Here is a 115,343-nt window from a genome sequence, read left to right as displayed (position 1 = left end):
GCACTGCGTGAGCATATCTATATGCTTGACCGTAAAGGTGTGATCCATACTCGTCGTGATGACTTAAATGAGTACAAGCAATTATTTGCTAACAACACTGATAAACGTACGTTGCAAGACGTTATTGCTGATGCCGATGTATTTGTAGGTGTATCGGGTCCTAACTTATTAACTGCTGATGATCTTAAATTGATGGCAGACAAGCCTGTGGTGTTTGCATGTTCAAACCCTGATCCTGAGATCGCACCAGCGCTTGCACACAGTGCACGTAATGATTTAATTATGGCAACGGGTCGTTCAGATTATCCTAACCAAGTTAACAATGTACTGTGTTTCCCGTTTATTTTCCGCGGTGCGCTTGATGTGCGTGCAACAGCAATTAATGATGAAATGAAGATTGCTGCCGTACACGCTATTCGTGGTATCGCAAAAGAGCCAGTACCAAGTGAAGTATTAAAAGCAGCGGGCGTTGAGTCGCTTGAGTTTGGTGCTGAGTACATTATTCCTAAGCCAATGGATCCGCGTCTTTTACCACGTATTGCACGTGCTGTTGCTGAAGCGGCTATAGAGTCGGGCGTGGCGCAAATCGACATGCCAGAAGATTACATGCGTTAAACTTAATTAGCTATTAGCTATAACGCGCAATAAAAAACTCAGCCAAGGCTGAGTTTTTTTATGTCTGTGATTATCGGCAGTTATCCGATGGCCGAAATACTTATTCTGAATCAAGCACTGGGATTTCTAACCCCATTTCTTGCATAATTCTTTTAACTTCTTCAGGTACCTTTTCAGGGTTGTCTTTACGAAGGTCGTCATCATTTGGTAATGGTTGACCTGTAAAAGCATGTAAGAAAGCTTCACACAATAACTCACTGTTCGTCGCATGACGCAGGTTATTAATCTGGCGGCGTGTACGCTCGTCAGTTAATACTTTTAATACGTTAAGTGGGATCGATACGGTAATCTTTTTTACTTGTTCTGATTTTTTACCGTGTTCTGCATATGGGTGAATGTATTCACCGTTCCATTTAGCCATAAGTTGTTTCGTTGCCTCGGTTGTCAGTGATTTACGCCTTATTCACAGCGCAAGATGCGGAAATTCTATCGCTTTAAAAAAGATAGTCAAATACTAGTTATTTAGCCATCTAGTGGTGTAAATGTATAAACTTCTATGTGTGAGCGATAAATGCTTTGACTTCTCATATTTGATCATCTAACCTTTTAGACGTCTAAACATCCAATCAAAGAATAGGTGATGAAATGAGCGAAAAAAATAAAGCGACGATTGCTGTTCGTCACGGCATCGAAGCCGATAAACATCATGGTGCGGTTGTGCCACCTTTATACTTATCAACCACCTATTCATTTGCTGACTTTGATACTAAGCGCCAATATGACTATGGCCGCAGCGGTAACCCAAATCGCGACATTTTAGCTGAAACCTTAGCTGAGCTTGAAGGTGGCGCAAAAGGCATTATCACTGCTACTGGTATGTCAGCAGTACACTTAGCGACCCAATTATTAAACAGTGACGATACCTTAGTGATCCCACATGACTGTTATGGCGGTAGCTATCGTTTATTCACCTCGCTTGAAAAACGTGGTCTATTAAAACTAAGAGTATTGGATTTAACGAATACAGATAATCACCAAGAAATTTTGGCGATTAAACCTAAGCTGATTTGGATTGAAACGCCAAGTAACCCAATTTTGCGTTTAACAAACATTAAAGCAATCACTCGCATCGCTAAGCAGTGCGGTGCTTTGGTTGCGGCTGATAACACCTTCTTATCACCTGCATTACAAAACCCAATTGAATTTGGTGTTGATATTGTTGTGCACTCAACCACGAAATACATCAATGGTCACTCTGATGTGGTTGGTGGTGCGGTGATTGCTGCAACGCAAGAGCTAGGTGATGAGCTGGCTTGGTGGGCAAATAACATTGGTATTACCGGTGCGCCATTTGACAGTTACTTAACGCTTCGTGGTTTACGTACTTTAAATGTGCGTTTAAAGCAGCACCAAGAAAATGCCTTTGCTATTGCTGAGTATTTAGAAAACTCTCCTTATGTAAGCCAAGTTTATTACCCAGGTCTTGCTTCTCACCCGCAGCATGAGCTTGCTAAAGCACAGCAACGCGGTTTTGGTGGCATGGTGAGCTTTGATATTAAAGGCGACATTAACGATGCAGCAGCGTTTTTAACTAGTCTTAAAGATTTTAGCCTTGCTGAGTCACTAGGTGGGGTAGAAAGTTTGATTTGTCACCCTGCAACAATGACACACGCAGGTATGGAGCCTCAAGCGCGTCTTGAAGCCGGTGTAGGCGATACGCTGATCCGTATTTCTGTAGGTATTGAAGATGTAAAAGATCTCATTGCAGATTTAGACCGTGTATTCAATTTAGTTAAGCCAGGTCAAGGCCAACAAGTTACAAAAGCGGCTGTAGAGCAAACACAGCAAGATACACAGCAAAACGCGTCATTCAAGTTAACGCCAGCACATACGGCATTGTGGTAGAAGAAATGGTAAATATTGTTCATAAATTTGGTGGCTCAAGCTTAAGCTCAGCAGATCGTTATCATGCGGTAGCGAACATTGTTTTAGCGAATACAGAGCAGGGCGATTGCATCGTTGTATCGGCATCGGGTAAAACAACCGATACCCTAGTGAAGCTATGGCAGAGTTACCAGCAGCAAGATAGTCAAGCTGTTAGCGATATTCTACTGCTTATTGATAACAACCAACGCGCTTTAATTGAGCAGCTACTCACAGGCCAGAATAAACAACAGGCGTTAGCACAGCTAAAAGATGAGCTTGCTGTTTTAAATGAATTAATTAGTCAGCAACAGTTACTTGAAGCCCCATTACTTGCACATGGTGAAGTGTGGTCAGCACGTTTGTTAGCCGCTTACTTAAATCAGTTAGGTGTCGCTGCGCAAGATGTTGATGCAAGGCAGCTATTTACTTTAAATGATGGCCAGCTTTTACATCAAAAAAATCAGCAGCAATGCACAAGTGCAATAAGTAAATCGCATATCAACGTAGTAACGGGCTTTATTGCTGCAGATTGCCAAGGTAATACGGTTACTTTAGGCCGTAATGGCAGTGATTATAGCGCCACGTTACTGGCCAGTTATACTTTTGCCAAGCAAGTGTCTATCTGGACAGACACGCAAGGTGTATTCAGCACAGATCCTCGTAAAGTTAAAAATGCGGTTAAATACGCCAAGGTATGCCGTGAGCAAGCTAACCTATTAGCGCGTTTGGGCAATCCAGTATTGCATGCAAAAACCTTGTCACCGCTAAAAGATACAGAGATCAAGCTCGTTGTTAGAAGTAGCTTTGATTGCGATGCAACGCCAACCGAAGTAGTTAAAGAAGGTTATAGCAAAGCGAAACGGTTTATTACGACCTTAGATAACATCGATTTATTACGGGTTGATAAACTAAGCGGTGGTGAAGTTGGTGAATTAAGCCAGTTAATTCAACACAGCCTGCATCACTTTGTTAAAGGGGGCGATACCTACTTATTAGTACCTGGTCAAAGTACTCATCAGGTTGTGAGCCATTTAGCGGGCCGTGCAAATATTGTTGAGTCTAATTTAAGTGGTTGTGCAGTGGTTGCACCGACTGCTGATGTTAGTGCTCTTGCAGAGCAAGCAACAGCGCTTTTAAAAGAGCAAAGCATTCATCCACGTTTTGTACAGCAAGACGATAACTATGTGTTGATCTTAAATGATCAGGCAATTGATAGTGACGTTTTAACGTTATTACATGACAAGCTGGTAAACAAAGGCCAAGAGTTGGCCATTATAGTTGCTGGCCTTGGTAATGTAGGCGAAGTGTTCTTAGCGCAGCTCCAAGCTCAGTTTGCTCGTTTATCTGCTCAGTACAAGGTAAAAGTGGTTGCTCTTCTTCGTTCACAGCAAATGCTTTTTAGTGCTAGCGGTTTAAATACCGAAACATGGCAAGAGCAGTGGCATAACGAAGCGCAAAGCTACGACAAGGCAGAATTATTAGCACGTATTAATGAACTTGATTATGAGCACAAAGTGGTGATTGATATCACTGCCAGTGAGGCGTTTAGTCAGTTATACCCTGACTTTGTTGAACTTAACTGTCATTTGATCAGTGCAAACAAATATGCGGGTACTGCCGCGCATAGTTGGTATCAAAACTTACGTACTAATTTAGCTGAGCGAAATCTATTATGGCGCTATAACACCAGTGTAGGCGCAGGTTTACCGATTAACTTTGCTTTAGCTGATTTACAAAATAGCGGTGACAATATTAACCGTATTGAAGGGGTATTCTCGGGTACTTTATCGTGGTTATGTAGCAGTTACGATGGGAGTGTGCCGTTTTCAGATTTAGTGCTTCAAGCTCAGCAAATGGGTTATACAGAGCCAGATCCTCGTGAAGATTTATCTGGCCGCGATATGCAGCGTAAACTGCTAATTTTAGCGCGTGACTTAGGCCTAGATTTAGAGCTTGATGACATTGCTTTAACACCTCTAATGCCAGAAGCGTTGGCAGCAGGTAGCTGGCAAGATTTTCTTGCAAACAAACAGCTGCTCGATGAATTCATGACAGAAAAAGCAGCCCAAGCTGCAGCTCAAGATAAAGTAGTGCGCTACACAGGCGCAATTACACTCGTTGATGGCAAGGTTCAGGCGCAAGTTGGTTTAGTTAATGTTGGCAAAGATGATGTATTAGCAAGCCTTAAACCGGGCGATAACATCTTTGTTATTAATTCACAGTGGTATACAGACAATGCATTAGTGATCCAAGGCCCTGGAGCAGGTAAAGAAGTCACTGCGGCTGGGGTTCATTCAGACCTGTATTGGCTGGTAAATAACCTAAAATAATTTTGCTGATCTTAGTTTAAATAGCTAAGCAAAAAGCGCCCCAAGGGCGCTTTTTTATTGTTTCAAAATAGCAACTCAGTTATTTAGAATAACTCTTCCTCTGTGCTGAGCTTTTCTTCAAACACGTCAGTAGGCTGTGCAAGTACATATTTAGTTGGTGCAGTGCCTTTAATGAAATACTCAAAACGGCTGGTGTAGTCATTTTTGTGACTCAATAGACCTGTCTCTAAGTCGATACGTACTGATACGAGTCCTTCAGGGAGTTCAATCGGTGCTTCAGGCATGCCATCAAGCGCTGCTCGCATAAAGTCGACCCATGCAGGTTGCGCTGTTTTAGCGCCTGATTCTGCGCCCGAAATTTGTGATTTATCGAGGTTGTTATTGTAAGTTGAACGACCAAGCGTGATGCCTGGATTATCAAAACCAACCCACACAGAGGTAAGCACATTACGATTGAAGCCACTAAACCAAGTATCGACAGAATCATTGGTGGTGCCCGTTTTACCAACCAGATCGCGACGATCCAATGCTTGAGCTCGCCAGCCGGTGCCGCTCCAACCGGTTTTGTGAGTCCAGCTACCACCACCCCAAATCGCGCTGTGCATAGCTTGTGAGATCAAGAATGCATTTTGTTTTGAAATAATTCGCGGTGCACAACGAGGCGCATTAGTTACAGCTGTATCAGTGAGGTTTAGCTGATTATTATCAAGTGATGCAAACTCAGGAGTAATTGCTGGTTGTGGTGCATCACAGGCAAGTTCTGGTTCTGTTTTAAATAACACAGTGCCTGCTGAATCCTGAATCTCAGAGATAAAGTAAGGCTTAATTAAGTGGCCGCCATTGGCAAAGGTACTCATTCCTCGTGCTAGCTCAAGAGGGGTGATTGAGGCGCTACCAAGAGCCAATGACTCGCTGCGGTTAATATCACTATTTAAAAAGCCAAATTTAAGCAGGTGATCGGCTGTACGCTCTAAACCTACACCGCGTAATAAGCGCACTGAAATAACGTTTTTCGATTGTGCTAATGCTCGGCGGATACGAATAGGGCCATTATAAACCGCCGGGCTGTTCTTCGGACGCCATGCCACACCTTGGCTTTTATCCCATTGGTTGATTGGCGCATCGTTAAGAATTGAAGCGAGTGTGTAACCGTTTTCAAGCGCTGCTGAATAAATAAAGGGTTTAATGTTTGACCCTACTTGGCGTTTTGCTTGTACCGCACGATTGTATTGGCTTTGTTCAAAACTGTATCCACCGACAATCGCTTTAATACGACCATCTTGTGGGTCAAGAGACACAAGAGCACTTGATGCTTCAGGAACCTGGCTTAATATGTAGCTTTCATCCGCATTTTTGCGAAGCCAAATTTGCGCGCCTGCGGTTAGGATGTCAGCCGCTGTTTTTGGTGCGAAGCTTTGACGGTAACGGGTAATATATTTGCGAGCCCATTTTAAGCCATCCCACTCAACAGTAACTTGTTCGCCGCTTTTTAATAGCACATCAATTGATTGCTCAGCGACATTAGTGACAACACCCGCTAATAGTGGGCCAAACTCTTTAACGTCTTTAAGTTTATTTAAAATGTCTTCTTGGCTAAGCGGGCTTTCGCTCTCGGTATCCCACAATTGTGCAGTTGCACCACGGTAACCATGACGCATATCGTATGCATGAAGGTTATCAACAATGGCATCTTGCGCGGCTTGTTGAATGTTCGAATCAACACTGGTGTAAACTTTAAAACCCGTATTATAAGCACGCTCATGACCGTAGCGTTTAACCATTTCAGCGCGAACCATCTCAGAAATATAAGGTGCATATACTTCAATTTCAGCGCCATGGAATTTAGCTGTAATTGGTGCGTTGATAGCCTCTTCATATTCGCTTTGAGTGATGTACTTTTCTGTAAGCATACGCCCTAGTACAACGTTACGGCGGGATTTGGCTCGCACAGGGTTGCGAATTGGATTAAGTGCTGATGGGGCTTTTGGTAGACCCGCAATCATCGCCATTTGCGCTAAGGTTAGTTCATTTAGGTCTTTGCCATAATACACCTGTGCCGCAGCACCAATACCAAAAGCGCGGTTACCTAATTCAATTTTATTCAAATATAATTCGAGGATTTCGTCTTTACTTAATATACTTTCGATATGAAGAGCGATGAAGATCTCTTTGACCTTACGAATGTATGCTTTTTCTCGGGTTAAGAAGAAGTTACGGGCAAGCTGCATGGTTATAGTACTTGCGCCTTGTTTCTTTTCACCGGTAGATATGAGTACAATGGCTGAACGTACGATACCAATTGGATCAATACCGATATGCTCGTAAAAACGGTTATCTTCTGTTGCTAATATTGCATTGATTAATGGTTGGGGTATTTGATCTATTGTAACGGGAATGCGGCGTTTTTCACCGAATTGGTTAATCAATAATCCATCACGTGAGAATACCTGCATAGGTGTCTGTAACTGAACGTCTTTTAGAACCTGTACGCTAGGAATATCAGGTTTAACGTAATAGTATAGACCAACTAAAGTGATTAGTCCTAAAAATGAGCAGATGATAATAAATTGTAAAGTTCGCTTTAATAAAATCACTTATATTTTCCCTAAATGGACTCCCAATTAGAATCGGAGACTGCTAGTATATATTGATTAAAAAATGAATAATATTTTTTCAGATAAAAATTATAACTTGTTTATTATTAAAACAAAGGCCAAGTTGCAAACATGCTAAGTCAGCTATTTAAAAAGCCTTCATCTATGATGGTAGGAATCGACATCGGATCGCACTGTATAAAAGCAGTGCTGTTGCAAGAGACAGACGCAGGTTTGCGGCTTGAAGCGTTAGCTATTGAACCTATGCCAAAAGGCGCTATGTCTGAACGTTCCATACAAGACATAGAAGCGATAGGTAATGTTATCGCTAAACTAAAAAGAAAAATTCCTAAATCAGTTCAAACCGCAGCTGTAGCCGTTTCAGGCCAAACGGTAATTACGAAAGTGATTTTTATGGATGTATCATTAACAGATGCTGAATTAGAGTCACAAATAGCAATAGAAGCTGATAGTTTAATCCCATATCCACTCGATGAGGTTAACATTGACTTTGAAAAGTTGGCTATCAACGAAGCTGATCCAAGTAAAGTGAATGTACTGCTCTCTGCCGCTCGAACTGAAAGTGTGCAAGCGCGAGTAGGTGCCTTAGAAACTGCCAACCTAAAAGCAGCGGTTGTTGATGTTGAAAGCTATGCACTGAGCCGTGCGATGGATGTTTATTACCAACAACTGCCAAGTGATGCTTTTAACAAGTGTGTTGCTGTTGTTGATATTGGTGCTGTGCTGATGCTTGTGAGCGTTGTGCAAGAAGGTGAAACAATTTACACCCGTGACCAAGTGTTTGGTGGTGACCAATACACAAATAGCATTGTTGCATACTACAACAAGAGCTTTGATGAAGCTGAAATTGGTAAAACGACGGGTGACTTACCACCAAATTATACTTTTGAAGTATTAGCTCCATTCCAAACGTCACTGCTACAGCAAGTTAGACGCGCAGTGCAAATGTTCTTAACGACCAGTGGTAAAGATCAAGTTGATTACATTGTACTCACTGGTGGTACTGCTATGATCGAAGGCTTAGATAGGCTCCTAATTGAAGAGCTAGGCATTCACACTGTTGTTGCAGAGCCATTTGCTAACATTGAAATTTCGCCAAAGATTGATCGCAATATGTTGCAGCGTCACCGCACTCAATTTGCGATAGCCACAGGATTGGCATTAAGGAGCTTTTCACCATGCCACATATAAATCTGCTGCCTTGGCGCGAACAACATAGAAAAGACTCACAAAATAAGTTCGTTACCGTGCTATTTGGCGTTGTTGTCGTTAGCTTCTTAAGTATGTATTTACTAAGCTCTTTTTATGGCGGCTTGCGTGATGGACAAAACGTGAAGAACAATTTCTTAAATACTGAAATTGCATTATTGAACCAACGTATTCGTGAGATAAACGAACTCGATAAGAAAAAAGAAAACTTACAGCAACGTATGCGCCTCATCGAAGAGTTACAAAGTAACCGTAACTTAGGGACGCAAATTATGGATGAGGTCGCTAATATTGTTCCTGCCGGAGTTTATTTAACCAAGCTTGAACGCCGTGATGATCGTATTCATGTAATCGGTCGCAGTGAGTCTAATAACCGCTTATCAACTATGCTGCGTCAAGTGCAAGGCTCATATTTGTTAGAGCGTCCTATTATGCAAGGCATTGTTGCTGGTGAACAAACGTCAAGATTATTGAGTGACTTTAATATGGATTTTTACGTTAAACCATTTGATCAGATAGGTGAGGCACGCAATGAACCTTGATATCAAAGCGTTAACTGAAATAGATTGGAATGAAATAGAGCTCGAAAATATGGGTGATTGGCCCATTGCTGTTAAGGCTTTGTGCTGTGCGTTTGTGGCTGCGCTGGTTTTATACTTTAGCTACAGCTTATTAGTGTCTGACGAAATAGCCAGTTATCACAGTGCGGTAGCGAAAGAGACAGAACTACGCAAAACTTATAAAGAAAAATATGCCATTGCGAGTAACTTAGAAATATATCGCCAGCAAATGGTTGAGATGGAAGATAAGTTTTCACAGCTATTAAAGCGCTTACCAACCTCAAACGAAACACCAGGCTTGTTGGACGATTTATCTTATGTTGGTACCACCAGTGGTTTAACATTTTTAAAAATTGGCTGGTTACCTGAAGTTGAAAAAGAGTTTTATACAGAGCTGCCGATTAAAATTGAAGTGGTAGGCACGTATCATGAGTTTGGTGAGTTTGTAGGTAAAGTTGCTCAATTACCTCGTATTGTGAGTTTACACGACTTTACTATTCAAACGCTGGGTGATGGTGAACTCACTTTCAGTGTTGTAGCTAAGACTTATCGTTATGAAGGGGGAGCTAAAAAATGAAGAAACTTCCCTTAATTATTGCCATGACTATTGTGCTAAGCGCGTGTAATGACGATACTTCAGAACAAAAAGAGTTTATTGATCAAGTAAAAGCGAGTACAACGCCTAAAGTTGAACCGATACCAGAGATCACAAAGTTTGAGCATTTTGCATATAGTGCTGGAAAATTACGCAGTCCGTTTGTGGCACCTAAGCCGGAAATTATCCAAAACAACTTAGTACAAGTTAAAAACTGCTTACACCCAGATCCTAATCGTGTTCGTCAACCACTTGAGAAGTACCCATTAGATAATCTAGTTATGCAAGGGACTATTGGCCGTGTTGGCAACAATTGGGCGCTGATTAAAGCAGCAGACAATACGCTCTATCGAGTCACTGTGGGTAATTATATTGGTCTGTACCATGGTGAAATTAAAGAAGTGCACGACAATTATATAGAATTATTAGAATTAATCCCGGATGGGGCTGGTTGTTGGAAGGAACGCCTGACTAAGCTGGAAATGTTAGAGGCGGAAACAAATGGTGCAAGTTAATCTTATGAAAGGTAAAAAGAAGATGCATAAAGGAATGGCTTGGTTAAAACACATGCATAAATTCATGTTAGCTGCATTAGCCTTAATCGTAGCACAGACGGCAATTGCCGCCCCTTTACTGTATGACGTACGTTATAACCCATTAATGAAAGGTGAAACACAGTTACAGCTGGTGTTTGATGAAGCGCTAACATTTGAACCTAAGGTTCAGGTTTATAATTCGCCAGCTCGTATCGAAATGCTTTTCAGTAATGTGGGTGTGGATAATGAAGTACGCGATGTTCCAGTTAACCAAGCAGGCATTAAGCATGTAACCAGCACCTTGACCGCTGATGGTTTGAAGGTTGTTGTTAACTTAGACAAACTGAAAATCTATAAAACTTCAGCGAAAGACAACATTGTTACTTTGCATGTTTCAGATAACCCAATTGCGAGCGAAGACAGTGCCAGTGGTTTGACAGCATCAAGTAACTTTATCAATACAGTTCAGTCGATCGATTTTCGTCGCGGCGAAAAAGGTGAAGCACGCCTTTTAGTCTTCTTACAAGATACACAAGCTGCAATTGATGTGCATGAAAGTGGCGGCAAAATTATTGCAGAGTTCCACCACACAGATATTTTAGACGATTTATTGTATCAATTAGATGTCATGGACTTTGGCACCGTTGTTAGTAATATCGAAACCTTCAAAGAAGGCAATATGACGCGCATCGTGGTTGAACCAAATGCAGCGTTCAAGTTTACTCATCAACAAATTGAAAACATCTTTACACTAACCGTTGAAAAAGATGATACGCAGCGAGCTTACCTTGATGGCGGAATTGAATATCAAGGTCGCCCAATGAGCCTTAATTTCCAAGATATTCCAATTCGCTCTGTGCTACAGATTATTGCTGGCTATAACGAGTTTAACTTAGTAACAAGTGACTCTGTCACAGGCAATATCACGCTGCGCTTAGATGGTGTACCTTGGGATCAGGCACTTGATGTCGTGCTTAAAATTAAAGGCCTTGATAAGCGTATGGACGGTACTATTTTGATGGTTGCACCATCAGAGGAGCTTGCCGCTCGTGAAGCGAAGGAGCTTAAAGCTAAACAACAAGTTGAAGATTTAGAGCCGTTATACAGCGAATATATCCGCCTTAACTATGCTAAAGCTGAAGAATTTGCAGACTTATTGAAAACAGACACCAACAGCATTATTTCTGCGCGAGGCAGTGTGTCTGTTGATAAACGTACTAATACATTACTGATTAAAGACACAGCGAAAAGCATTGAAAGCGTGCGCCGTATGGTGGAAACCTTAGATATTCCTGTTAAACAAGTGGTCATTGAATCACGTATGGTGACAGTGAATGATAACGTGCAAGAAGACTTAGGTGTTCGCTGGGGGATTAGCGATGTGGGCAGTGACGGTGCTATCTCTGGCACCTTAGAAGGTGCTGGTGGCATGGTCGGCGCGGGTTCATACGATAATATTCCAAGCTTGTCTGACCGATTAAATGTTAACTTACCGGTTTCAAGCCCCGCGGGTAGCATTGGTGTACAAATTGCTAAATTGGCCAATGGCACTATCTTAGATTTAGAGTTAAGTGCTCTTGAAGAAGAAAACCGCGGTGAGATTATCGCAAGTCCACGTATCACCACGGCGAACCAACAAAAAGCCCGCATTGAGCAAGGTACAGAGATCCCGTACGTTGAAGCTGCATCAAGTGGTGCAACGACAGTAACGTTCAAAAAAGCGGTATTAAGTTTAGAAGTAACACCACATATCACGCCAGACAACAAGGTCATTCTGGATCTTGTGATCACGCAAGATACCCGTGGTGATACGGTTCAGACACCAACGGGGTCTGCTGTAGCTATTAATACCCAAGAGATTCAGACTCAGGTATTAGTAGAAAATGGCCAAACTGTGGTGCTTGGTGGTATCTTCCAGCAGCAAATCGTTAACTCAACTAAGAAAGTACCTCTGTTAGGCGATATTCCTTACTTAGGTGTACTGTTCAAAAGCACCAGTGAATTTAACGAGAAAAAAGAGCTGCTAATCTTTGTAACACCAAAAATTCAAATCGATTAAGTGATTTTTTCTTAAGCAACGAGCAATTAGCATGTTTAATTGCTCGTTATCTGGCTTTTTATGCTAATTGACTTGAAATACCCAAGCAATTACTGAGATAATCCCCTCCTTAATTTTGGGGCCAGGTCGTTAGGCGGGGTTTTATTTCAAATTTTAGAGTTCGTTTGTACTAAAAAGATATGGCTGAGAAACGTAATATATTTCTAGTGGGCCCTATGGGGGCTGGCAAAAGCACAATTGGTCGTCACATTGCTGACCAATTACACCTTGAATTTTTCGATTCAGATCAAGAGATCGAGCGTCGTACTGGAGCAGACATTGCTTGGGTATTCGATCTTGAGGGTGAAGAGGGCTTTCGACTTCGTGAAGAAACTGTAATTTCAGACCTAACTGAGATGCAAGGTATTGTTCTTGCAACAGGTGGTGGTTCTGTGATCAGTAAAGAAGTACGTAACAAGCTATCTGCTCGTGGTATTGTTGTATACCTAGAGACACCAATCGAAAAGCAAGTTGCACGCACACAGCGCGACAAGCGTCGCCCATTATTGCAAACAGAAGAAGCACCGCGTGATGTACTAGAGCGCTTAGCTGAAGAACGCGAACCGTTATACAAAGAAGTTGCTGATTTTGTTGTCCGCACTGATGAGCAAAGCGCGAAAGTTGTTGCTAATCAAATCATCGAGAAATTAGATTTTTAAAAACCAATAATAAAAAGGAAACTAGCTATGCTTGAATTAACAGTTAATTTGGACGAGCGAAGTTATCCTATTTATATTGGTCAATCTGCTCTTAAAGAGACTGGTCGGCTGCGTGAGCACATCGGCGATTGTCGACCAATCATTATCACTAACGACACCATTGCACCTTTATATCTTGATGATGTAATGACGTCGTTAGCTGATCTTAACCCGTTATCTTTTATTATCCCTGATGGTGAGCAATACAAATCACTTGAGTGGTTTGAAAAGATTTCGGCGTTCTTACTTGAACATAACTGTGGTCGCGATACGTGCCTTATTGCATTAGGCGGTGGTGTTGTGGGTGACCTCACAGGTTTTGTTGCTGCATGTTATCAACGTGGCGTGCCTTTTATTCAAGTACCAACTACCTTGCTCTCGCAAGTTGACTCATCAGTAGGTGGTAAAACGGCAGTAAACCATCCGCTTGGTAAAAACATGATTGGTGCTTTTTATCAGCCGCAAGCAGTATTTATCGATACACAGTCTCTTCATACATTGCCAGAGCGTGAATTCGCAGCGGGCATGGCTGAAGTTATCAAGTATGGCCTCATTTACGACACAGAATTATTTGCTTACCTTGAGCAAAATATTGCCAACCTTAAATCACTCGACGAGCAAACATTACAGCACGTAATTTACCGTTGTTGTGAAATCAAGGCCTTAATTGTTGCACAAGATGAAAAAGAAGCAGGTTTACGCGCATTACTAAACCTAGGGCACACCTTTGGTCATGCGATTGAAGCGCAAATGGGTTACGGTAACTGGTTACACGGCGAAGCTGTTGCGGCAGGTATGGTACTTGCAGCACGTCTAGCTCATACCCGTGGTGATTTAACCGCAGCTGAACTTGAGCGCGTCGTTAAATTGATTGCAGATTATGACTTACCTGTTGATATTCCAGCAGAAATGACCAGCGAGCAATTTTTAACGCACATGCGTAAAGACAAGAAAAACAAAAAAGGTACGATTCGCTTTATTCTACCTACTCAATTTGGTCAATGTGCGCTGGTAAGTGATGTTACTGATCAGCAGGTTTGTGATTTAATAGCGCGCTAATGCAATCGCAAATATTGCCTAGCCGTGCTGCGCTAGTTGATCGAATCGCTCTGCAGTTTGAATATGGGCAAAATCTAATTTGCTTGCTTGGCCCGTCAGGCCTTGGTAAAAGCTATTTATTAGAAACCTTCATTACTGATAAATACCACAACTTTAATAAAGCGTTTGTTCAGTTGTCAGGAAAAATGACTGACCAGCAGTTTATGACTGAATTGCTAGAACAAAGCTTTAGTAACCCGCTGATTGATCACGCTTTAAGTTTGTCTGAAAATTTCTATCAACTCTATAAACAACAACCTTGTGGTGATTGTTTATGGGTGATTGATGGAGGCCGTCATTTATCGGAAGAGTTAATTCAGCAATTAGAAATTCTTGCTAAGCAAAGCCCAAGCACGTTATATATATTGATTGCATCACAATCGGTTGGGCAATTTATCCAAGCCGTCGAGATCCACCTTGAAGCGCTAAATATAAGTGAAAGTAAACAGCTCATGCGTTGGTTTTTCGATAGCCTCCCTGTGGAAGAAGATCCTGTTTTTCGCACTTTCTTACAAGAGGCGCATGGTAATCCTGCCTTATTACTTGCATGGCAACCAGAACAACAAACCGCAGACATTCGCGCACCCGAAAAAAGCTATAAACTGCTTTATTTAATTTTGCTCTTAATCACAACCATGCTGCTTATTATTGGCTTTCTATATAAAGCAGACATGACCGAGTGGTGGAAAGCGCACTACCAGCAAGATACAACGAGCACTGTGGCAACCGCATTACCTGCAGAAGCGGTAATTAATGGTCCAGTAGAAAGCAAAGAGCTAGCTTCGGAGCACGCTCAAGATGAGTCTCAAGCCGAGCAGCAAGTTACCAATCATGATGCTGTCGACACGACTCAAGCTGCTAATGTGCCGGTTGATAACTCTGTAATAGAAAACCGTGAAAAAGAAAGTCATAACAATAATGTCGCTGCGATTGTTGATAGCCTATTACCTGCAGAGCAAGTAGCAGAAGAGACTGATCAGCCAACGCCTGATGAAGTAGCGACAGCCATCATGAGTAACGCTGAGCCAATTGCAGACGAGGTAACTGAATCAGAACCTCAGCAGTCGTTAGTGGGTAACGCGTGGTATTTAACTCAGCCAGATGACAATTTTGTAATCCAATTACTTGCGGTGACTAAGCAAGAGATCAGCGATAAGTTTATTAAAGAAAATGGCTTGCAAGGGCAGGTAAAGACTTACCAAAGTTTACGTAACGGTAAGCCGTGGTGGATTGTCACTTATGGCAGTTATAGCACACTCAATGACGCGAAGAAGGGCGTAACAACACTTTCTGATAATGTGCGTAAAAATCAGCCGTTTTATAAAAAAATAAGTAAAATTAAACAAGAAATCGCTTCACTAAATCAGTAAATTAAAACTGATTAGTGTAAAATCGCGCAACACCGAATTGAAGTTAAGAGCAGATGCAGCAAAAGACCAGAGCCTTCCTTAAATGGGCGGGTGGAAAATACAGCCTAGTTGAAGATATTCATACCCGCTTGAAGCAAGCGAGTGTGGATGCTGACACCTTAGTTGAACCTTTCGTTGGTGCTGGCTCTGTATTCCTTAATACGGATTTTAAGCATTATATTTTAAACGATATCAATGCGGATCTGATCAACCTTTACACTGAGCTTAAACGCACGCCTGATGAGTTCATCAGTGATGCAAAAAAGTTGTTTGTAGAGCTCAATAACCATCCTGAAGCCTATTATGAGTATCGTGTTCAATTTAATCAGAGCAGCGATGTGTATGAGCGAGCGATTTTATTTTTATATATGAATCGTCATGGCTATAACGGTTTGTGTCGTTACAATCTAAAAGGTATTTTTAATGTGCCTTTTGGTAAATATAAGCGCCCGTACTTTCCTGAAAAAGAAATGCATTTCTTTGCCGAAAAAGCGCAGCAAGCAACCTTTACCTGTTTAGGTTATGACGAGGTGTTTAAGCTTATTCCTGAAAACGCAGTAGTGTATTGCGACCCACCTTATGTACCGCTGAGTAAAACGGCATCATTTACTTCCTATGCTAAAGGCGGCTTCAATTTAGATGATCAAGCTAACTTGGCTAATTTAGCTGAGCAAGCGGCATTCGAAAATAACACGCCGGTGCTTATTTCTAACCACGATACTGTATGGACTCGTAAAATCTATAGCCAAGCATCACTGGATGAAATTCAGGTAAAACGCACGATTAGCCCGAAGGGCGGTTCACGTAATAAAGTGAATGAGCTAATGGCTATGTATTTAGCACCAAAGAAACGGTGAAATAAATCGCTGCTACAAACAGGCTGAATAAAACTAGGGCAATGACGATAATAGTTCTGAGCGAATGCTCTTTGAAATCAGCTTGACGCTTGTCTTCTGATTGCACACCAAAAAATGCCGCGAAGACACTTTGTAATGCACTAATGAATTTGTTCATGCGGTTTAGAACTTAGAACCTAAACCGCTAACTTTCTTTGATTCTTCGTTACTTGTTAAGAGTTCAAGTAAATCAAGGTAATGGAATTGAGCGCTGCGGCTATCACCCGTTAACCAAGAAAACCATCCTGTTTCTTGTTCTGCTTTCATACATTGAGCAGAAGATGATGATGCGCTAACTGTGTTGCACGAGCAACCAGACGCCACTGCTAAAAAGTCGTCTTCATCAGCCGATGAAAAAGATACAAACGCAGCAACAGAAAGTGCGGACGCGATTAAGATCCCTATTTTAAAAGCACGCATGAGAATAACCCTTGTTTGTGTTATTTAGACAAGCATACATAACAATTGCTCAAATAACAAACTTAATTACTGCTGAATTAAATAAAAATTTAATAAAATTAACCCTTTAAAGTAAATTTTATGTTTATATTTTGTTTCATATGCATGTATTGTTACATCTTGATTAATAGAGCTTTAGTTCAACTTTTGATTAATTCACCTTAAATTCAATAGGCTAAAAGGATTAGCTTCTCTCTATCGCATTCTAACAACCTGCTGTGGTGTTTTAATCAGCTGTCGATTGGGTTACATTATGCGCTCTTCTTGCAGTCGCAAATTATGATGGAATCTCTCATGTTGGAAACATTACAAAAGTATTTAATAGCCCCTTCTATTTTATCAGCTGACTTTGCCCGTTTAGGTGAAGATGTTGATCGTGTATTAGCAAGTGGGGCAGACGTTGTACATTTTGATGTAATGGATAACCATTATGTGCCAAACCTAACTTTTGGCCCGATGATTTGTAAGGCACTGCGCGATTACGGTGTCACAGCACCGATTGATGTGCATCTTATGGTGAAACCTGTCGATCGCCTAATTCCCGACTTCGCTGAAGCGGGCGCTTCTATTATTAGCTTTCACCCTGAAGCAAGTGAGCATATTGACCGTACCTTACAGCTTATAAAAGACAGCGGTTGCCAAGCAGGGCTTGTATTTAATCCTGCGACCAGCCTTAGCTACCTTGAGCATGTGCTCGATAAAGTTGATGTGGTGCTATTAATGTCGGTTAACCCTGGTTTTGGTGGTCAAAGTTTTATTCCGCATACGCTCGAAAAGCTTCGCCAAGCGCGTAAAATTATTGATGATTCAGGTCGTAATATTCGACTAGAGGTTGACGGTGGTGTTGGTGTTAATAACATTGCTGAAATTGCAGAAGCGGGCGCTGATATGTTTGTTGCTGGCTCTGCAATTTTCAATCAACCAGATTACAAAGCCGTTATCGATGCGATGCGTAGCGAACTGGCAAAGGTTGAATCATGAAATACGATGCAGCATTTTTTGATTTAGACGGCACCCTAGTCGACAGTGTTTATGATTTATATATTGCGATGAACCTGACTCTTACTGACTTAGCGTTTCCGGTTGTTACGCAGAAGCTAGTCGAAAGCTGGGTCGGTAATGGTATAGAAACACTTGTTAAACGAGGTTTGAGTGGCGATATGCAAGTTAGTGAGCATTTAGATGAAGCCCTTGCTGAGCGTGCAATTAAGTTATTTTATCAGCACTATGACCAAGTTGTAGGTGACTATAGTGCGCTTTATCAGCATGTAGAAACAGGGCTTGCCGCACTTGCTGGTATTCCTAAAGTGGTGATCACCAATAAGGCGCGCCGTTTTACCGAAAAGTTACTTGATAAACTGTCATTGACCAGCCATTTTCAGTTTATTGTCTGTGGCGATGATATGGCTAAGAAACCTTCACCAGAACCATTGCACTTTGCTTGTCAGCAATTAGATGTTAGCCCTGAAAAAGCGGTTATGATTGGCGATTCAAAAAGTGATATTTTGGCAGCAAAAGCTGCAAATGTTGACGTTGTCGCGCTTGGTTATGGCTATAACCAAGGTGAAAACCTCGCTGATTTCAATCCAGAGTACCTCTGCGAGAATTTCTTAGATATAATACCCGTTCTTACCCAAAGGTAAGTGCATTTTAATTTCGTCTTTTTAGTTTAGTAAAAAATATAAAGGAACATCATGAGTAAACCAGTAGTGTTAAGTGGCATTCAGCCAACCGGTGGTATGACAATAGGCAACTATGTTGGCGCTATTAACCAGTGGCTTAAGCTACAGGAAGACCACGAAAGTTTCTTTATGTTAGTTGATTTACATGCCATTACGGTACGCCAAGATCCAGAGCAATTACGTTCGCGCGTTCTTGACGGTATTGCGCTATATGCTGCATGTGGTATCGATCCAGAGAAAGCGGCGTTATTTGTACAATCTCAAGTACCAGAACATGCACAGCTAAGCTGGGTATTAAACTGTTACGCGCAAATGGGTGAGCTTAATCGTATGACGCAGTTCAAAGATAAGTCATCTAAGCATGCGAATAACGTGAATGTGGGTTTATTCTCTTACCCAGTGCTGCAAGCAGCTGATATCTTGTTATATCAAGCAGATCAAGTGCCAGTGGGTGAAGATCAAAAGCAACATCTTGAATTAACACGTGATATCGCAACACGTTTTAACAACCTATACGGTGACGTGTTCAAACTACCTGAGCCGTACATTCCTGAGTTTGGCGCACGTGTAATGAGCTTACAAGATCCGCTGAAGAAAATGTCTAAGTCAGATGAAAATCCAAACGGTTACATCATGTTATTGGATGAGCCGAAGAAGATTGAAAAGAAACTGAAAAAAGCAGTAACCGATTCAGACGAGCAAGCGCGTATCTACTTTGATCGTGATGAAAAACCAGGTGTATCTAACCTACTTACTTTATTATCAGTTGCAACTAAGCGCTCAATTGAAGACTTAGTACCTGAATATGAAGACAAAATGTATGGTCACCTGAAAAAAGACACCGCAGCAGCGGTTGTGAATATGATTGAGCCAATCCAAGCGCGCTTTAAAGAGATTCGTGAAGATCAATCATTGCTTGATAGCATCATGAAATCAGGTGCTGAAAAGGCGAGTATTCGCGCTGAGAAAACATTAAAAGCTGTGTACGATGCGGTAGGTTTTATCCCTCGCCCGTAATCTTTCAGCAAATAATTGAAATAAAAATACCGCTATAAAGCGGTATTTTTTTAGCTATTAAAAACTAAGCACGATTAATACTGTAAACAAACAGATAAGTGCAGCAGCGGTTTTGTCTGTTTTTTCCATTTTCTTATTCCTCATCTGTGTTCAACTGTTTAATTGCATAGCCTTTATTTTTTAGTAAGCCTAACAAGCTATCGTCACCGGCCAAGTGGGCTGCGCCAACAAGCACCAGCTCTTTTTGATGATTAGTAAAATAGCGCTCTATCTTGCTAAGCCAGGTTAAATTACGCTGCTTAATTAGCATGTTATAGGTGAGTAGATCATGCTCTTTGAGCGGCATAATAGTGAGTGTATTCATTGCCTGCATATCGCCATTTCGCCATGCATCAAGCAGGGCAGCATAATGATGCTGATAGTGAGATATTTGCGCTAATTGTGATTCAATAAAGGCACTTTCGTCTTGGCTACCTAATTGCTTAAATAGGTGTAATTGAAACGCTAAGGTTTCAAGGAAAGCCAACTCTTTATCATCTTGTTTTGCTAATTTAGTTAGGTAGCTGTCGACACCTTCACCTAGTAGTGATTGCTTTTGTAATTCTAATGACGTCATTAACAAACTTACCAAAAATGGGCGAAAGCTATCGAACTCACTCAGTTTCATACCGTAACGGTTTAGCTGCTCTTCTAACTGCAGCTTCACTTTTGCTGTTAGCTTGCTACTTAATGTTTCACCTGCTTGGTAGCTAAGCGTTTTTAGCATTGTGAGCTGTGCCGAACTATCGCTTGGTGCAGGTACATCGGCTTCAAGTACTAAGGTATCTACTTGTTTATAAGCTTGATTAAATTCTACTGGGAGTGGTAGCTCTTTTGGAGGCAAAATATGAATTGAACCTGCAATGTAAATATAGTCATCGCCTTTACTTACCTGCCAAACAGCACTTTTAGCAGCGCCAAACCCACTTGTTAATAAGCCAGATGCAGCAACTGATGAGATGAGAAAGTGTCGAGTCAGTGTTTTCATTATTTACGCCTGTTAATTGAAAGAAGCTTGCTCAGCACTCTGAGCAAGCCAACGATTACTTATTGAGTTGTTGCTCAATTTGCAAATCAATTTTATTGTTCATTTGCTCAATAGACGCTTCGATAGAAGTCTCTAATTGCTGATTTAGTTTTTGAGCACCTTGCGTATTAAGTAAGGTATTAGGCGATGTAATAATGATTGCAGTGACAGCTAAAAGTGACATCATTTTTAATACTGAGTTAGTCATAATTTAATTCCTTTAATTGGTTGATTAGTTTTATCAGCGAAGCAAAATTGGTTGGTAGCCCGTTGATGGAAACTACAATAGCGAGGAATTTACATAGAGTCGCTTATCTAGTTCTAAGCGATTTATTTATAAGGTTTTAAAATTTTAATTTGTTTTATTTCAGTGTTTTATGTCTAATTCTTACGGAGTGAAATAAGGTTTTAAAGCCTATTATTTTGAGGCTGTGTATTTTGATGTTAGTGTTCCTGTATTAAAATAGGGAACGGATGGGTTTTGCTATGGGCTTTAAAGTAAAACATTATGCGACTAAAACTGTAGCTGCGAATAGCTCATTAGAAGGGAACTAATTTTAACTGAGCTTATTATTGGTAGCCTTTGCGCAGCCTCGCAAAGGTCGGCTATGACGCAACAATGCTGCTTATTTTTATACCCAACTTAGTAATCGCCTTAGTTTTTTGGCTTTATTGGGCATTCCATATTTCATGTCATTAGAGAAAAGCGCAGTAAGCCAAGCGAGTAGTATTGATTGCTGCGTTACTTTGCTACTGGAGTGACACCAGGTGAGTCACACGCAATCACTTCAAATCGATAGCCATATTCGGCATTGTGATCAGGAGTTACTTGTACTATTTCGTAATCATTCAGCTCAACGGCTTTACTGTTTTCTGCTTTTAAACAGCGTGAATAACTATCGGCTTCAAAGCTGTAAGCAAACATCGCAATTAAACGTTTGCTGCGTTCAAAGTAACCTTTGGTATCTAAAAATTGGCGAAGGTTTTCGGCGGTTTCGCTGTCACCTTTTATATCTACGTCTTGGCTTGGAGCTGAGCTTTCTTTATTTTCAGGCAGTTGTTGCTCGAGCTTTTCACCGAGTTCTTCGACCGCTTTTTGCTGCTCTTCACCGGATTCTTTGGCAATGACTTTGCTATCGAGAAAGGTACTGACCATGTTGTCGAGCACTTCTTCAGGGGGCTTATCATCAAGAAACGAAATCAGGTTAATAAAGACGACTGACGCTAAAACAAAGCGCACAATAGCGGTTAACAGCGGCGAATAGCTTTGACTAATAAATTTAACTCGCTCAGAGCCGAATGGCTTTATCAGCAACAAGATAAAAATGTAGAAAGGCAAAAAAAGTTGAAATAACAATAAAGTACCTAGGGTTACTCCCATTGCCCAGGGTGGTAAATACAACAGGGTAGCAAAGTTATGTGTGTAGTTAAAATGACTGGAAGAGACATGAGTCACATCATTAACTATGCCGCTCGCACCGGCCAAGACAAAATTAGCGATACTGGCATAGAAAATTAAAATCAGTGCTTTGCCAGCAAGAGAGTGCCAAAGCTGGTTAAACTTGGGCCAAAACTCAATAACAAGCGCAATGATAGTGATGGTGGCACTTAGCCAGCCCGATTGCAGAACAATCAGGCTGCTTAATGCTAAAAGGTAGAGCTTTTGTGCGGTACTTAAGTTAAACCAAATGGCTTGTAATCGTTCAACCAGCCTTGTTTTATGAGGCTGCCAGCTACGTTGCTGTTGTTGAAACTGTTTATTAGCGCGCCATTTTGCAATTTTTAAATACCTACGCACGCAATATCCTTTTATAGTAATGGTTTTAAGTATCTTCCCGTGTGTGAGCGCTCACAATCGGCGACGTCTTCAGGTGTACCAGAAATTAAAATTTCACCACCGCCTGAACCACCTTCTGGGCCTAAATCGACAATCCAGTCAGCAGTTTTAATCACATCAAGGTTATGCTCAATAACAACAATGGTATTACCATGATCGCGTAAGCGGTGCAGTACTACTAATAATTGCTGAATATCAGCAAAGTGTAAACCTGTAGTTGGTTCATCAAGGATATATAGCGTTTTACCGGTATCGCGCTTTGAAAGTTCGCGAGCCAGTTTCACACGCTGTGCTTCACCACCCGAGAGGGTAGTAGCAGCTTGACCTAAGCGAATATACGACAAGCCAACATCCATTAAAGTTTGCAGTTTACGTGCAATGGCCGGAATTTTATCAAAATAGTCACGGGCATCTTCAACGGTCATTTCGAGTACTTGGTGAATGTTTTTACCTTTGTACTGTACTTCGAGGGTTTCGCGATTGTAGCGCTGACCTTTACACACATCACAAGGTACATACACATCAGGTAAAAAGTGCATTTCTACCTTGATCACCCCATCGCCTTGGCAAGCCTCACAACGGCCACCTTTAACGTTAAAGCTAAAGCGACCGACTTTATAGCCACGCGAACGGGCTTCTTGAGTGCCTGCAAATAGCTCACGAATACCAGTAAAAATACCGGTGTAAGTGGCAGGGTTTGAGCGCGGAGTACGGCCAATAGGGCTTTGGTCAATATCAATCACTTTATCAAAATGATCTAGGCCCTTGATTGACTTGTACGGGGCCGCTTCAGCGGTCGTTGCGCCATTTAACTCGGTATGAGCCAGTTTAAATAAAGTGTCGTTGATAAGTGTTGATTTACCTGAGCCTGACACACCGGTGATACAGGTCATTAAGCCAAATGGAATACGTAAATCAACGTTCTTTAAATTGTTACCTGTGGCACCAAATAGCTCAAGCCATTTGTCGTTGGTTTGATGGCGAGTCGCTGGTACTTCAATTTTCTTCTCACCAGAAAGGTACTGACCCGTGATTGAATCTTTGCTGGCAAGAATATCGTCATGGGTACCTTGTGCAATAACATGACCGCCATGAACACCGGCACCTGGGCCGATATCGATAATATGATCCGCAGCACGAATGGCATCTTCGTCATGCTCAACCACAATGACGGTGTTGCCTAAATCACGTAAGTGAATAAGGGTTTTTAGTAAGCGGTCGTTATCGCGTTGGTGCAAACCAATTGATGGTTCATCCAGTACATACATTACACCAACTAGACCTGCACCAATTTGACTTGCTAAACGAATACGCTGCGCTTCACCGCCAGACAGGGTGTCGGCACTTCGCTCAAGCGATAAATAATTGAGACCTACATTAATGAGGAAAGATAAACGGTCACGAATTTCTTTAAGGATCTTATCGGCAATTTGGGCGCGCTGGCCTGTTAGATTTAAACCATCAAAAAATGCCATGCTTTCACCAATACTCATCGTGGTGATTGCTGGTAGATTGGTTTGGCCTATAAATACATGGCGAGCTTCTTCGCGTAATCGAGAGCCATGACAGCTCGGGCACGCTTGGCTTGTTTGGTATTTTGCGAGCTCTTCGCGCACTGAGTTTGACTCTGTTTCACGGTAGCGGCGATTCATATTATTTAAAACGCCTTCAAACTCATGGTTACGCGTAATTAAATCACCACGGTCGTTACGGTAATTAAAGGCAATTTTAGTTTTACCTGAACCTTCAAGAATCACCTTTTGCGCATCTTTACCAAGTTCTTGGAAAGGCACTTCTAGGTCAAACTTATAATGCTCAGCGACAGCTTGCAGCATTTGGAAGTAATAAAAGCTACGTTTGTCCCAACCTTTAATTGCACCACCCGATAGGCTTAGCTCAGGATTTTGCACAACACGGTTTGGATCAAAATACTGACGCACACCTAAACCATCACAGCTTTGACACGCACCCGCAGGGTTGTTAAACGAGAATAAACGCGGCTCAAGTTCACTCATTGCATAGCCACACGTTGGGCAGGCAAAATTAGCAGAAAACAGCATGTCTTCGCTGAGTGAATCGTCCATTGCCGCTACATGGGCAATACCAGATGAAAGCTCAAGGGCTGTTTCGAATGATTCAGCTAAACGCTGTTGTTGGCCATCTTTAACTTTAAAGCGGTCAACCACAACTTCAATCGTATGCTTTTTATGAAGCTCAAGGGTCGGTGGATCTGATAAGTCACAGACTTCGCCATCGATACGTGCACGAATAAAACCTTGGCTTGCTAGTTGCTCAAGCAGCTTAACATGCTCACCTTTACGGTCTTTTACCACCGGTGCTAACAACATTAGCTTACTTCCTTCAGGAAGCGCTAAAACGGTATCGACCATTTGGCTGATCGTTTGTGCTGCAAGCGGTAAATCGTGAGTAGGGCAGCGAGGCTCACCGACACGGGCAAATAATAAACGTAGGTAATCGTATATTTCGGTGATGGTACCGACCGTTGAACGCGGGTTATGCGACGTCGATTTCTGCTCAATAGAGATAGCAGGTGATAAACCTTCAATGTGATCAACATCGGGTTTTTCCATCAGCGATAAGAACTGTCTTGCATACGCTGACAATGATTCAACATAACGACGTTGCCCTTCTGCGTACAAAGTATCAAACGCTAAAGACGATTTCCCTGAACCAGATAGGCCAGTGATAACTATCAGCTTATCACGGGGAATGGTTAGGCTGATGTCTTTTAAATTGTGCGTACGGGCGCCTCGGACTTCAATGTTTTCCATGCTATCTCGTTTTATTACCTAATTATTTTTTCAGTATCTCATAATACGCGATAAGATTAATCCTTGATCAAAGAAAAAATCATCGCTTACAGGTGATTATTTAGTTTTCGCTTGTGGTAGAATCCACGCTCAAATTTTAATAGACAGCAAGATCAGTAATTCATGACAGCATCTTCACTCAACTCTCGAGAAAAACGCGCTGCCGTTTCGTTGGCGAGCGTCTTTGCATTCCGTATGCTTGGCCTATTTATGCTGATGCCAGTATTGGCGATTTATGGTCAGCAACTAGAAGGTTTTTCGCCGCTTTGGATTGGCTTTGCTATTGGTGCCTACGGTTTAACGCAAGCGGTGTTACAAATACCGATGGGGTGGTTGTCTGATAAAATTGGCCGCAAAAAAGTGATTATTGGTGGCCTTTGTATGTTTGCTCTTGGTTCAGTGATTGCGGCAACTGCTGAGTCTGTTCAAATGGTTACGCTAGGGCGTGCACTTCAAGGCATGGGGGCGATTGCCAGTGCCTTATTGGCACTTGCTTCTGATTTAAGCCGTGATGAGCAACGTCCGAAAGTTATGGCCGTGATTGGTATGTGTATTGGTATGAGCTTTGCTGTTGCTATGTTACTTGGGCCAATTGTTGCTGCATCGTGGGGAGTCGCTGGGGTATTTTGGCTTACCGCAGGGCTTGCCATTTTAGGTATTCTAATCGTGTTATTTTTAGTTCCTAATGCGGTAAGTAAAGCCCCAAAAGGGGATACGCTTGCTACTTTAGATGACATTAAACAACTGATTAAACACCCGCAATTAGCACGCCTTGATTTTGGTGTAATGCTGCTGCACCTGACATTAACCACTGTATTTGTCGCCTTACCAGGCCAGCTTATCAAAGATGGCTTAGTTGCAGACCACCATTGGTATTTATATATTCCTGTGCTGTTTTTAGCGTTTTTCTTAATGGCGCCTATGATGATTGTGGCGATTCGTAAAGAAAAAGAAAAACAAGCGTTTATTGGCTCAATCGCGCTGCTTGTTTTAAGCATGCTAGCAATGTCGTTATGGGTTGATTCAGTGATTGGTATTGGTATTTGTATGCTGGTTTACTTTATTGCTTTTAACTTTTTAGAAGCAACCATGCCTGCACTTGTGTCACGTATTGCTCCTGCAAACCAGAAAGGCTCTGCGATGGGCGTATTTTCATCAACACAGTTTTTTGGTGCCTTTTTAGGTGGTTTATTAGGAGGTTACGTTGCTCAAGCATTAAGTGCGCAAGCAGTGTTTGCGGCGGCGGCACTTGTTGGGGTAATATGGCTTATCCTTGCTTGGAATATGCAAGTCCCACCAAGAAGTAAAATAATTAGCTTAATGACTGAATTAAGTTCAGAGCAGCAGGCACAAGCGCTTGCTTCTCGTCTTGTTGCTTTACCGGGCGTAATTGAAGCAACGGTTGTCTGTGATGAAAATCGCAGCTATTTAAAGATTAATGATAAAGAATTTGACCTAGACCAAGCACGCAAAGTGGCTGGTTTAATCTAACGTTTTATAGGAGAAGTTCCATGGCACGCGGTGTGAACAAAGTTATCTTGGTTGGTAATTTAGGCCAAGATCCAGAAGTACGTTATATGCCTAATGGCAATGGCGTAGCGAATATCAGCATTGCTACGACAGATAGCTGGAAAGATAAAAACACAGGGCAAATGCAAGAGCGTACTGAATGGCACCGTGTTGTGTTGTTTGGCAAACTAGCAGAAGTTGCTGGTGAGTATCTTCGTAAAGGTTCACAAGTTTACATTGAAGGTCGCCTACAAACACGTAAATGGACTGATCAATCAGGCCAAGAAAAATTCACTACAGAAATCGTGGTAGACATGGGCGGTCAAATGCAAATGTTAGGCGGTCGTGGTGAGCAGCAAGGTGGCGGCTATCAAGGTGGTCAATCACAAGGCGGTTACCAAGGTGGCCAACAACAAAGTAGCGGCTACGGTTCTGGCCAGCAAATGCAGCAAAGCAACAATAATAGCTATGCGCCACAGCAGCAGTCTGCACCTGCGCAACAACAGCGCCCGCAGCAACAATCTGCACCTCAGCAAAGCAATAACCAATACGGTGGCGGCTATGGTCAGCAGCAAAACAGTGCGCCTCAACAAGGCGGTTTTGCACCTAAGCCACAAAATGCACCACAAGGCGGCGCATCAAACCCAATGGAACCACCTATCGACTTTGACGACGATATCCCGTTCTAATTGGTGACATAACAAAAGCTGAATAATTAGTTTTTAAGAAGCCCCGCATTAGCGGGGCTTTTTTATGTGTGAGAATCTAAAGGTAAGCTGGTAGTCCGAATTGGCTATATTTAAAACCTGGTCTAAATTTATAAAACCCTAACCCACTACTTTTCTATTAACTATGCAATTTTTAAGGAAGATAAGTTTTCAACAGGCGCTAGCAGCGGTTATCGCTTTTGCTTTGGTTGTCATGATTGCAGCTTCTTATACTGTTATTAATGAGTCACTTACTAGAAAAAGCACCGTTGAGAAGGATGCTGTATTTATACGTGAAGCTTTGATGGTTGATGAGATAGCTCACGAAACGGCAGTTGAACGGGGGTTAACGGCTGGTCTTATCGGTTCGGGCTACAGTCAAAATAAAGAGCGTGTTGCTCAGCAGCGTTCAGTAGTCGATAAAGCGTTTAATAAATTTGCTCGCTATACCCAAGAACAAAAGCTTTCATCAACATTATTCAAAGCTGTATTGGCGAAACATGAAGTGATCACAACGCTTAGGGAGAGCGTCGATAAGCAACAAGGTCAACATGCATTTGTTGTTTATTCAGATTCAAACAAGTTCATGCTTGATGTGGCTAACCGACGCGTTTCGCAGGTCAAACAAAGTGAAGCGATTGCGTCTGGTCTTGCGATAGTCGAAATGTCTTTATTAAAGGAAAGATTGGGGCAGGTGAGAGGTAAAGTGAATGGCGTTTTATCTTCCAAGTCTATTTCTGAAAGTAATCAAGTGCTTATCAGAAGCTATTTTCACAACATTGAAGAAACCTTGTTTCTGCTTTCTTTAACACTTACAGATGAAGCGGATCAAAAGTGGTTAGCAGAATTGACTAACTCGCAAACTTATCAAGATGTAAAAAGCATTGTTGAAAAACTTAACCAAGAAAGCGGCGAATTAGCCCAAAACTATCCAGCACCAGCAGATTGGTTTGCTCAGTCGACCGAGTTAATAGGCAAGATCCGCAAGCATATTCTGCAAAAGCAGCAAAACCTAGAAGCGCTCATAGAGCACGGTCGCAGTAGTGCACATACAGCGGTATATGCCACAACTGGTTTTGCCATTGTTCTTATAGGTTTGTTCCTCGCGTTTGGATTATTCGTTATTAAGTCGCTGGCTAGAAAAGTAACGAGAGTACGAGATGTTATTGGTAACATCGCCACGAGCCATGATTTGGGAGTAAGAATTAACGATAATTCAAGTGATGAAATTGGTGCAATTTCCAGAAGTGTTGATGAACTTGTCGATGCGCTTACTGATTTAATTAGGCAAGTTCAGCAAGCAAATAACACCAGTGAATCCAGTGTTAAGTCGTTAATCTCGTTTGCTAAAGAGCTGTCTGTACGTGTTGAAAATATCAACTCAACAACGACAACGTTGCACGATAACTTCACAAGGTTATATAGCCAGATTGAACAAATCGCGGTATCTGCGGAAGAGAGTTCTAAAAACACCACAAAAGCCAATGATTTATCCGCAAGCACCAAGCAAATTATTGGCAAGAATAAAGCAAGTATTAGTTCGTTGTCAGATTTGATCCAGCAAGCGCATGAGCAATCGGATGCCTTAAGTGCCAAGACTAATAGTATTCAATCTGTGCTTGATACGATTTCGAGCATTGCAGAACAGACTAATTTACTGGCTCTTAATGCAGCAATAGAGGCTGCTAGGGCAGGAGAGCAAGGCCGTGGCTTTGCAGTGGTTGCTGATGAAGTGCGTGGTCTAGCTACACGCAGTCAGGCCTCAACATCTGAAATATCTTCTGTATTAGATGATATAAAACAGCAAGTTCAGCAGTTGCAGGTGTACATGGAAAATACCTCTGAATCAACGCAAATGGTCAGTGATAATAGCGAGAAAGCGTTAACAAACATTGATATTTTAACTGACAATATCAGCGATGTGAGCAGGCAAACAAACACGGTGTCAGACGCGATTGAATTGCAAAGCCAACTTGCTGAAGAAGCAAGCAAAGCAAGTCAGGATATAACGGCAAATATGCATGATGTGCAAAATGAATTAACGTTACTTTCAAAGCTTATCGTTGATTTAGAAAATGCCCAACAAAGAACCTCTAATGCCGTCAATATGTTCAAAGTTAATTAGAAAGCAAGACTAACTGAACTGCTGCGTCAGTATTATTAATATCCCTCTGAAAGTAATTGGTAAGATTTAAAGCCAGCCCATGTGTTGGCTTTATTAATAACTCAAACTTTGTTGCTACTCCTTTAAGGTGGGCTTTGCTGGTTACAAAATAATAATCATTAACCCTTTTTGCTAGGTGTTTAAAATTACAAAACTTTTGACAGCGTTAGTTCTAGGATAATTCTGAAATTGCTTTTAATCGCCCTGCAGCCTTGTATTTATGGGGTTCTTGAACAACACTTTGTGTATGTTTGAGCAACTAACATGTGAAATGAAACGAGACTTAACTTCACAAATAAAGCAACCGGAGGCCATTTATGTGGCGGCCGCGTTTTTGCTATTAGTTGTTTTTAATATTTTCTTAAGTGATGTGTTGCACGATAAAGTTCATCGCACAGGTACTGAGCTTGCAAAGCAAGTGTATGAATTAAATCTCGACCCGATTGCTTCGCAAGATATTATTGCGACCTTGGTAAAGAGCCAAGGCTTTGCAATGAGTGCCAGTGATGTGCCACATAACTTTGCAAATTTTATTAACCTTGAGCAAGAGGTGTTTAGCTATAAAACGGTTAATCTGCGCTTGTTTCATTGGCCTTCTTGGCTGGTTGAAAGTCACTTATTTTTGTTCTTGAATCTAATATTGCTTGGCACTGGGTATTGGGGTTTCCGCTGGTGGAAAAAAATGTTCAAGCAGTTAGCGGTGGTTGAAAAACCAGTTATTAAACCATTTGAGCCTTTGGGCACTCAGTTGGCGGCAAAGAAAATAGCCCCACCAAAACCTTTAGGTCATCAAGATTTAAATATTTTGTATGGTGTGCCAACTAACTACAATCATTTGTTTGCACTGTTTTTTTGGAAAAATCCATTTCCTGCTAATCTCGACGTTGATAATTACTTTAAATTAGTCATAGCAAAGGGATTTGGTGAGCTAGTAAATCGCTCTGTTAAATTACTGCCATCGGGTGGCGTTGCTGTGACATTAAACAATGTGCCTGCCACAGAAGTTGATAAATACACCAAGCGATTACATCAGGTTATTTATCAAGCCTGTTTAAACTACCGTAGTGACTTGTCGCGATCGGATATTAAAATAGGCGTGTGTAATTACCGTACGGGAGCTGATCAGGCGGTAGTTTATCAGCTTACTAAATCGGCATTAGCACTGGCTAAACAAAGCGCTTGGCAGCATATTCATCGCTTGCCTTTTGGGCATACGCAGTCAAGTATGCTCGCAGATAGTAAAGAACACCTTTTTGAGTACATAAAGAAAAAGCACTTTATGTTGTTTTTTCAACCTTTGTTCGACTTACAAACCGGCGATATTTTACAGCATGAGGCGTTGATCCGTATTCGTCACAAGAGCTTAGGCTTGCTTGCGGCTCGGCATTTTATTCCTCATATGAGCAGTAAAAAAGATGTCTTGTTATTGGACCAAACTGTCATTTCTCAAGTGAAGAAAATGCTGAAAAACGAATCAGGCCCGTTGACTGTGAGTATAAACTTGCACGCAATGAATTGGTTTAATGACGAGTTTTGGGAATGGTTTAAACAACAAATGGTCGATTTTAATAGTGCAGAAAAACTGCAGTTTGAACTCAGCGAAGACGATTATTTAAAACAGCACAAAAAGCTCAGTGAGCAGTTCGAGTGTTTAGAAAAACTGTCGGCAGGCATTGTCATTGATAATGTGCGCACTGCTGAGCATTTAGCGACCTACAAAGATATTAAAAATGTATGCAGTATTAAGTTGGCTTTTGAGCTGATCCACAATATTGACACCAACACGCAGCAGCAAAAGATGGTTAAGCAGATAATCAACAAAGGCACTGAGTTAAACTTTCCTGTTTATGCAGTTGGAGTAGAAACTCAGAACGAGCTAGCGACTTTAAAAAACCTAGGTGTCATTGCAGCTCAAGGTTTTTACTTTGCCGAGCCATTACAAAAATTGGCGGATATTACGCCTTATAGTTAGTCAATGAGGCCTCGGTATTTCAAGCCATCTAACCCCTGTAGTCCGCCAGTATGAACCGCAATGATGTGCGTTCTTTCAGCAAAGTAACCTTGCTCTATAAGTTGCCATACGGCATAGAGCATTTTACCGCTGTAAATAGGTTCAAGAGGGATTGCGTGTTGCTTGCTAAAGGTTTGGCAAAACTGCCATAAATCATCGCTAAATTTTCCGTAGCCGCCATCATGAAAATCACATAACAGTTGCCAGTTTTGTTGTTGTTTAGCTTTATTGCTGAGCAGCTTAATTTCTTCTATTAAATAGTCCGCTTGCTTTAACACTGCGACACCTAACAGCTTTGTATGCTGCGGTGCGCCTTCAATTAACCCCGCTAATGTGCCGCCACTACCGGTTGGGCAAGCAATCACGTCACAACTTGGCAAGCTTTGCGCTAATTCTTTGCAGCCTAAAAGCGCAGCAGCGTTAGTGCCGCCTTCTGGCAATATGTAAGCATTGGGGAATTGCGCTTGTAACTGCGCTAAATAAGCTTGGTCGTGCCTTAGTCGGTAAGTTATACGGTTAACCGGGTGTAAGCTCATACCGCATTGCTTTGCGTAGTGGAGTGTTGGGTTGGCTTCGTCTAGCTCTGGGCCGCGAATAATACCGTGGGTTTTAAAGCCAAATAGTTTACCCGCTGTCGCTGTGGCATGAATATGATTTGAAAATGCCCCCCCAAAAGTGAGTAATTCAGATTTACCCTGTTGCTGCATCGCATCTAAGTTAAATTTGAGCTTACGCCATTTATTACCACTAATTTGCGGATGAATTAGATCATCCCGCTTGATGCTAAGCTGAATTTTACGCGCAGCTAATAAGGGGTGATGAATTGTTTGTACTGGTGACTCAAAAGAACTATTCACGGCATCATTTTTAGTAAAAAAACACGCCTAATTGTAGCAAAGTCGTCATACAGATAGAAATTAGTCAATTAAACTAAAATGATTTTGTTATTTACTGGCATCAACTAAGGTAATAGAGGTAAACTCAGATAATAATTGAACAAAGCTTGTGTTTTGCCTTGCAAGTACATAGCATAAGAGTTTAATTATAAAAAAATAATAATGACCAAATAATTGCCGCTTTTTGGGAATGGAATATATGCGAATTGCTCCTTTATCTCTGTTAATTTCAGTTAGTTTGCTAGCAACTAGTGCATTTGCACAAGATACTGCTACGGTAACTGGCATTGAATCAGAGATCAGTAAAAAACAAGCCGAATACGATAACTCGACCCTAATCCTCGAAAAACACCTAAAAGAAGAAAGTCAGTTACAAAAACAACTCGAATTATTGCGCGCCCGCTCAACAGAGCTAGACAAAGAAAAGAATCAAGCGCTAGATGCAATGAACGAGATGTATCGCCGACTGATTGATGACCCAACGCTTGATATCAGTAATGCACAATCGCGTTATCAAAAAGCGGTGGTTGATCATAAACAAAACAAAGATGATATTTCGATGCAATTGGCGGCAATTGCTTCGCATAGAAAAGATATCGAGCAAATTCGTGTATCAAAGCATACCCAGTTAAACACCTTAGAAAGTTTAAAAGAGCAGTTAGCAACGGCACGTGTTGAACGTTTACGTAATGAGTTTACGCGTGAAGGTACGTTAGAGGTTAATCACACAATTAACTGTAAGCGCACCGAAACACTTGCTGCCTGTGAGCAGCGTGGTCAGCAAATGGGCTTACAAAAAGCCACTAAACGTTTTGTAGACCAAATTTTTGCTAACTTAACTGAAGAGCGTTTAGTTGAACCAAAACGTAACCTTGCTGGTGCACAAGTTAAGATTTTAAGTAGTCATGTAGTGAACAGTGCTTTCAGTGGCCAAGGTAACTACAACGTTAACTTAAGTGTGACGATGCGCGGTGACGTAAACAGCAGCCGTTTATGCAGCTTACTTAATTTAGATAACCGTTTTTGTGCAGATTATGGCTCGCCACTGGCAGGTAACTTTCAGCCAAACTACGGCACCACATATTCTGATAGTCAGTTAACATTCAGTGACTCTCAGGATAATAGCCAGGTGGTATCGGTTTCGCGTATGAGCGAACAACCAGTAAGCGATTACTCTGTAAAAAAGCCAGTAAAGGTTGAACCATTACCTGATCTAAAAAAATCTAAAATGGTTGAAATAACACTGCGCTCAAATGTTTATGATGACGAAGTGTTTATTGATGGTGTGAGCTATGGCGCAACTAGGTTAACGACATCATTACCAAAAGGTTTTCATGATATTGAAATTCGCAAACGTGGCTATAAAAGCTACAAAGCGCGAATTGATCTGCGTAAAGCACAAACCATTAATGCAAACCTAGTAAAAGTGCCTGAACCTGTTGTTGCAGAAGTGACTGCGGTACCAGAGCAACCAGTCACAGCACCTGTTGCGAGTATTGTTAGTAAAACCAGTTCTGCCAGCATTGTGGTTATCCCTGCTGGTAAATTTAAAATGGGTGATATTAACGGTAATGGTTTAGCGAATGAGCGCCCAGTAGTAGAAAAAACGATTGCAAGTTCATTTGCAATGCAAAGCAAAGAAGTGAGCGTTGGTGAGTATGAGCAATTCGTTGCGAATACAGGCTACAAAACAGAAGCAGAAAAAGATCGCGGCTGTGCGTATTACTTAAATGGTGAACCAGTATGGGAAGCAACTCTAAACTGGCGTAACCCAGGCTTTGATCAAGAAAGTGATTTTCCGGCGGTTTGTTTAACTTATAACGATGCCAAAGCGTATGCAGATTGGTTATCGGGTCAAACAGGTCAGCTATTTCGTTTACCAAACGAGGTTGAGTGGGAATACGCTGCACGTGCAGGTAAAGAAACTGAATACCCTTGGGGTAACGAAATTGGTAAGAATCTAGCGAACTGTGGCTGGTGTGGTAGCGAATGGTCAAACAAGAGCGCAGCACCAACAGGGTCGTTTTCTCCTAACGCATTTGGCCTATACGATACAGTAGGTAATGTGTGGGAATGGACTAACAAAAAGTCAGGACAGTCTGATGTGGCTGTTCGAGGCGGTGCATGGAATTTTGCTCCTAGCCTAGCACGCGTTTCAACGCGCTTAATCTTAGCGCCAGATTTTCGTGCAAACTATATCGGTTTCCGTTTAGTACGCGAACGATAAGAATTTAAAAAGGAAGCAATGGATGCTTCCTTTTTTAGCAATTTAATTAAAGCAGTTGCGCTTTTTCATGATTAGCATGATAGAGTGAGAGCAGCTAGTATAAGAACGAATTTTCAAAGGTCATCCAGCCTCATGTTTAAAAAACTCCGTGGTATTTTTTCAAACGATCTATCGATCGACTTGGGTACAGCCAATACCCTAATTTATGTAAAAGAAGAAGGTATCGTATTAAACGAGCCTTCAGTTGTTGCTATTCGTCAAGAGCGTGCTGGTGGCCCTAAGAGCGTAGCATCTGTAGGTACCGAAGCTAAGCAAATGTTAGGTCGTACTCCGGGTAACATTAAAGCGATTCGTCCAATGAAAGACGGCGTTATTGCTGATTTCTACGTGACCGAAAAAATGCTACAACACTTCATCAAGCAAGTGCATAACAACAACTTTATGCGCCCAAGCCCGCGTGTTCTTATTTGTGTGCCTTGTGGTGCAACACAAGTAGAAAAACGTGCTATTCGTGAGTCTGCAATGGGTGCAGGTGCTCGTGAAGTATATCTAATCGAAGAGCCAATGGCTGCGGCTATCGGTGCAGGTTTGCCTGTATCTGAAGCAACCGGTTCAATGGTTGTTGATATCGGTGGTGGTACAACTGAAGTTGCTATTATCTCATTAAATGGTGTGGTTTACTCTTCATCTGTACGCATTGGTGGTGACAAATTTGATGAAGCTATCATCAACTATGTACGCCGTAACTTTGGTAGCTTAATTGGTGAAGCAACTGCTGAAAACATCAAGCACCAAATCGGTTCGGCTTTCAAAACAGATGAGCCAATTGAAATTGAAGTACGTGGTCGTAACCTAGCCGAAGGTGTACCGCGTTCATTCACGCTGAACTCACACGAAATCTTAGAAGCACTACAAGAGCCATTAATGGGGATTGTGAGCGCGGTAATGGTTGCTCTTGAGCAGTCTCCGCCAGAGCTTGCATCTGATATCTCTGCACACGGTATGGTATTAACCGGTGGTGGTGCATTATTAAAAGACCTAGACCGTCTATTAATGGAAGAAACAGGTATTCCGGTTGTGGTTGCTGATGATCCATTAACCTGTGTTGCGCGTGGCGGCGGTAAGGCATTAGAAATGATTGATATGCACGGTGGTGACGTATTTAGTTACGACTAATGAAGTTACTGTTTGGTCGTACCATCTCTTTGCAGCTGCGACTTTTTGTCGCAGTGCTTTTGAGTGTCGTGTTGATCGTGGGCGATCGCTACACTCAAGGTGGTACAACAATTCGCACCAGTCTAAATACCCTAGTTAGCCCACTTATTTATCTTGCCAATTTGCCGTATGAGCTATTTAGTATTGGCGCGAAGAATCTGCATACCCGCGAACAGCTATTAACCGAAAATGAAGCGTTAAAAAAGAAGCAGTTATTACAAAGCGAACAACTACAACAACTGTCATTTTTATCTCGTGAAAACGATAAATTACGCGCTTTACTCGGTTCATCGGCTAAGCAATCAAATCGTAAAATCATTGCACAAGTCCTCTCTGTTCATTCAAACCCGTATAGCCACCAAGTGGTTATTAACCGTGGTACAACGGATGGTCTAAGTGAAGGCCAAGCAGTGATTGATGAAATGGGGGTAGTGGGGCAAATCACCCAAGTCGGGTCGACGACTTCTCGCGTACTGCTGATGACTGATACAACCCACGCCACACCTGTGCGTATTTTACGTAACGATGTGCGTACCGTGGTTGAGGGCATTGGCAAAATCAACGTGGTAAAGCTATCGCATGTACCGCATAGCCTTGATGTTCGCATTGGCGATATCTTGGTTACGTCTGGTCTTGGTGGCACCTTCCCAGAAGGTTATCCGGTTGCCGTGGTGACCGAAATTAACCGTGATGAAGGGCGTCCATTCGCACAAGTTTATGCTGAGCCAATTGCGCAACTTGACCGTATTCGCTTATTGGTTGTGCTGTGGCGCAATCAGCAGGAGAGCATCAGCAATGAATAGTCGTCACTCTTTGCTGATTGCTATCAGTATCTTCTTTGCATTGGTAATGGCACTAATGCCGTTACCAATTTCGTTTGAACCATACCGCCCAGATTGGGTGTTGATGGTTTTAATGTATTGGTCGTTAGCGGTGCCGCATCGTTTAAATATTGGCACAGCTTGGGTCGTTGGGTTATTGATGGACCTTGCCTCTGGCTCGCCTCTCGGTGTGAACTCACTGACTTATTCGGTGTGTATATTTATCACTGCGAGTAACTTCCAAAAAATTAGAAACTTTTCTTTATGGCAGCAAAGCATTTTAATTGCTTTGTTTTTAACGCTTTACCACCTAATGCAATTTTGGCTAAACCACTTTTTAATGGGCGTTTATTTTAGCCCGCATTATATGTGGCCAGTGCTAACCGGCATGCTTTGTTGGTGGTGGATATTCTTAATTTTGCGTAAATATCGCCGTCATTTCAGGATTAGATAATGCAAACCGCAATTTATTTGGCGTCTGCATCACCGCGCCGAAAAGAGTTGCTCAGCCAACTTGGCGTTGAGTTTTCTCAATTTAGCGTTGATGCTGATGAAAGCCAATTCCCAAACGAAGCCCCTCGTGATTATGTAGAGCGCCTAGCCAGACTCAAGGCACAATCGGGCGTTGCTATGGGTTACACAGACCGTCCAGTGCTTGGCAGTGATACCGTGGTTGTCATTGATGACACTGCACTTGGTAAACCGCTAGACCAAACTGATTTTACCGCCACCATGAAGCGCTTATCTGGCCGCACTCATCAAGTCATGACGGCTGTGGCAATTGCTGATAGTGAGCAAGTAAAAAGTTGTCTTGTGATCACCGATGTTACATTCAAGCCACTTAGTGATGCTGAAATTGATGCTTACTGGCACAGTGGCGAGCCACAAGATAAAGCCGGTGGTTATGGTATACAAGGCCTAGGTGGGCGCTTCGTTAGCCATATTTCGGGTAGCTATTTTGCGGTTGTCGGCTTACCTTTATATGAGACAGAGCTGTTATTAAACGAATTTTTAAGAGGGTAACATGAGCACTGAATTACTGATCAACGTTACACCGAGCGAAAGTCGCGTTGCGCTAATTGAAAACGGCGTACTGCAAGAGATCCAACTAGAGCGAATTGGCAACCTTGGAATCGTGGGCAATATTTACTTAGGTAAAATTAGTCGCGTACTTCCGGGTATGCAGGCTGCGTTTGTCGACATAGGCTTAGATAAGGCGGCCTTTTTACATGCCTCAGACATTGTTAACAGCGCCTCAATTGTAGAAGGTGTTGATGAGCAGCCAATCAAAAAAGTACAAGATATCCGTGAGCTTGTGCGCCAAGGTCAATACATCATGGTGCAAGTGGTTAAAGATCCTCTGGGCACCAAAGGCGCACGTTTAACGACCGATATCACTATTCCTTCTCGCTACTTAGTGTTTATGCCAGATGCAACACATGTGGGTGTAAGCCAGCGCATCGAAACTGAAGAAGAACGTTTACGCTTAAAGAAAATTGTTGCTGAGTATGGCGACGAAGATGGCAGCTTTATTGTTCGTACAGCGGCTGAAGGGGCGTCTGAAGCAGAGCTACGTCATGATGCGGAATTCTTAAAAAAGCTGTGGCAAAAAATCGTCACTAAGCGTAAAAAGATCAGTAAAGAAAGCATTTTGCATGAAGACTTAACACTGGCGTTTCGTACGCTACGTGACTACGTAGGCGAAGACATGGAGCGTATCCGTGTTGACTCTAAATTAACGTATCAAGAGCTTAAAGAGTTTACTGAAGAGTTTGTGCCTATCTTATCGGGAGCACTTGAATATTACCCGGGTGAGCGACCTATTTTCGATTTGTTCGATGTTGAAACCGAAATTCAAAAAGCGCTACACCGTAAAGTTGAGCTTAAATCAGGCGGTTATTTAATTATCGACCAAACTGAAGCGATGACAACCGTTGATGTCAATACCGGGGCATTTGTTGGTCATCGTAACCTCGAAGAAACCATTTTTAATACTAATATCGAAGCAACGTCTGCCATTGCCCGTCAGCTGCGTTTACGTAACTTAGGCGGCATCATTATTATCGATTTCATCGATATGATCAGTGATGAGCACAAACGCCGAGTCTTGCATTCGCTTGAGTCAGCGCTCGCAAAAGATCGTGCAAAAGCCAACATAAATGGCCTATCTGCACTAGGCTTAGTAGAGATGACCCGAAAACGTACCCGCGAAAGCTTAGAGCATATCCTTTGTGATGTATGCCCTGCGTGTTCGGGGCGTGGTTCACAAAAAACCGTAGAAACAGTTTGCTACGAAATCTTGCGTGAAATTGTTAGGGTAAACCGTGCTTATGCAGCTGATAAGTTTATGGTTTATGCCTCTCCATCGGTAAGTGAAGCACTGATCAATGATGAATACCACAACCTTGCCGAGCTGGAACTATTTATTGGTAAGCAAGTCAGTATTCAAACAGAGAGTTTATACAACCAAGAACAGTTTGATGTGGTAATGATGTAATGAAGGCAAAAACGGTCTGCTTTTATTGTTTACGTAAGTTATGGCAAGTCTTTGCTATCACTCTCGTACTGCTGGCCGTTATTGTCTCGCTAGTGAAGTACTCACTGCCTTACGCGAATGACTATAAAGATGATATTGAAGCGTTTCTGTATGAACGCTTTGACGTAAATTTAGCGATTGGTTCTATCTCAGCCAGCTGGCAGGGTAAGGGACCCGCTTTAGTTATCGAAGATATTTCGTTTGAAGATAACCAAACCTCACCCATCGCACTCACCATCGATAAAGCAAGCCTTGAGGTTAATTTATGGGAATCTATAAAAACCCGTCAGCTTAAATCAAGCTACTTTGTGATCAATGGTTTTCATGCTGATGTTGATTTACCCACCATGCTTGATCTGGGCAATAACCAGCAAACAGGCAGTTTTGAACAAAAAGAATTGATCGAAAACCTGTTCCTTGGTGAAACGGGTCACTTTGCGGTGCAAGATAGCAGTTTGAACTTTACCCTCAGTGACGGTAAAGAGCGTAAGCTGATCCTTGAGAACATTGTCTGGCAAAATACCCCTGAGCAACATCAAGGTTCGGGCACATTAGCGTTACCGGGAATTTCAGTGGGTAGCTTTGATGCCCGCATGGCATTGAATGGCTCGACCCTCGAAACCATGGCTGGTGATATCTATGTGCAAGCGGCGAATGTCGATGTGTCTAAATGGCTTGCACAATATATTAATACCGACAAGCAGCAGCTTAATTCCGACATCAATTTACAAACCTGGTTTAGCCTTGAGAAAGGCCTGATCAGCGATGTGAAAGTGCAGTGGCTACCGAGTTTCATCAACTGGCAACAAAACCAAGAGGCACATCAAATTAGCTTGAGTGAAGGTGGTTTTCATTTATTTCCAAAGCAAAATGGCTGGCGCTTAAAAAGCACCGGACTCACCTTTGAAAGCGATTTAAAACAATGGCCGACCTTACAATTTGAAGCTCAACTTGGTGATAAAAGTCAAATTTGGTTAAAGCAATTTGATTTTGCATTGCTGGCAAAGTTATCGCAGTTAAGTAACTTTGAAGTGCTTGCCCCGTTTTTAGCGCGTCAACCCAATGGTCAGTTAAGTGATGCCTACCTTGAGTTCGGTCAACAAGATAACTGGCAGCTTTGGTTCCAAGGCGAGCAAATTAATTGGCTGGCGCTACAAGGTATTCCGGGCGGACAAGCTATTCGTGTTGATGGCTTTATTAATCAAACTGCTGGTCGAATTCAGCTATATGGCGAGAATAACCAACTGTTGACCAATGGCAGCTTTAGTCAAGATATTGCCTACAATCAATTAAATGTTGAACTCGACCTACACCATTACGATGATGGCTGGCGTATCAGTAGCGATAATATTTGGCTTGATAACGACGAAGTGACTGTGGCTGCAGAGATGATGCTAAGCCTGACTGATGAGCCGCGGTTAGATTTATATGCCGAAGCTTACGCAGCGGATGCTAAAGTCGCTGGGCATTATTTTCCGTTACCTGTGATGAGCGAAAACCTAGTTAATTACCTCAATGGGGCAATCAAAGGCGGTGAAGTAGACAAGGCACAAGTGCTGTTCTCAGGGCCATTTAAAGGATTTCCGTTCAAAGAGCAGCAAGGCCAATTTGAAGTATTGGCGAATGTTGAAAACGCTAAGTATAAGTTTTCACCAAGCTGGCCAGAAGTTGAAGATGCCAACGTCATTTTACATTTCGAAAATGAGCGCATGGATATCTATAGTAAGTCGGGCAAACTGGTTAACCTCTCTCTAGGGGAGAGTGTCCATGTCAGTATTGCTGATTTAATGAATGCAGAAATCCTAAAAGTTGCCATTAATAAACGTGCTCATGGCGATAAGCTTAATCCTTTCTTCACGGCGACTCCGCTTGCCAAGCCTTTGGCGAGTGTTTTTGAAGTTGTGCAACCACAAGGCGAAGCAACTGCCGATATTGAGTTGTTAGTTAATTTACGTTCGGGTCATGTTGATGCGATAGGTGAAGTTGAATTGGCTAATATTCCGGTTTACCTTGCACAGCCAGGTATCACCCTTAACCACATGACCGGTATTGTTAAGTTTAATAACGATAAAATCGACTTAAAAAATGCCAAAGCAGATTGGATGGGCATGCCACTTACTGCCAACTACAACAGTGAAAATGTGGCTGATACCTATCGCGCCGAAATTGCGATAAAGCTGGCCCTTGAAGCTGAACCTTTGATTGAACAAGCCCATGGTTTATTGGCCGGTTACTTAAGCGGTCAAAGTGATGTTGATATAAATGTGTCGCTTAACTTTTTACCTAATGACTTTAATTACCGCGCCGATGTGAGTGGTAATTTAATCGGTGTAACTAGCCAGCTACCTGCACCTTATAACAAAGGCGCAGAGCAGAAATGGGCATTAACTGCGATCGTGCAGGGTGACCATATCTCTAATTTGATCACCGCAAATATCGATGAGCAGTTATTCTTTAATGCGATTTTAGATAATGGCGAAAAGAAATTTAGTAATGCCCATTTAATTTTGGGGGCACAAGATTTAGGGCTTAATCGTGAAGGTTTTGCGGTATCTATCGATTTACCAGAAACTGAAATAGTGCCTTGGTTTGGCTTAATTGATCAGATTATTGCGCTTACCAAAGTTAAGTCAGATGCGCCAAGTGTGATGCCGGCGTTCAACAACGTAACGGGTAAATTTAATAAACTGGCACTACACAATATCGACTTTAATGATTTTGAATTTCGCTTAGCGCCAAAACAATCAGACTTAGAGCTAAAGCTAAATGCCAAAGAATTACGTGCCGACGCACTTATTCCAACCGGTGAAACGCGCAGACCAATTCAAATTTTTACTGACTACCTGCGTATTAATTTTAACGAAGTCGCAGAGCAAACAGAGCAAGACTCAGAACCAGAAGATTTAAGCTGGTTAACCCGAGTCCCAGCCATCGAGTTTAACTGTGAAGATTGTAAAGTGGCTGAGTATCAGCTCGATAAAATTAAAAGTAGCTTAGTTGGGGAGAACGATAAACTCTTGTTTACTGAGCTGGTCATCGACAAAGGCGATCACGTATTACGTGGTAAAGGGCAATTTGCTGATGGGCAAACACGCTTTAGTGGTAACTTACAAAGTGACGATATTGGCGAGTTATTTGATGAGTTTGATATCACCACCACAGTAAAAGATTCAGATGCCAATATTAAGTTTGATCTTGCTTGGCAAGGCGCACCTTATAGCTTTGATGTACCAAGTTTAGCTGGTGAATTAGATTGGCGTTTAGGTGAAGGGCACCTTGCAGAAATAAGTGATGGTGGTGCGCGAGTATTCTCATTACTGAGTTTAGATTCGTTAGTGCGTAAGCTGAAACTCGATTTTAGAGATGTATTCTCGAAAGGCTTTTTCTATAACAGTATGCAAGGCACCATGCAGCTAGAAAAGGGCATTGCTTACACTCAAGATACCAAACTTGATGGTGTGCCTGCCGATTTAACGATTAAAGGCCACACTAATTTAAATACCTTTGAAATTGATTACGACCTAGCAGTTGCACCGCAGGTGACGTCGAGTATTCCAGTGATTGTGGCATGGATGGTTAACCCGGTAAGTGGTCTTGCGGCGCTGGCAATCGATAAAGTGATTCACTCCGCGCGGGTGATCTCAGAGATCAACTTTAAAGTAACAGGCAGTATGAATGACCCAGTTGTGAAAGAAGTGGATCGTAAGAGCCGTGAAGTGACGTTACCGCAAGCTGCGCAAAGTCAGCCGCAGTCGTCGACGCAATTAAAATTAAAAGATGCCGCATCTTCAGCGAGTTTAGATAATAATGAAGGCTAATCCTCACCCACAGGTTGTTGCAGTACAAATGTGCTCAAGTATGAATGCTGAGCAAAACCTCGCTTTTCTAGCACAGACATTATCAACGCTTCCTGCAACTCGGCCATTGCTAGTGTGTTTACCCGAAAGCTTTTTAATCTTTAGTAAGCAAAGCCAAGCTAGCTATCAATTAGGTCTACAAAGTGAGGCATATAAAGCGAAACTTGCCGATTTATGTAAGCAACATGATATTTGGTTAGCCGCTGGCACCCTGCCTGTTTCACAGCAAAATGGTAAGTATTTAGCGGCCTCGTTTTTATTTAACAACCAAGGTGATGTGGTTGCGCAATACAACAAAATTCACTTATTTGATGTGGATGTTGCCGACACTACGCGCAGTTACCGTGAGTCTGATGCGACAGAAGCCGGCAAGGATATTGTGGTGGTTGATTCGCCATTTGGTAAAATTGGCTTAGCAGTATGTTATGATCTACGTTTTAGTGGCTTATTCACTGCCATGCAGCGCCAAGGAGCTGAGATTATTTTAGTGCCTAGTGCCTTTACCACCGTCACCGGTGCTGCTCATTGGCATATTTTATTAGCTGCGCGGGCAATCGAAACACAATGCTATGTGGTTGCTGCAGCACAATGGGGCGAGCACGAAAATGGCCGCCACACTTATGGCCACAGCATAATTATTTCACCATGGGGAGAAACGCTCAGTGAGCTTGCCTCTGGTACCGGGTTTATCAGCCATGGGCTTGATTTAAACCGCTTGAATACAATTCGCCAAGACATGCCTGTGCAGTCTCAGCAACGATTTAGAGAGCATTTATTATGAACACGGTTGAACAGCATTTATTACATGACAGCCAACTTACGAGAGAAGAACTAGAAAAAACGCTCGCTTTTATTCATCAGCACCAAGTTGACTATGCCGACCTGTATTTTCAATCGAGTCACCACGAATCTTGGGTGCTTGAAGACGGTTTAGTAAAAGAAGGCTCATACAACGTTGAGCGTGGTGTGGGTGTGCGTGCTGTTAGCGGTGAAAAAACCGGTTTTTCATACTCAGATGCGATTAACCTTGAAGCGTTAAACAAAGCCGCAACGGCAGCGCGCAGCATTGCCAATGCTGGCGAAAACAAAACGATTCAAGTATTCAGTGATGTAGCTGCTAAACAACAGTATGCGCCGCATCAACCAATTCAAAGCATGAGCAACGATGACAAAGTAAGCTTGCTACGTGAACTTGAAAACTATATTCGTCAATTAGCGCCGGATGCTGAGCAAGTGATCAGTTCAATGTCGGCGGTTTATGAAGAAGTGTTAATTGCTGCAAGTGATGGCACCTTTGCCACCGATATTCGCCCGCTTATTCGCTTAAACTGCTCAGTGTTACTTGAGAAGAACGGCCGTCGTGAGCGCGGTGGTGCAGGGGGCGGTGCGCGTTTAGATTATGGCTATTTTAAAGAGTTAGTCGATGGCAAACCGCGTTGGATGGAATACGCCGAAGAAGCTGTTCGCCAAGCAAAAGTAAATCTAGAAGCAATCGATGCACCTGCGGGTAGCATGGAAGTCGTGCTAGGCGCAGGTTGGCCGGGTGTGTTACTACACGAAGCGGTAGGTCATGGCCTAGAAGGTGACTTCAACCGTAAAGGCGCATCGGCGTTTAGCGGTAAAGTAGGTGAAAAGGTGGCATCTGAGCTGTGTACAGTCGTGGATGATGGCACCATTGCTGATCGCCGTGGTTCATTGAACGTGGATGACGAAGGGACACCTGCTGCGTATAACGTGCTTATTGAAAACGGTATTCTAAAAGGCTACATGCAAGATAAGCTAAATGCGCGTTTGATGGGGGTTAACCCTACTGGTAATGCACGCCGCGAATCGTACGCTCATTTACCTATGCCACGTATGACCAACACCTATATGTTAGGTGGTGAGCACAGCCAAGCTGATATCATCAGCTCGGTGAAAAAAGGTATCTTCGCGCCTAACTTTGGTGGCGGCCAAGTAGATATTACGTCAGGTAAGTTTGTATTTAGTGCCTCTGAAGCCTACTTAATTGAAAACGGTAAAATCACGCAACCTATCAAAGGCGCAACACTGATTGGCAATGGCCCAGAAGTGATGCAGCAAATTTCGATGGTTGGTAACGACTTAGCCCTTGATAAAGGTGTTGGCGTGTGTGGTAAAGATGGCCAAAGCGTACCTGTAGGTGTAGGGCAACCAAGCCTTAAAATTGACAACCTAACCGTGGGTGGCACGGCTTAAAACCATTTATTATATGGCAGGTTAAATTCTTGACCTGCCTCACTTATCTTCGCTTTCTGTTTACACAAAAACTTACACAAATTTTGTATCAATAAAGGTACTTTGCCGTTAACTTAATTGTGTGAGCTAACCTATTGCTTACAGCAAAAATAAAAATAGCATTTTAGGATCAAGATATGAAAGCAATTCCAATTGTACTCGCACTTGCTATGCTTGCAGGCTGTGCATCACAGGCCGTGGTTGATGGGGCTGAAAATGAAATCTACGCTGAGCATGAATGTTTAGGTGGTGAACTCGAAACTGATTACACCTATACCATTTATAGCACCGAAGATAACGACAGCAAAAAAGGCGCGGTCAAATCGACTTGTCATCCAGTAAAAACCGAAAGTGAATTCGAGCGCGATTTACGTAACGGTGGCTAAAATCACGCTTTAAAGTGGCTTAACCGCAGATTTAAGCCACTGTTATACATGTTGCTAAATGCTAATGAGCATCCATATACCTGCAGCAATCATAAATAGGTTCTCACTCAGAGAGATAAAGCCGAGCGGCACATTACTGTCGCCACCAACACAGGCGCATTTCAGCTCTCGCTTATCGATATACACAGCCTTAATAACCGATATCGCACCTATACCACCAATAAATAATGAAAATGGTGCAACAGCTAAGGCTGGTAGTTTAGCCACCATACCTAACGCTACATACGCCTCGATAAATGGATAAACATAGGCATAGGGCACGATACGCATCGCCAGTAAGTCGTAGGTAATAAATGAGTTAGAAAAGCTGAATAAGTCTTGCAGCTTTTGTATGGCTAATACCGCCATGGATAATGCCACGAACAGCATCAGATTTTGCATAGAAAATAAAGCTTCACCGCTGGCATAAGTAAAACCGCAGCTTAGTAGCATGGTCACTGCAAAAATCGCTAATACAGGGGTGTAACTGGTACCTTGCTGACCTGCCTCAGGTAGATTAAAAAAGTCGCGCAAATCATCGTAACCGCCAATACGTTTATCATTGATAAAGGTTTGTGGTGTGGTTTGTACATCATGCTGCTGTTTGAATTCGTCGGTTTGCTCACGGCTGGTTAAGTGTCGATCATCAACATTGTAACCATGACGCTCTAATAAATCTTTTGATTTTAAACCGAATGGGCAAATATGCTCATCGGTCACCATGCGATATAAAATTGCAGACTTAGACACAGTGCCTCCTTGTAAAAATGCCTTGTTTACTGCGTAATAATTGCTTAATTACACAGTAAATAAGGGTAATTTATTGCTATAACTGGTTACTTTATTAACAGTTACAAGGTTTGTGCCAGCTTTAAGCATAAAAAAACCTTGTGGCAGCACCACAAGGTTTTAAAATTGACTCGCAACTCGCAACTCGCAACTCGCAACTCGCAACTCGCAACTCGCAACTCGCAACTCGCAACTCGCAACGCGAGTTTATCGCATCGTTACAAACTCTTCTGAGCCCGTCGGGTGAATAGCCACAACAGCATCAAAGTCTGCTTTCGTTGCGCCCATCTTCATTGCAACAGCAAAGCCTTGGATCATTTCGTCAACGGCAAAACCAATACCGTGTAAGCCAACAACTTTTTCGTCGTCGCCAGCACAAACCAGCATCATGTTACAAGGTTGACGGTGTTGCGTTACTGCTGTGTACATAGCTGCGAAGGTTGAACGATATACTTTCACTTTATCGCTGCCGTATTGATCAATCGCTTGTTGCTCTGTTAAACCAATTGTGCCGATTGGTGGATGGCTGAATACCACTGTAGGCACTAGCTCGTAATCCATTTTTAAATCATCAGGTAATTCTTTATTGAATAAACGCTCTGATAAAATACGACCCGCTTTAACGGCTACTGGCGTAAGTTCGATACCGTTTTCGATGATATCGCCAACTGCGTACACGTTTTCAGCAGTGGTGTTTTGGAATTCGTCTACTTTAACGTAACCACCTTCAGTGACTTCAACACCTGCCGCAGCAAGATTGATCTTGTCAGTTGTAGGTGTACGGCCAATAGCCCAAATAACTTCATCAACGTTTTGGCTGTGACCATTTTCAAAGTGAATTGTTAAGCTACCATCGCTTTCTTTAACTACTTCTTTAGGTGTGCAATCAGTGTGAAGAGTCGGGCCTTCTTTCGCCATGATCTCGACAAGCGTATCAACAATGTATGGGTCAAAAGTACGAAGTGGTTTGTTTTTACGAACAAACAAGTGTGTTTCTGTACCAAGGCTATGAAGTACACCTGCGATTTCAACGGCAATGTAGCCTGCACCAACCACAGCAACACGCTTAGGCTGTGCGTCTAGTTCAAAGAAGCCGTTCGAATCAATGCCAAGCTCAGCGCCTGGGATGTTAGGAATAGTAGGGCGGCCACCAACAGCAACAAGAATATGGTCTGCCGTGTATATCTCACCATTTACTTCAACTGTTTTGTTATCAACAAACTTAGCAAAGCCATTGATTACAGTTACACCATTGCTAGATAAGTACTTGTTGTAACCTTGGTGAATACGACCAATGTAAGCTTCGCGGCTTTCAACTAATTTAGCCCAGCTAAAACCTTTTAATTCAACATCAAAGCCGTAGTCAGGTGCATATGCGTTAATTGCTTCAGCAATTTGTGCGCCGTGCCACATTACTTTCTTTGGAACACAACCCACGTTTACACAGGTACCACCCATGTGTTTTGCTTCAATAAGAGCGACTTTTGCGCCACGCATTGCTGCACGGTTTGCAGAGGCAATACCGCCACTACCACCACCAATTGCAATGTAATCAAAATGCTGAGCCATAGTTTGTCCTCAAAAATAGATAATTCTTTATTAATTAATCGATTTAGTAATAAGTTGATAATAGCATAATAAAGACCAAGGTTAAGCCCCTTGTATTTCATCAATTCGCCCCAACTTCAAAATCATATTCGCATAAAATTTGAGAACGAAAATGACAATTGCAGAAAATAACCCACTCATTGGTTTAGAAGGGCTTCCGCCGTTTTCTAAAATTAAACCAGCACATGTAGTGCCAGCATTAAAAGCGGCGATTGCTGAGTGCCGTGCCAAAATAGATGAGGTACTGGCAACTAAATCATACACATGGAATGATTTGGTTCTTCCGCTTGAAGAAGCTGATGACAAGTTATCACGCTTATTTTCACCGGTATCACATATGAATTCTGTCGTTAACAGCGATGAACTACGTGAAGCCTATGAGCAATGTTTGCCATTGTTATCTGAGTATTCAACGTTTGTTGGTCAGCATCAAGGTTTGTACGATGCTTACAACGCACTTCACAGCAGTGACGAATTTAAAACTCTGACCATTGCCCAACAAAAAACCATTACTAATGCACTGCGTGATTTTGAGCTATCTGGTATCGCTTTAAAGCCTGAGCAACAAAAGCGTTATGGCGAAATTAGTGCGCGTTTATCTGAGTTGGCTTCTAAGTTTGGTAATAATGTGATGGATGCCACGCTTGCTTGGCAAAAGCACATTACTGATGAAAGCGAACTGGCTGGTTTACCTGAGTCTGCATTAGCCCTTGGTGCTGATACAGCTAAAAGCAAAGATCTAGATGGCTGGGTATTCACGCTAGATTTTCCATCTTACTTACCCATTATGACCTACGCAGATAACCGCGAGTTACGTGAAGAGTTTTACACTGCGTTTGTGACGCGTGCTTCTGATCAAGGCCCTAACGCCGGTGAATTTGATAACTCTGCCATTATGAGCGAAGAGCTTGCACTGCGTCACGAGCTTGCCGAGTTATTGGGCTTTAACAGCTACGCTGACATGTCATTGGCGACTAAAATGGCTGAAACGCCAGAGCAGGTTTTTTCATTCTTAGAAGATTTAGCCGACAAATCAAAACCGCAAGCTGAGCAAGAACTTGCTGAGTTAACTGCTTACGCAAAAGATAAGCACGGTGTGACAGAGCTTGCCGCGTGGGACTACGCTTACTACGGCGAAAAACTTAAGCAAGAAAAGTACGCGATTTCTGATGAAGTATTGCGTCCATATTTCCCTGCAAATACGGTATTAAGTGGCTTATTCACCACAGTAAATCGCTTATTTGGTATTAGCGTTAAAGAAGTCACAGACTTTGATACGTACCACCCAGATGTACGCTTCTTCGAAATTTACGATAGCAGCAATACTTTACGTGGTCGTTTTTATCTCGATTTATATGCCCGCGATCGTAAGCGTGGCGGCGCCTGGATGGATGACTGTATGGGTCGTAAAGTACGTGCTAACGGCGAATTACAAACCCCTGTTGCGTATTTAGTATGTAACTTTAATAAAGCAGTGGGTGATAAGCCAGCCTTGTTTACCCATAACGAAGTAACGACCTTATTCCATGAGTTTGGTCACGGTATTCATCATATGTTGACGCAAGTTGATGCAGCGCCGGTTGCAGGTATTAACGGTGTAGCATGGGATGCGGTTGAGTTGCCAAGTCAGTTCCTTGAAAACTGGTGTTACGAAGAAGAAGCCTTAAGCTTTATTTCGGGTCATTACGAAACAGGTGAACCGTTACCAAAAGAGTTATTAGATAAACTTCTTGCGGCGAAGAACTTCCAATCAGGTATGCAAATGCTGCGTCAGCTTGAGTTCTCGTTGTTTGATTTTACGATTCACCATACGTACAAAGCGGGTGAGCCATGTAATATTCAAGCAACACTTGATGAAGTGCGCAGTAAAACGGCCGTTGTTAAAGCCCCCGCGTTTAACCGTTTCCAGCATGGTTTTAGCCATATTTTTGCGGGTGGTTATAGCGCAGGTTACTACTCTTACAAGTGGGCTGAAGTACTCTCGGCGGATGCGTTTTCTAAATTTGAAGAAGAAGGCATTTTTAACCCAGCAACGGGCGAAGCGTTCTTAAAGAACATTTTAGAAAAAGGGGGCAGTGAAGAGCCTATGGAGCTATTTAAAAAGTTCCGAGGACGCGAACCACAAGTTGATGCGCTACTTAGACATAGCGGCATTGCTGCATAATAATTTTTGTTGATCTAAAGCGCCGTAAGGCGCTTTTTTTATTAATATTTCTTCGCAAAATCACGCTCTCGTACTATCCTTCATAAAAAAGAGTTTATAGGAATTAAGCATGTCAAAACTTGTATTAGCCATTGATGATGATAAATATATCCATCATGTGATTGAGGAATCGCTATCAGGCTTTTGCACACTGATCCATGCTAAAAATGGCGACGAAGGATTAAGACAGGCGTTAAAGTACAATCCTGACATCATCTTACTTGATATCGAAATGCCGGGAAAAACAGGCTTTGAGGTATGTAACGAATTAAAAGCTAACCCGCAAACAAAAGATATTCCAGTGATGTTTTTATCGGGTAAGTCAGACCTACCAGACCGTGTAAAAGGCTATAACGCAGGTGCTGCTGATTACATTGTAAAACCATTTAATGCTGAAGAGCTGATGGCACGTATTCGCGTGTTGTATCAATATCGCCAGCACTCGAAAAAACTTAAAAGTGATGTTGAGCGAGCGCAAATTACTGCCGAAATCGCGATGACAGATTCAGGCGATATGGGACGCATCATGCGCTACGTAGGGCAAAGTTATCATGCTCACGATATCAAAGCGTTATCGGAACATATGTTTGAGTTTTTTAACCCGATGGAGCTCGATGTCGTGCTGGCGTTTTGGTATCAAGATGTTGGCGTATTTTGTAGTGCAGATGGCGGGGTGTGTCCACTTGAGCAAGAGCTACTCGAAAAACACCGAGATGCGAATCGCTTTGTTGATTTTAGCCATCGCACAATTATTAATTACCCTAAAGTATCGATGCTGGTTAAGAATATGCCATTAGATGATGCCCAGCTGTATGGTCGTTACAAAGATTTATTCCCGCATATTCTTGAGGTGACTAACGCCAAAGTACAAGACATGGAAAACAATGAGCGTGCGCTTACGCAGGCACAGCAAATTGGTAATGCGTTTAATGACTTGTCTGATCAAATGTATCTGAACAGCGATTCTCGCGAACACGCTGTTGAGAAGCTTGCCGCCCAACTCGATGAGCTAAATAAATCTATTGAACAAAGCGGTTTGGCGAGTAGCGACGAAGTTGCGTTTCACCTGCAGCAATTAAAACAAACGCAATTACTGTTTACCTCACTGAATGAAGACTTGGCGTTTATAAAGTATCAGTTAAAGCACATTATCGAATCGCGAAGCTCGCTTTTAGCAAGTTTACAAAAAATGGCAGAGCCGAGTGATACCGAAGATGTGACCTCACAAACGGATATCGAGCTATTTTAAGGCATGCTATACTGGCGGCGAATCAGATAGCTCGGAGTTTTGCGTGGTAATTCATTGTCCTTTTAAAGAAATGCGTCCTTATTTAGATGCGATTGAACAGCGTTTTGGTTTGGTCAAGTGGGCTGAGCAAAATGCAGGTTTTTCGCTTCATTATGACGATCAAGGTCTGAGCTTGAAGAAAAAGGACGAGCCAAAGCTTGGTGCTATCCATGTTGATTTTGTAACGGGTGCCGCAGCTCATCGACGTAAGTTTGGTGGTGGTAAAGGGCAGGCTATCGCAAAAGCGGTTGGTTTAAACAAAGGTGCCACGCCTGTGGTGCTAGATGCCACCGCAGGACTTGGCCGCGATGGCTTTGTACTGGCATCACTTGGCTGTAAAGTGATTTTGCATGAACGCCACCCAGTGGTTGCTGCGCTATTATTTGATGGCCTAGAACGCGCCTATAACGATGCAGAAATCGGCCCTTGGATGAAAGAAAACATGAGTTTAGTGTTTGGCTCTAGTCATACTCTACTGGCGCAATGTAACGAAGTGCCTGATGTTGTGTACTTAGATCCTATGTTTCCTCATCGTGAAAAATCAGCCCTTGTTAAAAAGGAAATGCGAGTATTCCAAGAACTCGTCGGTGCAGACAGCGATGCTGATGATTTATTAGAATTTGCTTATCCACTTGCCAGTAAGCGAGTCGTCGTGAAGCGCCCTGATTACGCCCCATTTCTAAATGACAAAACCCCGAGTATGCAAATCAAAACCAAAAAGAACCGCTTTGATGTATACGTAAAAGCTGCAATGGTCTGATACTAATCCGCAATATTAAGCGAATTGGTATTTATTTAACCCTTTTGGGTTAGTTGTTATCGCTTTTACCTGTTATTTTTTACGGTTTACATCAAATTGTCATAAAAGGTTAATATTCTACGCGCGTAACGTTACTTGGGAATATCGTTTATGCGCGTGTCATCATTTACTCGGCTATTGGCCGTTTTACTCACACTCGCCAGTATCTTACTGGCAGCCACCTTGTTCTGGGCTAGTCAAACCTTACTCGGCTTAGAGCAGCAAGATAACGCTTATAATAAGCTGAAAAACACCATCATTATTGATTTAAAAAGTTACCTTGATGATTATTTAGAGCAAGGTGACAGCCAACACTTAAATAAAGCCTCAACGCTGATTAGCGATGTTAAAAAGCAGCATTTAGCAGAGCTACCTGATGACCTTGCAGGTCAGCTAAATAGTCAGCTAACAGAGCTCGATAAAGACATTAATGGTAAGTATCGCGCTTTAGGTAAGCTATCGGGTAACGAAATGGCACTGCTCGATAACTCGTTAAGACAAATGGCAGGCTCGGCCTCATCGTTAATTGGTTATGCAAGCAAAGCAGAGCCGCAAACTGCGCTTGCTCTTGAGTATTATCGACTTGCTGCTGACTACTACAGCGAAGTGACATCACTTGCTTTGTATACTTACAAGTTGGTGATCAACTTTGATCAAGACACTAAAAATAGCCTCAATCAAAGTGTTGAAAACCTAAACGCTCTTGCTGCTAAAATCGATAGACTCGAAAACCTAGGTGTAATGAGCGAAGTGGATGAAGACGCCTTGTTTCTGGGTGAAGAAGCTGAAGATTTAGCGGGTGACATTAAAGCAGAGCTAAGTAGTTGGCCTAAACGCTTTCCACGTGATTTAGCATCGACCCTTGAACAAGCTGAGCTACGTCAAACCGGTATGCAGGCACTGCGCGAACAAATCGGTGCGCTTTCAGCAACGGTACTCGGTGCAGAGCAAAAACTAAAAGACGAACAAAGCCAACTTAAACAACAAGTATTTATCGTGTTTTGCGTGGCTATTGGCATGCTGGTGGTTTTAGCGGGTGGCGTTTACTTTGTTCAGCGTAACCAAGTGCTTAACCCACTGCGTCAGTTGCGCGATGGCTTTGCTTTCTTGATTGAAAGTAATGAGCTTAAAAATATCGAGAGTAAAAATCCGAAAACCGAAGTCGGTGAAATCGCCCATTACTTTAATCAATTGATTGAGCGCCAGCGAGGTGAGGCAGAAGAGCGAGCACAAATGCTTAAAGTTATTAATGACTTTATGCTAGAGATGAGCGAGCACTTACATACCATTGCTCAGCAAACGGATGCCAGCCACTCTCAGGTGGAACAAAACCAAGGCTTATTAAGTGATATTCAGCACATTGGTGAGCAGGTCAATAACATTAATGGTCAAGTGGCTGACAACGCCAAACAAACTTTTGGTGCGATGGAGCAAAGCCTAGGCTTTGCCGACAGCATGTTAACCGCAAGCTCTCGTACTGAAGAGCGCGTTGAGCAAGGTCTAGGTAGCTTAAAAGAGCTATTAAAAGGCGTTGATGATGTTGGCCAAGTCATTGAAGTAATCAAGAACATTGCTGAGCAAACAAACTTGCTGGCATTGAATGCGGCGATTGAGTCGGCACGTGCAGGTGAGCATGGTCGAGGCTTTGCAGTTGTCGCCGATGAAGTACGAAAACTTGCCAGACAAACACAAGGTTCGCTTGATGATATTAACAATCAGCTAAACCGATTAAGTGAAAACTCCACCATGGTATCGGAGCAAATTAGCGCACTGGCAAATGATGCCGAGCTACAAACACAAAATGCTCAAGAGCTTAAACGTAATTCAGAAGGCGTTGCCGATAACGCGCAAGATGCTAATAAAGTCGCGTTTGATGCTATGGAGCTTGCTAAACAGCAAAATGCCTTACTCGAAAACTTTAGCCAATCAATGCAGAGCATGAAAGGGCAGGTAAGTGAGTCAAACTCACTGGTTAGTGATATCCAGCATCGCCTACAAGAGCAAATGCACACCATTAAAACCAGCTTAGGTTTATAACTCTTCAAGGGCGAGCAATGGTTTGCATTGTTTGCCCTTAAATCATGCGGTATTCAATTTTTTGGGTATATACTCTGTACTCTTATTTTCTTTCAAGGAATTACAATGATCGAACAAGGCCAAAATTTACCTGCAGCAACCCTTAGCGAATTAACCAGTGAGGGCATGCAAACACTATCAACAGAGGCATTATTTGCAGATAAAAAAGTAGTGTTATTTGCGGTGCCTGGTGCATTTACGCCAACCTGTTCAAACGCTCACTTACCTGAGTTTATTACGCTAGCCGATAAAATTACCGCTAAAGGCGTTGATGCAATTTACTGTGTATCGGTGAACGATGCATTTGTAATGAAAGCATGGGGTGAAGCTCATAACGCAGAGCATATTCGTATGTTAGCTGATGGTGATGCAAGCTTTACTAAAGCACTTGGTTTAGATAAAGACACCGCTGGTTTTGGTGGCGTACGTTCAAAGCGTTATGCGATGATCGTTGAAAACCAAACGGTAACAGGGCTGTTTGTTGAACAAGACAAAGAGTTTGTAGTAAGCCGCGCTGAAGCTGTTCTTGAAAAGCTTTAATATCAATTCGCTATTTGATATTAGTACAAAAAAGCCGGACGTAAGTCCGGCTGAAAAGTCCCAGGGGGATACTGGGGAGATCAACTATTAAGGTTGATACTGTGCATCCAATGTTACACCAGAGAAAGTACGGTAAGCATTTAAGCTTAAGTGCCACGTACCTGCTTGTGGATTACTGAATGTACATGTTTCTGCGTTACCGTTTTTGTACGGACGACAGTCATAGCTAGATGACGTTGGTTGGCTACCAAACTTAACGAATAAGTCAGCATCACCCGAACCACCAGACGTCGTAACAGTGAAGCTTGCCATACCTGCTGGTACTTCTAGCGTGTAGTGTTTCCACTGACCAGCACTTGCAGAGATATCAGTTACAGTGCCGCCACCTGCTTGTGGTGAACCTGAGCCTGAACCACCGCCAGACACTGTTAAATCACCCACTAGGCTAACACCTGAGTATGCAGAGTAACCATTCAGCATTACATGGTAAGTACCTGCTGTTGGGTTATCGATAGAACATACTTCGTTGTTACCACCTTTATACGGACGACAATCATAGGTTGACGTTGTAGGTGCGCTACCTGCACGAACGTAAAGGTCAGCATCACCTGTACCGCCACTCATTGTGAAGGTTACGTTAGTTGCACCTGTTGGCACTTCCATTGTGTAGAAAGTTTGGCTGCTAGCAGAGCCACTTAAACCTGTTAGTGCTTGGCCATCTTCTAACACATTGCCTGTTGGTGGTGGTGTTGTGCCTGATGCTGCTGCCACAGCGGCTGCTGCATCAACAATACCTGTACCACAGCTTGTACATGTTGCAGGGAAAGAACGAGTTGTTGATTTTAAGATGCTTTCGATCTCATCTGGCGTTGCAGATGGTTTAGCTTGCTTGATTAGCGCTGCTACACCCGCAACATGTGGTGCTGCCATCGACGTACCTTGCGAGTAGTGATATGAATCGCTGCTTGGGCTTGTAGAGCCTGAGTTGTGTGTTGATAACACACCTTCAGAGTCATTCGCAAAGCTTTGTGCGCCACCCGGTGCTGCAACGTCAATGTTGCTACCGTAGTTTGAGTAATAAGCACGACCACCGTTACGACCAACAGATGCAACGTTTACAACACCATTACAGTTACCTGGGTTGTAGTTTGCAGAGTTATCGTTATCGTTACCCGCAGCGATTACGATCACAGTGCCGTTGTTACGTGCTTGGTTGATAGCGCTTTGTGTTGTAGAGCTACATGAACCGCTACCACCTAAACTCATGTTGATAACATCTGCAGGGTTAGCATTTGCTGGTACGCCAGAAACCGAACCACCTGAAGCCCAGATAATACCGTCAGCGATATCAGAAGTTAAACCACCACATTTACCAAGTACACGTACAGGAACTACTTTCGCATCGTAAGCAACACCGGCAACACCTTCACCGTTGTTAGTCACTGCCGCAACAGTACCCGCAACGTGCGTACCGTGCCAGCTTGAGCTTTGCGCACCATGTGTGTAACCACATTCGTTAGCGCTGATTGCATCACCCGGATCGCGAGCATCGCTATCACGACCACCCCCATCGTTAGCTACAGACACGTTAGAGATCATGTCATAGCCAGGAAGAATGTTGGCATTTAAATCAATATGTGGGCGGTAACCTGTATCAAGTACCGCAACAACCACACCGCTACCCGTTGCTGTATCCCACGCAGTAGGAAGGTTAAGACCACCCGCTTGCTCGTAGTAGTGCCATTGGTCGTCATAACGAGGGTCGTTAGGCGTTGCAAATGGCTTTAACATTTGGTCGATTTCGATGTATTCAACGTTACCTGTTGCAACCATCTCTTGCATGAATTCTTGTGCTTCTTCAGCAGAAAGTTTTTTATCAGCACGCATTACGTGGTGATTATTCATCGCCATTGCACGAACGTATTGTGCTTTTACTTTACCTTTTTTGCTGGTGAAGTTTTTAACAAAGCCTTTTGCTTTTTTGCTCATCATAGTCGGCGTTTGTTCTGCTGCCGACATTGTCATCATTTCATCACTGTTGTTTTTATACTTGATGATGAATTGTGTACCAAAGCCTTCTTGGCCTTGTAATTTCGCCGCAGTTTCCTGCATAGATGGTGACATTAGTTGGTTTGGAGTAGCCATTGCTGCCGTCGTCCCAAACAACGCAGTCAAGCTCAGTGCAATTGCGCACTTCTTCAAGTTGTTGTTAGTTGTCATAATGATCCCTAGATTGTTATGTAAATCTCCACGATATTTTTCGCGAAGGGGGACAAAGGTAAAATAAATGTAAATTTAGTTAAAATATCGTTTTATTATGGTTGTCTCTATTTTGGTTATAACTAAATGTATAGACGTCTAAACTAGTCTTTTAATGGTGTTTTTCTACGCATTTCTCATAATAAAGTTATAATTTTACGGTTTTGAGTTTTTACTTTATTTCGTTTTTTGGTTTTATCTTTTTTGTAAAAACACCGCTGTGTTAACACAGCAGCGACAATAACTTGTTATAATCAGCTAAATTTTTTTAGTGAGTATGAGTAATGACCCAAGTAGATGTTATTGTGATTGGCGCCGGTGCCGCAGGATTGATGTGTGCTGCACAAGCAGGCTACCGTGGTCGCAATGTTACTGTGCTTGATATGGGCAAAAAGCCGGGCCGTAAAATATTAATCAGCGGCGGTGGGCGTTGTAACTTCACCAATGAAAACGCAAGCCCAGACAACTACTTGTGTGGTAATCCTCACTTTGTAAAATCGTGTTTAAGTCGTTTTACCCAGCATGACTTTATAGAGCTGGTGGACCGTCACGGCTTGGCCTATCACCATAAAACGTTGGGCCAATTATTTTGTGATAACAGCGCACAAGATATCGTCGACATTCTTTTAACTGAGTGTGAGTGGGCGGGTGTTAACATAGCGCTGCGTAACGAAGTACTCAGCGTGACAAAAACCGATGCGGGCTATGAAGTTATTACTGAGCAAAACAGCTTTCAATGTGAGTCGTTAGTTGTCGCATCGGGCGGATTAACCATGCCTAAGCTCGGTGCATCACCAATTGGTTATAAAATTGCCGAGCAATTTGGTTTAACAGTGCTGCCAACCATGGCGGCATTAGTGCCATTTACGTTACACCAGCACGATAAAGATCGCTTTGATGGGTTATCGGGGATCAGTATTCCTTGCCTGGTTACCAGTGAAGATGGCACCCAGTTTAAAGAAAACATCTTGTTTACTCACCGCGGCCTTTCGGGCCCAGCTATTTTACAAATCAGCTCTTTTTGGCGTGCAGGGCAAACTGTGTATATCAACTTGTTACCCGAGCTCGATTTAAAACAGCAGCTTGAGCAGTGGCGTCAAAGCCAAGGGCAAAAGTCACTGAAAAATACCCTAGCGACCATTTTACCAAAGCGTTTTGTTGAAATGCTGCACGATACTAAAGCGATCCCTGATTGTAATGTAAACCAGCTAAGCCATGCGCAAATCGACGCGTTACATGACTACATTCACAATTGGCAAATTAAGCCAAACGGCACAGAGGGTTACAGAACCGCCGAAGTCACGCTTGGCGGTGTAGACACCGACGAGTTAAGCTCTAAAACCTTCGAAGCGAAAAAGTCACCGGGCCTCTATTTCATCGGCGAAGTCACCGACGTCACCGGTTGGCTAGGCGGCTACAACTTCCAATACGCCTGGAGCTGCGGCTTTGCAGCAGGGCAGTATTGTTGAGTTACTAGTTACTAGTTACTAGTTACTAGTTGCGAGTTGCAAGGGGAAAGGTGTTAGTGGTTAGGGCATAGGAGCTAGGCTCTAGGAACTAGGAACTAGGTTCTAGGGTAGCACTTGCTTGTAGGTCGTGCTTCAGCGCGTGGTTGTTGTTAATTGAGTAATAGATGAATAAAGTATATAAATTTTATCCAGAATATGAAGATGAATTTATTACTCCGATTGATACCTCAGAAACGAGTTTATTATTCTATGAACAGCTTTAAAGCTTACTTAGTACTTTCTTTTCTACTGGTGATTACATTTCATTCGCACGCTGATGATGTTAGTTGGCAGTGGCCATCAGGTTTGGAAAAAGCGATATTGAAAGCAGATAGCTCAGTGCAAAATATAGAGCTTGGTTCTTACTGGAATACACGTTATAGGGCTGCTGTATTTTCAGTTGCAAACTTAATATCAATCGGTTGGTCTAGTCGAGGGTTTAATCCAGAAATATACAACACGGTTTTGAATGATATTTGGAATAATACTAGTCAAAAGCACTTACTAAATGACAACTTAATTCGCTTATCTTCTCTAACGTGGAGGTTAAACCTTAAGAATAGATGCTTTGATGCTAACGTGAATAAAAGCCGTGCTCGTAAGTACATCATTAAAATGATTAACTCGGATGAGAATGTTTTAAAGGATTCTGCAATCAGTGGGCTCGGGTTATTAGGCGAACGTGAAGATGTTGATATGTTGATTGAGCTATTGATTAACAATCAAAATACCTTTGTTGGATCTTCTGCATTAAGCTCTCTTTTGCTTGTTGAAGGTGATTACGCGCTAGAAATGCTTAGGACTAATATACAAAAAGTCTCCAATGATTCTCTAAAGCAGCAGATTAAGGAAGAGCTTAGTTTCATACGAGTCAGTGATGATAAGTGCGCTGAATAAAATCTATCGCATTCATAAAAAGTCGAACTATGCTGGTAGCACCTAGCACCTAGCACCTAGCACCTAGCACCTAGCGCCTAGCACCTAGCACCTAGCACCTAGCACCTAGCACCTAGCACCTAGCACCTAGCCCCTAAACTAGACAACTATAAGGTTACCCATTTATTTTTCATGCATATGATTGGCGATAAGTAGTTAAATAAAATCATTGGAGTTAAGCTAAATTATTTTCTGATGCCATGGACGAGGTAGTGGCAAAAAGAAAGACCTGACACTATGAGCTCTGGAGTAAAATGATATGACTAATATACTGAACGTTTATATGGATGATATAGAAGTTATTAGTGATGAAACCCCACAATCATTTGATAAGCTTAAAAAAGGTGTATTATCTGATGATAGTGAAATAAGACAAAGATCATTTTCTAAATTGGCATGCTTTGAGTATACCGAAGAAATTAAAAATATTTTTAACAGAGGATTATTAGATAGCGATGAACTTATTCGCTCTGATTGTATAGAATTTCTCGCTGAATTTGATTTACTTGATAATTTAGAAAAGATTTGCGAATTATTAGATGACCCAAGCCATTATGTCGTTGATTCATGTGTAATTAGTCTAGCTGAGCTAAATTCTAAAAATGAAAAAGTTATTAAACTTTTGATTAATAAGTTAAAAGATAAGCAGCTTAAGAGTGGAACTGTTTTAAGTATTCACTATGCGTTATATAAACTTGATCCAACATACTCAATTGGGAACCTATTAGTTTGCTATTCTGACTCCAGAGATTATCGAGATAGGTGCGCTATTTTAAACTTATTAGCAGAGGGAATCCGAGAAGAGGATATCCCTGTGATAAAAGAGAAACTAGATAAAATTGTAAATCCTAATGATTTTAGATCTGTACTATCTAAATATGATGAACTTTTAGCTTCATTAGGTTGATCAGAGATTTAAATCCAAAGCCTCGCACTCGCGGGGCTTTGTTTTTTCTAGCTGTGGTGGCTTGGATTTTGTTTTCAAAACTGGCTAAGCGGCTCAATGAAAAGAACCGCTTGCTGGCATGGGTGAGGTAGTGACAAAAAGCAAAACCTGCTCCCATGTGTTTGAAGCGCAGTAAAAGGTGCATGATTTTTAATGACTGAAATTACAAAAATTCAAAGATTGGTATGTAATGAATTTAATGCTGACTTTGTATCATCTCCCGAAGATATGAAAGTTGGTATTTCTCGTAACGTCAAGCAAGGGGTTACTCCTATTAATGGACTAAGACACTCCCCTGAAGGAGATACAACAGGTTGGTACATTTGGGGGGGAGATGAGTTTTCTGAAGAACCTGATTTTTTCGTTCCTCTTCATGTTGCTCATTTAGGTGAGTGGTGTCCTGATATCAAAAAATTTCTTGCGCTACCTCCGGGTTATAGGTTTTTAATCGCTGGAGATTATGTTGATGTTTGGTTTGATGAGTCTTTATTAAATATTTGACGACATAGTTTGAATTCTAAGCTTCATACTCGCGGGGGCTTTTTGTTGTTTTCAACTTTGATGATATTCTCGATAGATTAATTAATTGTGTGGTATCCAATTTAAGATGAAAGGAATAACTCATCTGCTAGAAGTTCAACAGAAGTGTTGTGAACACTATAGTGCACAATATACACTAGTTGACGAGGAGCAAATGGTAGTAATATCTGACGGTGTATATGAGGGGCTGCCTTTAGAAGGAGTTCGTTACCCTTCACCGGACCATATGAGCGGTTGGTGGTTAACCACTGACGAATATAATGGAGATATTTCGAGTTTAAAAACGGTTCACTTTACTCATATTGTAAAATATAGACCTGAAGTAGCTATTTATATGGCTTTGCCACCTGGTTATCGATTCATGCTGGGTGGAGAGCAAGAACATGTTTGGTTTGATGAAAAAGTAGCAAACGACAAATAGATAATATCTTTTTAATTCAGAGCTTCGCATTAGCGGGACTTTGTTCTGAATAAACTGTGACTCAAAGAAGTTACTGGATATCTTATATTTGCACCTAAAGCCTAGCACCTAGTAACTAAACTAGACAACTATAATGTTACCCATTTATTTTTCATGCATATGATTGGTGATAAGTAGTTAAGTAAAACCATTGGGGATAAGCTAAATCATTTTCTGACGCCATGTGCGAGGTAGTGGCAAAAAGCAAAAGCCCATGTGTATGTAAATAACCTAGATCAGTAAGTATAAAGCTGGAAGAAAATGATTATTGAAATTACGAAGTGGTCCACGGGTTTTAGAAAAATATCTTTTAATAAGATATTGCGTCGAGAGTTGAAAATGACGATTGCAGAGGCAAAGACCACTGTGAATGAAATTCTTGTGGGAAATATTGTAAGGCTGCCATACACAAAAGAGTTGGAACTCGAGATTAAGAAAGCAGAATTATCTTACGACCTTATTGATGATTAAAAATTAAGAGGATTCTACCTTAGTTTGAATCCAAATATATTCTTAGTGGAATCTGGGGTTGTTTTCAAAAACAGTGACTCAAAGAAGAAACACGATGTCTTTTATTTGCGCCTAGCACCTAGCACCTAGCACCTAGCACCTAGCCCCTAAAACCTAGAATCAACTCTTGTCACCCCAAATGACGCCCTACATAATTTTGATAGCTGATAGCTGATAGCTGATAGCTGATAGCTGATAGCTGATAGCTGATAGCTGATAGCTGATAGCTGATAGCTAATTTATAGTCTATTATTTCATTTTACTGAGTAGTAATAATGTATTGGACTCGGGTTGCCCATGAAACTTAATGACGTACAGATGTTTGTTAATCCTATTTATCGGTTAATAGAAATTACACCTATCCCTGTCATTGTTTCCTCGCCTAGCGGTAAACTCGAATATGCAAACCCGGCACTAAAACAACTATTAGGTTACGAAGGCGATGAAGTGTACGCCGATGATGTTGTTATAACTCATGCTGATGACAGAGAGTTAAATAAAGCTATTCGTGCCAAGCTTAATCAGTTTCCTGAGCAGCCCTTACAAATCGAAAAGCGTTACATGCATAAGTTGGGTCATGCTATTTATTGTCAGCTGAATATTGTTGCCGAGATGGATACTGACGGTAATGTTGTGCGTTATATTTCGCAAATTATTGACTTAACAACAGTCAATAAAGAGGCGGCCGCGGATATTTTGCTGACCCATTTGGTTGATAAATCGAATGATGCCATCTTTGTTGCAAACCCTCAGTTTGGTCAAATCCTTAATTGTAATCAATTTGCTTTTAGGTGCTTAGGTTATGAAAAGGAGGAGCTTTTAAAACTAACCATTCCAGACATTAACCCTGACTACGATACCAAGGCTAAATGGCAAGAAAGGGTGGAGCGTATAAAAGCTCAAGAAACCACTATTTTTGAGTCGTGCTTAAAACAAAAAGATGGTCAGGTTTTTCCTACAGAAGTGAGTGTGTGTCATATTGACCATCAAGGGAAAAGCTATCTTCTTGCGATTGTGCGTGACATTTCAGCTCGAAAAAATAAAGAGCAGGCTTTGATTGAGCTTGCGAATCTTGACCCGCTTACTCAATTACCGAACCGTCGTTATCTAGAGCAATTATTAAATGATGTATTTAGTGAAAATGGTGATGTGGCTGAGGGAATGGGCTTTATTTATATCGACTTAGATGATTTTAAACAAATCAACGATCAGCATGGTCATGCACTAGGCGATGAAGTTTTGGTATGGGTTGCAAAGCAACTTAAAGCTGCCGTCAGAAGTACCGATTATGTGATAAGAATGGGGGGAGATGAGTTTTTAGTGACTATTTCAGGCGTAACTAACACGACGATTCTGAATCGCTTGGCACATAAAATTGCGGATCAATTTTCAGCCCCTTTTAGTTGTAAAGGTAAGTCAATTGAAGTCACAGCAAGTATTGGTGTGACAGCGCATTTTCTCGGCGATGGTGTGTATGCAGCAAACCAGCTAATTGAAGAAGCGGATGCGGCTATGTACCAAGCTAAAAAGCAACCCGGAACAACCATCATTCATTTCAGCTAATGGTTTTAACGCCTTATGTTGCTCTGAAACTTGAAACTTTCCCCTCAAGCAGCCACTTCAACACAATTACGGCCGTTACTTTTCGCTTTATACAATGCTTTGTCGGCAATGGTGAGGGTTTCTTTCACGGTTGTTGAAGCATGAGCTACGCTGTGTACACCAATACTCACGGTAAATTGCACGGTTTGTACTTCATCAATGGTGATGTAGGTTTCTTGAGCTTTTTGGCGAATTCGCTCGGCAACTTGTTTTGCATCAAGTAGGTTACAATTGAGTAATAACACAAACTCTTCGCCGCCGTAACGGCAGGCTATATCAGCAAGGCCTTGCTCTGAGGTGAGTATGTTGGCAAATGCGATAATGACTTTATCGCCAACATCGTGACCATATGTGTCGTTAATGTTTTTGAAGTGGTCGAGATCAGCAATTAGTAGGGTTAACTCTTGCTGATTACTTGCCATAGCGGCAATCAATTCCTCACTTTTTCTGTCAAAGTAACGGCGGTTATACAGGCCTGTCATAGGATCTGTATCGACCAAGCGATTGAGCTCAGTTTGCTGTGCTTTAATTTTTTCGAGGCTCTTAATTCGATAAGAAAGAATAAACGCCATCATTAAGGCTTCGAGCAAAATACCTATGCCTACACCGTGGCTATTTATCACGTTTGCGTCGCTGATCCCCTTGTAATAAAGCACCGCCAGCATATTGAAAATAACGAACATAGAGTGGCCGAGCAAAAAGTATTTTGCCAGTGTGTTACCTTTTCGCCACAGCGAAATAGATACTCCAAATGTCACCGTCATCATTAAAGCTGCCAAGCTACTGGCAGGTTTTAATGCCCCCACAATATCGAACAAGCTATAGATAAAATCAGCAACCAGTAAGAACAAAATAATCGACAGCGCGATATGCTCTTTAGGGTAATGCTTTTTGGTTTCGAAAATGAGCATTACAAAAATTACTAAAAAGCTTGGCATGCTCAGTAAGTTAGAATTGAGCTGTAATAGCTCAGCACTAAAAATACCAAAGAAGTTAGCAGCAACACCATAAGACAGCGCCACCCACACCGTGCCAGAGATAAGATACAGGGCGTAAACAATGTTCTCGATTTTACGGGCCGATAAATACAAGAAGAAGTTATAAATCATCAGCGCTAACATCATCCCGACAAGCAGCGCAATGTAATTACCATTCCCAACAAGGGCTCGCTTTGAATGCTCTTCATCATAAATCGTTAGTGCAAACCACTGATGAGAAAAAGTGACGCTTTTTACGTAAATTGTTTTTTGCTGGTTAGGAGCAATATAAAACGAAAACACGGCACTGCCACCAAACATATTGGCTTTAGGGCCTGTTTTATCAAGTTGGATAACCGATTGGTTTATCAGTTGTGCTGATTGTGTTTCGTAAAAGCTGACTTCTTCTAAATGATAGGCATCAGGGTTATGTACAAATAAGCGTAGGGTATCGCTGTAGCTATTTTTTATAACTATTTTTGACCACGTAGTTTTAGCGTTAGTGCCCAAAGTAAGCTCGTTTTGACTGTTGGTAAAATTTTGCTGCTGAACTTGCGAAAGAGACATGGCGCCTGTGCTATCAATAAAATAGCTCATAGCAAATTGAGTGAGGTCAACGCTACGTTGATCGATATTAACAATAGGGGAGTTATCTGCACGGCTTTGGGTCGTCATGCTAAGGCATAATGAGTAGATAACAAAAAGCAGTATAAAGCGCGCAATCATCCCTAATGCCTGTGTCCAAATAAATATAATAATAAAGTTTTATTTTTAACGTAAACCGCTGCCTTGTCGAGTAAATTATCAACGAAAATAAAAAAAGCCGCTAACTTAGCGGCTTTGTTGGTTGCGAAAATATGGGTTAACGTAGGTCGAAACGATCTAGCGTCATTACTTTAGTCCACGCTGCTACGAAGTCATCAACGAACTTCTGTTTAGCATCGTCAGAGGCATACACTTCAGCAATTGAACGTAGCTCTGAGTTTGAACCGAAGATTAAATCTACTGGTGTTGCTGTCCACTTAAGTTTGCCTGACTTACGGTCACGGCCTTCGTAAACACCTTCCTCAGAAGACTTAGACCACTTCGTTGACATATCTAATAGGTTAACGAAGAAGTCGTTGCTTAATGTGCCAGGTTTCTTCGTGAATACACCGTGTTTAGTTTGGTCAGTATTCGCGTTAAGGGCACGCATACCACCTAGTAGTGCAGTCATTTCTGGTACTGATAAGCTTAGTAAATCAGCACGTTCAACTAACATTTCAGCCGGTGATTTCCATGCTGAGCTGTAGTAGTTACGGAACGCATCTGCTGTTGGCTCAAGTACTTCGAATGATTCAACGTCAGTCATTTCTAATGACGCGTCCATACGACCTGGCTTAAATGGTACTGAGATAGAGAAACCCGCGTCGCTTGCTGCTTTTTCGATTGCAGCCGCACCACCAAGAACAATCATATCTGCGAGTGAAATTTCTTTACCGCCAGATGCATTTTTGTTGAACTTAGTTTGGATTTTCTCAAGTTTGCTAAGTACTTTAGCCACTTCTTTCGGGTTGTTTACCGGCCAATCTTTTTGCGGAGCAAAGCGAATACGTGCACCGTTTGCACCACCACGCATATCTGTGTCGCGGTAGCTTGCTGCTGATGCCCAAGCAACACGCACTAGTTCAGATACAGATAAACCTGAATCTAAGATGCTAGCTTTAAGTGACGCGATATCTTTGCTATCAACTAGTTTGTGGTCAACTGCAGGGATATAGTCTTGCCAAATTAATACTTCTTCTGGCACTAAGTCACCTAGGTAACGAGCACGTGGACCCATATCGCGGTGGTTTAGTTTGAACCATGCTTTAGCAAATGCCAGTTCGAACTCTTTCGGGTCGTTTAAGAAACGCTGTGAGATCTTACGGAACTCAGGATCTGCTTTTAACGCGATATCAGTTGTGAACATGATAGGCGCATGACGCTTACCTTTAATGTGCGCATCTGGCACTAGGTTAGACGCTTGACCATTTTCTGGGATCCACTGAGTCGCACCCGCAGGGCTCTTAGTTTTAACCCATTCAAAGTTGAATAAGTTTTGTAGGTAGTTGATTGACCAACGTGTTGGTGTCACTGTCCATGCACCTTCAAGACCTGAAGTGATGGTATCTTCTGAGTGACCTTTACCACATTTGTTTTTCCAACCTAAACCTTGCTCTTCAATACCTGCTGCTGCTGGCTCTTTGTCTAAACACGTCGCTTTTTTCGCTCCGTGTGCTTTACCAAAGCTGTGACCACCGGCGATTAGCGCAACGATTTCTTCATCGTTCATTGCCATACGGCCGAATGATAAACGAATGTCTTCTGCTGCTAGAAGTGGATCAGGGTTACCGTGAGGGCCTTCTGGGTTTACATAGATTAAGCCCATCTCAACTGCCGCTAATGGGCCTTTAAGTTTACCTTTTTTGTCACGACGTTCGTCAGTTAACATTTTGCCTTCAGGGCCCCAGTATACGTAATCTGGTTCCCAATCGTCTTCACGACCACCGGCATAACCGAATGTTTTGAAGCCCATTGACTCGAGTGCAACGTTACCTGTTAACGCCATTAAGTCAGCCCAAGAAATGCTGCGACCGTATTTTTGTTTAATAGGCCAAAGTAAACGACGCGCCTTATCAAGGTTCGCGTTATCAGGCCAGCTGTTTAATGGGTCGAAACGTTGTTGACCACCGCCTGCGCCACCACGACCATCAAAAGTACGGTAAGTACCTGATGCGTGCCACGCCATACGGATGAAGAACGGACCATAGTGACCGTAGTCAGCAGGCCACCAATCTTGAGAATCAGTTAATACTTTCTCAATATCAGCTTTCACTGCATTTAGGTCTAACTTTAAGAATTCTTTTTTGTAATCAAAGTAAGGACCCATAGGATCAGACTCTGCGCCATGGGCACGAAGTTGGCTAAGATCTAATTGCTCTGGCCACCAGAATTGGTTTGATTTGATGTCGTTTGTAGCTTGTACGCCTGTTGCCACCAACAGTGATACCGCAACAGCTACTTTAGACAAAGCTGAAGTTGATTTCTTAAACATTGTGTTGTCTCCAGTTAGAAGTTGGGTGAAATATAGTTATGTTCTGGTTAACTTTCCACTTACAAACTGGGGTTTAAATCGATTGATAAAATCGAAAAAATAGATGGTGTGATTGATTTTATAGAATAAAGCCAGCAAAAATGCTGGCTCTGGGGGAGGTGTGCAGTAAGCTTAAATTCAGCTTATTGCTTATTCTTCAATAAAGGGTACACCGTTTTTGATCCACTCAGCGGCTGGTTTGCCTTTTAAGTAATGATCAAAATATTCCATCATGCGTACTGAGAAATCCACTTGGTTAGGGAATTTCTTCAGGTGATGTGGTTCACCTTCGTATTGTAAGAAGGTGGCATCTTTACCCGCACGACGAAGCGCTAGGTAGTATTGAACACCTTCGTGCCATGGCACAGCATCATCTTTGTCGCCAAACATAATCAGAATTGGGGTATTCACTTTATCGGCGAAGAACACTGGTGAGTTTTCGATGTATAGCTCTGGGGCTTCGAATAACGTTTTACCAATGCGGCTTTGCCCTGTTTCGTATTGGAACTGACGCGCAAGACCTGATTTTAAGCGAATACCGCTGTATGCACTGGTCATGTTAGATACTGGCGCACCTGATACAACAGCCTTAAACATATCTGTTTGGGTGATCATAAAGGCACTTTGGTAGCCTGCCCATGAGTGACCTTGTAAACCAATTTTATCTGGATCAGCAATGCCTAAATCAATCAACTTTTGAGTGGCGTTGATCATCGTTTGGGTTGACGATTTGCCCGGATGACCAATTTCAAAACGGATATCAGGTAAGAAAATCGCATAACCATTTGAAGTAAACATCGGGAAGTTAGGACGATGATTTAATTCCATTTTCGGGAAGTCATACATGCGTTGGCTCATATAGCGGTAGAAGTACACAACCACTGGCACCTTATCGCCTTTTTTGTAGCCCGCAGGCTTAATTAATACGCCTTGTAAATCTTCACCATCAAACCCTTTGTAGCTAATAAGCTCAGGTTTTTCACCCCATGCAAAGTTGCTAATTTGTGGGTTTAGGTTGGTAACACGCTGTGGCTTTTTGAAGCTAAAATCAGCTTGGTAGTAATCAGGGAATTGCTGATATGTTTGTGCAGTAAAGAGATATTTGTCGGCATTTTTCGCCTTTTTCACTACATCATAGCGCTTTTTACCCGAAAGTACTTTACTTACTTTATTGCTTGATAAGTCGAGTTTTGCAATTTCAGTTTGCTTATCTTGCAGGTTAGTTGCGCTTAGTAATAATGTTTCGTCTTTGGCAAAGCCCACTTGGTCTTTATCTAGTTTAATAACACGATATTGGGTATTGCTTTCTTTACCTTGAGTTAGGCGTGTTGCCTTTTGTGTTGCGACATCAAAAGCCCAAATATCAAATTTACTGTAAACCAGCACTTGGCTGCTGTCGTTTAACCAACCTGCAAAACCATAACCCGGCTGAGGTGACGGGTAGTCATGTTTATCATCAGCAAAAATAGCGTTAATTGCTTTAGATAAGGTCGAAACCTTATTGTTACCTAAATCTTTAAGTTGCACTTGGCTGTCTTGGAAAAATGCCGCAAATTGACCATTTGGCGCAAGGCTTGGTCTAAACGGGTAGTCGCTGACGATAGCGGTTTGTTTACCGGTTTTAACATCAACTCTGAAGTAATCTGCGTAGAAACCGCCATACATAACACGCTCTAGGTATGGAAGATCTGAATAACCTAATAGCGCTTCGCGATGAGTATTAAGCGAAACCTCAGGCATGTTTGGCGTGCTTAACTGCACAACGTGCTGACCGTTTACATGATATACCGCTTGGTAGTGACGAAGCTTATTTGTGCTGTTCCATTGCTGCTCTTCGCGAGGCTTAATTTCAGCGTCTTTATTGTGCCAAACGTTGAGGCCCTTTTGGTCGCGAATGGTATCGAAATCATATAAAGAAGCTTCATCTTTGTATTCTTTTGCGGCAACTTTTGCAGCGAGTTTAGGGTGGTTTTCAAAGTATAAACGAGCACCATCTTCAGACCATTTTAGCGATGCTGTTTTGCCAATAGTCCAGCTGCTATCTGCAGAGTGAATGGTTGAAAGCGCCCCGTTTTGTAAAAGCTGTAAGCTGTGGTCACGACGGCGTGTGTCATCATTAACGTAATTACCAATTAACAGCGCTGCGGTATTGCTGTTTGGTTGCCAAGCAATTTTATTTGCCACAACGCCCGGCTCATCAATCAGTACACTCGTTGCAAAGTCATTATTAAGCGCAACTAATACAACTTGGTTGTCGGCACCATAGCTGTAGCTTTGGCTTGCTAATAACTGCTCACCGGTGCTGCTAATCGCATAGCTGAATACATTGTTTAGGGTGTGAGTGGTTTTGTCTTGAAGGTTAACAAGCACTAAATCAAAGCTTTTATCTTTTTTGTCTGGCTTTATTTCGCTGCTGTTTTCGTCTTTTTCTTCGCTGTCTTTTTTATCTGCTTTTTCTGCTTTCTTATCGAGTCGGTAAGCAAGCCATACACCATCATCCGATAATGCATAGTCTTTTACATCGTTAAAGGTTTGTTGCTCACCATTGTTAGTATTTACTAAAACAAGGTTGTTTTTTAGCTCGTCTTTTTTCTTGGTGGTTTCTTTTTCAAGTAGGGTTGGAACTTGAGTAAAAGCCACCCAGTTTGCTGCTTTATTAATAGTTGGGCGAGTACCGCGCTCAACGCTAGTTAGCAGGGTGTTATTGTTTAATGTATAAACCTGACCTTGTGCATTACCGCGATAAGGGTCGGCACTAAAGCTAAGAATTTGGCCATCTTCAGAAAGTTGGGTGCCTTTTGCGTATTTAAAATCAAACACGTCTTTAAATTGCAGAGCTTCTTTCGCACCAACCTGTGCACTACCAAGGCTTGTTACCAAGGCTAAGCTCAAAAGTGATAATTGCGCTTTCATTCATCTTTCTCGTTGTTTTTAAATTTACGCACCCAGTGTAGCGTTTTTAATAAACAATTCGAGTAGATACGATAAGTGGCGTGTTTGGGGAGGTGGAAGGGGAAAGTTGCTAGGGGAAAGTTGCTATGGGAAAGTTGCTAGGGGAAAGTTGCTAGGGGAAAGTTGCTAGGGGAAAGTTGCTAGGGGAAAGTTTCGAGGGGAAAGGGGAAAGGGGAAAGGGGAAAGTTGTGAGAGGGGAGTTGGAATATGGGAGTTGTTAGGCTATAAGTAGAAATATGTTTTAAATAAGGATATTTAAAATGAAATTTGAAAACCTAGATGTTTGGAAGCGTTCTGCTACGTTAGCAATTGCAATTTTTCAACACTTTAAATCGAGTCGTGAATATTGCTTGAAAGACCAAATTAAGCGCTCTAGCTTGTCTATTTCATCGAATATAGCAGAGGGCTATGAGCGGATGTCTTCAAAGGATTGTGTGCGTTTTCTTTACTATGCAAAAGGAAGTTGTGGTGAGCTAAGATCACAGCTCTATATATCGCTTCAGGTTGGTGAGGTTAGCACTGAGGTGGCAAATAAATGGATAATAGAAACGCAGGAATTATCAATGATGTTAGCGGGCTTAATCAGAGCAATTAATAATGCGAATCAAAGGTAGTAGTTAGAAAAGGGAAAGTTAGAAAGCAGCTTGCTAACTTTACTCTTTCCCCTAGAAGCTCGCTAACTGTTTGGAATTCAATCTGATAGCTGACGGCTGACGGCTGACGGCTGACGGCTGAAGGCTGACAGCTCCAAGTTTACTCTAGCAACTCGCTAACTTTACTCTTTCCCCTAGCAACTCACTACAACCAAATCTTTTGTAGTTCTGGCCATTGTTTTTCAAATTGTGCACTTGGTTTTGCTTTAAAGTCGCTGCGCACGAATTGGTTCATCTTACCTTCTACATAGGCGAGTAAGAAGTTGGCTAGGGTGGTTTCGTCTGACTGGAATGCTTTGCCTTCGCGTAGTTTGCGCTCGCGTAGCACTTGCTTGAACTGAGTTTCTAGCTTTTCAAATAAGCCTTGTACACGTTCACGTAAGCGCTCTTGTTCACCTTGTAAGGCATCACCGGTCAAAATGCGGGTAATGCCCGGGTTTTTCTCAGCGAAGGCTAACAATAACAGTAAAATATTGTACACACGTGTTTGGCTTTCTTTCTCATTTTCTAAAATGAGGTTAATGCGTGATAACAGGGTATCTTCAATAAACTCGATTAGGCCCTCAAACATCCGTGCTTTACTCGGGAAATGACGATATAACGCAGCTTCAGACACACCTACCTCAGCCGCGAGTTTTGCGGTTGTGATACGTTGACCTGGGCTGGTTTCTAACATTTGTGCGAGTGCTTGCAGAATCTGCTCTTTGCGATTACTTCTTTTTGTCGCAGGCATGACCATTCCTTTCTTATAATTTATTACTTGCGCTGTTGGGAGTCAGACAAGCCATTTTTTGTGCAAATGAGTGGCTTATGTTAATGTTTTATTCAGTTTCTTTCCAGCATTTTTACAAACGCTTGGCAAGCTCAGTCATCACGCTCATGGCCAAATCTTTTTTACTTCCCATTGCTAAATCTAGCTGCTCATTGTGCCAGAAAAGTGTTAAAGCATTATGATCAGAATTAAAGCCAAGACCTTCTTTTGATACATCATTTGCGCAGATCATATCGAGATTTTTGTTCTTTAATTTACCTTGAGCATAGCTTGCAACATCTTGAGTTTCTGCCGCAAAGCCAACGGTATAAGGGCGATTTTCGTTCAGTGCAGCGACGTTAGCGATGACGTCTGGGTTCTTAACTAAAGTGAGGGTCAGCTCATCGCCTTGCTTTTTCATCTTTTGCTCATGAATTGCAGCTGCACGGTAATCAGCCACTGCAGCACAGCCGATAAATGCATCTGATTGCACGGCTAGCTTCATTGAGGCAGCGAGTAATTGCTCAGCACTTTCTATATTAGTGAGCAGGGCATTAGCAGGTGCTTTAATTGTCACGGGACCTGAAATCAGGTTTACCTTTGCACCTAGCGCAAGCGCAGCCTCTGCAAGGGCATAGCCCATTTTGCCAGAGCTGTGATTAGAGATATAGCGAACTGGGTCAAGGGCTTCTCGGGTTGGTCCTGCAGTAATCGTGATGGTTTTGCCTGCAAGTAATGGCTCTACTTCAGGTTGTGTACAAAGCGCGACTAACTCATGAGGCTCTAACATGCGCCCTGCGCCTACATCACCACAGGCTTGCTCGCCTTTACCTGGGCCCCAAATAGCCACGCCACGTTCGCTAAGTGTGGCAAGATTTGCTTGTGTAGCAGGGTGGGCATACATTTGTTGGTTCATTGCAGGTGCAACCGCCACTTTTGCTGGGGTGGCGAGTAGTAGGGTCGTGAGTAAGTCATCCGCAATACCCATCGCCATTTTCGCTAAAATATTGCTGGTTGCAGGGGCAACTAAAATAAGGTCTGCCCATTTGGCAAATTCGATATGACCCATTGCGGCTTCTGCTGCGGGGTCGAGTAATGAATCAGAAACAATTTCACCGCTAACTGCTTGCATAGTTAAAGGAGTAATAAAGTGTTTTGCTGAGTCGGTCATGACGACTTTTACTTCACAGCCTTGATCTTTTAAACGGCGAACAAGTTCTGCACATTTATAGGCTGCAATACCACCACTCATACCTAGCAGGATTTTTTTATTTACTGATTTTGTCATTACGTGAAATTTAACCTTTGTCGATATGGGCTAACGATAGCAAATCTTTACCGATAGCATGAAGTTTTCTTTTTTACTGACAGGCAAAAACTGGATTTTATAGTACAGTTTAATAAATGGAATAGTTGTTTTAAGGATGAAGCAATGCCATTAACCGATTTACCTTTATCAGCAAGGCCGCGGGAAAAGTTACTTGCCCAAGGTGCCAAAGCACTCTCAGATGCAGAGCTACTAGCGATATTTTTACGTACCGGTGTGCCGGGTATGAATGCCATTGAGCTGGCGGAGCATCTACTCAATATTAACAGCACGTTGCACGACTTATTTAATGCATCTGAGCAAGAGTTTTGCGCTCAAAAGGGTTTAGGATCTGCTAAATATGTACAGCTTCAAGCGGTACTTGAACTAAGTCGGCGCTATATGCTTGAGCAATGTAAGCGCGAGGCATTATTTAATTCACCGCAAGCTGTGTATGACTATTTAACTATTCAGTTGCGTGGCTTACAGCAAGAGGTATTTATGGTGCTGTACTTAGATAGTCAAAACCAGCTAATCAAAGACGAAGTACTTTTTTACGGCACTATAAATGCCGCTTCTGTATACCCACGCGAAGTGGTTAAAGCAGCACTACGTAATAATGCGGCGGCACTGATACTTGCTCATAATCACCCAAGTGGAGTTGCTGAGCCTAGTCAGGCCGATAAATTGATCACCACTAAATTGCAGCAAGCTTTAGCCTTAGTCGATATAAATGTGCTGGATCACATCATTGTGGGTGGTGAAAATTGTGTGTCGTTTGCCGAAAGAGGGCTTATATAAAGCCTGATAGCTTAGAGAGTGTGTTAAAAATGAGCAGTTTAGGCTGATTTTAGAAATTAGTTTAATTTAAATGCAGTTTTTACTTTCCCTAAGGGCTTTCGATCATTATAATTAGCCGCTATCAAATTTACACATGAGCTGATTGGATAAGATCTGTTACTTGATCTTTGCCTGTATAAGCTGTATAAAGAGCGCCCTTCGATTTATCCCGGGGCACAAATACTGGCCTAAGGGAAAATTAAGCTCGAGCGAAGTTATTGGAGATATATAGACATGTCTAAAGTATGTCAAGTTACAGGTAAGCGTCCAGCGGTTGGTAACCACCGTTCACACGCGAGAAACGCGACTAAACGTCGTTTCCTACCTAACCTACAAACTCACCGTTTTTGGGTTGAAAGTGAAAAACGTTTTGTAACACTACGCACTACTACTAAAGGTATGCGTATTATCGATAAAAAAGGCATCGACGCGGTTCTTACAGAAATCCGTGCTCGTGGCGAAAAAGTTTAAGGAACTGAATCATGCGCGATAAGATCCGTTTAGTTTCAACTGCTGGTACTGGTTTTTTCTACACTACCGACAAGAACAAGCGTAACATGCCTGAAAAAATGGAAATCAAAAAATACGATCCTAAAGCTCGTAAACACGTGATTTTCAAAGAAGCTAAAATCAAGTAATTTTAGTTTTCAGAATTTCAAAAACCCAGCCTCGGCTGGGTTTTTTGTTTTTAGCGTTTAGAAATTTTTATTAGAGCAGAATATCTAGTTTGGTTTGCTGTTTTATCTTGCTTAATTATCAATCTAAGCGTAAAATGCGCGCTCATTTCGGCTTATTAAATTTAATTCCTTGCCTTAAACCGACTGGCCGAAACGGTAGAAGGCTCTATTAACCGTAAGGAATATCCATGCGTCATTACGAAATCGTATTCATGGTTCACCCTGATCAGAGTGAGCAAGTACCTGGTATGATCGAACGTTATACTGGTTCTATCACTGAAGCTGGTGGTACTATCCACCGTCTTGAAGACTGGGGCCGTCGTCAATTGGCTTACCCAATCGACAAGCTTCACAAAGCTCATTATGTTCTTATGAACGTTGAAGCACCTACTGAAGTAATCAGCGAGCTAGAAACTACTTTCCGCTACAACGATGCAGTGCTTCGTAACTTAGTTATGCGTACTAAAGACGCTGTAACTGAAGCATCTCCTCTTGCGAAAGAAGAGAAGAAAGAAGCACCAGCTGCTTAATCGTTTTGAGTTCAAGCATGGCGCTTGCAGTTGAGACAAAAAGATGAGCCAACCGCTTAATCCTTATATGAATCAGCTGACACTATCTGGGGTTGTTTGTAAAACCCCAAAATATAGTCAAAGCCCTGCTGGTATACCGCATTGTATTTTTGTTCTTGAACATAAATCGATGCAAGTTGAAGCAGACCTTAACCGTAATAGTTATGTCAGGCTTCAAGTTGTTGCCAGCGGCACGCCAATGCAACAACAGACTCAACAATTGCACGTTGGGCAACAAGTGCAAGTGACGGGGTTTTTAAACCGTCACGAAGGCCGAAACGGCTTAAGCCAATTGGTCTTGCATGCTCAACATATAGAAAGAATTTTTTGAGGAATTTTACTCATGGCACGTTATTTCAGACGTCGTAAGTTCTGCCGCTTTAAAGCGGAAGGCGTACAACAAATCGATTATAAAGATCTAGCTACTCTTAGAAACTATGTTACAGAAAGTGGCAAAATCGTACCTAGCCGTATCACAGGTACTAGCGCTAAATATCAGCGTCAGCTAGCAACTGCTATCAAGCGTGCTCGCTACTTAGCCCTTCTTCCATACACTGACTTACATAAGTAAGCAGCGGATTAACAGTTTTTAAAAGGTGTAGAGACATGCAAGTTATTCTACTAGACAAGATCGCAAACCTAGGTGGCCTAGGTGACCAGGTTGTAGTTAAATCTGGCTTCGCACGTAACTTCCTTTTCCCACAAGGTAAGGCAGTTCCTGCAACTAAAGCTAACATCGAAACTTTCGAAGCACGTCGTGCTGATTTAGAAGCTAAGATCGCTGAAGATCTAGCTGCTGCTCAAGCTCGCGCTGACAAGTTAGAAGCATTAGCTGAAGTTACACTAGTTTCTAAAGCTGGTGACGAAGGCAAGTTATTCGGTTCTATCGGTACTCGCGACATCGCTGAAGCTATTTCAGCTGTTGGCGTTGAAGTTGCTAAATCAGAAGTTCGTTTACCTCTAGGTACTATCCGTGAGACTGGCGAATTTGACGTAGCAATCGCAGTACACTCAGACGTATCGGCTACTATCAAAGTAATCGTTATCGCTGAAGCTTAATAGCAATATTAAGTAAAAAAGCCGCGCTTATGTGCGGCTTTTTTGTGCCTGAAATTTATGAATTGTAGCGTTTTGTACCACTATGAGTTCATCGATACTCATTCAATAGTATTGGTTTCTAAATTTAAAACACATAAATACCAATCCTATAATCTTACCTATTTTACAAACAGACGTTCTTTTTTCTTAATTTTATTTTTCTTATTAGTATAATCGAATGAGTAAAAGTAAATTGGTTAAAATTGACACTGACAACGCTGTCATTTATATTGTGCTGGTTAAAAAGTATTAAGGGGTTGAGGTTGAAAAGTGCATTAGTACCACATGGAATGGGTAAACAAACAGGCTTTACATTAGTAGAAATTCTTATCGTGATCGCTATTTTAGGGATTCTGTATAGCGTAGCACTGCCTGCATACACTGAGCACATGCAACGTAGTCGCCGTGCTGATATTCAACAAGAGTTACTGCAATACAGCGCCAGCCTCGAACGTATTTATTCACGAAATGGCGGCTACCCAAATGCATTTGCAACTCAAAATACTGACTATTACACCTTTACTTACACAGCAACAGATAAAGTATCAGGTGCTGTAAGCGATTTTAAAAATCGTGGCTACAGTTTAAAAGCCGCTCCTAAATCGGGCTCGGCGCAAGCAAGTGATCGCTGTGGAGACTTAACCGTTAAACATGATGGTAGTTACAGCGCTTCATTTACTGATTGCTGGGAGTAACACATTTGCGTCGAATTGCAGGGTTTACCTTAATTGAGTTAATGGTTGTGCTGAGTGTTATCGGCATTATGGCAGCTGTGGCTTTTCCGTCTTTTAGCCAACAAATCTTGCAAGATCGCGTCGTAACTACTGCAAATCAGTTAAATAGTGCTTATAAATTTGCACGTAGTGAGGCGGTCAAGCGCGACAAACCTATCAATCTGGTTGTTAATAATAGTAGCTGGCAAGTGACCCTCAACGAGGGGGGCGTAGACACGGTTTTAAAAGAATTTTCGGTCACTAAAAGCGGAGTTACTGTCAACTTAGTCGCATTAGCCATTAGTGCCAGTGGCGAAGTTGATAAACAAGCTGAAATTTTAGTGAAAGATGAACACACAAATACCACAGATTACGTGATGTGTGTGCTTAAAAGTGGCCAAAACTGGTTAGTAGAAAATTCACAGCGAGGATGTGCATGAATAAGCAGGCAGGCTTTTCATTATTAGAAGTGATGATTTCAGTGGTGATCGCTGGCATCGCATTATTAGGCTTGGCGGCAGCGCAGCTAAAATCGCTGCAATATGCAACTAATAGCTTTAATTACACCGTGTCACTCATTCAAGGTCAAAACACCATTGAGCGTTTGTGGCCGCGCATTTGTGAAATTCAAAAAACCAATACCGCACTTTTCCAAGATGCGACGTTTAGAGCTTCGCTCGCGCCGCAAGTGAGTGATTATCAACTGACCATCCCGGCTACTTACAGTGATGATATGCAAATTAATGTGGCTTGGGTTGATAAGCGCATGACAGACAATGCAGAAAATCAAATTAGCCTAAATGCCAGTTTTCCTGATTTAACGGCGGTATGTTCATGAATAAACGCGTTCAGGGTTTTACCTTAGTTGAACTGATGGTGGCATTGGCAGCCGGGGCTTTTTTATTAGCGGGAGTGAGCTTGTCGTACTCAGCGATTAAAAGCACGATTGAGGTGAGTAAAGAGCTGGAAAACGCGCAAGAAGTGATCCGTTATACCAGCAAAGTATTCAACCGCAGCATTAAGCAAACACAACTAACACCGACCATCAGTGCAGATAAAAGCACGATTACCATTACTCAACCTAGCGGGGTGATTGCTTGTGATGGCTCTGCAACAACAGCGCAGGTGGTTGAGGTCTATAGCTTAAATGGCAGTAACTTAATGTGTTCACTTGATGGTGCTGCCTCAGAGCGGTTACTCACAGGTATCGAAACGCTGAGTTTTAGTATCGCTGGTGAACTTGTCACTGTGAGTGTGAAGCCAAATGACTTACCTACGCAGTTTGGTAATGGTATTAACATTGATATTGCCTTAACCAATGCAATATTAGTCAAAGCATACGGAGCTGGCGGTGTCTAACAAGCAAGGTGGTTTTACCCTAATAACAGTGTTGATCTTGACCAGTATGGCCAGCATCGTGGTGCTAAGTTCGCTGCGTGAAAACATTGTTCAAGAGCGCTTAAGTGGTAACTTTCAAAAGAAATTAAACAGTCGCTTAATGGCTGAAAAAGGTGTGTTTGAACAAGCTAAGTTATTACAACAAACCTTGAATGAGGAAGGTGTATTAGCGGTTGAAGATTTGATCAGTAAAACCAGTAATGCATCGGGCTCAGGTGTGATTGCTGATGATGCCATTTTTAATGCCAGTTTAAGTAAGAATGATGCTGGTGAGCTTGAAATTGCAAGCCTTGGTCAACGATTTGATGGTGATGCACAAAGTAATTTAGTCGCCCGTTTTGCTGTACAAGGCGCGAAAGGCAGCTCGATTTTCACTAATGCGATGGTGGGCTGTAAAGGGGTTAATCTGTCGGGGAGTGGTAGTATCGATAGCTACGATTCTAGCAAAGGCACGTACGAAGAAACTAAGTCGAATGATGGTGATGTTTCAACGATTGCTGGCGATTCAGACGTGGTGCTATCAGGTCATTCACCGATTAAGGGTGATGTAAAAGCGACCGGGGTTATCTACTTAAATGGTTCATCACCAATTATTGGTAATATCCATTCAAATACCGGTGTTTATATCTCTCCTGGCAGCGGTTTACGTGTAGACGGTAATGTCTATACCCGAGGTTATTATACCCATCGTGGCGGCACAGTTTCTGGTGTGGTGCGAGCCAATGGGGATGCGAAAATGCAGTGGTCAACATTCATTACGAATAGCCAAGGCGAAGCGCTGGATATAATGTATGGTGGCTCTGGTGATTTTAAAGATACCTACAATAATCAACAAGATGGTGTGCACTACAGTGATAGTAAGTTTAATGTAAACCCGAATGTTGAACCGATTACCGTTGCTGACCCAGCTGCCCCCGATTATGACCCTACAAACCCAGATACCAGTTGCGACCCGTTAATTTTGCCAGAGAAAATGACAGACATCACAGACCAAGTGAGCAGTTATAGTTCTGTTTCGATTGGTCCTACGCAACAATTTAAACTTAATACTGAAAAGGGCTTTTTTAGTAGCGGTGGTAGCCAAGTAATTTTGCCAAGCCTTGCCGATGTTTTCTTGTTTAACTCTAAAGCGCAAAACCAAGCCAATGGCAGTAACAGTAAAGAGTATATTTTTGCACTTGATAGACTCAAGATGACCAGTGACGGCAAAATGGAGGTCTCTGGTGGTGATGTTATTTTACTGATTGATGGCGACTTTTCGATGGAAGGGGATACCAGCCTAACAATTAAAAAAGACAGTAGCTTAACGGTGTTATTAACCGGAAAAGTTAATATTGGCGCAGGCGCAAAAGTTATTACTGAGCAAGAAGGCTTAACCACCAGTGGTCATCCGTCGTTATCATTCTACTCATCATTTAATGGTGTGAATGGGGTGCAGTTTAGTGGTGCTGCGAATTTATATGCAGCTATTTATGCACCTCTGACAACGGTGAAACTATCGGGCAGTGGTGAGCTGTTTGGTAGCGTACGTGGCTCAACAATTACCGCAACAGGGGGCAGTGGTGCTCATTATGATGCGGGTTTACTACAAGTACAAAATGGCGGCACGCCTGCTTCTTCGGCACGTATCGTATTTTTAGGTTGGAGCTACAAAACTGCAGAAACAACTGAAGAAGAAAGCGACGCATCCCCTGCCGAATAACGCAAATCCCCAAATAAAATTGTGTAAGCTCAATTATTTGTAGCTTACACAAAAAAAATTAATTTCATTTAAACCTTTTGAATCCCTCCTTACGTCTAATACACTAAATTCACAACAATAATCATAAAGGACAACATCCAGGATGTTGATAGATGCAGAACAAGCGTTCGCCCAGCAAAGTGAGCATGCCTTGATAGAGCGCGTAAAAAGCGGTGATCAAGCAGCCTATGCAACACTTTATGAGTTGCATGTGAAGCGGGTTTATAGCCTTTGTTTGCGATTACTTGCAGACAAAGAGCACGCCGAAGATGCAACACAAGAAGTGTTTGTACAGTTGTGGCACAAAATCGCGAACTTTGATGGACGCTCACAATTTTCGACTTGGTTACACAGTGTTACCAGCAATATTGCGATTAGCTACATTCGCAAACATAAAAGCTGGTTTCAAAAAGTAGTGAGTTTTGAACAAAGCGGTATGGATGAGCAAAGCGCAGCAGATTGTGACGGCTTTAACGGCCTCGATAAATTAGTACTGAGACTACCTGAGCGAGCACGTATGGTGTTTGTGCTCCATGCCATTGAAGGTTATCGCCATGAAGAGATAGCAAGCATGCTTGATATGGCGGTCGGTTCTAGTAAATCGCAATTTCACCGTGCAAGGCAGTTATTAAAAGAGTGGTATGAAAATGAGTAAGCCAGAATTTGAACAATTTTTAAATGACTCGCTTAACCAGCAGCAAGATATTAGCCCTGATAAAGATCTTTGGCCGGGGATTGAGCGAGCAATTGCAACAGGGCAAACACAGCAAGCTGATAAGCCAACGCATGGTTGGAATAAACTCGCAGCTATCGCCGCTTGTTGTATAGCAGCACTTTTGACCGTACAGCTTTTTGTTGGCCAAGGCGAGTCAAACAGTATGATGGCAATGAGCGATTATTTTACCAAGCAAAAGCAAGGTTTGTTGGTGCAGTATCAAAATCAACCTGCGTTAACCGATAACTGGCAGCAACAACTAAAAGAGTTAGAAGAAGCCGAAAGTGCCATTAAGCAAGCACTTGAGAATGAACCTGAAAACCCGGCTTTATTACAAATGCTATCGCAGATTTATCAGCAACAACTGGACTTAATTAACAAGGTGCATGCACCGAAGTGGCAAACGATTTAGGAGTGACAATTATGAAATTACTAGCCTTAACTTTAGGATTACTGCCACTGATGGCAATGGCAGGACAAACCATTAATGAACAAATTGATGTACCTGCAAATAAACGCATTTTTATTGAAAACCAACGTGGTGATGTTCGCATTGAAGGGTGGGATAAACCACTACTTAAAATCGAAGGTGAGCTTGACGATAAAGCACAAGGCTATCGTTTAGAGGTTGAAGGCAGCCGTGTTGAATTTATCGTAAAAATGCCGCGCAACTTAGGTGGCTGGAATAGTGGTGATGGCTCTCGCTTAACCATTTATATGCCAAAAAGCAGTGAGCTTGAATTTGCTGGGGTGAATGTCACGGTTAGTGCCAAAGAGCTTGAAGCCGGCGCAGAGATCGATACCGTTAACGGTGATATCACAGTGCAAAATATTAGCGGTAACATGAGTTTTGAAACGGTCAATGGTGATGTGAATGCCCACGACCTGAACGGTGATATTCGCTTTGAAACAGTCAATGGTGAAATTAACGATAAGAACTCGCAAGGTGCTTTACGCTTTACCGCGGTGAATGGCGACATTAAGTCAAAGACCAAAGCGCAAGATGTGCGCCTTGAAAACGTAAACGGTGATATCGACTTTGCTTTTGATGCAATTAAAAAACTACGTATCAATACCGTTAACGGTGAAGCTGAAGTTCACATCAGTAAGCTGATTGAAGATGCTAATATTCGTTTTGAATCAGTCAGTGGTGACGCCGAGTTTTACTTCCCAGCTGATGTATCGGCAAAGTTTGAAATTGAAGCTCATGCTAACGGCAAAATCGTTAATGAGCTAAGCGATGACAAAGCAACGAAGGCGAAATACGGCCCATCTAGCGACTTAGAATTTAGTATTAACGGTGGCGATGCTGATATCGAAATGGATACCATTAGCGGACGCATTGAACTTCGTAAACAGAAATAACGATTACAGTTCACTCAATTACAATATTTCACTCAATTACAATAAAGCGGGAAGACTTCCCGCTTATACCAATCGTGTTAAGTTGTTGGTCTTAAATAGCGACAGATAAATGAAGTGATAACAAGGCAGAAATTTTGACATGTAGTTACTCTACTTTAGACATTTCTAACGCAGTTAGCGCTTTATTTAGCACGCTAGAATGACCAAATATTTAAGTCGATTGGTATTAACTATTTGCACAGCCTTAGCAAGTCGATAGAATAGAGCCATTCAATTTAAGTTTTGTGAAGTTATGGCCAAACCAGATAAGCAAGTCGACACGTTAAAAGTTCCTCCCCATTCAATTGAAGCTGAGCAATCTGTTTTAGGTGGTTTAATGCTTGATAATCAAGCGTTTGACCGTGTTGCTGAGTTAGTGGTTGCACAGGATTTTTATACCCGCACCCACAAGCTAATTTTTGAAGCAATGGTGAGCCTTGCTGAAAGTGGCGATCCAATCGATTTGATCACTATTTCTGAGAGCTTAGAGAAAAACAATCAGTTAAGTAGTGTTGGTGGCTTTGCTTACCTTGCTGAAATTGCCAAGAACACACCAAGTGCAGCGAACATTGATGCTTACGCGAATATCGTACGAGAGCGTGCTGTTATTCGTGAAATGATTGGTGTTGCGAACGAAATTGCAGAAGCGGGTTTTAGCCCAGAAGGGCGTACCAGCCATGACCTGCTCGACTTTGCTGAAAGTAAAGTATTCAAAATTGCTGAGCAGCGCAGTAAAAGCACTGAAGGTCCACAAAGCTTACACAGTATCTTAGAAAAAACCGTTGATAAGATTGAAGAGCTTTACCAGTCGCCGCAAGATGGTGTGACCGGCGTAAGTACGGGTTATACCGATCTGGATAAAATGACGGCGGGTATGCAGCCTTCTGACCTTATCATTGTGGCGGCACGTCCATCGATGGGTAAAACGACCTTTGCGATGAACTTAGCCGAACACGCTGCGATGACACAAGATAAGCCAGTACTCATTTACTCACTAGAGATGCCTTCAGAGCAAATCATGATGAGGATGCTGGCATCACTAGGTCGTATTAACCAAACTAAGGTGCGTACCGGTCAGCTTGATGATGATGATTGGGCACGTCTATCGTCAACCATGGGCTTGTTGATGGAAAAAGGTAAAATGTATGTGGATGATGCATCAGGCCTAACACCAACGGATGTGCGCTCGCGTGCACGTCGTATTGCCCGCGACCATGGCGGTATTAGTATGATCATGGTTGACTACTTGCAGTTAATGCGTGTGCCAAGCTTATCAGATAACCGTACCTTAGAGATTGCTGAAATATCTCGTTCATTAAAAGCACTGGCAAAAGAGCTGCAGTGTCCGGTTATTGCACTATCGCAGCTTAACCGTACCCTAGAGCAACGTGCTGATAAACGCCCAATCAACTCCGACTTACGTGAATCAGGCTCAATCGAGCAGGATGCCGACTTAATCATGTTTATTTACCGTGATGAAGTGTATAACGAAGACAGTACAGAAAAAGGCGTGGCCGAAATCATCATTGGTAAACAGCGTAACGGTCCAATCGGTAAAGTACGCTTAACGTTCCAAGGTCAATTCTCGCGTTTTGATAACTACGCGGGCCCAGCGATAGACGACGAATACTAATGCGCTTAGCCATTGCCGAAATCAACCTACAAGCACTCGCTCATAATTTAGCGCAAGTGAAACGCTTTGCGCCTGGTTGTAAAGTTATGGCGGTGCTAAAAGCCAACGCCTATGGCCATGGCTTAGTAAAAATTGCCCAATACTTAAATGATGCCGACGCTTTTGCGGTTGCACGTATTGACGAAGCATTAGCACTGCGTGCTGGCGGACTGACAAAACCGATTGTGTTGCTTGAAGGCTTTTTTCATCAAGACGATTTACCGATCTTGCTTGCCAATAACTTTCAAACCATTATTCACGATGAAAATCAGCTGACAACGCTTGAAAACACAAGCCTTGATGCACCAATTGCATGCTGGTTAAAAGTGAATACGGGTATGCATCGACTGGGTATTGCTCCTTCGCAATTCGAGTCTTTCTACAATCGCTTAAAAGCAAGCCCAAATGCCCGTGATGACATTAAGTTAATGACGCATTTCTCGTGCGCCGACGACATCAATGATGAAAAAACAGCCCAGCAAATAGCCTTATTTGACTCACTAGCGAGTGGCAAGACAGAGCAACATTGCCTTGCAAACTCTGCTGGCATTATTGCCTGGCCAAAAGGTCATGGTGAGTGGGTGCGCCCAGGATTGATGCTGTATGGTGTATCGCCTATGCTCAACGGTGTTGGTCAACAACATGGCTTAGAACCTGTTATGCGTTTAAAAACGCGTGTTATCGCAATACGCGATGTCGATGCTGAACAGTGTGTTGGCTATGGTGGGCGTTGGCATAGCGATAAACCGACTAAGCTTGCAGTGGTTGCGATGGGCTATGGGGATGGTTATCCACGCCATGCCGAGCAGGGCACACCTGTGGTTATCAAATCACAACGCTATGGTATTGTTGGCAGTGTAGCGATGGATATGATCACGGTGGATATTGGTGATAACCGCGACAACATCAAGGTTGGTGACGAGGTGATCATGTGGGGGCCAGAGCTTCCCGTTGAAGAGATTGCCCAGTGCGCAACAACCATTCCGTACGAGTTACTGTGTAATATCACCCCACGAGTAAGTTACGAGTATCAAGAGTAACTTTGTTACTCTTTAATAAAATACACGTCACTGAATCCCATTCGTGCGAATTCTTGATCACGAAAGTTACGTACTGCCGCAGAGCCTTTTGAAGTCATTTCGACTTGCTGTTCCATCTTTAAATAATTCGTTAAATCAATGCCTTCAGCCGCTGCGATTGCATGGTACATATCGCGGTATTTATCTTTTGCAAAATTGATTTCGCGAGGCTGGTTTTTAAATTTGTAAGTGATGCGGCGTGCCATAATGAATCCTCAATGTTTATCGGGGCTGATTTTACACTAAAAAATAGCCATAGCCATGACTTGTTAGTACAAGCGGGTTACAATGCAATACTTTTCAAAGACTCGGTAACTCATAATGAAACTTTCAGTAGAGATCAGTAAGTACCCACTACATCAAGACTACATTCCGTTTATCAAAGGCTTTATTGACCGTGTAAACAGTTACGAAGGGCTTAAAGTGATCACCAATACCTTATCTACTCAGATTTTTGGTGACTATGATTTAGTGATGTCTGTACTTAATACTGAAATCAAACGTTCTTATGAAGAGTTTGGTAAAGCTATTTTTGTCTGTAAATTCTTACATGGTGACTTGTCGCCTAGCGAAGACTAAACCCTAAAGTAGCGCGTGTTATGGAATTTTTGAGCGAAACCTTCTCAGGCTTTACTGCCATGTCGCATTGGGAATATATTGCCGTTGCCTTATCGATGGCGTATTTATTGTTAGCGATTAAAGAAAGCTTATGGTGTTGGCCAGCCGCGTTTGTCAGCACCTTTATTTATACCGTAATGTACTGGAATGGCGCACTGTTGATGGAGTCGCTCCTTAATTTTTACTACATGTATATGGCGGTATATGGTTGGGTGGTTTGGCGCAGGGGAATGAACAATAAAGATCATCTGCCCATTATTTCATGGTCGTTAAAGCGCCATGCAGTGATTTTGCTTGCCACCTCACTGGCCTCAGTTGCCATTGGTTTTGTGATGACCAATTACACTCACGCAGATTTTGCTTATTTAGATAGTTTTACCACCTGTTTTGCGGTGGTGACAACCTACCTTGTTGCCAAGAAGGTGCTGGAAAACTGGTTGTACTGGATTGTAATTGATGCAGCGTCTATGTATCTATACTTTGAAAAAGGGTATTACCCAACCTTAGTACTTTTCGTGTTTTACACCATTATGGCCGCGTGGGGCTTTAAAACTTGGTATGAAGAATACGAGCAGCATCAGGCTAAGCCGCTTGCACAGCTATAGATGAAGACAGAGCAACAAATCCACGCGCTCTTTACGCGCTTCAACTCACGTTTAGTGATTACTTCAATCAGCCCGCTGGTTGAGGGGCTAAGCAATGATAACTACCTAGTTAAAACAGCAAGCCAAGATTTTTTGGTTAAGCACTATCGCGACCACTGGCCGGCGATTGGTCTTGCAGCGCAAGCGCATTTTGCAAAGCAAAGCTGCTGCCCAGCCCCACTTTGGTTAGAGCAAGCAGCCGATACGGCTATTTTCGAATACGTGGCAGGCAGCATTGCCAGCGGTGATTTTTGTAGTAGCTTATTGCCCGACTTAGTTAATTTACATCGTTATCCTGTGCTAACCGAGCCGATGGATATTGCCTACGAAATTAACTACTACCAGCAAACAGCGCGTTATCAGCAACATGCTGAGCTAATTAAGCAGTCTCTGGCTTATATTGCTTCAGCGCCTAAAGACATGGGTTTTTGTCATAATGATTTAGTGAAAGAAAATATCATTGTGAATGAGACGGGTATGTTTTTAATCGACTTTGAATATGCCAAAAGTAACGATGTTTACTTCGACTTAGCTGCGCTGGTGGTGAGCTTTACGTTAAATGATGAGCAGCAACTAGTGTTGCTTGAACGCTATCAAGCATTAGTGTGCGAACATCACGAATTTAACTTATCAGTTGAAAAGCTCGCAGCGTTTCATGCGCTGTTTTTACTTTTATGTATTTGTTGGTACGAACAACGTGGTGCAATGGATAAAGTGGCGCCACTGCTTACACAGCTTGACCACTTTATAGAAAAAGTTAAAAATTAAAGACCGCCAATTCGTTCGGCAAGTTCTTTATATTTTTTTACGTCTTCTGGATCAAACAAAGGCTCACCTTTGTCATCTTGTGATTTCGAGATCAGTAAATGTTCGCGAGCGAGTCGTTTTACGCGTTCGACTTTTACACCTAAAAACTCCGCGACTTGCTCTGTAGACATTAAACTCATGATCAAATTCCCCTTACATGGCAATGACTGCCACCTTGTTATTAATTTTATTAAGTATACGTTAATACATTGGTTCTGCACTAATGTGAAGCATTTTAATGCAAATTGCTGAATTTGTGCGCATATAAAGGCCTCGACGCTAGCATTTAGTGCAAGATGCCATTATCATTGCCGGGTTGTCATGCTGATATCGCGAGTCAGTATTGATGACGACAAATGTGCTCTCGTGGTGAAATGGATATCACGTGGCCCTCCGGAGGCTAAGTTGCAGGTTCGATCCCTGCCGAGAGCGCCATTTGCTCTTCACGTTAATATCTTCTAAGCTCGATTTATTCCTTTAGCAATCTCAAAAAGCCAATGACTTATCAACCCATCGCCTGTGGTGACTACGATAAATACGAATTATGGTGCATGCATAACTCCTTTTTACGCATTTCCTTAGACTCTGGTGAACAGTTAGAAGGTAAGGCAGAGACCTTGAAGATATTGAACCCCAATGGTGAGCACCTGATTTTGGCAACAAAAAAAGGCGAACATGCCGTCCGCCTTGATTTAATTAAAAAGGTTGTCGAGTTATAGCCACTTCTTATTTTTAAAGTAAATGCCAATCCCAACGGTGAGCACCACCAAGAAAATAATAAATAAGCTAAATGCGTAAGGGCTTTCAGTGCCCGGAATACCGCCTACGTTTACACCTAGTAAGCCAGTTAAAAAGCCAAGTGGTAAAAACAGTGCAGCAACCACCGACATCACATACATGCGCTGGTTTAGTTGCTCAGACACTTGGCTAGTAATCGCTTGTTGAATAATTTGCGCGCGTTCAATTGAGCTATCTAGCTCTTCTAAGTAGCGGATCAACATATTGGTTGTTTCGTTTAGGCGTGCTTTATCCTCTTCATCTAACCACTTATATTTATTGTTTAATAAAGTGATAAGGGCTTCTTTCTGTGGTCTTAAATAACGTTTTAACGCGATTGTTTGGCGGCGAATTTGCGCTAATGATTGATGATCAAAGCCTTTGTTTGGCTCGTCAATTTCATCTTCAAAACCATCGAGTGTGTCATCTAAACTGTCGATAACAGCTTGCATACGTGAGGTTAGGTTTTGCGCCAATTGGCATACTAATTCAGAGATTGAGCAAGGACCATTGCTGCCATCAAATGATTCAACAACATCCTGCACGGATAGCAAACGGCGCTTACGTGTTGTGATCAGAATGTTTTCATTGATGAATAAACGCAACGAGACCATATCTTCAGGACTTTGTGCTGGATTTAAGTTAACCCCACGTAAAAACAGCATGTTACCATTAGTGACCTTGGTCAGACGCGGGCGTGTTTCATCGGCAATCAGAGATTCAAGCTCGTAATCAGTTAATAAGTTACTTTGCTCAAGCCATGCAACGGCTTCAGCTTGGCTGTAATCCATGTGCACCCAAAGTTTACCGTGCTCAGGTTGCCAATTTTGCAGCTCAGTACTATTTTCTATAGCACGTGCGCCGCCTTGTTCGTCTAAAATTAAGACATGAAGTAACCCATTGATCATATTGAACTCTCGTTTTACAAATAGTGCGATATAGTTGATTATAGTTTAGCCTACGTCAATTAAATCGATTTATCGAGGGGATAAATTATTTTCGTTGGTGTTTCTAGCTCTGTAGCGTATAAGACACTTTTTTAAAGAGGGCACATTAATGAGCGCAAAAATTATTGTTGGCTGGCGAGAATGGCTTGGCCTGCCTGAACTGGGAATAGAAAAAATCAAAGCAAAAGTTGATACTGGGGCAAGAACTTCATGCATTCATGCTTTTGACATTGAGGAATTTTCAGAAAATGGCGAAACATGGGTGAAATTTACTACCCATCCTCTGCAAGAAGATGTAGAAACAACGGTAGAGTGCCGTGCCAAAGTGGTTGAGCGTAAATACGTGACCAGTTCAAGCGGTCAGCGTGAACTTCGCTACTTTATCGAAACAAAATTAGTCGCAGGTGACCAAAGCTGGCCTGTAAGGGTAACTTTAAGTAACCGTTCAACAATGAAGTTTAGAATGTTGTTAGGGCGTACAGCAATGGAAAATCGCATAGTCGTTGACCCGGCTTTATCTCATTTATTATAGGAAAAAGACTTTCACACGTTGCTACGTGTGTGAGTTTATCAGTTAAGGTTTTTAACTATGAAACTTGGTATTTTATCTCGCAACCAAAATTTATATTCAACACGTCGCTTAATCGAAGCTGCAGAGCAACGTGGCCACGAAGTGAAAGTAATTGATGCACTTCGTTGTTATATGAACATCAACTCAGAGCAACCAGAAATTCACTACCGCGGTGAAAATTTAAAAGATTTTGATGCCATCGTACCGCGCATCGGTTCGTCGGTGACTTTCTATGGCTGTGCGGTTTTACGTCAGTTTGAAATGATGGGTGTATTCCCAGTGAATGAATCGGTCGCTATTAGCCGCTCTCGTGACAAGTTACGTTCATTACAATTATTGTCACGTAAAGGCGTAGGTATGCCAGTGACAGGCTTTGCGAGTAAGCCTGATGACGTTAAAGACTTATTAAGCATGGTAGGCGGCACGCCAGTCGTTATTAAACTACTTGAAGGTACGCAAGGTATCGGTGTGGTATTAGCGGAAACACGTAAAGCAGCAGAAAGCGTAATTGAAGCGTTTATGGGTTTAAAAGCGAATATCATGGTGCAAGAGTACATCAAAGAAGCCGGTGGTGCAGACATTCGTTGTTTCGTTTTAGGTGACAAAGTAATTGCTGCTATGAAGCGTCAAGCGCAAGAAGGTGAATTCCGCTCTAACTTACACCGTGGTGGTAGCGCGACGTTGGTTCGTATTACTCCTGAAGAAAGAAGAACGGCGGTTGCAGCTGCTAAAGCAATGGGCTTAAACGTGGCAGGTGTTGATTTACTTCGCTCTGCACGTGGTCCATTGGTGATGGAAGTTAACTCATCACCAGGCCTAGAAGGTATTGAAGTGGCAACTGGTAAAGATATTGCTGGCATGATCGTTGAGTTTATTGAAAAAACAGCGGCATCAAAAAGAACAGCAACGCGTGGTAAAGGCTAGGCCTTTTGGTATAAGCGCTCTATTAAAAGGAACAGTGCGTGGCTAAGGTTAAGAAAAATACATCGTTTTCAATTTTAGGTGATACGGTGGGAGTTGGTGAACGTAAGACATTTGCGATTGAAGCTGCCAAGCTTTATACCCACTCGCCGTTGAATATTCCTATTGAAGTGGTAAATGGTGTGCAGCAAGGACCTGTATTAATGGTGTGTGCTGCAATTCATGGTGACGAGCTCAATGGTGTTGAGGTTGTTAGGCAATTGCTGGCTAAAATCGAGCCAGAGCAATTGCGCGGTACTATTATTGCGGTGCCGATTGTGAATGTGTTTGGTTTTATTCATAAGTCACGCTACTTACCTGACCGACGTGATATGAACCGTAGTTTTCCGGGTTCAACCCGTGGTTCATTAGCTGGGCGTATGGCCAATGCCTTTTTCTCGCAAGTTGCAGTGCATTGTACGCACATTATTGATTTACACACTGGTGCAATTCACCGTACGAACTTGCCGCAAATTCGTGCTAATTTGAGCGACCCTGCAACAGCAGCCATGGCGAAAGCGTTTGGCACCCCTGCGGTGATTGATGCGTCACTTCGTAATGGTTCATTACGCAGTGAAGCGGCCAATTTAGGAATACCCGTTATTACCTATGAAGCCGGTGAAGCGCTTCGCTTTGACCCAATTGCGATTGCTGCAGGTGTGCAAGGTGTTGATTATGTCATGCGTCATTTAAAAATGGTGCGTGGTAAGCGCGCTAAGAAACTGCCAGAGCCAGTGATTGCAAGCTCGACGAGCTGGATACGTGCCGAAGTTGACGGCATTGTTCGTGCACAAGTATCACTGGGTGAGCGAGTGATGAAAGGGCAGGTTTTAGCGTATATTAGCAGCCCGCTTGGCGATGCTGAGCTTGAACTACTCGCGCCGCGCAGTGGTATTGTGATTGGTCAACAAACCATGCCGCTTGTAAACGAGGGGGATGCTGTATTCCATCTTGCTTACTTTGCTCATGCAAATAGTATTGTAGAGCAGCAACTTGAAAACTTTATTGATGAAATAAGCGATATTGAAGACGAGTTAAAAACCGCAGATTTAAATAACTAGTACCATCTTGTGTTATTAAAAAAGCCAAACTATCTGTTTGGCTTTTTTGTATCCGCTCCTCCTGATCTATTACTTGACCTTAGAGTAAGTACAAGGTTTATAGTTCTTTTACTTACTTAATAGTTGTCGATTAACGAACAGATCAAAGATGAAAATATTTCTATTTTACACAGGTTTATTAACGCTTGTTATTTCACTTACGCACGGCTTTTTTACAGAGCAAAGTGTTGTTCACATTGTGTTATTTCACCCTTTAGTCATTTTATTTAGTTTTATATTAATCGCCTATGGGAGCAGAAAAAAAACACCCTTTTAACTGCTCTTTGCGTTAATTTTAAGCGGCTATTTTTTTGGACCTAAAATGCGCTTTATGGTTGGCGCTTTAGTCGCTGTTGGTGGGTTCTTTAACACCATTACAGGGCGGGTAACAAAGATGTTGTTTGGGTAAATGACCTTGTGGCCATCAACATGCTCAAGCACGACGTTCATCAAGCCCATTTCTATAATGCGGCCTTCTAAGAAGTTTGCACCGTCAATTACTCTCACCCAAAAACCAACGCGACAATCGTTTTGAATAAACATTAGCAAGAAGGCTGTTAGGTTACTTAGCAACGACCAAGCAGCAAAAAGCGCGACACCCAGCATAGCAAAAATGGACGAGCCAAGTACTAATAATCCTCGTAGCTCAATACCCCAAAAAACCAGCACTAAACACAGCATAACAATGGCAAGAATGATATTGAGTAACAGCTCAGCGCGGTATTCACGATGTGGATCCGCTTTGCCTTTAATTGCTTTTAACAGCAGTTTTTTGGTGGTTTTACGAAGCAGCGGGTAAAGCAAAATCGCGATAATAGTCACGATTAAGTGGTATTGCTCGTTAAAGAATTCGACGAAGTCCAAAAGGGTTCCTAAGTTAATATTTTATGTTTTGATTTTAGCTTTTTAGCTTAACAATAACACCACTTTAAAAGGTATTTTTAACCGTTACTAGCCATTGCACTGAGTCTATGTCGTCATCTTGTTTATTAATGGGTGCGGCAATATCTAGGTGAATAACCGTACCGGCATTGGCGCGGCTTGGCGCTAAGCGAAGGCCTACACCCACATTTTGTAGTACGTTACCATTGGCGCCATTATCTTTGTCGTTATACCAAGCTCTACCAATATCATAAAACGCGGCCCCACCGACTTTAAACAATTGCAGTAAGTCATATTCCCAGTAGTAGCGTTTCTCTAAAGTCACTAAAAAGCTACGGTCGCCTACTTGATAGTCAAGCGGGTAACCACGTAGACCATTCTCACCACCAATAGTGAGTTGTTTATCAGCAGTGAGATTTTCAGCATACTCAAGACGTACTTTAGCGTACCAGCTTTGTCTTAGTGTGGTATTGAGATAATACTGTAGCTGTGTGCTGGCAAATAGGTTTTCGACATCATCGATTTCTTCATTCCAGTAGCCATCAAGGTCTGCCTTAAAGCGCCATAACTGGTTATCCCCCGAGTAATGTGCTTTTGATAAAGATAACGAATAAATAGTACGGCTGGCATCGTCACTAAAATCTTTGCTTGAATAACCGAGTAAGGCATGGATATTCCAACCCAGGTTTAAATCTTCTGTACGGTAGATGCTATCAAAGTTTCTGACTTTAACGTAATGATCCTCAAACCACTGGCCACTAACATAAGGGTAACTTAGCGTTCTATCTTCAGCGATGGGGAAGCGCGTGAATGGTGTCTCTTTAAAGGTTTCTTCGCGGTTTTCGATGCCAAGCTTAATACGCTGGGTCCAATTATTACCAAGTTGTGATGAGTGACCGAAGTAAGCGCGGTTTAATAAGGTTTTTTGCTCAAACTCGCTAACTACATCGCCGCGATAGTAAAGTGATTCTCGGCGCTGATCTGAGTAACTCGTTGCGCCATAACTGTAGGGCGTATCAATCGAGAAAAATGGGTAGCTCACATCAATATAATGACGTTTGCCATCGTCGTTGTCTGAATATTCTAAGCGGCCTTGATAGCGGCTAGAGAATATATGCGGGTCATCATACACAAACAGGTAACCTGTGCGGTCTGCATCTCGAGTACGGGTAAACGATACCCGTTTACCCCAACCTAAAAAGTTAGATTCGCGAAATCCGATACTCGACTCATTCTTACCACCACTGCGGCTAAAGCTGATTTCAGGCAGTAAGGTCCACAGATCACGCGTAATGACTTTTACATGTACGTTGCCATCACAATCGAGCTTTGCGTTGATACGCGCATCATATAAGTAGCCTTGTTTACGCAGTAATCGTTCTGACTCAAGTAATTTACGTGGATTATAAATTTCACCTTCTTCGAACAATAAAACGCTGTGTATTACCTCTGGTTCAGTGGTCATATGAGCGCGATTAGCAAAGCGGAACAAAAAGTTATTCTCTTCTTCAAGCTCAGTGTTAAAGACGTTTAGTTGTTCAAGTTCAATAGTGGCTATTTTGCGATTATTAGCGGCATCGGGTAGGGGATTATCGGCATCGAGCTGTCGGCGTAGGTTATTATCTTGTGATTTAAGCGTACGTTGGTTTTGACAATAATTACTATCGTCAGTAAACAACTGCTCTGCATGAACATTAGCTGCCATGCAGATTGGCAATAATGTTATTAACCTTGCAACAAAGTGCGACTGCTTAAATCCCATTTACACCCTTAGTTGAGTATGTCCTGTGCAACTACTACATACTAAGCGTGGAAGAAAGTCTAGCTTATTATTGTAATTGCGCGACCAAATATTGTTGAAGTTGCGGTAATGCAGCACTGGCTTCGATGCCCTCAGCATTAATCCAAATACTTTCACTGTAATGTTCAAAGTTTAGATTAAAACTATGATCTGTAAAGTGAAAGCGTAATTGGTGGCGATCAGCACCGGCATCAAAGTCGGCCGTAGTTATGGCTGGAGCGTGTAAGAAAAGCGTCGCCCAAAGCTCAAAGTCTTCATCGTGTGGAAGCTCGCTTGGTATTACAAGGATGATGGCATGTTCGGCATCATATTTGAGTTCAGTCATAGCAGTCCTAATTAGCGGCTAAGTAGTCGCGAATGGCGTTTAAAAACGGCGCGCCGTACTTGTTAAGTTTGGTAAAGCCAACACCCGACACTTTTAAAAACTCACTGTCGTTGGTTGGCATGAGCTGCGCCATTTCAGCAAGGGTTTTATCATTGAATACCACATAAGGTGGTACATCATCGGCATCGGCCAGTTCTTTACGTAAGGCACGTAATTTCGCAAACAGCTTTTTATCGTAATTAAACTGAGCGAGTTTATCTTGGTAAACGTGCTTAGCTTGTAAGCGAGGTTCAGCAAGCTGCAGTGCATATTCACTTTTAAGTACCGCTCGGGCGGCTTCGGTTAAGCGTAATGATGAACCTTGGGTAATATCTTGGCTCAATAATCCTTGATGGATGAGTTGCCTTAAAATACTGAGCCAGAATTCCACACTGTGCTCTTTACCTATGCCATAGGTGCTGAGCTGGTGGTGATTGTTATCACGAATACGGCTCGTGTTTGCGCCGCGCAGTAACTCAACAATATAACCAATCCCAAAACGTTGCTCAGCACGATACACACACGACAAGGCTTGTTGTGCGACAAGCGTGCCATCAAAGCTGGTGGGTGGGTTTAAGCAAATATCACAGTTACCACAGGTTTCGCGCTTATATTCACTAAAATAATTGAGCAAGATTTGTCTGCGGCATGTTTGTGCTTCGGCGAAGCTTGCCATGGCATTAAAGCGCTGTTCTTCAACACGACGACGTTGCTCGTCTTCAATGTCTTCAAAAAAGCGGCGTACGCGGCCTATGTCTGCTGGATCAAAATACATAATCGCTTCAGCTGCCAAGCCATCACGACCAGCACGGCCGGTTTCTTGGTAATAGGCTTCGATACTTTTTGGAATATCGTAATGCACCACAAAACGTACGTTTGGTTTATTAATTCCCATGCCAAAGGCCACAGTCGCAACCACAATTTGAATATCGTCACGGGCAAAGCCTGTTTGCACAAACTGTCGTTGTTCATTACTCATACCCGCATGGTAGGCGGCAGCATTGAACCCTGCGTCAGCAAGTTTTTCAGCGACATCATCAACCCGTTTACGGCTGGTGCAATAGATAATACCACTTTGATTTTGCTGTTCTTTTAAATAACGAAGTAGCTGCACCATAGGTTTAAATTTTTCTTCGATGGTGTAACGAATGTTCGGTCTATCGAAGCTGCCAGTGTGCACGTAAGGATGGTTAAGCTGTAGCTGCTCAATTATATCGTAACGAGTTGCTTTATCTGCTGTTGCTGTGAGTGCCATCATAGGCACATGCATAAAGCGTTGCTTTAACTCGTTGAGTCGACAGTAATGTGGCCTAAAGTCATGACCCCAATGCGACACACAGTGGGCTTCATCAATCGCAAAAAGTGCGAGCTTAAGGTGGCTCAAGCGCTCTAAAAATTCGTGTTGCAGTACTTTTTCTGGTGCTACATATAACAGCTTTATTTGCCCATAATGCAATTGCTGATAGACAGCTTGTTGCTCTTCAAAAGGCAGGCTGTTATTGATGTACGCCGCTTGTACGCCGAGCGCTCTTAGTTGAGCTACTTGGTCTTGCATTAAAGAAATAAGCGGCGAGATAACCACAGTTACACCATCGAGGATCAAAGCGGGTACTTGATAGCATAATGATTTGCCTCCACCGGTTGGTAGAAGAACAAGCGAGTCTTGTCCGTCTAGCGCAGCGGCTATAATCGCTTCTTGGCCATCACGAAAATCCTTGTAACCAAACACTTGTTTGAGTACAGCTTGTGGTGATCGAATGGGTGTGTTGGACGTTGCGGTATTGGTATTCATCGCCGAGCATTTTAGTGGTTTTTTATAGCGATGTCTTTAGCAATATACACAAACGACCTCAAGATGCAGAATTCAGCGTTTCACAGGTGCTTAATATCAAGGCGTTAGTTTGCAACAATGGCAGTCCCTTTTAAGAAGTAAATACATGGGTTTATTTAGCGCGTTTTGGTTGCGTCACTGCAGAGGGGGCGTAAAATAGCGTTTTTAAACTATAAAGCCAAACTTATGCCTACCAACATTGAGCAGCGAAAAGGCGTCATTTTCGCGTGTTTAGCCTTTTTTATGTGGGGTCTTGCACCCATCTACTTTAAGCTTTTACAGCAGATATCTGCGTTTGAAATCTTAATGCACCGTGTTATTTGGTCGGTGTTATTTTTACTTCTTATTATTGCCGCTCGTCATCAATGGCAACGTATTCGAGTTGTGCTTGGGCAACCTAAATTGTTACTGATGCTGGTGATCACAGCAAGCTTACTCGGCTTTAATTGGGGGTTATTTATTTGGGCAGTGAACAATAACCACATGCTCGATGCCAGTTTAGGTTATTACATCAACCCATTACTCAATGTATTGCTTGGTATGTTGTTTTTAGGTGAGCGACTGCGTAAATGGCAAGGCGTTGCGGTTGGTCTAGCGCTTTGTGGTGTGTTGCTACAGCTAGTGAGCTTTGGTTCATTCCCTGTGGTTGCTTTCTCATTAGCAGGATCGTTTGCTATTTATGGGTTACTACGTAAAAAGTTACCAATCGAATCATTGCCAGGGTTATTGCTTGAAGCACTTATTTTATTGCCCGTTGCGCTTATTTACTGGTGGTTGATGGCACCTTCTGCAAGCTCTGATTTAACCGCGAATGATTGGCATATTAACGTGTTACTCATTAGTGCTGGTGTGGTGACGACCTTACCGCTGTTATGTTTTACCGGTGCAGCAAAACGCCTTCAGTACAGTACATTAGGCTTTTTTCAGTACATTGGCCCAAGCTTAATGTTTATGCTTGCGGTGGCGTTTTACGGTGAGGTATTTGATGCTGAGCGTGTTGTTACGTTTGCGTGTATTTGGAGTGCTTTGGCATTATTCAGCTGGGATTCGTACCGTCAAAGTCGTAAGCAACGTAAAGCGAAAATAGAGGCGGTAACTAAGCCTGTATAGGCTTAGTTTACTAATTTGTTTCGACCTGACTCTTTTGCTTGATAAAGCTTTAAATCGGCCTGTTTTATTAGTTCATCTAAACTGTAAACAGGCCCATTATGAAAACCAATCGACAACGTAAACTTAATACGGTCTTTACTGAACTCAGGGCTGTGTTTTTCAACAAATAAGCGGAATTTTTCTAAACGCTGCAACGATTCATTGGCGTCTTGATCAGCAAAATACACGGCAAACTCTTCACCACCAAAGCGGCCTACTAAGTTTTCTTCAAAATACTTTGCCATACATTGCGATAAGCCTTTAAGCACTTCATCACCGGCATCATGACCATAGTTATCATTAATCGATTTAAAGTAGTCAATATCAATCATGGCTAGCGAAACCGAGGTATTTGCCAATTTAGCGGCTTTTAAGTGGCTGTTTGCTTCACCAAAGAAATAGCGGCGGTTGGGAAGTTTTGTGAGGTAATCCGTGTTAGCTTGTAAACGAATGGTCTTGATGTTTTCAAGCATGTCGACGTTTTGGCTTAGCCGGCAATAAAACTCTTCATTGTTAAATGGCTTTCGAAGGTAATCGTCTGCGCCTGATTTTAAAAAGCGCGTTGAAAGGTGCAAGGTATCGTAAGCCGAAATACCAATCACGGCTTTTTCATCGTTTGAGTATAAACGACGAATTTCGACACACAGCTCATCACCATTCATATTTGGCATTTCATTGTCAGTGATGATCACCGAAATTTTGGGGTTTTCTGCCAGAACTTTTAAAGCATCAATACCATCAACGGCTTCGAGAGTTTGGTATTTGTGCCGAGTTAATAAGTTACATATATGATGGCGTGTTGCCGCTGAATCATCGACGACCAATACCAATATTTGCTCGTTACGAGGTAAGCGAGCGAGTTGCTTTTCTAAATATTGATAGGCTTGTTTATTTTCTTTGGTGATGTAGTCAATGATGGGGTGTTTCTCAACGATGTTACGCGTTGTTTCGTCAAGGTTACCGGTCATTACGATGGTAGGAATGTCAGCTGCAATCGTGCAGGGCACTGCTTCACCGGTTGGTGCATCAGGAAGAATAAAGTCAACCACGGCGCAAAAATAGCTGTGCTTGCTAATTAGCTCTTTTGCTTCGGCTAAAGAACCTGCGATATCAGCTTCATAGCCAACTTTTTGCGCGATATGTTTTTGCACTCGCGCAATGGTTGGCGTATCTTCAATTATTAATATTCTTCGAGTCACAACGTGCCTTGTAATAACTTATTGGCGAAACAAAAGTTATTACCAGTTTTAACCCTAAAAGGGTAAAAAAGCAAATCGTTATAGGCTGTCTGACTCAGAATAATATTCAACACTTTGTGGTGTTGGGCTCGCGATACGTGAGCGTCCAAATAACGTGTGAAACTTGGTTTTACAGGTTGTTTGTTTTAGGTATTTGATCCAAGCTCGCTCTACTGCGTTTGTTGCTTCAAGGTTACCAGTAACAACTTGCACAAATTGAGTTTGAAATTCATTTTGTGGTTCTAGGGTTTTGTTGTATAAACCCTTTAATACAACACCATGCTGTTCGAGAATGTCGGCTTCTAGCAAAGTGAAGTGACCACTACGACCAAAACCGCGTGGGAAGTTTTGATCATCATAAAATTGACGTTGGCTTGCAAATGCCTGACGAAGTGATGAAATGTCATTGCTCATGGCTTTATCCTCATGCCCTATTTTCTTGCAGGAGTATGGATCAAGTTGCCGATTTTATTAAACAAGTTATTTTTATCGTAAGGGTAAAAAATGGATATCGATTTATTGAAGACTTTTGTCGAAGTGGTCCGTACTCGCCATTTCGGTAAAGCAGCTGAAAATTTATATATTACACAGTCTGCGGTGAGTTTTCGGATCCGACAATTAGAGCAAGGTTTAGGCGTTAACTTATTTATTCGTCAGCGTAACAACATTCAGTTAACGGCACCGGGTGAGCGACTTCTGCCGCACGCACAAATGATCATAACCGGTATGCAGCGGGCAAAAGTCGATGTAGCTCTTGCTGATAACATGCATAAGCAAATCAGTTTAGCAGGTACACCTAATATTTGGGATGCTTTTTTACAGTTTGGGATCACAAATATTGTTTCTGCTATGCCGGGTGTCTCTTTGGTCGCAGAAGTAAAAGCCCAACAAGAAAGCACCCGCTTATTATTAGAGCGTACATTAGACTTAGCGGTGCTATTCGATCCACCTAAAGTAGACGAATTAGTTGTTGAGCGAATTTGTGAGTTACCTATTATTCCGGTGAGTGCATTCGAAACAGCTAACAGTGATAACTTTTTTGATAATCAATATGTCTATGTTGATTGGGGCACATCATTTTCACTTTGGCATGCGCGTGAATTCAACGGCCACGCACCGCCTTATTTCAGAACCAGTACGGGTCGTATTGCGCTTGATTTAATTTTGAAGTGTGGCGGCAGTGCGTTCATTCCTCAGTTATTAGTAGAAGAGCAACTCAAAGCGGGTGACCTCTATCATGTTAAAGATGTAGCACATACCTCGCGAGACGTGTTTGTAGCGTACCACAGAGATAACGAACAAACGCCTTTATTAGAGAAGTTAGTAACGCTATTAACCGAACTGCAAATAAAAGCTTAAATTAAATTTAAACTAGCTTTCATAAAAATTTAATGCGGGAACAGTTAGTTACGTTTTTATTTCAAAATTAATTACAATTTATGAAGGTAAATTGACGCTTTTATTTCAATTGTCATCTTTTTGTCATTTTTCGCTGTCACACTGCGCGCATTGAAACACAACATGTGTTTTTTGTTGCGATTATTGAGGAAACGACATGAAATTTGCAAAGTCTAGCTTATTCCTAGCTTTATTTGGTGGTTTATCTTTTTCTGCATTAGCTGATGTAGATGTATATGGTAAAGCAAACGTGACTGTTCAATCATCAGATGATGGCGAAGGGTCTTTCACTGAAATTAAAAGCAATAACTCACGTTTTGGCTTAAAAGGTTCAGAAAAAATTTCTGAAGGCTTAGAAGCGGTTTATAAATTTGAGTTTGGTGTTGACGTATCTGACGCTGATTCAAAAGGCGACAACGAAGACAACATCACTGCACGTAACCAATACGTAGGTGTTAAAGGCAGCTTTGGTCAAGTTGTTATCGGTCGTAACGATACAGCTATGAAGCAATCTCAAGGTAAAGTTGATTTATTCAATGACCTTGAAGCGGATATCAAAAATGGTTTCAAAGGTGAAAACCGTTTAGGTAACACAATTTCTTATGCTTCTAACGATTTTAGCGGCTTCAAAGTACTAGCGACTTACGTAGCTGAAGACTCAGTTGATGCAGACAACGGTTACTCTGTAGCTGTAACTTACGGTGATGCTGGTCTTAAGAAAAGCAACATCTACGCATCAGTAGCAGCTGATAGCGAAGTTAAAGGCTACGACATTGTTCGTGCAACCGTACAAGGTAAACTAGGTGACTTTAAACTAGGCGCTATGTACCAAACACAAGAGAAAGTAGATGGTAGCGCAGAGGCAGATGGTTACTTAGTAAATGCTGCTTACCAAATGAATAGCAATACTTTCAAAGTACAGTATCAAGTAATCGACTTTGATGAAGGCGATAAGAAAACGGCTATTTCTGCAGGTGTTGACCACAAGCTTAGCAAAAACACTAAAGTATTTGGTTTCTACTCAACGTTTGATACAGACAATCAAGTTGACCAAGATTACCTAGGTGTTGGTATTGAATACAAGTTCTAATCCAACCCTTGGATAACTCCCTAACTTGTCAGCCCAGCTAATTAGCTGGGCTTTTTTATTTCTCTAAAAATAAATTTATACAGCAGATCGCGCGTTGAGTAGTGGTTATGCTTGTGCGTAGTCTGATTTGCCAGCAAGCCAGCGCTGAATCAGTTTATCGGTAAGCGCTGGGTAGTCGTTCAATATTTTGAAAGCGATGGGTCTGACGTGATTCAGTGTTTGTTTGTCGCGGTTTAGGTCGGCGATTTTAAATTCAGCCAAGCCTGTTTGTTTGGTGCCAAGTACTTCACCAGGGCCACGAATTTCAAGATCTCGCTCAGCAATCACAAAACCATCATTACTTTCACGCAGCACAGCCAAACGTTTTTGCGCTGTGGCTGACAGTGGCGCGTGATAGAGTAAAACACAGTGTGATGCCGTTGCCCCACGACCAACACGGCCGCGCAGCTGGTGTAGTTGAGCAAGCCCTAATCGTTCAGGGTTTTCAATGATAATAAGGCTGGCATTGGGCACATCAACACCCACTTCAATCACGGTTGTGGCAACGAGTACATGAATATTACCCGCTTTAAACTCACTCATAATGGCTTGTTTTTCTGCGGCCTTCATCCGGCCATGCACTAAGCCAACGTTTAGCTCTGGCAGTGCTGCTTTTAATTGCTCAGCGCTATCCTCGGCGGCTTGGCATTGCAGTACTTCTGATTCATCAATCAAGGTGCAAACCCAATACACTTGACGGCCTTGCTCAGTGCACGCTGTTCTAACACGTTGAATGATTTCGTCTCGACGTGCATCAGGAATAGCCACCGTTGTGATAGGCGTTCTACCGGGTGGTAACTCGTCAATCACTGAGGTTTCTAAATCTGCATAGGCTGTCATTGCCAAGGTTCGCGGGATAGGTGTTGCTGTCATCACTAATTGATGCGGGTAACAGTCACCAAAGCGGCCTTTTTCACGCAGTGATAAGCGCTGATGAACACCAAAGCGATGTTGTTCATCAATAATAATTAGAACGAGATTGTTAAACTCAACCTGCTCTTGGAATAATGCATGGGTGCCAACAATCATTTGTGCTTCCCCAGAGGCAATTTTCTCTAGGGTTGCAGTACGCTCTTTGCCTTTACTTTTGCCACCTAACCAAGCAACTTCAATACCTAGTTGATTAAACCACTGGCTAAAGTTGATGCCATGCTGCTCTGATAAAATTTCAGTCGGTGCCATTAGCGCCACTTGGTAGCCTTCGCTTATTGCGGTGAGCGCACTGAGTGCTGCAACTAAGGTTTTACCCGAGCCAACATCGCCTTGTACTAAGCGCATCATCGGAAACGGGTGTTGTAAGTCGCCTTTGATTTCAGCCACCACACGACTTTGCGCGTTGGTTGGGCTAAAGGCTAAATTAGCTAAAAACTGTTGCTCAAGTTGGTTATGAGGCTTTAAAGCAACCGCTTTTACGGTTTGCCCTTTTTGACGTAGCTTTAAAAGGCTTAAGTTCTGTGCGAGCAACTCTTCAAACACTAACCGTTGCTGGGCAGGATGCATACCTTGCTCAAGCGCGGTTAAATCAACATCGTTGTGTGGGCGATGTAAGGTCATGAGTGCGTCGGCTAAACGCATTCCGGTTGGCTGAAACTGCTCTGGCAGTAATTCTTCTACAGGGTATTTAGTTAACAGTGCAAGTGCTTGATCACTCAGTGCACGAATAGATAACTGTTTTAGCCCTTCAGTAACAGGATACACAGGCGTCAGCGTGGTATTAGTTGGTTGCTCAGACGGGGTATCCGATAAACTGTATTCCGGATGCGTCATTTCAAAGCCAACACGACCACGGCGGATCTCACCAAAGCAACGAATGATTTTACCTGTACTTAAGGCATTTTTTTGAGCCGCGCTAAAGTTAAAAAACCTGAGCGTTAAACGGCCCGTGCCATCATTTACTTGGCAAACCAGCATGCGCCTTTTTCCAAAAGTAATTTGGCTGGTTTCAATGGTGGCTTCAACACTAACATGGCTGTGTGGTTGGAGTTCGCAGATTGGGTGAATACGGGTGCGGTCTTCATAGCGGTGAGGCAAATGAAACAGCATGTCTTGCACCGTATGAATATTTAGCTTAGCAAGGCGCTCGGCCATTTTAGGGCCGACGCCTTTTAATTCTGTGATTGGGTATAACGCTAAGCTAGGATGACTCAAAGGTGACTCAAATTGTTAATTAGTAGACTGTTTTTTCAGTTTACTTGCACTCGTTAGTGGCTTCAAGCGGTTGCGTGTGTTTTAAAATGTTCCAGAACGTTTCATCAGCAACAATTTCACCACTTTCATCAAGCTCAGGGTACGGTAGCTCTTTTTCACGACATTGTTCGGCAATGATAGGGTGGCAGCCTTCAAACAAGATGCGGTGCTTAATTTTCGCATCAAGCATATCGCGGTTATATAAGCCTGCAGCTTCACGTTGGCGCTGCGCTTCAAATAGAATAAGCGCTGCGGCGACGGATACATTAAGAGATTGCACCATTCCTTGCATCGGGATGATGATGTTTTTATCTGCATGGGCAAGGGCGCGCGGCGAAATCCCGTCTTTTTCTTGACCGACAATAACAGCCGTTGGTTTGGTGTAGTCGATTTCGCGAAAGTCGACAGCGTCATCACTGAGGTGAGTTGCTAAAACTTGTACCTCAGGGTTTTGCGCACGCATCATGGCAACGGCATCATCAATATTGCGATGTAAGTGAGTTTCGAGCCAGTTTTTACTGCCGCCAGAGGTATTGTTGGTTAACCATTTTTGGTTTTCAGGCCATACAGCATGAACGTGATGGCAGCCTGTTGCGTCAGCTGTGCGGGCAATGGCTGATAAATTATGATGTTTATGTACATCTTCTAAACAAACCGTTAGGTCCGTTTGGCGGCGATCTAACACGCGCTTAACACGCTCAAAGCGAGTTGTATCCATAGTAGTGTGCTCGTTGACGGATTCTAATTGGTGCAGATTATACCCTACGGAACAACGGCACGGCTAATTGGGTTTTGTAGTGAGATCAGCGTTTCTGTTGATTGAATAGCCTCGATAGCTTGAATCTTGTTAATTAAAACGTCTTGTAGATGATCTATTGAACGAGCCATCACTTTGATAAATATGCTGTAATTACCCGTGGTGTAATAGGCTTCCACGACTTCTTCTAGCTCTTTTAGGTGTAGCAAGGTCTGCGGGTAATCACGGGCATTATTGAGATTAATACCGATAAAACAACAGACATCATAACCAAGCTGCTTTGCATTAATACTGACTTGGGTACCTGTAATAATTCCCGCCTGTTTCATTTTTTCGACTCTGACATGAATGGTACCCGCACTCACTGCAAAGCGTTTAGCCAGTTCTGCATACGCAGTACGTGCATTTTCCATTAAAGCGTTAAGGATGTTTTTATCGAGATTATCGATTTGATAATTTTCCATGCTATTTTTTCTTGTTAATTGATGAATCGATAATTTTTATAGCATTATTTTTATGGAAATTTCAATGTTAAGTTCTTTTTATTGATGGTTATTGAAAATTACCTTTATTTGGTTGAGGATTGTTTTATCGAGAGAGACCAAGCAGCGGGTTTCTCTAATTTAGCAAGTAACAATAACTGGGAATGAGGCCAATTATTATGAGTTCACACTACCTGCAGCAACAGCAGCAAATTAGTAAAGTAAAACAGTTTTTTTCAAGCCAATTAGAGCAGCAATTAGGGTTAGTCGAAGTACAAGCGCCGATCTTGGCAAAGGTAGGCGATGGCATTCAAGATAACTTAAGCGGGACTGAAAATGCTGTATCGGTAGCAGTGAAAACAATTCCGGGTAGTCAATTTGAAGTGGTTCACTCGTTAGCTAAGTGGAAACGCAAAACCTTAGCGGATTACGATTTTTCGGTAGGTGAGGGGCTCTATACGCATATGAAAGCGCTTCGCCCTGATGAAGAATCTTTAAGCCCAATTCACTCGGTGTATGTTGACCAATGGGATTGGGAAAAAGTAATTTGCGAGAGCACTGAACGCACCTTAGACAAGCTTAAAGATACCGTAACATCACTATATGAGGCGATTAAAGCAACCGAACGCTTTGTAGCGAGTGAGTTTGATTTAACGCCGTTTTTGCCAGAAAAAATCACCTTTGTACACAGTGAACAGTTACGTCAGATGTATCCAGACTTTACTGCGAAACAACGCGAAAAAGCGGTAGCACAAGAATACGGCGCGGTATTTTTAATTGGCATTGGCGGCGTGCTTGCCGATGGTAAAATTCATGACGTACGAGCGCCTGATTATGACGATTGGTCAACACAAACCTGTAGCAAATTTGCAGGTTTAAACGGTGATATTTTAGTTTGGAACCCGGTGCTTGAGGATGCCTTTGAAATCTCTTCTATGGGTATTCGTGTAAGCCCAGATGCATTAGCTACACAATTAGCAATTACAGGCGACCAAGCTCGATTAGAGTTTGATTGGCACAAACAGCTACTTGCGAAGAAGTTTCCGCAAACAATTGGTGGTGGTATTGGTCAATCGCGTCTTGCTATGTTGCTGTTACAAAAACAGCATATCGGGCAAGTACAAGTTGGTGTTTGGCCTGAGCAGCTAAAACAGCAAGTGGAAGGTATTCTTTAATAGATTTAATGACCCTGGTAAAAAGAGGCTATAAGCCTCTTTTTTATTAAGTGGTTTTAAATTCTACTTCAACCTTGTTTTCTTCAAGCTTCACCTTACACGGCGGGTATTGGCGATTAGTGAGTAGCACCTTTTCGAAAATATGAATTTCGACGCCTGAATGCAGTTTTTTATTAACGACTAATTGCGCATCTTCCAAGAGATCATGCAGATGATGCTCTAAGCTAGAGAGCTTTTTCTCAAGCATTTCAGCTTGCTCACAATAGTGCATTTGCGTAGCGCCAATTTTGGCCAGTAGAAGTTTTTTCTTTTCGGCGTCTTTTACTTGATCTGCTTTTTCGATTGCTTCTTGTAAGGTATCAAGTTGTGAGTCTGTTTGTGCTAATTCTTTTAAACACTGATCTGTTTGCGCGGTTACATCAGCGCCTGAAGCCGCTAAGTTAATTACCATTTTCGCGCCAGATTCATTGCCTATTTCGCCAGCAATGAGCATTTGCGCATCTAAAACCTCACCGCCAAATAGTTTACCCTGAGGGTTGTCTTCTTGGCCAACTTGTAAGAGCTTAGTGGCTTTCATAACACAGTGGCTGGCTTGGCGTTCTATCAGAATATTATTCGCTTCAAGATAACAATACTGACCATGTGATAAGTGAATATCGCCTTGGCTGATGATATTACACGACAGTTTTTTATCTTCTTGCTGGTGGCCAATTACGCCTTGTTTTATGGTGATATCACCCACTGCTGATAAATAACCAGATTCAACTGTGCCCATAACCGTAATATCGCCTTTGGCGTGAATACGCATGCCAGGCTCAACATTATGAGTCACAATGACGCTGCCTTCAAAATCTACGTGGCCACTTTTTACGTTTACATCGGCAATGGTAAAAATATCATCAACGCGCATACCATTGGCAATATCAACGGGTACACCAGCAATCACCGAAATAAGTTCTAGCGGGTTGTTTTTAGATATCTCAGTCCCTTCACCGGCCACTAATGTGCTGTTTTCACCCGGTTTAGCAGGTAGTACATCACCAGTAACAGTAAAGCCTTCTTTGCCAGGGGTCGCTGGAATTTGTTTGATAAGTAATACGCCGGGTTCGACACTGGCGAGCTTACCAAAGTCGCGCATATCGGCAGTGCCATCCTCACGCAATTTTGGCTTTTTTAAACGGTCTTTTAAAGTTTCAACCTGTGGTACAAACTTGGAAGGTTGGCCATCAATCGGTAAACGGCCTTTCGCTAGCACGCCTTTAGCAATCTCACCTGCTGGTAACTCGAACTGTTGTTGTAATAACTGCTCTAAGAAAGCCTGCTTGTAGCCTCGCGCTACTCCTGCTTTTATTAGTTCTTTTTTAGCTTCGTCAAGAGTCATGACTTTACCGCCCTCGGCGACGGTCAATTCGCCAGTGGCTAGCATTTTATCATCGCTTAGAGTGACGACTAAGCTGGCATCATGTTTAGAGGCAACAACAAGCATGCGTTCATTAGAATCGCTTTTGAAGAAATTATTGATAGCATCATGATCCACTCTGCATTCACAAAATGGTGATTTTTCTAATGCCTCGATAATAAACGCAGCACTAGGAGGCGAGTTTTCATGAACATCTAATAAAACGTTGCCGTTGTGAGCGAGCTTAAACACGTGGAGATCCTTTTTTACTACATTAGCTAAAGGTTTTACTTATTATAACAACAGAGTGCTAGAGAATTGCTGATGAGTCAAGAATTTCGGATGAGGGAAGTAATAACTTTTTCTAAAAAAGTGCCAGCAACCTGAGGTCGCTGGCAGGGGGGTTAGTTCGTTGAAGGTAGCTCCATGATACCGTCAATTTCAACTTGTACGCCTTTTGGTAATGCACGTACACCAATCGCTGCGCGTGCAGGATAAGGCTGTTTAAAGTACTGGCTCATCACTTCGTTAACGATAGCAAAGTTAGATAAGTCAGTAAGGAAGATGTTTACTTTCACCATGTCTTGAATTTGACCACCGGCAGCTTGGCAAACTGCTGTTAGGTTTTTGAAAACTTGGTGAGTTTGTTCAGTGAAGTCTTCAGAGAACACTTCCATTGTTTCTGGTACAAGTGGAATTTGACCTGATAAATAAACAGCCGTGCCCACTTTAACTGCTTGGCTATACGTACCGATTGCAGCAGGTGCATTATCAGTAGAAATAAAAGATTTGTTCATGATTATCCTTGTTACTTTTTACGATAGACTCTTTGCACATCAGGCATCACACGAATGCGGCGCATAATGTTTGCAACATGAACGCGGTTTTTAACCGTGATGCCTAAATCTATCATGTATAAATTACTTTCTTTTTCGTCAGTCGCTATCTCAACAATGTTTGCTTGGGTTGAGGCAATTACATTTGTCAATTTAGCCAATGCGCCTTGGTGATTGATAATTTCAATACGAAGGGCTGCAATATATTCTTTCTCTGGGTTATCGTCCCACTTAACAACTAAGTATTTCGAACGGTCATTTTCCCAACCACGAATGTTTTTACATTCTTGGCGGTGAACCGTTAGGCCTTTACCTTGGCTGATATAAGCAGTAATAGCATCGCCAGGTACCGGGCGACAGCACTTAGAATAGTTAACCAGCATACCTTCGGTACCGATAATCGTCGCTTTTGCTTTTTGAGCAAGGTCGTTTAGGTCGTCGGCATCAACTTGCATGAGGCGTTTTGCGATAAGCACACTCATGAGGTTACCTGACCCAATTTCGACTAAAAGCTCAAGTACGGTATTCAGTTCATGTTCTTGAAGTACACGGCGAATGTTCTCATCTGGGATATCATCGAGTTTAGTTTCACCTAAAGCAGAATCCAGTAAGCGACGGCCAAGTAACATGGCTTCTTCATGTTGTTGGCTCTTCAGGTAATTACGAATACCTAAACGTGCTTTACCTGTTACAACAAAGTTTAACCAAGTTGCATTTGGGTGTGCCCCAGAGCTGGTAATGATTTCGATGGTTTGCCCTGTATCAAGCGGTTTGCTTAGTGGGTGAGGTTTGCGATTTACGCGTGCACCCACACAGGTATTACCTACATCAGTATGTACTGCATACGCAAAATCGACAGCCGTTGCGCCCATTGGTAACTCAACAATGCGACCATCTGGGGTGAACACATAAATTTCTTCAGGGAATAGCTCTGTTTTAACGTTTTCAACAAACTCAAATGATGAGCCCGCACTTTGCTGTAATTCAAGTAAGCTTTGCATCCATTGGCGAGCACGTTGTTGTGCTGTATGGCCTGCACTATCACCGGCTTTTTTATACATCCAGTGAGCAGCAACCCCTTTGTCTGCCATGTGATCCATATCGTGGGTACGAATTTGGATTTCCACAGGAATACCATGAGGACCCACTAATGAGGTATGAAGTGATTGATAGCCGTTGGTTTTTGGTACGGCAATATAATCTTTAAAACGTGTTTCGATGGGCTTATAAAGGTTATGTGCGACACCTAATACGCGATAACAGGTATCCATATTATCAACATTGATACGGAACGCGTAGATATCCATCACTTCGTTAAATGACAGCTCTTTATTAAGCATTTTTTTGTAAATGCTATAAAGGTGCTTTTCGCGGCCAGATATGGTCGCTGCGATGCCTGACTCTTCTAAACGCGCTTCAATTTCAGTCTTAATATTGCTGATAATTTCTTTACGATTGCCGCGGGCTTTAATTACTTCAGATCTTAATGCGCGATGACGCATTGGGTATAACGCTTGGAAACCTAAATCTTCTAATTCATTTTTTATATCGTGAATACCAAGGCGGTTTGCAATTGGCGCATAAATCTCTAACGTTTCACGGGCAATACGGCGACGTTTATCAGGGCGAAGGGCGCCTAGAGTACGCATGTTATGAGTACGGTCAGCCAGTTTGATTAAGATCACGCGAATGTCTTGTGTCATCGCCATGATCATTTTACGGTAGTTTTCGGCTTGGAATTCTTTTTTATCTTTAAAGCTAAGTTTATCTAGCTTGCTCACCCCTTCAACAAGTTCGGCAACGGTGTCGCCAAAAATCTCAGCTAAATCTTGTTGGCTGAAGTCAGTATCTTCAATCACATCGTGCATTAATGCAGCCATTAGTGTTTCGTGATCTAAGCGCATACCAGCGAGTATTTGCGTGACTTCGACAGGGTGGGTGATATAGGGCTCGCCACTTGAGCGAGTTTGGCCTTCGTGGGCTTCGCGAGCTACCACGTATGCTTTTTGGACCAGCTCAATTTCAGCTGCTGGTAAGTATTCAGATATTTTCTTTTTTAGACCTTCAAAAAGATACAAAGTCACACTCCAATGCGCTAATGAAGTAAATCGGTAACGGTATGAATAGAATATACGATGAAAAGAAGGGCTTGCCAACGGCTAGTGTAGAAATACTAGCCGTATAGCTAAATCAAAGCGGGGAGCTTGATTATTGGTTGCCACCTACGATAGCAGCCACTGCAGCCATTTCTGCTGCTTCTTGATGTTGTTGTTCTTCACGATCGATTAAATCCATAGAAGAGCTATTTACTAACCCTTTTTCAATTTCACGTAAAGCAATAACCGTTGGTTTGTCATTTTCAGCATCAACGAGTGGATCTTTACCACCAACCGCGATTTGGCGGGCACGACGAGCCGCAACTAAAATTAAGTCAAAACGATTACCAATTGCATCTACTGCATCTTCAACAGTTACGCGAGCCATCTTAGCACTCCAAATAAATTCTTAAGCAAAGGCGTAGTTTACTGTACCAAGTTAAATTCGCCAATAGCTTGTGGTTAATTTTTATCTTTTCTTAAAAAAGTATTATTTAAGCAAGTTTTCTAATAACGCCTGATGGCGCACTGCTTGGCTTTGTAACGATAGACGTTTAGCCATTACGATCATTTCGATTTCAGCAAGTGCAGTATCAAAGTCATCGTTCACAACCACATAATCATATTCATTAAAGTGTGATGTTTCTGATTGTGCTTTTGCCATTCTTCCCGCGATTACCTCAGCAGAGTCTTGGCCACGGTTATTTAAGCGTGATTCAAGTTCTTCTTTTGATGGTGGAAGAATAAAGATAGTTTCAACATCATCAACTAATTTGCGAATTTGCTGAGCACCTTGCCAATCGATATCTAAAAATACATCAATACCCGCTTCAAGTTGACTTTCGATTGCTTGCTTAGACGTACCATAGTAGTTATCGAAAACTTGCGCCCATTCAAAAAAGTCATTTTTCTCAATTAGCGCTTTGAACTCTTCAACAGAAACAAAGTGATAGTGCACACCGTTTTCTTCACCCGGACGAGGTGAGCGAGTGGTGTGCGAAACCGATACCTTCATATCGCTGTGTTTCTTTAATAAAGCACCAATTAAGCTTGATTTACCAGCCCCTGATGGAGCTGACAAGATAAATAAATTTCCGCGAGTTTGCGCCATGATCTGTCTCTAATAAAAAATAAACAGGCTCGGACTATCGCTAATCCAAGCCTTTAATTAATCTATTGTACTTTATTTCGCTAAAAGTGCTCAAGTTTGCCTGCTTTTAGACTTTTCAAAAACAAAAGACCCAGCAGGTGCTGGGTCTTATAAAAATGCTGTAAATCGCGTTTACTCGATGTTTTGGATCTGTTCGCGCATCTGCTCGATTAACACTTTTAGCTCTACCGCAGCGTTTGTGATGTCACTGTTGATAGACTTTGACGCTAACGTGTTTGCTTCACGGTTAAACTCTTGCATCATAAAGTCGAGGCGTCGACCACATGCACCGCCTTTAGTTAAGATCTTTTTGGTTTCTTTAACGTGCGACTTTAAGCGATCTAGTTCTTCAGCAACATCTTGTTTTTGCGCAAGGTAAATAAGCTCTTGCTCAAGGCGAGATTCATCGATGTCTGTTTTTAGTTCTTCAAGCTTTTGGTTTAGCTTTTCACGTTGCCATTTAGCAATTTCTGGTAGGTGGCTTTCTACAATCGCAACTTGCTCTAAAATTGCATCAAGGCGAGTTGCGATCATTTCTTGTAAGTTTGCGCCTTCATCGCCGCGAGCTTGTTTGAAATCTTCTATGACTTCATCGAAGCCAGCAATTAGCGCTGTATTTACGCTATCCATATCGAGCTCTTCGGCTTCCATAACGCCAGGCCAACGTAAAATATCAACAGGGTTGATGTCGCCTTTACTTTGGTTTTGCACCCATTGAGCGCTTTTAATTAATTGCTCAGCAAGAGATTCGTTAATTGTTAACTCGCCAACATGAGCTGGGTTTGCTGCAAATTTTAAGAAAACTTCAACTTTACCGCGTTGTAAATGCTTACGTAAACGCTCACGAATAACGGGTTCCATGCCACGGAATTGCTCAGGTGCGCGGATAAAAGTCTCAAGGTAACGTTGGTTAACTGAACGAATTTCCCAAGTGCCAGTGCCCCATTCGCCTTTAATTTCGCGACGCGCATAAGCTGTCATGCTGTGGATCATGGATGATTTCCTAGTGTTATTAAATTTTCAAAGTTGACTGATTATACCGAATCAGCTTTTAACCTCTAGCGTAAATTTTCTGAAATGTGCTTTTCTGATGCAGTTAATTATGTAAATGAACATGGCATCTAGCACCACATCGACTTATAATGTGGCAAATTCAGAATTAAGGGGATCGTTAATGCGTCCAAGCGAAAGAACACCTAACCAAATTAGACCGGTTACATTTACACGTAATTACACTATGCATGCTGAAGGGTCAGTATTAGTAGAGTTTGGAAACACTAAAGTTTTGTGTACAGCAACGGTTGAAGCTGGTGTACCACGCTTTATGAAAGGCCAAGGTAAAGGTTGGGTTACGGCTGAATACGGTATGTTACCTCGTTCAACACATACTCGTAATGGCCGTGAAGCATCGCGCGGTAAGCAGGGCGGTCGTACTATGGAAATTCAACGCTTAATCGCACGTGCACTTCGTGCTGCGGTTGACTTAAAAGCGCTAGGTGAAAACACCATTACTATCGATTGTGATGTTATTCAAGCTGATGGCGGTACACGTACAGCCTCTATTAGTGGTGCGTGCGTAGCATTAGTTGATGCACTTACTTACATGCGTAGTAAAGGTATGATCAATTCAAACCCACTTAAGCATATGATTGCGGCAATCTCAGTTGGTGTATATAAAGGTCAGCCAATTACAGATCTTGAGTACCTAGAAGATTCTGAAGCAGAAACTGATATGAACGTGATTTTGACTGAAACTGGCAAAATTATCGAAATTCAAGGTACAGCTGAAGGCGAGCCTTTCTCATTTGACGAACTTGATGAGCTACTTACATTAGCTAAGCACTCAATTCGTGAAATTATCGACGTTCAAAAGCAAGCATTAGCATAATAAAGAAGTGGGTTTATTAGTTATGAAAGATTATCAAAAAGAGTTTATTGAATTCGCACTTGAAAAGCAGGTGCTTAAATTTGGTGAGTTTACTTTAAAGTCTGGCCGCACTAGTCCTTATTTCTTTAATGCTGGTTTATTTAATACCGGTCGTGACCTTGCACGTTTAGGTCGCTTTTATGCAGCGGCACTTGAAGATGCAGGTATTGATTACGATGTATTATTTGGTCCTGCATATAAAGGAATTCCAATCGCAACAACAACAGCGGTTGCTTTAGCTGATCATCACAACAAAGATGTACCTTACTGTTTTAACCGTAAAGAGAAAAAAGCACACGGTGAAGGTGGTACATTAGTAGGTTCTGAACTTAAAGGTAAGATCATGTTAGTCGATGACGTGATCACTGCGGGTACAGCTATTCGTGAGTCAATGGAAATCATTGCGGATAATGGTGCAGACTTAAGTGGTGTTTTAATTGCACTTGATCGCCAAGAGAAAGGTAAAGCTGAGTTATCTGCTATTCAAGAAGTCGAGCGTGACTTTGGCACAAAAGTTATCTCGATTGTAAAACTTGCTGACTTAATTAGTTACCTAGAAGCCAAAGGCACAATGGATGAGCATTTAGCCGCCGTAAAAGCATACCGTGATCAATACGGCATTGCTTAACAATTAAAAACGCGAACTATTTAAAGGCCCAGCTATATTGCTGGGCTTTTTGCTTTTAGAGTATTGTACTTTTATGGCCTTAAATACGGTTAAAAAGTTACTGAAGCGTTAATAAAGTTTCTCTTTTGTGGTGTTTAGACTAAAAAGGATACAAAAGACAGTTTTTTTAAAGTTTTCTCAAAAAAGTGCTTGCGTTAATTCGCCGCATCCCTATAATGCGCATCCACCGACACGGCGGACTGCTTACAAAAAAGCAAAACGACGAGTTGGTTGAGTCAAGTAAGACTGAGTTTTGAAAAAATAAACTTTTCTCAAAATTAAGTGTTGACAAAAATAACGGCTTGCGTAGAATGCACAGCCCTTGAGACGCAAAAGTATCTCTTCCATATAATAATTGGAAACGTTCTTTAACAATATAAAGCAATCATCTGTGTGGGCACTCGTACAGATTGAGTTCTAACAGCGAAGCTTAGTTTACTAAGTAGCGCAAACAAATTTAGAGTCTCAATTGAACTGAGTGACCAACGGAAACAAGTTTACTTGTTTCAGCACAGTCAATTCGATATCGAAAGATATCAAAATTCAGAATTCATTGAGCACGAAACTTAGGTTTCAAAAAACTTTTAATTGAAGAGTTTGATCATGGCTCAGATTGAACGCTGGCG

Annotated in this window: 107 protein-coding genes and 1 tRNA gene (1 of these 108 running past the window's edge); 73 read left to right on the top strand and 35 right to left on the bottom strand. The window is 42.3% G+C overall.

Features of this window, described 5'->3' with window-relative positions; translation table 11 throughout:
* Nucleotides 1–615, top strand: the 3' portion of a protein-coding gene (locus tag NH153_RS00545) for a malic enzyme-like NAD(P)-binding protein (protein ID WP_063699937.1). The gene continues 627 nt to the left of window position 1, outside the view; 615 of the gene's 1,242 nt are visible here — the last part of the coding sequence; its start codon lies off the left edge, out of view; it ends in the stop codon at nt 613–615.
* Between the two features lie 100 nt (nt 616–715).
* Here the strand turns inward: NH153_RS00545 and metJ are convergent, their stop codons facing one another.
* Nucleotides 716–1,036 (bottom strand): met regulon transcriptional regulator MetJ, encoded by a 321-nt coding sequence (metJ, locus tag NH153_RS00540; RefSeq protein WP_063699935.1) that lies wholly within the window; start codon nt 1,034–1,036, stop codon nt 716–718.
* Between the two features lie 224 nt (nt 1,037–1,260).
* Here metJ and metB point away from each other — a divergent pair, with 224 nt between their 5' ends.
* Both metB and metL read left to right on the top strand, forming a co-directional pair.
* Complete coding sequence (gene metB / locus NH153_RS00535) at nt 1,261–2,520, top strand: cystathionine gamma-synthase (RefSeq protein ID WP_063699934.1); 1,260 nt, start codon at nt 1,261–1,263, stop codon at nt 2,518–2,520.
* A 5-nt stretch (nt 2,521–2,525) separates the two neighbouring features.
* Nucleotides 2,526–4,871 (top strand): bifunctional aspartate kinase/homoserine dehydrogenase II, encoded by a 2,346-nt coding sequence (metL, locus tag NH153_RS00530; RefSeq protein ID WP_063699933.1) that lies wholly within the window; start codon nt 2,526–2,528, stop codon nt 4,869–4,871.
* 83 nt (nt 4,872–4,954) lie between these two features.
* On the opposite strand, the gene NH153_RS00525 is transcribed toward metL, so the two are convergent.
* Nucleotides 4,955–7,465, bottom strand: a complete 2,511-nt coding sequence (locus NH153_RS00525; protein WP_063699932.1) for a penicillin-binding protein 1A — start codon at nt 7,463–7,465, stop codon at nt 4,955–4,957.
* A 132-nt stretch (nt 7,466–7,597) separates the two neighbouring features.
* Here NH153_RS00525 and NH153_RS00520 point away from each other — a divergent pair, with 132 nt between their 5' ends.
* The 9 genes from NH153_RS00520 to NH153_RS00480 all read left to right on the top strand — a co-directional run bounded on the left by NH153_RS00520 (nt 7,598) and on the right by NH153_RS00480 (nt 16,546).
* Nucleotides 7,598–8,677 carry a pilus assembly protein PilM gene (locus NH153_RS00520; RefSeq protein ID WP_063699931.1) on the top strand — a complete coding sequence of 360 codons (1,080 nt, stop codon included), beginning with the start codon at nt 7,598–7,600 and terminating at the stop codon, nt 8,675–8,677.
* Complete coding sequence (locus tag NH153_RS00515; protein WP_063699929.1) at nt 8,665–9,237, top strand: PilN domain-containing protein; 573 nt, start codon at nt 8,665–8,667, stop codon at nt 9,235–9,237. Before NH153_RS00520 ends, NH153_RS00515 begins: the two co-directional genes overlap by 13 nt.
* On the top strand, nt 9,227–9,832 hold the full coding sequence (locus tag NH153_RS00510) for a type IV pilus inner membrane component PilO (protein ID WP_063699927.1): 606 nt from the start codon (nt 9,227–9,229) through the stop codon (nt 9,830–9,832). Before NH153_RS00515 ends, NH153_RS00510 begins: the two co-directional genes overlap by 11 nt.
* Complete coding sequence (locus NH153_RS00505) at nt 9,829–10,365, top strand: pilus assembly protein PilP (protein ID WP_063699925.1); 537 nt, start codon at nt 9,829–9,831, stop codon at nt 10,363–10,365. The genes NH153_RS00510 and NH153_RS00505 overlap by 4 nt, the downstream gene beginning before the upstream one ends.
* Complete coding sequence (locus NH153_RS00500; protein ID WP_082873947.1) at nt 10,352–12,445, top strand: type IV pilus secretin PilQ; 2,094 nt, start codon at nt 10,352–10,354, stop codon at nt 12,443–12,445. Before NH153_RS00505 ends, NH153_RS00500 begins: the two co-directional genes overlap by 14 nt.
* Nucleotides 12,446–12,624: 179 nt before the next feature.
* Nucleotides 12,625–13,143, top strand: coding sequence for a shikimate kinase AroK (gene aroK / locus NH153_RS00495; RefSeq protein WP_036973192.1), 519 nt, complete (start codon nt 12,625–12,627; stop codon nt 13,141–13,143).
* Nucleotides 13,144–13,170: 27 nt separating this feature from the next.
* Nucleotides 13,171–14,241 (top strand): 3-dehydroquinate synthase, encoded by a 1,071-nt coding sequence (gene aroB, locus NH153_RS00490; RefSeq protein ID WP_063699923.1) that lies wholly within the window; start codon nt 13,171–13,173, stop codon nt 14,239–14,241.
* Nucleotides 14,241–15,650, top strand: a complete 1,410-nt coding sequence (locus NH153_RS00485) for an AAA family ATPase (RefSeq protein WP_063699921.1) — start codon at nt 14,241–14,243, stop codon at nt 15,648–15,650. Before aroB ends, NH153_RS00485 begins: the two co-directional genes overlap by 1 nt.
* Nucleotides 15,651–15,703: 53 nt before the next feature.
* On the top strand, nt 15,704–16,546 hold the full coding sequence (locus NH153_RS00480; RefSeq protein ID WP_063699919.1) for a Dam family site-specific DNA-(adenine-N6)-methyltransferase: 843 nt from the start codon (nt 15,704–15,706) through the stop codon (nt 16,544–16,546).
* Here NH153_RS00480 and NH153_RS00475 read toward each other — a convergent pair.
* Both NH153_RS00475 and NH153_RS00470 read right to left on the bottom strand, forming a co-directional pair.
* On the bottom strand, nt 16,518–16,703 hold the full coding sequence (locus tag NH153_RS00475; protein WP_063699917.1) for a DUF2970 domain-containing protein: 186 nt from the start codon (nt 16,701–16,703) through the stop codon (nt 16,518–16,520). The genes NH153_RS00480 and NH153_RS00475 overlap by 29 nt on opposite strands.
* A gap of 5 nt (nt 16,704–16,708) precedes the next feature.
* Nucleotides 16,709–17,005 carry a hypothetical protein gene (locus NH153_RS00470; RefSeq protein WP_063699915.1) on the bottom strand — a complete coding sequence of 99 codons (297 nt, stop codon included), beginning with the start codon at nt 17,003–17,005 and terminating at the stop codon, nt 16,709–16,711.
* Between the two features lie 333 nt (nt 17,006–17,338).
* Here NH153_RS00470 and rpe point away from each other — a divergent pair, with 333 nt between their 5' ends.
* From rpe to trpS, 3 genes are read left to right on the top strand one after another with little or no spacing between them, the layout of a single operon-like run.
* Nucleotides 17,339–18,025 carry a ribulose-phosphate 3-epimerase gene (rpe, locus tag NH153_RS00465; RefSeq protein ID WP_063699912.1) on the top strand — a complete coding sequence of 229 codons (687 nt, stop codon included), beginning with the start codon at nt 17,339–17,341 and terminating at the stop codon, nt 18,023–18,025.
* Complete coding sequence (locus NH153_RS00460) at nt 18,022–18,687, top strand: phosphoglycolate phosphatase (RefSeq protein WP_063699909.1); 666 nt, start codon at nt 18,022–18,024, stop codon at nt 18,685–18,687. Before rpe ends, NH153_RS00460 begins: the two co-directional genes overlap by 4 nt.
* A gap of 51 nt (nt 18,688–18,738) precedes the next feature.
* Nucleotides 18,739–19,743 (top strand): tryptophan--tRNA ligase, encoded by a 1,005-nt coding sequence (trpS, locus tag NH153_RS00455; RefSeq protein ID WP_063699907.1) that lies wholly within the window; start codon nt 18,739–18,741, stop codon nt 19,741–19,743.
* A 133-nt stretch (nt 19,744–19,876) separates the two neighbouring features.
* Here trpS and NH153_RS00450 read toward each other — a convergent pair whose 3' ends face one another.
* From NH153_RS00450 to uvrA, 4 genes are all read right to left on the bottom strand, one after another.
* Complete coding sequence (locus NH153_RS00450; RefSeq protein WP_063699904.1) at nt 19,877–20,770, bottom strand: TraB/GumN family protein; 894 nt, start codon at nt 20,768–20,770, stop codon at nt 19,877–19,879.
* Between the two features lie 55 nt (nt 20,771–20,825).
* Nucleotides 20,826–21,017 (bottom strand): hypothetical protein, encoded by a 192-nt coding sequence (locus NH153_RS00445; protein WP_063699902.1) that lies wholly within the window; start codon nt 21,015–21,017, stop codon nt 20,826–20,828.
* A 534-nt stretch (nt 21,018–21,551) separates the two neighbouring features.
* A complete protein-coding gene (locus tag NH153_RS00440; protein ID WP_063699900.1) occupies nt 21,552–22,607 on the bottom strand; it encodes a hypothetical protein in 1,056 nt (351 codons plus the stop codon).
* Nucleotides 22,608–22,618: 11 nt separating this feature from the next.
* Nucleotides 22,619–25,438 (bottom strand): excinuclease ABC subunit UvrA, encoded by a 2,820-nt coding sequence (uvrA, locus tag NH153_RS00435; RefSeq protein ID WP_063699897.1) that lies wholly within the window; start codon nt 25,436–25,438, stop codon nt 22,619–22,621.
* Nucleotides 25,439–25,600: 162 nt separating this feature from the next.
* On the opposite strand from uvrA, the gene NH153_RS00430 reads away from it, so the two are divergent.
* From NH153_RS00430 to NH153_RS00415, 4 genes are all read left to right on the top strand, one after another.
* Complete coding sequence (locus tag NH153_RS00430) at nt 25,601–26,968, top strand: MFS transporter (protein ID WP_063699895.1); 1,368 nt, start codon at nt 25,601–25,603, stop codon at nt 26,966–26,968.
* 20 nt (nt 26,969–26,988) lie between these two features.
* The gene (ssb, locus tag NH153_RS00425) at nt 26,989–27,675 is read left to right on the top strand and encodes a single-stranded DNA-binding protein (protein ID WP_063699892.1); all 687 of its coding nucleotides are present in this window, start codon (nt 26,989–26,991) and stop codon (nt 27,673–27,675) included.
* Nucleotides 27,676–27,907: 232 nt separating this feature from the next.
* Nucleotides 27,908–29,818: a methyl-accepting chemotaxis protein gene (locus tag NH153_RS00420; protein WP_063699890.1), complete on the top strand. Its 1,911-nt coding sequence runs from the start codon at nt 27,908–27,910 to the stop codon at nt 29,816–29,818.
* A 310-nt stretch (nt 29,819–30,128) separates the two neighbouring features.
* Complete coding sequence (locus NH153_RS00415; protein ID WP_167350227.1) at nt 30,129–31,829, top strand: EAL domain-containing protein; 1,701 nt, start codon at nt 30,129–30,131, stop codon at nt 31,827–31,829.
* Here the strand turns inward: NH153_RS00415 and NH153_RS00410 are convergent.
* Complete coding sequence (locus NH153_RS00410; RefSeq protein WP_063699888.1) at nt 31,826–32,725, bottom strand: 1-aminocyclopropane-1-carboxylate deaminase/D-cysteine desulfhydrase; 900 nt, start codon at nt 32,723–32,725, stop codon at nt 31,826–31,828. The genes NH153_RS00415 and NH153_RS00410 overlap by 4 nt on opposite strands.
* A 238-nt stretch (nt 32,726–32,963) precedes the next feature.
* Here NH153_RS00410 and NH153_RS00405 point away from each other — a divergent pair, with 238 nt between their 5' ends.
* The 10 genes from NH153_RS00405 (at nt 32,964) to NH153_RS00360 (ending at nt 46,062) form a co-directional block, all read left to right on the top strand.
* Nucleotides 32,964–34,991, top strand: a complete 2,028-nt coding sequence (locus NH153_RS00405; RefSeq protein WP_063699886.1) for an SUMF1/EgtB/PvdO family nonheme iron enzyme — start codon at nt 32,964–32,966, stop codon at nt 34,989–34,991.
* 132 nt (nt 34,992–35,123) lie between these two features.
* Nucleotides 35,124–36,167: a rod shape-determining protein gene (locus tag NH153_RS00400; RefSeq protein ID WP_054552787.1), complete on the top strand. Its 1,044-nt coding sequence runs from the start codon at nt 35,124–35,126 to the stop codon at nt 36,165–36,167.
* Nucleotides 36,167–37,009 (top strand): rod shape-determining protein MreC, encoded by an 843-nt coding sequence (gene mreC / locus NH153_RS00395; RefSeq protein WP_054563354.1) that lies wholly within the window; start codon nt 36,167–36,169, stop codon nt 37,007–37,009. Before NH153_RS00400 ends, mreC begins: the two co-directional genes overlap by 1 nt.
* Entirely contained in the window at nt 37,002–37,481 is a 480-nt protein-coding gene (gene mreD / locus NH153_RS00390; RefSeq protein WP_054552785.1) for a rod shape-determining protein MreD, read from the top strand. Before mreC ends, mreD begins: the two co-directional genes overlap by 8 nt.
* A complete protein-coding gene (locus NH153_RS00385; protein ID WP_063699884.1) occupies nt 37,481–38,050 on the top strand; it encodes a Maf family protein in 570 nt (189 codons plus the stop codon). The genes mreD and NH153_RS00385 overlap by 1 nt, the downstream gene beginning before the upstream one ends.
* Nucleotide 38,051: 1 nt before the next feature.
* Nucleotides 38,052–39,524 carry a ribonuclease G gene (gene rng, locus NH153_RS00380; protein ID WP_063699882.1) on the top strand — a complete coding sequence of 491 codons (1,473 nt, stop codon included), beginning with the start codon at nt 38,052–38,054 and terminating at the stop codon, nt 39,522–39,524.
* Complete coding sequence (locus tag NH153_RS00375) at nt 39,524–43,381, top strand: YhdP family protein (RefSeq protein WP_063699880.1); 3,858 nt, start codon at nt 39,524–39,526, stop codon at nt 43,379–43,381. Before rng ends, NH153_RS00375 begins: the two co-directional genes overlap by 1 nt.
* On the top strand, nt 43,371–44,201 hold the full coding sequence (locus tag NH153_RS00370; RefSeq protein ID WP_063699878.1) for a carbon-nitrogen hydrolase family protein: 831 nt from the start codon (nt 43,371–43,373) through the stop codon (nt 44,199–44,201). The genes NH153_RS00375 and NH153_RS00370 overlap by 11 nt, the downstream gene beginning before the upstream one ends.
* Nucleotides 44,198–45,637: a metalloprotease TldD gene (tldD, locus tag NH153_RS00365; protein ID WP_063699876.1), complete on the top strand. Its 1,440-nt coding sequence runs from the start codon at nt 44,198–44,200 to the stop codon at nt 45,635–45,637. Before NH153_RS00370 ends, tldD begins: the two co-directional genes overlap by 4 nt.
* A 176-nt stretch (nt 45,638–45,813) precedes the next feature.
* Entirely contained in the window at nt 45,814–46,062 is a 249-nt protein-coding gene (locus NH153_RS00360) for a hypothetical protein (protein WP_171038288.1), read from the top strand.
* Nucleotides 46,063–46,116: 54 nt separating this feature from the next.
* On the opposite strand, the gene NH153_RS00355 is transcribed toward NH153_RS00360, so the two are convergent.
* Both NH153_RS00355 and gorA read right to left on the bottom strand, forming a co-directional pair.
* On the bottom strand, nt 46,117–46,851 hold the full coding sequence (locus tag NH153_RS00355; RefSeq protein WP_063699874.1) for a MauE/DoxX family redox-associated membrane protein: 735 nt from the start codon (nt 46,849–46,851) through the stop codon (nt 46,117–46,119).
* A gap of 246 nt (nt 46,852–47,097) precedes the next feature.
* Nucleotides 47,098–48,459 carry a glutathione-disulfide reductase gene (gorA, locus tag NH153_RS00350; protein WP_063699872.1) on the bottom strand — a complete coding sequence of 454 codons (1,362 nt, stop codon included), beginning with the start codon at nt 48,457–48,459 and terminating at the stop codon, nt 47,098–47,100.
* A gap of 151 nt (nt 48,460–48,610) precedes the next feature.
* On the opposite strand from gorA, the gene prlC reads away from it, so the two are divergent.
* From prlC to NH153_RS00325, 5 genes are all read left to right on the top strand, one after another.
* Nucleotides 48,611–50,662, top strand: a complete 2,052-nt coding sequence (gene prlC / locus NH153_RS00345; protein WP_063699870.1) for an oligopeptidase A — start codon at nt 48,611–48,613, stop codon at nt 50,660–50,662.
* 109 nt (nt 50,663–50,771) lie between these two features.
* Nucleotides 50,772–51,950 carry a response regulator gene (locus tag NH153_RS00340; RefSeq protein WP_063699869.1) on the top strand — a complete coding sequence of 393 codons (1,179 nt, stop codon included), beginning with the start codon at nt 50,772–50,774 and terminating at the stop codon, nt 51,948–51,950.
* Nucleotides 51,951–51,993: 43 nt separating this feature from the next.
* Nucleotides 51,994–52,749, top strand: a complete 756-nt coding sequence (locus NH153_RS00335) for a class I SAM-dependent methyltransferase (protein WP_063699868.1) — start codon at nt 51,994–51,996, stop codon at nt 52,747–52,749.
* A 150-nt stretch (nt 52,750–52,899) separates the two neighbouring features.
* Nucleotides 52,900–54,825: a methyl-accepting chemotaxis protein gene (locus NH153_RS00330; RefSeq protein ID WP_063699867.1), complete on the top strand. Its 1,926-nt coding sequence runs from the start codon at nt 52,900–52,902 to the stop codon at nt 54,823–54,825.
* A gap of 105 nt (nt 54,826–54,930) precedes the next feature.
* Entirely contained in the window at nt 54,931–55,404 is a 474-nt protein-coding gene (locus NH153_RS00325; RefSeq protein ID WP_063699866.1) for a peroxiredoxin, read from the top strand.
* Between the two features lie 87 nt (nt 55,405–55,491).
* On the opposite strand, the gene NH153_RS00320 is transcribed toward NH153_RS00325, so the two are convergent.
* Nucleotides 55,492–57,624 (bottom strand): S8 family peptidase, encoded by a 2,133-nt coding sequence (locus tag NH153_RS00320; protein ID WP_063699865.1) that lies wholly within the window; start codon nt 57,622–57,624, stop codon nt 55,492–55,494.
* 323 nt (nt 57,625–57,947) lie between these two features.
* Between NH153_RS00320 and NH153_RS00315 the strand changes: the two genes are divergently transcribed.
* From NH153_RS00315 to NH153_RS00285, 7 genes are all read left to right on the top strand, one after another.
* Nucleotides 57,948–59,132 (top strand): BaiN/RdsA family NAD(P)/FAD-dependent oxidoreductase, encoded by a 1,185-nt coding sequence (locus NH153_RS00315; protein ID WP_063699863.1) that lies wholly within the window; start codon nt 57,948–57,950, stop codon nt 59,130–59,132.
* Between the two features lie 249 nt (nt 59,133–59,381).
* The gene (locus tag NH153_RS00310; RefSeq protein ID WP_063699861.1) at nt 59,382–60,068 is read left to right on the top strand and encodes a hypothetical protein; all 687 of its coding nucleotides are present in this window, start codon (nt 59,382–59,384) and stop codon (nt 60,066–60,068) included.
* 322 nt (nt 60,069–60,390) lie between these two features.
* A complete protein-coding gene (locus NH153_RS00305; protein ID WP_063699859.1) occupies nt 60,391–61,014 on the top strand; it encodes a HEAT repeat domain-containing protein in 624 nt (207 codons plus the stop codon).
* Between the two features lie 192 nt (nt 61,015–61,206).
* On the top strand, nt 61,207–61,554 hold the full coding sequence (locus NH153_RS00300; protein WP_063699857.1) for an immunity protein Imm33 domain-containing protein: 348 nt from the start codon (nt 61,207–61,209) through the stop codon (nt 61,552–61,554).
* A 106-nt stretch (nt 61,555–61,660) separates the two neighbouring features.
* Nucleotides 61,661–62,014 carry an immunity protein Imm33 domain-containing protein gene (locus NH153_RS00295; protein ID WP_063699855.1) on the top strand — a complete coding sequence of 118 codons (354 nt, stop codon included), beginning with the start codon at nt 61,661–61,663 and terminating at the stop codon, nt 62,012–62,014.
* A 300-nt stretch (nt 62,015–62,314) separates the two neighbouring features.
* Nucleotides 62,315–62,524: a hypothetical protein gene (locus NH153_RS00290; protein ID WP_063699853.1), complete on the top strand. Its 210-nt coding sequence runs from the start codon at nt 62,315–62,317 to the stop codon at nt 62,522–62,524.
* Nucleotides 62,525–62,860: 336 nt separating this feature from the next.
* Nucleotides 62,861–64,126, top strand: a complete 1,266-nt coding sequence (locus NH153_RS00285) for a sensor domain-containing protein (RefSeq protein WP_063699850.1) — start codon at nt 62,861–62,863, stop codon at nt 64,124–64,126.
* Nucleotides 64,127–64,170: 44 nt separating this feature from the next.
* Here the strand turns inward: NH153_RS00285 and NH153_RS00280 are convergent, their stop codons facing one another.
* The 3 genes from NH153_RS00280 to NH153_RS00270 all read right to left on the bottom strand — a co-directional run bounded on the left by NH153_RS00280 (nt 64,171) and on the right by NH153_RS00270 (nt 71,170).
* A complete protein-coding gene (locus tag NH153_RS00280; protein ID WP_233999236.1) occupies nt 64,171–65,817 on the bottom strand; it encodes a diguanylate cyclase in 1,647 nt (548 codons plus the stop codon).
* A gap of 187 nt (nt 65,818–66,004) precedes the next feature.
* The gene (gene katG, locus NH153_RS00275; protein ID WP_063699846.1) at nt 66,005–68,218 is read right to left on the bottom strand and encodes a catalase/peroxidase HPI; all 2,214 of its coding nucleotides are present in this window, start codon (nt 68,216–68,218) and stop codon (nt 66,005–66,007) included.
* A 189-nt stretch (nt 68,219–68,407) separates the two neighbouring features.
* Entirely contained in the window at nt 68,408–71,170 is a 2,763-nt protein-coding gene (locus tag NH153_RS00270; RefSeq protein WP_063699844.1) for a S9 family peptidase, read from the bottom strand.
* Between the two features lie 299 nt (nt 71,171–71,469).
* Between NH153_RS00270 and NH153_RS00265 the strand changes: the two genes are divergently transcribed.
* Nucleotides 71,470–71,823, top strand: coding sequence for a four helix bundle protein (locus tag NH153_RS00265; RefSeq protein WP_063699841.1), 354 nt, complete (start codon nt 71,470–71,472; stop codon nt 71,821–71,823).
* Nucleotides 71,824–72,007: 184 nt separating this feature from the next.
* On the opposite strand, the gene slmA is transcribed toward NH153_RS00265, so the two are convergent.
* The gene (gene slmA, locus NH153_RS00260; RefSeq protein WP_063699831.1) at nt 72,008–72,595 is read right to left on the bottom strand and encodes a nucleoid occlusion factor SlmA; all 588 of its coding nucleotides are present in this window, start codon (nt 72,593–72,595) and stop codon (nt 72,008–72,010) included.
* Nucleotides 72,596–72,707: 112 nt separating this feature from the next.
* Entirely contained in the window at nt 72,708–73,901 is a 1,194-nt protein-coding gene (coaBC, locus tag NH153_RS00255) for a bifunctional phosphopantothenoylcysteine decarboxylase/phosphopantothenate--cysteine ligase CoaBC (protein WP_063699829.1), read from the bottom strand.
* 144 nt (nt 73,902–74,045) lie between these two features.
* Between coaBC and radC the strand changes: the two genes are divergently transcribed.
* The 17 genes from radC to alr all read left to right on the top strand — a co-directional run bounded on the left by radC (nt 74,046) and on the right by alr (nt 85,786).
* Entirely contained in the window at nt 74,046–74,720 is a 675-nt protein-coding gene (gene radC / locus NH153_RS00250; RefSeq protein WP_063699826.1) for a RadC family protein, read from the top strand.
* A gap of 273 nt (nt 74,721–74,993) precedes the next feature.
* Nucleotides 74,994–75,230: a 50S ribosomal protein L28 gene (gene rpmB / locus NH153_RS00245; protein WP_036973115.1), complete on the top strand. Its 237-nt coding sequence runs from the start codon at nt 74,994–74,996 to the stop codon at nt 75,228–75,230.
* 11 nt (nt 75,231–75,241) lie between these two features.
* Nucleotides 75,242–75,397 (top strand): 50S ribosomal protein L33, encoded by a 156-nt coding sequence (rpmG, locus tag NH153_RS00240; RefSeq protein ID WP_022946036.1) that lies wholly within the window; start codon nt 75,242–75,244, stop codon nt 75,395–75,397.
* A gap of 227 nt (nt 75,398–75,624) precedes the next feature.
* Entirely contained in the window at nt 75,625–75,966 is a 342-nt protein-coding gene (rpsF, locus tag NH153_RS00235; RefSeq protein WP_036973113.1) for a 30S ribosomal protein S6, read from the top strand.
* Nucleotides 75,967–76,033: 67 nt separating this feature from the next.
* Nucleotides 76,034–76,336, top strand: a complete 303-nt coding sequence (gene priB, locus NH153_RS00230) for a primosomal replication protein N (RefSeq protein WP_036973732.1) — start codon at nt 76,034–76,036, stop codon at nt 76,334–76,336.
* A gap of 12 nt (nt 76,337–76,348) precedes the next feature.
* A complete protein-coding gene (gene rpsR / locus NH153_RS00225; protein ID WP_002962753.1) occupies nt 76,349–76,576 on the top strand; it encodes a 30S ribosomal protein S18 in 228 nt (75 codons plus the stop codon).
* A 35-nt stretch (nt 76,577–76,611) separates the two neighbouring features.
* On the top strand, nt 76,612–77,064 hold the full coding sequence (rplI, locus tag NH153_RS00220) for a 50S ribosomal protein L9 (protein ID WP_054554192.1): 453 nt from the start codon (nt 76,612–76,614) through the stop codon (nt 77,062–77,064).
* Nucleotides 77,065–77,366: 302 nt separating this feature from the next.
* A complete protein-coding gene (locus tag NH153_RS00215) occupies nt 77,367–77,798 on the top strand; it encodes a type IV pilin protein (protein WP_325050858.1) in 432 nt (143 codons plus the stop codon).
* A 5-nt stretch (nt 77,799–77,803) separates the two neighbouring features.
* Nucleotides 77,804–78,256, top strand: a complete 453-nt coding sequence (locus NH153_RS00210; protein ID WP_082873944.1) for a GspH/FimT family pseudopilin — start codon at nt 77,804–77,806, stop codon at nt 78,254–78,256.
* Nucleotides 78,253–78,654 carry a type IV pilus modification PilV family protein gene (locus NH153_RS00205; protein ID WP_063699823.1) on the top strand — a complete coding sequence of 134 codons (402 nt, stop codon included), beginning with the start codon at nt 78,253–78,255 and terminating at the stop codon, nt 78,652–78,654. The genes NH153_RS00210 and NH153_RS00205 overlap by 4 nt, the downstream gene beginning before the upstream one ends.
* A complete protein-coding gene (locus NH153_RS00200) occupies nt 78,651–79,175 on the top strand; it encodes a prepilin-type N-terminal cleavage/methylation domain-containing protein (RefSeq protein WP_138624924.1) in 525 nt (174 codons plus the stop codon). Before NH153_RS00205 ends, NH153_RS00200 begins: the two co-directional genes overlap by 4 nt.
* Nucleotides 79,168–80,916, top strand: a complete 1,749-nt coding sequence (locus NH153_RS00195; protein WP_240494340.1) for a DUF7305 domain-containing protein — start codon at nt 79,168–79,170, stop codon at nt 80,914–80,916. The genes NH153_RS00200 and NH153_RS00195 overlap by 8 nt, the downstream gene beginning before the upstream one ends.
* 142 nt (nt 80,917–81,058) lie before the next feature.
* A complete protein-coding gene (locus tag NH153_RS00190; protein ID WP_054554197.1) occupies nt 81,059–81,610 on the top strand; it encodes an RNA polymerase sigma factor in 552 nt (183 codons plus the stop codon).
* Nucleotides 81,597–82,082, top strand: coding sequence for a hypothetical protein (locus NH153_RS00185; RefSeq protein ID WP_082873943.1), 486 nt, complete (start codon nt 81,597–81,599; stop codon nt 82,080–82,082). The genes NH153_RS00190 and NH153_RS00185 overlap by 14 nt, the downstream gene beginning before the upstream one ends.
* An 11-nt stretch (nt 82,083–82,093) precedes the next feature.
* Nucleotides 82,094–83,035: a DUF4097 family beta strand repeat-containing protein gene (locus NH153_RS00180; protein ID WP_063699819.1), complete on the top strand. Its 942-nt coding sequence runs from the start codon at nt 82,094–82,096 to the stop codon at nt 83,033–83,035.
* Between the two features lie 292 nt (nt 83,036–83,327).
* A complete protein-coding gene (gene dnaB, locus NH153_RS00175) occupies nt 83,328–84,707 on the top strand; it encodes a replicative DNA helicase (protein ID WP_063699817.1) in 1,380 nt (459 codons plus the stop codon).
* Complete coding sequence (alr, locus tag NH153_RS00170; protein ID WP_063699815.1) at nt 84,707–85,786, top strand: alanine racemase; 1,080 nt, start codon at nt 84,707–84,709, stop codon at nt 85,784–85,786. Before dnaB ends, alr begins: the two co-directional genes overlap by 1 nt.
* Before the next feature lie 5 nt (nt 85,787–85,791).
* Here alr and NH153_RS00165 read toward each other — a convergent pair whose 3' ends face one another.
* A complete protein-coding gene (locus NH153_RS00165) occupies nt 85,792–86,031 on the bottom strand; it encodes a DUF2960 domain-containing protein (protein WP_054554201.1) in 240 nt (79 codons plus the stop codon).
* A 115-nt stretch (nt 86,032–86,146) separates the two neighbouring features.
* Here NH153_RS00165 and NH153_RS00160 point away from each other — a divergent pair, with 115 nt between their 5' ends.
* From NH153_RS00160 to NH153_RS00150, 3 genes are read left to right on the top strand one after another with little or no spacing between them, the layout of a single operon-like run.
* Nucleotides 86,147–86,404, top strand: coding sequence for a YkoF family thiamine/hydroxymethylpyrimidine-binding protein (locus NH153_RS00160; RefSeq protein WP_054563401.1), 258 nt, complete (start codon nt 86,147–86,149; stop codon nt 86,402–86,404).
* 20 nt (nt 86,405–86,424) lie between these two features.
* Nucleotides 86,425–87,048: a nicotinamide riboside transporter PnuC gene (pnuC, locus tag NH153_RS00155; protein ID WP_058583797.1), complete on the top strand. Its 624-nt coding sequence runs from the start codon at nt 86,425–86,427 to the stop codon at nt 87,046–87,048.
* Complete coding sequence (locus NH153_RS00150; RefSeq protein ID WP_063699813.1) at nt 87,049–87,855, top strand: phosphotransferase family protein; 807 nt, start codon at nt 87,049–87,051, stop codon at nt 87,853–87,855.
* Here NH153_RS00150 and NH153_RS00145 read toward each other — a convergent pair.
* The gene (locus NH153_RS00145) at nt 87,852–88,034 is read right to left on the bottom strand and encodes a helix-turn-helix domain-containing protein (RefSeq protein ID WP_054563404.1); all 183 of its coding nucleotides are present in this window, start codon (nt 88,032–88,034) and stop codon (nt 87,852–87,854) included. The two genes, NH153_RS00150 and NH153_RS00145, sit on opposite strands and share 4 nt — an antisense overlap.
* Before the next feature lie 220 nt (nt 88,035–88,254).
* On the opposite strand from NH153_RS00145, the gene NH153_RS00140 reads away from it, so the two are divergent.
* Nucleotides 88,255–88,329 (top strand) — tRNA-Arg (locus NH153_RS00140).
* 62 nt (nt 88,330–88,391) lie between these two features.
* Nucleotides 88,392–88,613, top strand: a complete 222-nt coding sequence (locus NH153_RS00135; protein WP_063699811.1) for a Rho-binding antiterminator — start codon at nt 88,392–88,394, stop codon at nt 88,611–88,613.
* Here the strand turns inward: NH153_RS00135 and NH153_RS00130 are convergent.
* Nucleotides 88,608–89,579, bottom strand: a complete 972-nt coding sequence (locus tag NH153_RS00130) for a zinc transporter ZntB (RefSeq protein WP_063699808.1) — start codon at nt 89,577–89,579, stop codon at nt 88,608–88,610. The genes NH153_RS00135 and NH153_RS00130 overlap by 6 nt on opposite strands.
* Before the next feature lie 148 nt (nt 89,580–89,727).
* On the opposite strand from NH153_RS00130, the gene NH153_RS00125 reads away from it, so the two are divergent.
* From NH153_RS00125 to NH153_RS00115, 3 genes are read left to right on the top strand one after another with little or no spacing between them, the layout of a single operon-like run.
* Nucleotides 89,728–90,150, top strand: coding sequence for an ATP-dependent zinc protease family protein (locus tag NH153_RS00125; protein ID WP_063699806.1), 423 nt, complete (start codon nt 89,728–89,730; stop codon nt 90,148–90,150).
* Nucleotides 90,151–90,207: 57 nt separating this feature from the next.
* On the top strand, nt 90,208–91,113 hold the full coding sequence (rimK, locus tag NH153_RS00120) for a 30S ribosomal protein S6--L-glutamate ligase (protein WP_063699803.1): 906 nt from the start codon (nt 90,208–90,210) through the stop codon (nt 91,111–91,113).
* 38 nt (nt 91,114–91,151) lie between these two features.
* Nucleotides 91,152–92,210 (top strand): succinylglutamate desuccinylase/aspartoacylase family protein, encoded by a 1,059-nt coding sequence (locus tag NH153_RS00115; protein ID WP_063699801.1) that lies wholly within the window; start codon nt 91,152–91,154, stop codon nt 92,208–92,210.
* Nucleotides 92,211–92,552: 342 nt separating this feature from the next.
* On the opposite strand, the gene NH153_RS00110 is transcribed toward NH153_RS00115, so the two are convergent.
* The 4 genes from NH153_RS00110 to recQ all read right to left on the bottom strand — a co-directional run bounded on the left by NH153_RS00110 (nt 92,553) and on the right by recQ (nt 97,088).
* Nucleotides 92,553–93,113 (bottom strand): mechanosensitive ion channel domain-containing protein, encoded by a 561-nt coding sequence (locus NH153_RS00110; RefSeq protein WP_105174932.1) that lies wholly within the window; start codon nt 93,111–93,113, stop codon nt 92,553–92,555.
* Between the two features lie 64 nt (nt 93,114–93,177).
* Nucleotides 93,178–94,836 carry a BamA/TamA family outer membrane protein gene (locus tag NH153_RS00105; RefSeq protein WP_082873942.1) on the bottom strand — a complete coding sequence of 553 codons (1,659 nt, stop codon included), beginning with the start codon at nt 94,834–94,836 and terminating at the stop codon, nt 93,178–93,180.
* Between the two features lie 124 nt (nt 94,837–94,960).
* Complete coding sequence (locus NH153_RS00100) at nt 94,961–95,257, bottom strand: DUF3630 family protein (RefSeq protein WP_063699797.1); 297 nt, start codon at nt 95,255–95,257, stop codon at nt 94,961–94,963.
* 7 nt (nt 95,258–95,264) lie between these two features.
* Nucleotides 95,265–97,088: a DNA helicase RecQ gene (gene recQ, locus NH153_RS00095; RefSeq protein WP_063699795.1), complete on the bottom strand. Its 1,824-nt coding sequence runs from the start codon at nt 97,086–97,088 to the stop codon at nt 95,265–95,267.
* 225 nt (nt 97,089–97,313) lie between these two features.
* Here recQ and rarD point away from each other — a divergent pair, with 225 nt between their 5' ends.
* Nucleotides 97,314–98,237: an EamA family transporter RarD gene (gene rarD, locus NH153_RS00090; protein ID WP_063699792.1), complete on the top strand. Its 924-nt coding sequence runs from the start codon at nt 97,314–97,316 to the stop codon at nt 98,235–98,237.
* A gap of 2 nt (nt 98,238–98,239) precedes the next feature.
* Here the strand turns inward: rarD and NH153_RS00085 are convergent, their stop codons facing one another.
* Together NH153_RS00085 and NH153_RS00080 are read right to left on the bottom strand one after the other, a co-directional pair.
* Nucleotides 98,240–99,475 carry a GGDEF domain-containing response regulator gene (locus NH153_RS00085; RefSeq protein ID WP_063699790.1) on the bottom strand — a complete coding sequence of 412 codons (1,236 nt, stop codon included), beginning with the start codon at nt 99,473–99,475 and terminating at the stop codon, nt 98,240–98,242.
* 78 nt (nt 99,476–99,553) lie between these two features.
* Entirely contained in the window at nt 99,554–99,928 is a 375-nt protein-coding gene (locus NH153_RS00080) for a MaoP family protein (protein WP_063699788.1), read from the bottom strand.
* Nucleotides 99,929–100,018: 90 nt separating this feature from the next.
* On the opposite strand from NH153_RS00080, the gene NH153_RS00075 reads away from it, so the two are divergent.
* Nucleotides 100,019–100,873 (top strand): LysR family transcriptional regulator, encoded by an 855-nt coding sequence (locus NH153_RS00075; protein ID WP_063699786.1) that lies wholly within the window; start codon nt 100,019–100,021, stop codon nt 100,871–100,873.
* Nucleotides 100,874–101,069: 196 nt separating this feature from the next.
* Nucleotides 101,070–102,002, top strand: coding sequence for a porin (locus NH153_RS00070; RefSeq protein WP_063699784.1), 933 nt, complete (start codon nt 101,070–101,072; stop codon nt 102,000–102,002).
* Between the two features lie 105 nt (nt 102,003–102,107).
* On the opposite strand, the gene recG is transcribed toward NH153_RS00070, so the two are convergent.
* Genes recG through asnC form a run of 3 tightly spaced genes read right to left on the bottom strand, consistent with a single transcriptional unit; the run spans nt 102,108 to nt 105,449 of the window.
* Nucleotides 102,108–104,189, bottom strand: coding sequence for an ATP-dependent DNA helicase RecG (gene recG / locus NH153_RS00065; protein ID WP_063699782.1), 2,082 nt, complete (start codon nt 104,187–104,189; stop codon nt 102,108–102,110).
* A 40-nt stretch (nt 104,190–104,229) separates the two neighbouring features.
* On the bottom strand, nt 104,230–104,946 hold the full coding sequence (gene trmH, locus NH153_RS00060) for a tRNA (guanosine(18)-2'-O)-methyltransferase TrmH (protein ID WP_063699780.1): 717 nt from the start codon (nt 104,944–104,946) through the stop codon (nt 104,230–104,232).
* 44 nt (nt 104,947–104,990) lie between these two features.
* The gene (asnC, locus tag NH153_RS00055) at nt 104,991–105,449 is read right to left on the bottom strand and encodes a transcriptional regulator AsnC (protein ID WP_062567385.1); all 459 of its coding nucleotides are present in this window, start codon (nt 105,447–105,449) and stop codon (nt 104,991–104,993) included.
* A 197-nt stretch (nt 105,450–105,646) separates the two neighbouring features.
* On the opposite strand from asnC, the gene asnA reads away from it, so the two are divergent.
* Entirely contained in the window at nt 105,647–106,642 is a 996-nt protein-coding gene (gene asnA / locus NH153_RS00050; protein WP_063699777.1) for an aspartate--ammonia ligase, read from the top strand.
* A gap of 46 nt (nt 106,643–106,688) precedes the next feature.
* Here asnA and NH153_RS00045 read toward each other — a convergent pair whose 3' ends face one another.
* From NH153_RS00045 to NH153_RS00020, 6 genes are all read right to left on the bottom strand, one after another.
* Entirely contained in the window at nt 106,689–108,293 is a 1,605-nt protein-coding gene (locus NH153_RS00045) for a flagellar assembly protein A (protein ID WP_063699775.1), read from the bottom strand.
* A gap of 152 nt (nt 108,294–108,445) precedes the next feature.
* Complete coding sequence (locus NH153_RS00040) at nt 108,446–108,838, bottom strand: deaminase RidA (protein ID WP_054563421.1); 393 nt, start codon at nt 108,836–108,838, stop codon at nt 108,446–108,448.
* Nucleotides 108,839–108,849: 11 nt separating this feature from the next.
* Nucleotides 108,850–110,955: a bifunctional GTP diphosphokinase/guanosine-3',5'-bis pyrophosphate 3'-pyrophosphohydrolase gene (gene spoT, locus NH153_RS00035; RefSeq protein ID WP_063699773.1), complete on the bottom strand. Its 2,106-nt coding sequence runs from the start codon at nt 110,953–110,955 to the stop codon at nt 108,850–108,852.
* Between the two features lie 130 nt (nt 110,956–111,085).
* Complete coding sequence (gene rpoZ / locus NH153_RS00030; RefSeq protein WP_036973056.1) at nt 111,086–111,361, bottom strand: DNA-directed RNA polymerase subunit omega; 276 nt, start codon at nt 111,359–111,361, stop codon at nt 111,086–111,088.
* A gap of 102 nt (nt 111,362–111,463) precedes the next feature.
* Nucleotides 111,464–112,084 carry a guanylate kinase gene (gene gmk, locus NH153_RS00025; RefSeq protein WP_063699771.1) on the bottom strand — a complete coding sequence of 207 codons (621 nt, stop codon included), beginning with the start codon at nt 112,082–112,084 and terminating at the stop codon, nt 111,464–111,466.
* 171 nt (nt 112,085–112,255) lie between these two features.
* Complete coding sequence (locus NH153_RS00020) at nt 112,256–113,116, bottom strand: YicC/YloC family endoribonuclease (protein WP_063699768.1); 861 nt, start codon at nt 113,114–113,116, stop codon at nt 112,256–112,258.
* 181 nt (nt 113,117–113,297) lie between these two features.
* On the opposite strand from NH153_RS00020, the gene rph reads away from it, so the two are divergent.
* Both rph and pyrE read left to right on the top strand, forming a co-directional pair.
* Nucleotides 113,298–114,011 carry a ribonuclease PH gene (gene rph, locus NH153_RS00015; protein ID WP_063699765.1) on the top strand — a complete coding sequence of 238 codons (714 nt, stop codon included), beginning with the start codon at nt 113,298–113,300 and terminating at the stop codon, nt 114,009–114,011.
* Nucleotides 114,012–114,033: 22 nt separating this feature from the next.
* Nucleotides 114,034–114,678 (top strand): orotate phosphoribosyltransferase, encoded by a 645-nt coding sequence (gene pyrE / locus NH153_RS00010; protein ID WP_063699763.1) that lies wholly within the window; start codon nt 114,034–114,036, stop codon nt 114,676–114,678.
* The last annotated feature ends 665 nt before the right edge of the window (nt 114,679–115,343 follow it).

It is taken from the genome of Pseudoalteromonas gelatinilytica (assembly GCF_001641615.1).
GTDB classification, from domain to species: domain Bacteria; phylum Pseudomonadota; class Gammaproteobacteria; order Enterobacterales; family Alteromonadaceae; genus Pseudoalteromonas; species Pseudoalteromonas gelatinilytica.
This window is presented reverse-complemented; position numbering and strand designations above follow the sequence as displayed.

What these genes read in the sequence shown, in the direction of transcription:
- mreD (WP_054552785.1), top strand. Translation starts at nt 37,002, where the DNA reads ATGAATAGTCGTCACTCTTTGCTGATTGCTATCAGTATCTTCTTTGCA.
- rpoZ (WP_036973056.1), bottom strand. Translation starts at nt 111,361, where the DNA reads ATGGCTCGCGTAACTGTTGAAGATGCAGTAGATGCAATTGGTAATCGT.
- NH153_RS00510 (WP_063699927.1), top strand. Translation starts at nt 9,227, where the DNA reads ATGAACCTTGATATCAAAGCGTTAACTGAAATAGATTGGAATGAAATA.
- gmk (WP_063699771.1), bottom strand. Translation starts at nt 112,084, where the DNA reads ATGGCGCAAACTCGCGGAAATTTATTTATCTTGTCAGCTCCATCAGGG.
- radC (WP_063699826.1), top strand. Translation starts at nt 74,046, where the DNA reads ATGCCATTAACCGATTTACCTTTATCAGCAAGGCCGCGGGAAAAGTTA.
- katG (WP_063699846.1), bottom strand. Translation starts at nt 68,218, where the DNA reads ATGTTTAAGAAATCAACTTCAGCTTTGTCTAAAGTAGCTGTTGCGGTA.
- rpmG (WP_022946036.1), top strand. Translation starts at nt 75,242, where the DNA reads ATGCGCGATAAGATCCGTTTAGTTTCAACTGCTGGTACTGGTTTTTTC.
- NH153_RS00295 (WP_063699855.1), top strand. Translation starts at nt 61,661, where the DNA reads ATGAAAGGAATAACTCATCTGCTAGAAGTTCAACAGAAGTGTTGTGAA.
- NH153_RS00125 (WP_063699806.1), top strand. Translation starts at nt 89,728, where the DNA reads ATGAGCGCAAAAATTATTGTTGGCTGGCGAGAATGGCTTGGCCTGCCT.
- rarD (WP_063699792.1), top strand. Translation starts at nt 97,314, where the DNA reads ATGCCTACCAACATTGAGCAGCGAAAAGGCGTCATTTTCGCGTGTTTA.
- pnuC (WP_058583797.1), top strand. Translation starts at nt 86,425, where the DNA reads ATGGAATTTTTGAGCGAAACCTTCTCAGGCTTTACTGCCATGTCGCAT.
- mreC (WP_054563354.1), top strand. Translation starts at nt 36,167, where the DNA reads ATGAAGTTACTGTTTGGTCGTACCATCTCTTTGCAGCTGCGACTTTTT.
- NH153_RS00150 (WP_063699813.1), top strand. Translation starts at nt 87,049, where the DNA reads ATGAAGACAGAGCAACAAATCCACGCGCTCTTTACGCGCTTCAACTCA.
- NH153_RS00280 (WP_233999236.1), bottom strand. Translation starts at nt 65,817, where the DNA reads ATGACGACCCAAAGCCGTGCAGATAACTCCCCTATTGTTAATATCGAT.
- rpmB (WP_036973115.1), top strand. Translation starts at nt 74,994, where the DNA reads ATGTCTAAAGTATGTCAAGTTACAGGTAAGCGTCCAGCGGTTGGTAAC.
- NH153_RS00165 (WP_054554201.1), bottom strand. Translation starts at nt 86,031, where the DNA reads ATGGCACGCCGCATCACTTACAAATTTAAAAACCAGCCTCGCGAAATC.
- asnC (WP_062567385.1), bottom strand. Translation starts at nt 105,449, where the DNA reads ATGGAAAATTATCAAATCGATAATCTCGATAAAAACATCCTTAACGCT.
- NH153_RS00265 (WP_063699841.1), top strand. Translation starts at nt 71,470, where the DNA reads ATGAAATTTGAAAACCTAGATGTTTGGAAGCGTTCTGCTACGTTAGCA.
- NH153_RS00310 (WP_063699861.1), top strand. Translation starts at nt 59,382, where the DNA reads ATGAACAGCTTTAAAGCTTACTTAGTACTTTCTTTTCTACTGGTGATT.
- NH153_RS00070 (WP_063699784.1), top strand. Translation starts at nt 101,070, where the DNA reads ATGAAATTTGCAAAGTCTAGCTTATTCCTAGCTTTATTTGGTGGTTTA.
- ssb (WP_063699892.1), top strand. Translation starts at nt 26,989, where the DNA reads ATGGCACGCGGTGTGAACAAAGTTATCTTGGTTGGTAATTTAGGCCAA.
- NH153_RS00445 (WP_063699902.1), bottom strand. Translation starts at nt 21,017, where the DNA reads ATGACTAACTCAGTATTAAAAATGATGTCACTTTTAGCTGTCACTGCA.
- dnaB (WP_063699817.1), top strand. Translation starts at nt 83,328, where the DNA reads ATGGCCAAACCAGATAAGCAAGTCGACACGTTAAAAGTTCCTCCCCAT.
- NH153_RS00500 (WP_082873947.1), top strand. Translation starts at nt 10,352, where the DNA reads ATGGTGCAAGTTAATCTTATGAAAGGTAAAAAGAAGATGCATAAAGGA.
- NH153_RS00315 (WP_063699863.1), top strand. Translation starts at nt 57,948, where the DNA reads ATGACCCAAGTAGATGTTATTGTGATTGGCGCCGGTGCCGCAGGATTG.
- NH153_RS00160 (WP_054563401.1), top strand. Translation starts at nt 86,147, where the DNA reads ATGAAACTTTCAGTAGAGATCAGTAAGTACCCACTACATCAAGACTAC.
- NH153_RS00405 (WP_063699886.1), top strand. Translation starts at nt 32,964, where the DNA reads ATGCGAATTGCTCCTTTATCTCTGTTAATTTCAGTTAGTTTGCTAGCA.
- NH153_RS00290 (WP_063699853.1), top strand. Translation starts at nt 62,315, where the DNA reads ATGATTATTGAAATTACGAAGTGGTCCACGGGTTTTAGAAAAATATCT.
- recQ (WP_063699795.1), bottom strand. Translation starts at nt 97,088, where the DNA reads ATGAATACCAATACCGCAACGTCCAACACACCCATTCGATCACCACAA.
- trpS (WP_063699907.1), top strand. Translation starts at nt 18,739, where the DNA reads ATGAGTAAACCAGTAGTGTTAAGTGGCATTCAGCCAACCGGTGGTATG.
- NH153_RS00375 (WP_063699880.1), top strand. Translation starts at nt 39,524, where the DNA reads ATGAAGGCAAAAACGGTCTGCTTTTATTGTTTACGTAAGTTATGGCAA.
- NH153_RS00270 (WP_063699844.1), bottom strand. Translation starts at nt 71,170, where the DNA reads ATGAAAGCGCAATTATCACTTTTGAGCTTAGCCTTGGTAACAAGCCTT.
- tldD (WP_063699876.1), top strand. Translation starts at nt 44,198, where the DNA reads ATGAACACGGTTGAACAGCATTTATTACATGACAGCCAACTTACGAGA.
- metL (WP_063699933.1), top strand. Translation starts at nt 2,526, where the DNA reads ATGGTAAATATTGTTCATAAATTTGGTGGCTCAAGCTTAAGCTCAGCA.
- gorA (WP_063699872.1), bottom strand. Translation starts at nt 48,459, where the DNA reads ATGGCTCAGCATTTTGATTACATTGCAATTGGTGGTGGTAGTGGCGGT.
- NH153_RS00105 (WP_082873942.1), bottom strand. Translation starts at nt 94,836, where the DNA reads ATGGCAGCTAATGTTCATGCAGAGCAGTTGTTTACTGACGATAGTAAT.
- uvrA (WP_063699897.1), bottom strand. Translation starts at nt 25,438, where the DNA reads ATGGAAAACATTGAAGTCCGAGGCGCCCGTACGCACAATTTAAAAGAC.
- metB (WP_063699934.1), top strand. Translation starts at nt 1,261, where the DNA reads ATGAGCGAAAAAAATAAAGCGACGATTGCTGTTCGTCACGGCATCGAA.
- aroB (WP_063699923.1), top strand. Translation starts at nt 13,171, where the DNA reads ATGCTTGAATTAACAGTTAATTTGGACGAGCGAAGTTATCCTATTTAT.
- NH153_RS00475 (WP_063699917.1), bottom strand. Translation starts at nt 16,703, where the DNA reads ATGAACAAATTCATTAGTGCATTACAAAGTGTCTTCGCGGCATTTTTT.
- NH153_RS00135 (WP_063699811.1), top strand. Translation starts at nt 88,392, where the DNA reads ATGACTTATCAACCCATCGCCTGTGGTGACTACGATAAATACGAATTA.
- NH153_RS00460 (WP_063699909.1), top strand. Translation starts at nt 18,022, where the DNA reads ATGAAATACGATGCAGCATTTTTTGATTTAGACGGCACCCTAGTCGAC.
- asnA (WP_063699777.1), top strand. Translation starts at nt 105,647, where the DNA reads ATGAGTTCACACTACCTGCAGCAACAGCAGCAAATTAGTAAAGTAAAA.
- rpe (WP_063699912.1), top strand. Translation starts at nt 17,339, where the DNA reads ATGTTGGAAACATTACAAAAGTATTTAATAGCCCCTTCTATTTTATCA.
- alr (WP_063699815.1), top strand. Translation starts at nt 84,707, where the DNA reads ATGCGCTTAGCCATTGCCGAAATCAACCTACAAGCACTCGCTCATAAT.
- NH153_RS00100 (WP_063699797.1), bottom strand. Translation starts at nt 95,257, where the DNA reads ATGACTGAACTCAAATATGATGCCGAACATGCCATCATCCTTGTAATA.
- rph (WP_063699765.1), top strand. Translation starts at nt 113,298, where the DNA reads ATGCGTCCAAGCGAAAGAACACCTAACCAAATTAGACCGGTTACATTT.
- NH153_RS00305 (WP_063699859.1), top strand. Translation starts at nt 60,391, where the DNA reads ATGGATGATATAGAAGTTATTAGTGATGAAACCCCACAATCATTTGAT.
- NH153_RS00205 (WP_063699823.1), top strand. Translation starts at nt 78,253, where the DNA reads ATGAATAAGCAGGCAGGCTTTTCATTATTAGAAGTGATGATTTCAGTG.
- prlC (WP_063699870.1), top strand. Translation starts at nt 48,611, where the DNA reads ATGACAATTGCAGAAAATAACCCACTCATTGGTTTAGAAGGGCTTCCG.
- NH153_RS00450 (WP_063699904.1), bottom strand. Translation starts at nt 20,770, where the DNA reads ATGAAAACACTGACTCGACACTTTCTCATCTCATCAGTTGCTGCATCT.
- priB (WP_036973732.1), top strand. Translation starts at nt 76,034, where the DNA reads ATGAATCAGCTGACACTATCTGGGGTTGTTTGTAAAACCCCAAAATAT.
- NH153_RS00385 (WP_063699884.1), top strand. Translation starts at nt 37,481, where the DNA reads ATGCAAACCGCAATTTATTTGGCGTCTGCATCACCGCGCCGAAAAGAG.
- NH153_RS00505 (WP_063699925.1), top strand. Translation starts at nt 9,829, where the DNA reads ATGAAGAAACTTCCCTTAATTATTGCCATGACTATTGTGCTAAGCGCG.
- pyrE (WP_063699763.1), top strand. Translation starts at nt 114,034, where the DNA reads ATGAAAGATTATCAAAAAGAGTTTATTGAATTCGCACTTGAAAAGCAG.
- NH153_RS00185 (WP_082873943.1), top strand. Translation starts at nt 81,597, where the DNA reads ATGAAAATGAGTAAGCCAGAATTTGAACAATTTTTAAATGACTCGCTT.
- NH153_RS00515 (WP_063699929.1), top strand. Translation starts at nt 8,665, where the DNA reads ATGCCACATATAAATCTGCTGCCTTGGCGCGAACAACATAGAAAAGAC.
- rplI (WP_054554192.1), top strand. Translation starts at nt 76,612, where the DNA reads ATGCAAGTTATTCTACTAGACAAGATCGCAAACCTAGGTGGCCTAGGT.
- NH153_RS00400 (WP_054552787.1), top strand. Translation starts at nt 35,124, where the DNA reads ATGTTTAAAAAACTCCGTGGTATTTTTTCAAACGATCTATCGATCGAC.
- NH153_RS00300 (WP_063699857.1), top strand. Translation starts at nt 61,207, where the DNA reads ATGACTGAAATTACAAAAATTCAAAGATTGGTATGTAATGAATTTAAT.
- NH153_RS00180 (WP_063699819.1), top strand. Translation starts at nt 82,094, where the DNA reads ATGAAATTACTAGCCTTAACTTTAGGATTACTGCCACTGATGGCAATG.
- rimK (WP_063699803.1), top strand. Translation starts at nt 90,208, where the DNA reads ATGAAACTTGGTATTTTATCTCGCAACCAAAATTTATATTCAACACGT.
- NH153_RS00130 (WP_063699808.1), bottom strand. Translation starts at nt 89,579, where the DNA reads ATGATCAATGGGTTACTTCATGTCTTAATTTTAGACGAACAAGGCGGC.
- slmA (WP_063699831.1), bottom strand. Translation starts at nt 72,595, where the DNA reads ATGCCTGCGACAAAAAGAAGTAATCGCAAAGAGCAGATTCTGCAAGCA.
- coaBC (WP_063699829.1), bottom strand. Translation starts at nt 73,901, where the DNA reads ATGACAAAATCAGTAAATAAAAAAATCCTGCTAGGTATGAGTGGTGGT.
- NH153_RS00080 (WP_063699788.1), bottom strand. Translation starts at nt 99,928, where the DNA reads ATGAGCAATGACATTTCATCACTTCGTCAGGCATTTGCAAGCCAACGT.
- NH153_RS00285 (WP_063699850.1), top strand. Translation starts at nt 62,861, where the DNA reads ATGAAACTTAATGACGTACAGATGTTTGTTAATCCTATTTATCGGTTA.
- NH153_RS00340 (WP_063699869.1), top strand. Translation starts at nt 50,772, where the DNA reads ATGTCAAAACTTGTATTAGCCATTGATGATGATAAATATATCCATCAT.
- trmH (WP_063699780.1), bottom strand. Translation starts at nt 104,946, where the DNA reads ATGGATACAACTCGCTTTGAGCGTGTTAAGCGCGTGTTAGATCGCCGC.
- NH153_RS00520 (WP_063699931.1), top strand. Translation starts at nt 7,598, where the DNA reads ATGCTAAGTCAGCTATTTAAAAAGCCTTCATCTATGATGGTAGGAATC.
- rpsR (WP_002962753.1), top strand. Translation starts at nt 76,349, where the DNA reads ATGGCACGTTATTTCAGACGTCGTAAGTTCTGCCGCTTTAAAGCGGAA.
- NH153_RS00470 (WP_063699915.1), bottom strand. Translation starts at nt 17,005, where the DNA reads ATGCGTGCTTTTAAAATAGGGATCTTAATCGCGTCCGCACTTTCTGTT.
- NH153_RS00485 (WP_063699921.1), top strand. Translation starts at nt 14,241, where the DNA reads ATGCAATCGCAAATATTGCCTAGCCGTGCTGCGCTAGTTGATCGAATC.
- NH153_RS00040 (WP_054563421.1), bottom strand. Translation starts at nt 108,838, where the DNA reads ATGAACAAATCTTTTATTTCTACTGATAATGCACCTGCTGCAATCGGT.
- aroK (WP_036973192.1), top strand. Translation starts at nt 12,625, where the DNA reads ATGGCTGAGAAACGTAATATATTTCTAGTGGGCCCTATGGGGGCTGGC.
- NH153_RS00200 (WP_138624924.1), top strand. Translation starts at nt 78,651, where the DNA reads ATGAATAAACGCGTTCAGGGTTTTACCTTAGTTGAACTGATGGTGGCA.
- NH153_RS00480 (WP_063699919.1), top strand. Translation starts at nt 15,704, where the DNA reads ATGCAGCAAAAGACCAGAGCCTTCCTTAAATGGGCGGGTGGAAAATAC.
- NH153_RS00325 (WP_063699866.1), top strand. Translation starts at nt 54,931, where the DNA reads ATGATCGAACAAGGCCAAAATTTACCTGCAGCAACCCTTAGCGAATTA.
- NH153_RS00430 (WP_063699895.1), top strand. Translation starts at nt 25,601, where the DNA reads ATGACAGCATCTTCACTCAACTCTCGAGAAAAACGCGCTGCCGTTTCG.
- NH153_RS00075 (WP_063699786.1), top strand. Translation starts at nt 100,019, where the DNA reads ATGGATATCGATTTATTGAAGACTTTTGTCGAAGTGGTCCGTACTCGC.
- NH153_RS00330 (WP_063699867.1), top strand. Translation starts at nt 52,900, where the DNA reads ATGCGCGTGTCATCATTTACTCGGCTATTGGCCGTTTTACTCACACTC.
- NH153_RS00420 (WP_063699890.1), top strand. Translation starts at nt 27,908, where the DNA reads ATGATTGCAGCTTCTTATACTGTTATTAATGAGTCACTTACTAGAAAA.
- NH153_RS00020 (WP_063699768.1), bottom strand. Translation starts at nt 113,116, where the DNA reads ATGATCCACAGCATGACAGCTTATGCGCGTCGCGAAATTAAAGGCGAA.
- NH153_RS00360 (WP_171038288.1), top strand. Translation starts at nt 45,814, where the DNA reads ATGAAAGCAATTCCAATTGTACTCGCACTTGCTATGCTTGCAGGCTGT.
- rpsF (WP_036973113.1), top strand. Translation starts at nt 75,625, where the DNA reads ATGCGTCATTACGAAATCGTATTCATGGTTCACCCTGATCAGAGTGAG.
- NH153_RS00145 (WP_054563404.1), bottom strand. Translation starts at nt 88,034, where the DNA reads ATGAGTTTAATGTCTACAGAGCAAGTCGCGGAGTTTTTAGGTGTAAAA.
- NH153_RS00320 (WP_063699865.1), bottom strand. Translation starts at nt 57,624, where the DNA reads ATGACAACTAACAACAACTTGAAGAAGTGCGCAATTGCACTGAGCTTG.
- metJ (WP_063699935.1), bottom strand. Translation starts at nt 1,036, where the DNA reads ATGGCTAAATGGAACGGTGAATACATTCACCCATATGCAGAACACGGT.
- NH153_RS00415 (WP_167350227.1), top strand. Translation starts at nt 30,129, where the DNA reads ATGAAACGAGACTTAACTTCACAAATAAAGCAACCGGAGGCCATTTAT.
- NH153_RS00370 (WP_063699878.1), top strand. Translation starts at nt 43,371, where the DNA reads ATGAAGGCTAATCCTCACCCACAGGTTGTTGCAGTACAAATGTGCTCA.
- rng (WP_063699882.1), top strand. Translation starts at nt 38,052, where the DNA reads ATGAGCACTGAATTACTGATCAACGTTACACCGAGCGAAAGTCGCGTT.
- NH153_RS00190 (WP_054554197.1), top strand. Translation starts at nt 81,059, where the DNA reads ATGTTGATAGATGCAGAACAAGCGTTCGCCCAGCAAAGTGAGCATGCC.